Annotated in this window: 103 protein-coding genes, 1 tRNA gene and 4 pseudogenes (2 of these 108 running past the window's edge); 57 read left to right on the top strand and 51 right to left on the bottom strand. The window is 66.0% G+C overall.

Annotation, left to right across the window (positions count from 1 at the left end):
- The 5 genes from AB0310_RS06245 to AB0310_RS06225 form a co-directional block, all read right to left on the bottom strand.
- Window positions 1–519, bottom strand: the start of a protein-coding gene (locus AB0310_RS06245; protein ID WP_366236801.1) for a HEPN domain-containing protein. 753 nt of this gene lie to the left of the window's left edge; 519 of the gene's 1,272 nt are visible here — the first part of the coding sequence; the start codon lies at window positions 517–519; the stop codon falls past the left edge of the window.
- A gap of 12 nt (window positions 520–531) precedes the next feature.
- Window positions 532–3,957: a DUF499 family protein gene (locus tag AB0310_RS06240; RefSeq protein ID WP_366236800.1), complete on the bottom strand. Its 3,426-nt coding sequence runs from the start codon at window positions 3,955–3,957 to the stop codon at window positions 532–534.
- A 3-nt stretch (window positions 3,958–3,960) separates the two neighbouring features.
- Window positions 3,961–6,756: a DUF1156 domain-containing protein gene (locus AB0310_RS06235; protein WP_366236799.1), complete on the bottom strand. Its 2,796-nt coding sequence runs from the start codon at window positions 6,754–6,756 to the stop codon at window positions 3,961–3,963.
- A 46-nt stretch (window positions 6,757–6,802) separates the two neighbouring features.
- Window positions 6,803–10,384, bottom strand: coding sequence for a helicase-related protein (locus AB0310_RS06230; protein WP_366236798.1), 3,582 nt, complete (start codon window positions 10,382–10,384; stop codon window positions 6,803–6,805).
- A gap of 72 nt (window positions 10,385–10,456) precedes the next feature.
- Complete coding sequence (locus AB0310_RS06225; RefSeq protein WP_366236797.1) at window positions 10,457–10,639, bottom strand: helix-turn-helix domain-containing protein; 183 nt, start codon at window positions 10,637–10,639, stop codon at window positions 10,457–10,459.
- A 126-nt stretch (window positions 10,640–10,765) separates the two neighbouring features.
- On the opposite strand from AB0310_RS06225, the gene AB0310_RS06220 reads away from it, so the two are divergent.
- A complete protein-coding gene (locus AB0310_RS06220) occupies window positions 10,766–12,718 on the top strand; it encodes an Eco57I restriction-modification methylase domain-containing protein (protein ID WP_366236796.1) in 1,953 nt (650 codons plus the stop codon).
- Between the two features lie 181 nt (window positions 12,719–12,899).
- Here the strand turns inward: AB0310_RS06220 and AB0310_RS06215 are convergent, their stop codons facing one another.
- Window positions 12,900–13,331: a hypothetical protein gene (locus AB0310_RS06215; RefSeq protein WP_366236795.1), complete on the bottom strand. Its 432-nt coding sequence runs from the start codon at window positions 13,329–13,331 to the stop codon at window positions 12,900–12,902.
- Between the two features lie 955 nt (window positions 13,332–14,286).
- Window positions 14,287–15,558 (bottom strand): hypothetical protein, encoded by a 1,272-nt coding sequence (locus AB0310_RS06210; RefSeq protein WP_366236794.1) that lies wholly within the window; start codon window positions 15,556–15,558, stop codon window positions 14,287–14,289.
- Window positions 15,559–16,537: 979 nt separating this feature from the next.
- On the opposite strand from AB0310_RS06210, the gene AB0310_RS06205 reads away from it, so the two are divergent.
- Window positions 16,538–17,140, top strand: coding sequence for a hypothetical protein (locus tag AB0310_RS06205; protein WP_029989822.1), 603 nt, complete (start codon window positions 16,538–16,540; stop codon window positions 17,138–17,140).
- A 376-nt stretch (window positions 17,141–17,516) separates the two neighbouring features.
- On the opposite strand, the gene AB0310_RS06200 is transcribed toward AB0310_RS06205, so the two are convergent.
- The 3 genes from AB0310_RS06200 to AB0310_RS06190 all read right to left on the bottom strand — a co-directional run bounded on the left by AB0310_RS06200 (window position 17,517) and on the right by AB0310_RS06190 (window position 20,251).
- Window positions 17,517–18,098 carry a recombinase family protein gene (locus tag AB0310_RS06200; protein WP_036280117.1) on the bottom strand — a complete coding sequence of 194 codons (582 nt, stop codon included), beginning with the start codon at window positions 18,096–18,098 and terminating at the stop codon, window positions 17,517–17,519.
- A 190-nt stretch (window positions 18,099–18,288) separates the two neighbouring features.
- Window positions 18,289–18,906 (bottom strand): nitroreductase family protein, encoded by a 618-nt coding sequence (locus AB0310_RS06195; protein ID WP_366236793.1) that lies wholly within the window; start codon window positions 18,904–18,906, stop codon window positions 18,289–18,291.
- Window positions 18,907–18,916: 10 nt separating this feature from the next.
- Window positions 18,917–20,251, bottom strand: coding sequence for an MFS transporter (locus AB0310_RS06190; protein WP_366236792.1), 1,335 nt, complete (start codon window positions 20,249–20,251; stop codon window positions 18,917–18,919).
- Window positions 20,252–20,388: 137 nt separating this feature from the next.
- Between AB0310_RS06190 and AB0310_RS06185 the strand changes: the two genes are divergently transcribed.
- The 4 genes from AB0310_RS06185 to AB0310_RS06170 all read left to right on the top strand — a co-directional run bounded on the left by AB0310_RS06185 (window position 20,389) and on the right by AB0310_RS06170 (window position 24,571).
- Window positions 20,389–22,170, top strand: a complete 1,782-nt coding sequence (locus AB0310_RS06185; protein WP_025104940.1) for a multicopper oxidase family protein — start codon at window positions 20,389–20,391, stop codon at window positions 22,168–22,170.
- Between the two features lie 158 nt (window positions 22,171–22,328).
- A complete protein-coding gene (locus tag AB0310_RS06180; protein ID WP_025104939.1) occupies window positions 22,329–23,114 on the top strand; it encodes an acetoin reductase in 786 nt (261 codons plus the stop codon).
- A gap of 377 nt (window positions 23,115–23,491) precedes the next feature.
- Window positions 23,492–24,049, top strand: coding sequence for an MFS transporter (locus AB0310_RS06175; protein ID WP_366236791.1), 558 nt, complete (start codon window positions 23,492–23,494; stop codon window positions 24,047–24,049).
- 42 nt (window positions 24,050–24,091) lie between these two features.
- Window positions 24,092–24,571: a cupin domain-containing protein gene (locus tag AB0310_RS06170; protein ID WP_079113303.1), complete on the top strand. Its 480-nt coding sequence runs from the start codon at window positions 24,092–24,094 to the stop codon at window positions 24,569–24,571.
- A gap of 187 nt (window positions 24,572–24,758) precedes the next feature.
- Here the strand turns inward: AB0310_RS06170 and AB0310_RS06165 are convergent, their stop codons facing one another.
- Window positions 24,759–25,235, bottom strand: a complete 477-nt coding sequence (locus tag AB0310_RS06165; protein WP_232089073.1) for a P-loop nucleotide/nucleoside kinase family protein — start codon at window positions 25,233–25,235, stop codon at window positions 24,759–24,761.
- A 651-nt stretch (window positions 25,236–25,886) separates the two neighbouring features.
- Window positions 25,887–26,828 carry a GlxA family transcriptional regulator gene (locus tag AB0310_RS06160; RefSeq protein ID WP_102209946.1) on the bottom strand — a complete coding sequence of 314 codons (942 nt, stop codon included), beginning with the start codon at window positions 26,826–26,828 and terminating at the stop codon, window positions 25,887–25,889.
- A gap of 107 nt (window positions 26,829–26,935) precedes the next feature.
- On the opposite strand from AB0310_RS06160, the gene AB0310_RS06155 reads away from it, so the two are divergent.
- The 6 genes and pseudogenes from AB0310_RS06155 to AB0310_RS06130 all read left to right on the top strand — a co-directional run bounded on the left by AB0310_RS06155 (window position 26,936) and on the right by AB0310_RS06130 (window position 30,164).
- The gene (locus AB0310_RS06155) at window positions 26,936–27,247 is read left to right on the top strand and encodes a putative quinol monooxygenase (RefSeq protein ID WP_105950100.1); all 312 of its coding nucleotides are present in this window, start codon (window positions 26,936–26,938) and stop codon (window positions 27,245–27,247) included.
- Between the two features lie 154 nt (window positions 27,248–27,401).
- Window positions 27,402–27,788 (top strand): GlcG/HbpS family heme-binding protein, encoded by a 387-nt coding sequence (locus tag AB0310_RS06150; protein WP_366236790.1) that lies wholly within the window; start codon window positions 27,402–27,404, stop codon window positions 27,786–27,788.
- Between the two features lie 82 nt (window positions 27,789–27,870).
- Window positions 27,871–27,948 (top strand): annotated as a pseudogene (locus AB0310_RS06145) (antibiotic biosynthesis monooxygenase); the annotation flags it as partial.
- Window positions 27,949–28,370: 422 nt separating this feature from the next.
- Complete coding sequence (locus AB0310_RS06140) at window positions 28,371–28,655, top strand: transposase (RefSeq protein WP_366236789.1); 285 nt, start codon at window positions 28,371–28,373, stop codon at window positions 28,653–28,655.
- 47 nt (window positions 28,656–28,702) lie between these two features.
- Entirely contained in the window at window positions 28,703–29,527 is an 825-nt protein-coding gene (locus AB0310_RS06135; protein ID WP_180964644.1) for an IS3 family transposase, read from the top strand.
- Between the two features lie 70 nt (window positions 29,528–29,597).
- A complete protein-coding gene (locus AB0310_RS06130; protein WP_366236788.1) occupies window positions 29,598–30,164 on the top strand; it encodes a DUF488 domain-containing protein in 567 nt (188 codons plus the stop codon).
- 291 nt (window positions 30,165–30,455) lie between these two features.
- On the opposite strand, the gene AB0310_RS06125 is transcribed toward AB0310_RS06130, so the two are convergent.
- Window positions 30,456–30,632, bottom strand: coding sequence for a hypothetical protein (locus AB0310_RS06125; RefSeq protein ID WP_153244971.1), 177 nt, complete (start codon window positions 30,630–30,632; stop codon window positions 30,456–30,458).
- A 207-nt stretch (window positions 30,633–30,839) separates the two neighbouring features.
- On the opposite strand from AB0310_RS06125, the gene AB0310_RS06120 reads away from it, so the two are divergent.
- From AB0310_RS06120 to AB0310_RS06105, 4 genes are all read left to right on the top strand, one after another.
- A complete protein-coding gene (locus AB0310_RS06120; RefSeq protein WP_366236787.1) occupies window positions 30,840–32,006 on the top strand; it encodes a glutathione-independent formaldehyde dehydrogenase in 1,167 nt (388 codons plus the stop codon).
- A 1-nt stretch (window position 32,007) separates the two neighbouring features.
- Window positions 32,008–32,577, top strand: a complete 570-nt coding sequence (locus tag AB0310_RS06115) for a type 1 glutamine amidotransferase domain-containing protein (protein ID WP_126892905.1) — start codon at window positions 32,008–32,010, stop codon at window positions 32,575–32,577.
- Window positions 32,574–32,876 carry a putative quinol monooxygenase gene (locus AB0310_RS06110; protein ID WP_366236786.1) on the top strand — a complete coding sequence of 101 codons (303 nt, stop codon included), beginning with the start codon at window positions 32,574–32,576 and terminating at the stop codon, window positions 32,874–32,876. The genes AB0310_RS06115 and AB0310_RS06110 overlap by 4 nt, the downstream gene beginning before the upstream one ends.
- A gap of 141 nt (window positions 32,877–33,017) precedes the next feature.
- Window positions 33,018–34,148, top strand: a complete 1,131-nt coding sequence (locus AB0310_RS06105) for an NAD(P)/FAD-dependent oxidoreductase (RefSeq protein WP_366236785.1) — start codon at window positions 33,018–33,020, stop codon at window positions 34,146–34,148.
- Window positions 34,149–34,369: 221 nt separating this feature from the next.
- Here the strand turns inward: AB0310_RS06105 and AB0310_RS06100 are convergent, their stop codons facing one another.
- On the bottom strand, window positions 34,370–34,816 hold the full coding sequence (locus tag AB0310_RS06100) for an AraC family transcriptional regulator (RefSeq protein WP_366236784.1): 447 nt from the start codon (window positions 34,814–34,816) through the stop codon (window positions 34,370–34,372).
- Between the two features lie 150 nt (window positions 34,817–34,966).
- On the opposite strand from AB0310_RS06100, the gene AB0310_RS06095 reads away from it, so the two are divergent.
- Window positions 34,967–36,114 (top strand): IS3 family transposase gene (locus AB0310_RS06095; protein WP_366236783.1). Its coding sequence is split into 2 segments (ribosomal slippage): window positions 34,967–35,237 and window positions 35,237–36,114, totalling 1,149 coding nucleotides; the frame shifts between segments, so codons are not numbered across the junction.
- Window positions 36,115–36,130: 16 nt separating this feature from the next.
- Here the strand turns inward: AB0310_RS06095 and AB0310_RS06090 are convergent.
- Window positions 36,131–37,075 (bottom strand): annotated as a pseudogene (locus AB0310_RS06090) (IS30 family transposase); the annotation flags it as partial.
- On the opposite strand from AB0310_RS06090, the gene AB0310_RS06085 reads away from it, so the two are divergent.
- Both AB0310_RS06085 and AB0310_RS06080 read left to right on the top strand, forming a co-directional pair.
- Window positions 37,073–39,727: an excinuclease ABC subunit UvrA gene (locus AB0310_RS06085; RefSeq protein WP_366236782.1), complete on the top strand. Its 2,655-nt coding sequence runs from the start codon at window positions 37,073–37,075 to the stop codon at window positions 39,725–39,727. The pseudogene AB0310_RS06090 and the gene AB0310_RS06085 sit on opposite strands and share 3 nt — an antisense overlap.
- Before the next feature lie 699 nt (window positions 39,728–40,426).
- Complete coding sequence (locus tag AB0310_RS06080) at window positions 40,427–40,612, top strand: hypothetical protein (protein WP_366236781.1); 186 nt, start codon at window positions 40,427–40,429, stop codon at window positions 40,610–40,612.
- Window positions 40,613–40,936: 324 nt separating this feature from the next.
- Here the strand turns inward: AB0310_RS06080 and AB0310_RS06075 are convergent, their stop codons facing one another.
- From AB0310_RS06075 to AB0310_RS06035, 9 genes are all read right to left on the bottom strand, one after another.
- On the bottom strand, window positions 40,937–42,649 hold the full coding sequence (locus AB0310_RS06075; RefSeq protein WP_366236780.1) for an FAD-dependent oxidoreductase: 1,713 nt from the start codon (window positions 42,647–42,649) through the stop codon (window positions 40,937–40,939).
- Window positions 42,646–42,831: a UBP-type zinc finger domain-containing protein gene (locus tag AB0310_RS06070; RefSeq protein ID WP_245642855.1), complete on the bottom strand. Its 186-nt coding sequence runs from the start codon at window positions 42,829–42,831 to the stop codon at window positions 42,646–42,648. The genes AB0310_RS06075 and AB0310_RS06070 overlap by 4 nt, the downstream gene beginning before the upstream one ends.
- Before the next feature lie 71 nt (window positions 42,832–42,902).
- Complete coding sequence (gene trxA / locus AB0310_RS06065) at window positions 42,903–43,355, bottom strand: thioredoxin (RefSeq protein WP_113681182.1); 453 nt, start codon at window positions 43,353–43,355, stop codon at window positions 42,903–42,905.
- Window positions 43,352–45,979 (bottom strand): ATP-dependent chaperone ClpB, encoded by a 2,628-nt coding sequence (gene clpB / locus AB0310_RS06060; RefSeq protein ID WP_113681183.1) that lies wholly within the window; start codon window positions 45,977–45,979, stop codon window positions 43,352–43,354. The genes trxA and clpB overlap by 4 nt, the downstream gene beginning before the upstream one ends.
- Window positions 45,970–46,281, bottom strand: coding sequence for a chaperone modulator CbpM (locus AB0310_RS06055; RefSeq protein WP_087132767.1), 312 nt, complete (start codon window positions 46,279–46,281; stop codon window positions 45,970–45,972). The genes clpB and AB0310_RS06055 overlap by 10 nt, the downstream gene beginning before the upstream one ends.
- A complete protein-coding gene (locus AB0310_RS06050) occupies window positions 46,278–47,165 on the bottom strand; it encodes a DnaJ C-terminal domain-containing protein (RefSeq protein ID WP_366236779.1) in 888 nt (295 codons plus the stop codon). Before AB0310_RS06050 ends, AB0310_RS06055 begins: the two co-directional genes overlap by 4 nt.
- Window positions 47,166–47,168: 3 nt before the next feature.
- A complete protein-coding gene (locus tag AB0310_RS06045; protein ID WP_366236778.1) occupies window positions 47,169–47,708 on the bottom strand; it encodes a nucleotide exchange factor GrpE in 540 nt (179 codons plus the stop codon).
- Between the two features lie 18 nt (window positions 47,709–47,726).
- On the bottom strand, window positions 47,727–49,592 hold the full coding sequence (gene dnaK, locus AB0310_RS06040) for a molecular chaperone DnaK (RefSeq protein ID WP_366236777.1): 1,866 nt from the start codon (window positions 49,590–49,592) through the stop codon (window positions 47,727–47,729).
- Complete coding sequence (locus AB0310_RS06035; RefSeq protein WP_366236926.1) at window positions 49,577–50,014, bottom strand: Hsp20/alpha crystallin family protein; 438 nt, start codon at window positions 50,012–50,014, stop codon at window positions 49,577–49,579. The genes dnaK and AB0310_RS06035 overlap by 16 nt, the downstream gene beginning before the upstream one ends.
- Before the next feature lie 299 nt (window positions 50,015–50,313).
- Between AB0310_RS06035 and AB0310_RS06030 the strand changes: the two genes are divergently transcribed.
- The 3 genes and pseudogenes from AB0310_RS06030 to AB0310_RS06020 all read left to right on the top strand — a co-directional run.
- Complete coding sequence (locus tag AB0310_RS06030; RefSeq protein WP_164734079.1) at window positions 50,314–50,577, top strand: transposase; 264 nt, start codon at window positions 50,314–50,316, stop codon at window positions 50,575–50,577.
- On the top strand, window positions 50,559–50,699 hold the full coding sequence (locus AB0310_RS06025) for a helix-turn-helix domain-containing protein (RefSeq protein ID WP_113681201.1): 141 nt from the start codon (window positions 50,559–50,561) through the stop codon (window positions 50,697–50,699). The genes AB0310_RS06030 and AB0310_RS06025 overlap by 19 nt, the downstream gene beginning before the upstream one ends.
- Window positions 50,700–50,828: 129 nt before the next feature.
- Window positions 50,829–51,392: pseudogene (locus AB0310_RS06020) on the top strand (transposase); the annotation flags it as partial.
- On the opposite strand, the gene AB0310_RS06015 reads toward AB0310_RS06020, so the two are convergent.
- The gene (locus AB0310_RS06015; protein WP_366236776.1) at window positions 51,364–51,945 is read right to left on the bottom strand and encodes a DUF7010 family protein; all 582 of its coding nucleotides are present in this window, start codon (window positions 51,943–51,945) and stop codon (window positions 51,364–51,366) included. The pseudogene AB0310_RS06020 and the gene AB0310_RS06015 sit on opposite strands and share 29 nt — an antisense overlap.
- 126 nt (window positions 51,946–52,071) lie before the next feature.
- Between AB0310_RS06015 and AB0310_RS06010 the strand changes: the two genes are divergently transcribed.
- A complete protein-coding gene (locus AB0310_RS06010; protein WP_366236775.1) occupies window positions 52,072–53,394 on the top strand; it encodes a hypothetical protein in 1,323 nt (440 codons plus the stop codon).
- Here AB0310_RS06010 and AB0310_RS06005 read toward each other — a convergent pair.
- The 5 genes from AB0310_RS06005 to AB0310_RS05985 all read right to left on the bottom strand — a co-directional run bounded on the left by AB0310_RS06005 (window position 53,391) and on the right by AB0310_RS05985 (window position 57,819).
- Window positions 53,391–53,603 (bottom strand): hypothetical protein, encoded by a 213-nt coding sequence (locus tag AB0310_RS06005; RefSeq protein ID WP_366236774.1) that lies wholly within the window; start codon window positions 53,601–53,603, stop codon window positions 53,391–53,393. The two genes, AB0310_RS06010 and AB0310_RS06005, sit on opposite strands and share 4 nt — an antisense overlap.
- A gap of 518 nt (window positions 53,604–54,121) precedes the next feature.
- Window positions 54,122–54,340, bottom strand: a complete 219-nt coding sequence (locus AB0310_RS06000; RefSeq protein WP_146008274.1) for a hypothetical protein — start codon at window positions 54,338–54,340, stop codon at window positions 54,122–54,124.
- Window positions 54,341–54,493: 153 nt separating this feature from the next.
- Window positions 54,494–56,395 (bottom strand): site-specific integrase, encoded by a 1,902-nt coding sequence (locus AB0310_RS05995; protein ID WP_366236773.1) that lies wholly within the window; start codon window positions 56,393–56,395, stop codon window positions 54,494–54,496.
- Window positions 56,389–57,516: a tyrosine-type recombinase/integrase gene (locus tag AB0310_RS05990; RefSeq protein ID WP_363447550.1), complete on the bottom strand. Its 1,128-nt coding sequence runs from the start codon at window positions 57,514–57,516 to the stop codon at window positions 56,389–56,391. Before AB0310_RS05990 ends, AB0310_RS05995 begins: the two co-directional genes overlap by 7 nt.
- A gap of 39 nt (window positions 57,517–57,555) precedes the next feature.
- A complete protein-coding gene (locus AB0310_RS05985; protein ID WP_025103721.1) occupies window positions 57,556–57,819 on the bottom strand; it encodes an SOS response-associated peptidase family protein in 264 nt (87 codons plus the stop codon).
- A 150-nt stretch (window positions 57,820–57,969) separates the two neighbouring features.
- Here AB0310_RS05985 and AB0310_RS05980 point away from each other — a divergent pair, with 150 nt between their 5' ends.
- On the top strand, window positions 57,970–58,317 hold the full coding sequence (locus AB0310_RS05980; protein ID WP_366236772.1) for a hypothetical protein: 348 nt from the start codon (window positions 57,970–57,972) through the stop codon (window positions 58,315–58,317).
- Window positions 58,318–58,929: 612 nt separating this feature from the next.
- On the opposite strand, the gene AB0310_RS05975 is transcribed toward AB0310_RS05980, so the two are convergent.
- From AB0310_RS05975 to AB0310_RS05955, 5 genes are all read right to left on the bottom strand, one after another.
- Window positions 58,930–60,015 (bottom strand): hypothetical protein, encoded by a 1,086-nt coding sequence (locus tag AB0310_RS05975; RefSeq protein ID WP_366236771.1) that lies wholly within the window; start codon window positions 60,013–60,015, stop codon window positions 58,930–58,932.
- 440 nt (window positions 60,016–60,455) lie between these two features.
- Window positions 60,456–61,109 carry a hypothetical protein gene (locus AB0310_RS05970; RefSeq protein ID WP_366236770.1) on the bottom strand — a complete coding sequence of 218 codons (654 nt, stop codon included), beginning with the start codon at window positions 61,107–61,109 and terminating at the stop codon, window positions 60,456–60,458.
- 72 nt (window positions 61,110–61,181) lie between these two features.
- Window positions 61,182–62,336: a plasmid recombination protein gene (locus AB0310_RS05965; protein ID WP_366236769.1), complete on the bottom strand. Its 1,155-nt coding sequence runs from the start codon at window positions 62,334–62,336 to the stop codon at window positions 61,182–61,184.
- Window positions 62,337–62,756: 420 nt separating this feature from the next.
- Window positions 62,757–64,529 carry a DNA primase family protein gene (locus AB0310_RS05960; RefSeq protein ID WP_366236768.1) on the bottom strand — a complete coding sequence of 591 codons (1,773 nt, stop codon included), beginning with the start codon at window positions 64,527–64,529 and terminating at the stop codon, window positions 62,757–62,759.
- Between the two features lie 154 nt (window positions 64,530–64,683).
- On the bottom strand, window positions 64,684–64,908 hold the full coding sequence (locus AB0310_RS05955) for a helix-turn-helix domain-containing protein (RefSeq protein WP_366236767.1): 225 nt from the start codon (window positions 64,906–64,908) through the stop codon (window positions 64,684–64,686).
- 171 nt (window positions 64,909–65,079) lie between these two features.
- Here AB0310_RS05955 and AB0310_RS05950 point away from each other — a divergent pair, with 171 nt between their 5' ends.
- Window positions 65,080–65,655, top strand: coding sequence for a hypothetical protein (locus AB0310_RS05950; protein WP_366236766.1), 576 nt, complete (start codon window positions 65,080–65,082; stop codon window positions 65,653–65,655).
- Window positions 65,656–65,683: 28 nt separating this feature from the next.
- Here the strand turns inward: AB0310_RS05950 and AB0310_RS05945 are convergent, their stop codons facing one another.
- Window positions 65,684–67,234, bottom strand: a complete 1,551-nt coding sequence (locus AB0310_RS05945) for a recombinase family protein (protein ID WP_366236765.1) — start codon at window positions 67,232–67,234, stop codon at window positions 65,684–65,686.
- A 501-nt stretch (window positions 67,235–67,735) separates the two neighbouring features.
- Here AB0310_RS05945 and AB0310_RS05940 point away from each other — a divergent pair.
- From AB0310_RS05940 to AB0310_RS05930, 3 genes and pseudogenes are all read left to right on the top strand, one after another.
- A complete protein-coding gene (locus AB0310_RS05940) occupies window positions 67,736–70,483 on the top strand; it encodes a TrlF family AAA-like ATPase (RefSeq protein WP_366236764.1) in 2,748 nt (915 codons plus the stop codon).
- 104 nt (window positions 70,484–70,587) lie between these two features.
- A pseudogene (locus AB0310_RS05935) lies at window positions 70,588–71,265 on the top strand (ComEC/Rec2 family competence protein); the annotation flags it as partial.
- Window positions 71,242–72,231: a ComEC/Rec2 family competence protein gene (locus AB0310_RS05930; protein ID WP_366236925.1), complete on the top strand. Its 990-nt coding sequence runs from the start codon at window positions 71,242–71,244 to the stop codon at window positions 72,229–72,231. The pseudogene AB0310_RS05935 and the gene AB0310_RS05930, both read left to right, overlap by 24 nt.
- An 87-nt stretch (window positions 72,232–72,318) precedes the next feature.
- On the opposite strand, the gene AB0310_RS05925 is transcribed toward AB0310_RS05930, so the two are convergent.
- The gene (locus AB0310_RS05925) at window positions 72,319–72,858 is read right to left on the bottom strand and encodes a DUF5067 domain-containing protein (protein WP_259952196.1); all 540 of its coding nucleotides are present in this window, start codon (window positions 72,856–72,858) and stop codon (window positions 72,319–72,321) included.
- A 346-nt stretch (window positions 72,859–73,204) separates the two neighbouring features.
- On the opposite strand from AB0310_RS05925, the gene holA reads away from it, so the two are divergent.
- Window positions 73,205–74,242 carry a DNA polymerase III subunit delta gene (gene holA, locus AB0310_RS05920; protein WP_366236763.1) on the top strand — a complete coding sequence of 346 codons (1,038 nt, stop codon included), beginning with the start codon at window positions 73,205–73,207 and terminating at the stop codon, window positions 74,240–74,242.
- 62 nt (window positions 74,243–74,304) lie between these two features.
- Here the strand turns inward: holA and rpsT are convergent, their stop codons facing one another.
- Window positions 74,305–74,565, bottom strand: coding sequence for a 30S ribosomal protein S20 (gene rpsT, locus AB0310_RS05915; RefSeq protein WP_187661676.1), 261 nt, complete (start codon window positions 74,563–74,565; stop codon window positions 74,305–74,307).
- 220 nt (window positions 74,566–74,785) lie between these two features.
- On the opposite strand from rpsT, the gene AB0310_RS05910 reads away from it, so the two are divergent.
- A complete protein-coding gene (locus AB0310_RS05910) occupies window positions 74,786–76,159 on the top strand; it encodes a glycoside hydrolase family 1 protein (RefSeq protein WP_366236762.1) in 1,374 nt (457 codons plus the stop codon).
- Complete coding sequence (locus AB0310_RS05905) at window positions 76,156–77,394, top strand: MFS transporter (protein WP_363588858.1); 1,239 nt, start codon at window positions 76,156–76,158, stop codon at window positions 77,392–77,394. The genes AB0310_RS05910 and AB0310_RS05905 overlap by 4 nt, the downstream gene beginning before the upstream one ends.
- On the opposite strand, the gene AB0310_RS05900 is transcribed toward AB0310_RS05905, so the two are convergent.
- From AB0310_RS05900 to AB0310_RS05880, 5 genes are all read right to left on the bottom strand, one after another.
- A complete protein-coding gene (locus AB0310_RS05900; protein ID WP_366236761.1) occupies window positions 77,386–78,117 on the bottom strand; it encodes an alpha/beta fold hydrolase in 732 nt (243 codons plus the stop codon). The genes AB0310_RS05905 and AB0310_RS05900 overlap by 9 nt on opposite strands.
- Window positions 78,118–78,191: 74 nt before the next feature.
- The gene (locus tag AB0310_RS05895; RefSeq protein ID WP_366236760.1) at window positions 78,192–79,904 is read right to left on the bottom strand and encodes an ABC transporter family substrate-binding protein; all 1,713 of its coding nucleotides are present in this window, start codon (window positions 79,902–79,904) and stop codon (window positions 78,192–78,194) included.
- A gap of 131 nt (window positions 79,905–80,035) precedes the next feature.
- Window positions 80,036–81,964, bottom strand: coding sequence for an ABC transporter ATP-binding protein (locus AB0310_RS05890; protein WP_366236759.1), 1,929 nt, complete (start codon window positions 81,962–81,964; stop codon window positions 80,036–80,038).
- The gene (locus tag AB0310_RS05885) at window positions 81,961–82,899 is read right to left on the bottom strand and encodes an ABC transporter permease (RefSeq protein WP_062766635.1); all 939 of its coding nucleotides are present in this window, start codon (window positions 82,897–82,899) and stop codon (window positions 81,961–81,963) included. The genes AB0310_RS05890 and AB0310_RS05885 overlap by 4 nt, the downstream gene beginning before the upstream one ends.
- A gap of 1 nt (window position 82,900) precedes the next feature.
- The gene (locus AB0310_RS05880) at window positions 82,901–83,884 is read right to left on the bottom strand and encodes an ABC transporter permease (RefSeq protein ID WP_101845332.1); all 984 of its coding nucleotides are present in this window, start codon (window positions 83,882–83,884) and stop codon (window positions 82,901–82,903) included.
- A 242-nt stretch (window positions 83,885–84,126) separates the two neighbouring features.
- Here AB0310_RS05880 and lepA point away from each other — a divergent pair, with 242 nt between their 5' ends.
- Window positions 84,127–85,995, top strand: a complete 1,869-nt coding sequence (gene lepA, locus AB0310_RS05875) for a translation elongation factor 4 (RefSeq protein ID WP_259952209.1) — start codon at window positions 84,127–84,129, stop codon at window positions 85,993–85,995.
- A gap of 43 nt (window positions 85,996–86,038) precedes the next feature.
- Here lepA and AB0310_RS05870 read toward each other — a convergent pair whose 3' ends face one another.
- On the bottom strand, window positions 86,039–86,419 hold the full coding sequence (locus AB0310_RS05870) for a GIY-YIG nuclease family protein (protein ID WP_280564281.1): 381 nt from the start codon (window positions 86,417–86,419) through the stop codon (window positions 86,039–86,041).
- A gap of 257 nt (window positions 86,420–86,676) precedes the next feature.
- On the opposite strand from AB0310_RS05870, the gene AB0310_RS05865 reads away from it, so the two are divergent.
- From AB0310_RS05865 to AB0310_RS05795, 15 genes are all read left to right on the top strand, one after another.
- Window positions 86,677–87,330, top strand: coding sequence for a DUF1990 domain-containing protein (locus AB0310_RS05865; RefSeq protein ID WP_366236758.1), 654 nt, complete (start codon window positions 86,677–86,679; stop codon window positions 87,328–87,330).
- Entirely contained in the window at window positions 87,330–88,547 is a 1,218-nt protein-coding gene (hemW, locus tag AB0310_RS05860; RefSeq protein WP_366236757.1) for a radical SAM family heme chaperone HemW, read from the top strand. Before AB0310_RS05865 ends, hemW begins: the two co-directional genes overlap by 1 nt.
- A 109-nt stretch (window positions 88,548–88,656) precedes the next feature.
- A complete protein-coding gene (gene hrcA, locus AB0310_RS05855) occupies window positions 88,657–89,688 on the top strand; it encodes a heat-inducible transcriptional repressor HrcA (protein ID WP_259952211.1) in 1,032 nt (343 codons plus the stop codon).
- Window positions 89,689–89,724: 36 nt separating this feature from the next.
- Window positions 89,725–90,837: a molecular chaperone DnaJ gene (dnaJ, locus tag AB0310_RS05850; RefSeq protein WP_060922189.1), complete on the top strand. Its 1,113-nt coding sequence runs from the start codon at window positions 89,725–89,727 to the stop codon at window positions 90,835–90,837.
- Between the two features lie 2 nt (window positions 90,838–90,839).
- Window positions 90,840–91,568 carry a 16S rRNA (uracil(1498)-N(3))-methyltransferase gene (locus AB0310_RS05845; protein WP_366236756.1) on the top strand — a complete coding sequence of 243 codons (729 nt, stop codon included), beginning with the start codon at window positions 90,840–90,842 and terminating at the stop codon, window positions 91,566–91,568.
- A gap of 37 nt (window positions 91,569–91,605) precedes the next feature.
- Entirely contained in the window at window positions 91,606–91,953 is a 348-nt protein-coding gene (locus tag AB0310_RS05840) for an HIT domain-containing protein (RefSeq protein WP_101845350.1), read from the top strand.
- A 46-nt stretch (window positions 91,954–91,999) separates the two neighbouring features.
- On the top strand, window positions 92,000–93,025 hold the full coding sequence (locus tag AB0310_RS05835) for a PhoH family protein (RefSeq protein WP_232089241.1): 1,026 nt from the start codon (window positions 92,000–92,002) through the stop codon (window positions 93,023–93,025).
- Window positions 93,022–93,483, top strand: a complete 462-nt coding sequence (ybeY, locus tag AB0310_RS05830) for an rRNA maturation RNase YbeY (RefSeq protein WP_025103688.1) — start codon at window positions 93,022–93,024, stop codon at window positions 93,481–93,483. The genes AB0310_RS05835 and ybeY overlap by 4 nt, the downstream gene beginning before the upstream one ends.
- Window positions 93,480–94,772, top strand: coding sequence for a hemolysin family protein (locus tag AB0310_RS05825; protein ID WP_187661664.1), 1,293 nt, complete (start codon window positions 93,480–93,482; stop codon window positions 94,770–94,772). Before ybeY ends, AB0310_RS05825 begins: the two co-directional genes overlap by 4 nt.
- The gene (gene era / locus AB0310_RS05820; protein WP_187661663.1) at window positions 94,765–95,661 is read left to right on the top strand and encodes a GTPase Era; all 897 of its coding nucleotides are present in this window, start codon (window positions 94,765–94,767) and stop codon (window positions 95,659–95,661) included. Before AB0310_RS05825 ends, era begins: the two co-directional genes overlap by 8 nt.
- Before the next feature lie 54 nt (window positions 95,662–95,715).
- On the top strand, window positions 95,716–96,237 hold the full coding sequence (locus AB0310_RS05815; protein WP_366236755.1) for an RNA polymerase sigma factor: 522 nt from the start codon (window positions 95,716–95,718) through the stop codon (window positions 96,235–96,237).
- Window positions 96,237–97,217 (top strand): hypothetical protein, encoded by a 981-nt coding sequence (locus AB0310_RS05810; protein ID WP_187661661.1) that lies wholly within the window; start codon window positions 96,237–96,239, stop codon window positions 97,215–97,217. The genes AB0310_RS05815 and AB0310_RS05810 overlap by 1 nt, the downstream gene beginning before the upstream one ends.
- Window positions 97,214–97,690 (top strand): hypothetical protein, encoded by a 477-nt coding sequence (locus AB0310_RS05805; RefSeq protein WP_366236754.1) that lies wholly within the window; start codon window positions 97,214–97,216, stop codon window positions 97,688–97,690. Before AB0310_RS05810 ends, AB0310_RS05805 begins: the two co-directional genes overlap by 4 nt.
- A gap of 216 nt (window positions 97,691–97,906) precedes the next feature.
- The gene (locus tag AB0310_RS05800; RefSeq protein ID WP_366236753.1) at window positions 97,907–98,344 is read left to right on the top strand and encodes a hypothetical protein; all 438 of its coding nucleotides are present in this window, start codon (window positions 97,907–97,909) and stop codon (window positions 98,342–98,344) included.
- A gap of 26 nt (window positions 98,345–98,370) precedes the next feature.
- The gene (locus AB0310_RS05795; RefSeq protein ID WP_366236752.1) at window positions 98,371–99,312 is read left to right on the top strand and encodes a quinone oxidoreductase family protein; all 942 of its coding nucleotides are present in this window, start codon (window positions 98,371–98,373) and stop codon (window positions 99,310–99,312) included.
- On the opposite strand, the gene AB0310_RS05790 is transcribed toward AB0310_RS05795, so the two are convergent.
- Complete coding sequence (locus tag AB0310_RS05790) at window positions 99,309–99,956, bottom strand: hypothetical protein (RefSeq protein ID WP_366236751.1); 648 nt, start codon at window positions 99,954–99,956, stop codon at window positions 99,309–99,311. The genes AB0310_RS05795 and AB0310_RS05790 overlap by 4 nt on opposite strands.
- A 192-nt stretch (window positions 99,957–100,148) precedes the next feature.
- Here AB0310_RS05790 and leuA point away from each other — a divergent pair, with 192 nt between their 5' ends.
- Complete coding sequence (leuA, locus tag AB0310_RS05785; RefSeq protein WP_366236750.1) at window positions 100,149–101,903, top strand: 2-isopropylmalate synthase; 1,755 nt, start codon at window positions 100,149–100,151, stop codon at window positions 101,901–101,903.
- 73 nt (window positions 101,904–101,976) lie between these two features.
- On the opposite strand, the gene AB0310_RS05780 is transcribed toward leuA, so the two are convergent.
- Entirely contained in the window at window positions 101,977–102,357 is a 381-nt protein-coding gene (locus AB0310_RS05780) for a VOC family protein (RefSeq protein ID WP_366236749.1), read from the bottom strand.
- Window positions 102,358–102,423: 66 nt separating this feature from the next.
- Between AB0310_RS05780 and AB0310_RS05775 the strand changes: the two genes are divergently transcribed.
- Window positions 102,424–103,137 (top strand): TetR/AcrR family transcriptional regulator, encoded by a 714-nt coding sequence (locus tag AB0310_RS05775; protein ID WP_187661655.1) that lies wholly within the window; start codon window positions 102,424–102,426, stop codon window positions 103,135–103,137.
- A 66-nt stretch (window positions 103,138–103,203) separates the two neighbouring features.
- Here AB0310_RS05775 and AB0310_RS05770 read toward each other — a convergent pair whose 3' ends face one another.
- On the bottom strand, window positions 103,204–103,896 hold the full coding sequence (locus AB0310_RS05770) for a trimeric intracellular cation channel family protein (RefSeq protein WP_187661654.1): 693 nt from the start codon (window positions 103,894–103,896) through the stop codon (window positions 103,204–103,206).
- A 34-nt stretch (window positions 103,897–103,930) separates the two neighbouring features.
- Here AB0310_RS05770 and recO point away from each other — a divergent pair, with 34 nt between their 5' ends.
- Together recO and AB0310_RS05760 are read left to right on the top strand one after the other, a co-directional pair.
- Window positions 103,931–104,674: a DNA repair protein RecO gene (gene recO, locus AB0310_RS05765; RefSeq protein WP_315637665.1), complete on the top strand. Its 744-nt coding sequence runs from the start codon at window positions 103,931–103,933 to the stop codon at window positions 104,672–104,674.
- Window positions 104,671–105,471, top strand: coding sequence for an isoprenyl transferase (locus tag AB0310_RS05760; protein ID WP_336502320.1), 801 nt, complete (start codon window positions 104,671–104,673; stop codon window positions 105,469–105,471). Before recO ends, AB0310_RS05760 begins: the two co-directional genes overlap by 4 nt.
- On the opposite strand, the gene AB0310_RS05755 is transcribed toward AB0310_RS05760, so the two are convergent.
- Complete coding sequence (locus AB0310_RS05755; RefSeq protein WP_366236748.1) at window positions 105,414–106,022, bottom strand: P-loop NTPase family protein; 609 nt, start codon at window positions 106,020–106,022, stop codon at window positions 105,414–105,416. The genes AB0310_RS05760 and AB0310_RS05755 overlap by 58 nt on opposite strands.
- 52 nt (window positions 106,023–106,074) lie before the next feature.
- Here AB0310_RS05755 and AB0310_RS05750 point away from each other — a divergent pair, with 52 nt between their 5' ends.
- The gene (locus tag AB0310_RS05750; RefSeq protein WP_259952229.1) at window positions 106,075–106,749 is read left to right on the top strand and encodes a DsbA family oxidoreductase; all 675 of its coding nucleotides are present in this window, start codon (window positions 106,075–106,077) and stop codon (window positions 106,747–106,749) included.
- Between the two features lie 64 nt (window positions 106,750–106,813).
- Here AB0310_RS05750 and AB0310_RS05745 read toward each other — a convergent pair whose 3' ends face one another.
- Window positions 106,814–108,010: a metallophosphoesterase family protein gene (locus AB0310_RS05745; protein WP_187661650.1), complete on the bottom strand. Its 1,197-nt coding sequence runs from the start codon at window positions 108,008–108,010 to the stop codon at window positions 106,814–106,816.
- Between the two features lie 147 nt (window positions 108,011–108,157).
- Complete coding sequence (locus AB0310_RS05740; RefSeq protein WP_187661649.1) at window positions 108,158–108,652, bottom strand: glutathione peroxidase; 495 nt, start codon at window positions 108,650–108,652, stop codon at window positions 108,158–108,160.
- Window positions 108,653–108,711: 59 nt separating this feature from the next.
- On the opposite strand from AB0310_RS05740, the gene dusB reads away from it, so the two are divergent.
- The 5 genes from dusB to AB0310_RS05715 all read left to right on the top strand — a co-directional run bounded on the left by dusB (window position 108,712) and on the right by AB0310_RS05715 (window position 114,092).
- The gene (gene dusB / locus AB0310_RS05735) at window positions 108,712–109,866 is read left to right on the top strand and encodes a tRNA dihydrouridine synthase DusB (protein WP_366236747.1); all 1,155 of its coding nucleotides are present in this window, start codon (window positions 108,712–108,714) and stop codon (window positions 109,864–109,866) included.
- Window positions 109,856–111,241 (top strand): deoxyguanosinetriphosphate triphosphohydrolase, encoded by a 1,386-nt coding sequence (locus AB0310_RS05730; protein ID WP_187661647.1) that lies wholly within the window; start codon window positions 109,856–109,858, stop codon window positions 111,239–111,241. The genes dusB and AB0310_RS05730 overlap by 11 nt, the downstream gene beginning before the upstream one ends.
- Window positions 111,241–113,109, top strand: coding sequence for a DNA primase (dnaG, locus tag AB0310_RS05725; protein WP_187661646.1), 1,869 nt, complete (start codon window positions 111,241–111,243; stop codon window positions 113,107–113,109). The genes AB0310_RS05730 and dnaG overlap by 1 nt, the downstream gene beginning before the upstream one ends.
- Before the next feature lie 36 nt (window positions 113,110–113,145).
- Entirely contained in the window at window positions 113,146–113,919 is a 774-nt protein-coding gene (locus tag AB0310_RS05720; RefSeq protein WP_366236746.1) for an ATP-binding cassette domain-containing protein, read from the top strand.
- A 97-nt stretch (window positions 113,920–114,016) separates the two neighbouring features.
- A tRNA-Asn gene (locus tag AB0310_RS05715) sits at window positions 114,017–114,092 on the top strand.
- Between the two features lie 117 nt (window positions 114,093–114,209).
- Here the strand turns inward: AB0310_RS05715 and AB0310_RS05710 are convergent.
- Window positions 114,210–114,307, bottom strand: the final stretch of a protein-coding gene (locus AB0310_RS05710; protein WP_259952238.1) for an APC family permease. It continues 1,339 nt past the right edge of the window; the window shows 98 of its 1,437 coding nt (coding positions 1,340–1,437); the start codon falls outside the window, past its right edge; it ends in the stop codon at window positions 114,210–114,212.

The following is a 114,307-nucleotide window of genomic DNA, read 5'->3' as shown; positions in this document are numbered from 1 at the left end:
CGCCTGAAAGATCTCGAGGTGCTTCTCGAACTGCTCCAGCGGTGCCGGAGCCGACGACACCAGTGTGATCATGCCGTGGCGGCTATCGAGTACGGCATCCACGGCAGGGGCCTCGCCTACCGCTGTGAAGCGGAGCGGGACCGAGGGGTCTCGGGCCTCGCCATCCTCGAAGCGGAAAGCACACGCGTCGGCTAGGTGTTCATATTTTGCCGTAACCCTGACATACCGGGCGTCGATCTCAGATGTCTCCCCAACCCAGATCTCATCGACTCTCATGCCTAGATCGCGGTCAACTCCAACGACATGGCCTCGGATGAACGCCGCCGAGTCATCGAGACTCGCAGATAGGGTGCGCTGCCCGGGCTGACCTGACGCGCCCGAGAAGCTCCCCGGTGACTTCAATATCCACCGGCCACCTCGTTCGAGAACTTCAGCGGTGCCGTCACGCGCACCCTCGCTCGTCGAGCGGAACTCGAAGGTCGAGGAAGGCCACTCGTAGGTCGTCGAGAACAGTGCCATCGGATCTGGGGCTCAGCTTTCGAACGTGGAGTCTTTGAACTTCAGCGTCGAAGCATTCTCGGAGATGACGCGACGCTCGGACTCGTCGAAGCCTGCCGGCTTGCGGGCCTGAATATCGATCGTGATCTCCAGCTCGGCGCCGGTGCCTGCGAGTCGGTCGATGACCTCACGGGTCACGTTGCCGATGTCACGCGAGTAGCGGTCAGCACTCACCGTCACCGAACCGAAGTAGCGAACCAGCAGAGCTTCGAGCGCGGATTCGACGCCCGAGCTACCAGCAGGGTGGTCCCGGTCGGGGAACGTGAAATCAACCGGACCGATACCAGCGCCATCACTGCTCGGAGATGCTGATGACGACTGCGACCTGGCGGCACTATCGGTCGAGGCCTGAGCAGTGGCCGCGTCGCGCTGGCGCTGCTGCTCCCGATCGGCTGCAATCTGAGCCTCGGCTTTCGACGACTCCACCAGCAGGGTCGCATCAGTAACCTGGATAGTCAGCCCCGACTTGGGCGGCAGAACGAGATCCAGATACCGACCCGTTGACTCCTCCTTGCCACGGGCGATCGCAAATCGTTCGCTATCGACCAAGACAGTGTCGACCGCGCTGACAATCGCACGGTCGAGCACCTCACGGTTTACCAGACGCAACATGTAGGGGTACCGCGTGAAGTAGCCCCACACTTCGCCGACGGTGACCTCACCCTTGCCACGCCACAGCTCACCCAGCTGGTCCTGCAGCGTCTCGCCAAGGATCGCTGCGCCGAGTTCGGTGATCATAAGGTCGTCGCGGCTGAGTTTCGCACTGACCTTCTGAGCGAGCGAGCTGCCGGACTTGTCGGGCACCTTGTCGACACCGAGGCTGAACGCCTTCGTCGCGTCGAACTGCTCTGGGTACATGGCCCAGGTGTAGGTGTCGCGGATGCGGTCGGTCACCGTCTGGTTGAACCGTGCCACCTGATCATCGGTCTGCTTGCGTTGCTGCACGGAGAGGTTCAGCGACTCGCCAGTTGCCTGAACCTTCCTCCAGCCGAGGTAAGTCCGCGTGGCGCCTTCGAGCAGCTCCAGTTCGTTCTTGTCGGCCACGAGGAACACGAGCGTATTGCGGTGGATGCGCTGGCTTGCACCCTTCTGTTCAATCGCAGCCTGCACCCACTGGTGCGCCGCCGCGTCGTCACCGCTGTTCTTCAGTCGCGAGTGACGCGGGTGCACGATCACCATCCTGGTGTTCTCTAGATCGGGGATGTCAGCGCTCGACTCAGGTGCGACATGCACACGGTCGAACTCGCCCCGGGCCCGCTGCTCGCCGTCGAGGCGCTTCACGATCTCGTTCCATACCGTCTCGACGTCTTCGCGCAGCCGCTCCGCATAGTCGCTGGCGGTCTTCGTGACGGAGGGCTGAGTGTCGAACCAGTAGTGTCCCTGCTCCTCGTAGAAGTAGGTCGACTTCTGCCCAAGTAGATCGATCGCGCTGCCGAAGTTGCCGAGCGTGTCGCCGGGTGTGCCTGTGCCAAGCCACACGTACTGCTTGTCGAGACCCTTCCGGCTTGACTTGCTGCGAGGCGCCGCACCCATGAAGATCGTCCGCGCAATGCGCTGAGTGACGTGGCGTTCCTGCAGCGTCGGACGGCTCTTGTCGATCGCGGCCGCAGTGGACCCAGCCCCGTCGATGTCAGAGTCGATGATTGGCTTCCACTGATCTTCGAGGTACTGGGTCAAGTCGGTGTTGACCGTGCTCGCATCGAGCGGCACATTGCCGGGCATGATCAGCGGTGCCGCATCTTCGGAGACCCAGAGCTCGTGCACAATTGACGACACCAGCTTCAGCACGCCGCGCGTGCGCTGGAACCGCTCCAGCGTCGACCAATCCTCGTACAGCCGATCGAGCAGCTCCGGATGCAGGGGGTACGACGACTTGATCCTGTCCTCATACTCCAGCCCAGGAACCGTCGCATCGCGCGGGAAGAGATCCAGGTTGTTCCGGTACATCGTGACGAAGCTGCGCGCCGTCGTCGCGATCGCAGTCAAGCCCGCAGCGTCGGGCGCCTGGAACAGGCGGCGACGCACGATCTCGAAAGACTCGTCCTTGCTCGACGGACGCCACTGATCGGCAACGCGCCGGATCACGTTCTGCAACCGCTCCAGCGCGAGTTGACCGTTTGCACCACCGATCTCGATGTCAGCAGAGCCGGTGTCGGATGCCGGGATCGACACCACCAGCATGATTCCAGGTACCGACTTCACAATCTCGGTCAGCGACTGGGCGAACGTGAACTGCGTCTCGAAGGAGCCAGCCGGAAGTTCTCTGTCGGTGACCAGCTGACGAGCATAGGCCACCCACTCATCGATCAGGATCAGGGCAGGACCGTATGTCTGGAAGAGAGCTCGAAGCGCGTCACCCGGGTTAGTGCCGGCGGCATCGTCCGCCGCGATCTGATTGAAGGCGTCGCGCCCGCCGAGCTGCCATGCCAACTCACCCCATAGGGTGCGAACCTCCGTACCGTCGTCCTTGACGATGGGCGATCCCGCCTTCAGGTATGTGCCGACGAGTGCGATGCGCTTGACCGGCAGCGATTCCAGGTTCGCGCTCCCCGTCGACGCGATGAGCTTCTGTAGCTCATCGGGGAAACGGTGCGCGGGCGTTCCGCTGAACAGGTGGTACAGCGCGAGCATCGAGTGGGTCTTGCCGCCACCGAAGTTGGTCTGCAGGTTGACGACGGGGCTGGCGTCGGTCGAGCCGTTCATCCGTCGAAGCGCACGTGACAGCAGGTCACGCAGGCCCTCGGTCAAATAGGTGCGGGTGAAGAACTCGATCGGGTCGCTGTACTCGGTGCCGACGGCCTGGCCAGTGTGGACGAAATGGAGGTCGGCAGCGAACTCGGATGCGGTGAACTCGCCGCGCGCGACATCGTCATGCGGACGGATCACTTCACGCCAGGGTCGCAGCCCCTGACTCTGGTCTGATGCGGTGACCGACGCGACCCGCTTGACCTGCTTGCGTGTCTGGTCTTCGTACACGGTCCGCTGCAGGTCCTGCCGAAGCCCGTGCACATCCTTCGCGGAGTCGACAGCCCCAACTGCCTGGAGCAGGCGCTCCATCGTGTCGAGGGCGCGCGCCGTGTCGTCAGAGCTGACCGGTTTGCCGTGCATGACGTCGTTGCGGAAGTCCTTTAACTCCGACCCGTACCCCTGCTGAGCACGGGAAAGAACCTCTTTGAAGTCGTAGCCCTTCTCGGTGATCGCTCGCAGCTGCACCTGAACGTCGGTCTTGTCCATCTGCTGAGCCGGACGACTGCGCCTGGTCGCATCTTCAAGAGACCACTTCGTGTTCCAGTCGGCGGTGCCGAAGGTGGCGGTCATGACCTCGTCGACCGTGTCGTACAACCCCTCGGCGAGGAGCCCGAACGCCTTGAAGAGTCGTTCCTGGTTGTTCATCGCCATCGATCAGCCCTCCACATCATCGAAGTCAAACGTCAGCTGACGGTCCTGCTGCGGTGCAATAGTCTCGAGCTTGCGGGCCTGCTCGTTCAGATCGCCCCACGCGCTGACGAGACCATTGAAAAGCCCCGCATCCTTCGAGTCCTTTTTCTTCTCCGCCTCGTGGAAGAGCAAGAAACCGAGTTCCTTGATCGCGTCGAGGTTGATCCGCGACTGCACTGCTGGAATCAACTCAGCAACTTTGTCCGCGCCATCCTTCGCCATGACAGCTGCAAGCCGGACGGTCGCCTCCCAGACGCTCACATGATCATCCCTGGCGATGTCCCAAGTGCCCTCAAGCGCCGACGGTGCGAGCAGTCGAGCCTTGCCACCCTTGGCCTCGAAGATTCCGCCTCGCTCCAGCGCGCCGATTGACGTGTCAGACGAGCGGGCCAGCTGATCTGCGATGCCGGAGTTCTCCTGGGCCCAGCCATACTGGCGATACCACTTGATGGCAAAGCGCGTGTCGCCGTCGAAGTCCGACTCCTGATCACCGATGACCTCATCGAGAGTCGCGTTGACGAGCATCAGAGCGTCTTTGACGCTCATGTCGGACCCATCGGCCTCGCGAACGCGCGAATAGCGTGAGAAGACAGCGATACCGGGGCCGATCGCGGCCTGCGCTAGGTCCACAGGTGCGACGGCGCCTTGCATCAACTTGCGGAGAGCTTCGGGAAGTTCCGATTTCAGGGCTGCTACGAAGGCGCGTCGCGTAGTCGTCGATGCGTCTTCGGGCCGTGGACGGCAAGCGAGCACGATCGACGAGGCGAGGGCGTTCGTACCACTCGCGATCATGCGGTTGCCCAATTCGCTACGCATCGGCCATGTTGCCGTGATCTCCCACCCTGCTTCGATCAGCCCGTCGAGGAGCGTGTGCCACCCGGTGGAGGCGGTTCCGGAGTCACGGGTATCTTGCTGCTTATAGGCGTAGTAAACGGTCAGAGGGACGGAGAGGTTTGCGGTCTCCCGGATCCGCCCAAAGACCGAGTTGAAACCATCCACGAAGAACTTCTCCGCACCAGCCTTGCCGTCGTGTCGATACGGATTCGCGACGAGTTCCTCTGCCTTCGGAGTCAACATTGTTCCGACGGTCCTAGTCTGAACGTCTCGTAGCGATCGGCGAAGCCAAACATAGAAGAAGTCCGACAGCTCGGAGTATCCGATGTTGTCGTAATACGGGGGATCGGTGGAAATGACCAAGTCCGCGTAGCTGCGGGTTGCTGCGTCTGCCTGCGACGCGTCCCCGGCCGCATCAGCGCCCGGGTGCTTGTCCAGAACCTTCGCCACAAAATCGAAAGTGTCTAAGAGCGACCCACTGGAACGTGCGAAGGGGTTGGCTTCGGCGTAGTCCCATGCCATGGCGAGAGCTTGCCGGGAAAAGACACCCCGTACCTGCTCCTTCGTGATGCTGTTATCCCAGGTAGTAACGCACGTGTGCCTGTCGTTGATGCGGTCGATGGCCAGCGCGAGGTAAGTAGCTATGGCATCGGCATACGCGTCCGCGCCGAGGCCTCCGTGTTCGAGTCGCTCACTCTGCCCGCGTCCGGCGGTGATCGAATCTGCCAGCGCCTTTTCGCGAGCTTCGGTGACAAGGTCACTCAACGTGGTCAACATTGCTAGCTGGCGGTGTGTGAAGAGATCCGCCCATGTTGTAAGCCCGTAGTTGGGAGTCTTGAAGTCCCTTGGATTCTTCGGGAGGTCACCCTCAGGCACGTCGTCGGGGCGCTCAACGTTAGCTACGTTGACGTGCGAAGGAGTTGGCGACACATAGACACGACCTCGTTTGGCTTCGCCTGCGATGGCGATGAGGTGCACGCCAATCCTGCCCGCGCGCCCCTCCTCTCGAATGTAATTGAGAGACATTGGCGTTCCGTCACTGATTGCGATGGCGCCTTGGCGACCGACAGTGCCATCGTCGTCGCCCTTCGGGCCGTCAGCATTGTGACGGACTTCGTACTTGATCCCGCCATCCACCACCTCCGCATGGACCCAGGCTTCCTTGCCCTTCTTCTTGCTCAACCACCAGGACCGCACAAGAGGAACTGCGATGGGATTCGCTGGGTTGGGACTCTTTACGGTGCGGGCCCAGATCCATGCGATGACTGAATGTTCCGTTCCGCCCTCAGCCGTGACCTTCGGATACAAATGGCCGATACGCTTTTCGGCCTCCTCGCGCATCCACTTGCCGTAGAGACGCACGTCCTCGGCAAGGCCCTCGGCACGTCGCCATTGTGTGCGTGTGCCTGCCGCACCGGGGAAGACCGGTGCTTGACCGGAGAACTTTGGCGGGATTTCGATGAGCGCTTTGTTGATCAGCACCGCGAGCGGGTTCAGATCACTAGCGTGGGCTTCCAGTCCAAGGCGCTGAGCTTCGAGCGGGATCGCGCCACCACCTGCGAAGGGATCAAGCACGGCGGGGAGCTCGCCATCGTTCGACTTCCGGATTTCGTTACGGGCCTGTTCAAGGAGCTGTTCGTCGTTACTGTTCTCCCAGACGACCAGCTTCTCCAGCAACTCATGCAAACGCGCGCGTTCGGCATCCTGAGCTTCGACAGTCGGGAACTCTTCGGGACGCGATGCCGGGTCGTCGACGAGCTGCGCGAACAGAACAGCGCGTGCCGCGGCGAGAGGCCGTCGCGCCCAGTACAGGTGCAGCGTCGATGGGTGGCCGTGCCGGATCGATTTTTCCCGAGACGCTTCTGCGTTGATGGCCTCAAGTGGCAGGGATGTCTCGATGAGCTTCTTCTTGAACGGGGCAGTCATGTATCGCGTCTTTCGGGCGTTGTGCGGGTGTCGTTTGTGCGCTGAGTCATCGCGGTAGGCCTCCGCGGTCCCAATAGTCGCGCCATTCTTCGTTGAGGGAGCGCGTAGTGTTCGATGGCTCCATGTGGGTGAAGGCGTCGGTCACGTACCGCAGCTGGTCGTGTTCCGGCCCTTGCGACGAAACGCCGACGAGGGACAGCCTGTGCCGTTCGCCCTGCGTCTGGGCGAAGTTGATTTCGTTCGTGGTGATGGTGAACGTCTCTGATCCTTCGATACGGCCCTTGACCTCGATGTAGAACACGCGGCCTTCGGCATCCGTCGAGCGAATGTCGTAGCCCGGGTTGTTGCGCGCCATCTCTTCCGGCGAGCGACCCAGTGCGCGCTCGGCTGCCATGGTCAGCTCCACAGCGCGGCGCTCCACTTCTTCGACGTTGCGAGCGAACGTCTGAGGATCGGCACCCACGGGACTGATTAGGCTACTTGGCACGACGAGCGCCATACCGCGAATTACCGCCGGCGCCGCCGCCACCTCCGCTGCACCATCGAGTTCCTTCATCCGACGATTCAGGCGATCTTCGAGCTGGTGGGACCGCGCGAGCGCGGTATCGGCCCGAAGCCGACCGATTGTCCCGGCACGTTCGAGGGCGTCGAGCCGGTTGTGTTCGCGGTCCCAGTGGTTGATCTCGGCGAGCAGACGTTCCTTCACCTGCGCGCGGGTGCGGGCGGCTTCGATGTGCAGGCGTGCTTTGACTTCGTCGATGCGTGGCTGGAGTCCGCGGCGGAACGCCTGGGCGCGGATCAGCTTCTCATGGTTCTTCTTCGCCCAGTCACTCGCAACAATGGCTCCGATCTGGCTTACCTCGTTCGCGCGCGGGCGGTCGTAGTCGAGGTACGGCGGCGTCGGGAAGACGGTCACGGTGCCATCACTGGTGAACTGCGGGTAGTCGAAGTGGTGCGAGATCGTCGCGGGCTCCGCCGCGGCAGTCTGGATCTTCTGTTCCACCGTGTACATCAGTGCAGGCTCGCTTGCCTGCTTGTCGCGCCGGTCAACGAGGATGGTGCCGCGCTTCAGTGCCTCTCCAAGATCGTCGATCGTGACCTCGATGACCGCCTGTAGGAGTGGGTGCCCCGGTGCGATCAGTGCGGCCTCGATCTGGCCGTCGGCGTGCTTCTTGTCGAGTTCGAACGTGATGCGCTCGTACTGCTCTGCAACCGGTGCCCACCGGTTCGCGCGGCGCGCGGCATCCATCACGCGGGTGGGGACGCGAGTGATCTCGTACCTGCCCCGCTCGCGGCGGCGGATGCGCCCGCCGAGCCGCTCGAACGCCGGCAGGAAAAATGCAGCGATGTAGCCGGGCTGGAGCCGACGTTCGCGGGCCTTCTCCATGCGCGCTCTGACTTCTTCGAGGTTCAACGCACTGAACATCTCGGGATGGAGGGCGCGCTCTTCGAGCATGTCGTCGAGCCCGCTCGCGACGCCCGCGTCGATGATTTCGTCGAGCTTCGCTTTGGTCTCGGGCTGATCACCGTAGCGGATGGCCTCGATCAAGAGGTCGCGTAACGAGCGTTCCTGGAACGCGTCACCTTCGCCGAGCACGTTGAACAGGTTGCCATTGTAGGCGTTGGACATCTGGTCGATCTTCGCCAGCAGCCGGGTGAAGACGTCCCCCTCGCGGGTGTCTTTCGCGACCATGTTCCACAGGTGGCAGACTTCGCGCTGGCCGATACGGTGGACGCGGCCGAAGCGCTGTTCGATGCGGTTTGGGTTCCACGGCAGGTCGTAGTTCACCATCAGGTGTGCGCGCTGGAGGTTGAGACCTTCGCCGGCGGCATCCGTAGCGAGCATGACGACCGTATCGGGGTCGTGCGTGAACTGCTCGCGAGCCGTCTTGCGGTCTTCGCGTCGCGTTCCACCGTGGATCGTGATGACCGAGTTCGCACGCCCAAGAAGTGCGGAGATCTTCGTCTGGAGGTAGTCGAGCGTATCTCGGTGCTCGGTGAAGATGATGATCTTCCGCGCCTCGCCGGACGCGGTGTTCGTCAGCAGCTGCTCGTCGAGGATCGTGCGCAGCTCTACCCACTTCTTGTCGACATCTTGCTGGCGCACGCGCAGCGCCGAACGAATCAAGCCCTCGAGAGTCTGAATCTCGGCTTGAAGTTCGGGAATCGTCTGCGCTGCCGTCGCGAGGTCCACCACGGTGTCAACCTGCTCCTCGAACCGTGCACGCTCGTCTTCGGTGGTCTCTTCATCGAAATCCTCGAAGTCATCGACTGAAAGACTCGGGAGTGCTGCTTCCGTGAAGTCCAGCTGCGTCTGGCCGGTGGTCCATCGGTCAATGTGCGCAGAGATGCTGGCGCTGCTGCGGGCGGTGTCAGTGGTGCGCTGCATTTCGCGCAGCTTGTCGTCGAGTCGTTGTTGGCGCCGCTGCAGTGAGCGCAAGATCGCTTCGGGGCTGGAGGCGAGTCGGCGCTGCAGCACGGTGAGCGCGAAGCCCACGTTGTTGCCGCGTTTCTTGTCTCCGTCGGCGGCGATTCGTTCGGCGCGCCCCATTTCGGTGCGGACGTAGGTCGTGACGTCCTCGTAGAGATCACGTTCGGCGGGGCTCAGCTCGTACTCGACGGTGTACGCGCGACGCTCCGGAAACAGCGGCTTGCCCTCGAATGTGAGGAGGTCTTCCTTCACCATGCGGCGCATGAGGCCATTGGTGTCGGTGCGGTGCACACCCTGACGGAACTGGCCTTCGAAGCGGTCTCGGTCGAGCAGTGACATGAACAGCTGGAAGTCGTCTTCCTTGCCCGCGTGCGGAGTTGCGGTCATGAGGAGGAAATTGTGGGCGGTCTCAGACATGAGGCGCCCGAGCCGGAAGCGCTTCGTCTCGGTGACTTCCCCTGCCCAGTAGTGAGCCGACATTCGGTGCGCCTCATCGACGATGGCGACATCCCAGGTCACGTCGGAGAGCTGCTCCAGCAGGTCCTCGCTACGTGAAACCTGGTCCATACGGACGATCAGATAGTTGTGCAGGTCAAAGACATTCTTGCCTTCGGCGTCGTCGACCATCTGTCGATTGAAGACTTCAAAGCGCAGGTCGAACTTCTGAGAGAGTTCTTCGCGCCATTGCTCGACAAGACCGCCCGGGGCGATGATGATGGCGCGATCGCAATCGGAGCGGAGGATGAGCTCTTTGAGGTAGAGCCCGGCCATGATGGTCTTGCCTGCGCCGGGGTCGTCCGCGAGCAGAAACCGGAGTGGGATGCGGGGCAGCAGCTCCTCGTACACTGCGCGGATCTGATGTGGCAACGGGTCGACGTCGGAGCTGTTGACTGCGGCCATCGGGTCGTAGAGTGCCGCGTACTTGATGCGGAGCGCCTCGGCCGCGAGACGGAAGTCATCAGGGTCGGCATCGAAGGGTGGTGCGGAATCGACATCACTTGCGAGTTCGAGTCGAGCGATATCAGCGTCAGTCATTGTCCGCGCGCCACTGCGACCGGAGTCTTCCCGATAGAAGATCTCGAAGAGGGAGTCGTCGATGGCGTCGACCGCGATCAGTGTGACGGTTCCACCCGGAACGAGCCCGCGGACGCGCTGGCCGGCATTCAATGCAGCTGGCGTGATCGTCGCTTCATCCACTTCGCTCCTCCTCTTATTTTGGGCAGTCGATCAGGGTACGTCTGGCCTCCGACATTGCCGCCACGAGTGCGACTATTCGGCTGATGCGGCGTCTCCGCGGCGCACCCAGTCGTCGACTTCGCTCGTCTGGAACTTCCAGAGGCGACCGACCTTGTGGGCTGGCATCCCCTTGTCGGCGATCCAGGCGTAGATCGTGTCCTTGGTCACACCCAGGTAATCTGCGATGTCGTCGGCAGAGAGCCATGGTTCAGACACGCGGACTCCTCGAGGCAAGTTGAACCGGATCTTTCCGGATATGTTCGAGACTAGCGGGTCAATGCATGGCGACGATTTCTGGATGCGGCGGATGCGGCTGGGTTCGCGAACCGTGATGCGCTGACATTGTTGCAGGAGACGGTGTTCGGCATGGATATCCACCCGGTATCGGTGGTGCTAGCCCGGGTGACGTATCTGCTCGCCATCGGACCGGAACGTTTGCAAGACCGAGGCACGCTCAGTATTCCAGTGTTCCTTGGAGACTCGGTGCAGTGGGGTCGCGGGGCCGGTGCGCTCAGCAGCGACGTCTTCACGATGGAAGTAGACGCAGAAGACCTCGCTGGAAGTGAGGCGGAGGACGAACAGCTGGGCGGGTTCGCTGAGTCGCTGACCTTCCCGCTCGGCTCCGACCCCACCGAGCTCGATATGCTCATCGCCGATCTCGCCGATCTCGCATCGCAGTACACGGATTCGACGAAGCCGATCCCCGCCATCGTGCACGTATTGAAGGCACGCGGGGTGAAAGACTCGCAGGCCGACGTGGTCAAGGCTTCATCCACGACACTCTGTGAACTTAACGCCGCCGGTCGCAACCACATTTGGGGTTACGTCGTCCGCGATCAGATCCGGCCGCTGTGGCTCGCGCGGAACCCGGTGGACGTGCTTGTCGGAAACCCGCCATGGGTGGCCTACCGCTATATGACGCGCACGATGCAGTCGCAGTTCAAGGCGATGCTCGAGTCGCGAAAGCTGTGGACCGGTGGGGCGGTGGCAACCAACCAAGACCTCGCGGCACTGTTCATCGCCCGTTCGGTCGAGGTCTTCCTCAAGCCCGGCGGCAGCTTCGGGTTTGTGACGCCCTACGCGGTGCTGTCGCGCTTGCAGTATGAGCTGTTCCGCAAGGGCGACTGGCTAGACGCCGATCCGCTACACATCAACGTTGCGTTCGAGACGCCATGGGATTTGGCGGACGTGCGTCCAGGCCTCTTTCCGGTGCCATCGGCGGTCATCTTCGGCACTCGATCGGACGAAGCTGTCGCGCTGCCGGGGGAGGTCATCGCCTTCCGTGGTCGCATTGGCCACCTTGTGCGTGAAGACGACACGGTTATCCAGCTGTCCGCCGAAGACGCCTATCTGTCGCCATACGCATCGAGGCCGGTCCAAGGCGCGACGGTCGTGCCTCGCGTGCTGACCTTTGTCAATGAGGTACCCGCCGGCATGCTCGGACGTCCCGCAGGAACCACTACGGTGACATCGGCGCGCAGCACGCAGGAGAAGACGCCATGGAAACTGCTCGATTCGGTCGAGACACCTGTGGAGGAGTCCTTCGTTCGAGAGGTGCTGCTCGGATCGAGCATGGTGCCATATCGGGTCGTTTGGCCGCACAAGGCGGTGCTCCCTATCACTGATAGTGGCGTACTTCAGCCTGCCCAGATGTTTCGTTACCCGCTGCTCAGCGCCCGCTGGGCGATGGTCGATGGCCTGTTCAACGCGAACAAGTCGGCCAAGACGAAGATGAATCTCACGGACCGTCTCAACTTCCAGAGTGGTCTCGCGCGTCAGTTACCTGCACCACCTCATCGGGTTCTCTACACTGCTTCCGGCAATCGCATAGCCGCGGCATACACCGCGAACACCGACTACGTCATCGAACACAAGCTCTACTGGTTGAACGTTGACTCGGAGGCCGAGGGGCAGTATCTCGCGGCCATCCTAAACTCGGATGCGGTCGCAGTCGCGGTCGCGAAACGGCAGTCGCGGGGCCTGTTCGGCACGCGAGACATCGATACGCTCCCGTGGCGACTCCCGATTCCGGCCTTCGATGCGGACAACGAAGCGCACGTGGCTCTGTCTGACCTGGGCATCGCCGCGACCGAGACTGCGATGACCATCGACTTCGCGGATGTGTCGGACTTCAAGGACGCACGTCGCCTCGTGCGGGACGCCCTGGCAGCGGATGGCACGACCGCAGCCGTCGACGAAATCGTCATCGATATGCTCGGCGTCAACCCGTCGGGCTCGGCGATTCTGCTCGGGGACGCCGAAGTCGCAGATTTTTTCGACGACGAGGATGCGTAGCTCGCGCCGCATGACGAAGCCGCCGGAGGCGATCGGTGGTTCCTCAGGAACTCCTGCGAAGGCTTCGACATCTGCCGCAGATGAGCCATCGTCAATCAGGGGGACCCCGCCTGCCTTGCTTGCAGACGAACGGCGTCCAGGCCCTGGTCCTCCGTCATCTGCTGCGGCCTGCTGCCGGAGATCAGTTGAACTGCACGTGCCCTTGATGCAACCGCTGAACCATTTGTTCGCGTAGCGCCTCCGCGAACCATTTCGGAACGGGCGATTGGTCGTTCTCGGTGCGAATCCAGTACCTCCCCGACGGATTTCCGTAGTCGTTGAAGTCCAGCTGCGCAGACCACGTGGTCAGGCCGCTGTTGGAGCGCACGGTGATCTCGACCACCAGGCCACTCACCGTTGCGCGGATGACGCGGGGGCTCCGTGATGACACGTAGTCGACCATGGCTGAGAAGTCTTCCTGCGTCAGCCAAGCGATGAACCGTGGGGGTGAGTCTCTGCGGCGTTGCTCCTCTTTGGCCGCGGTAGCGAGCTCGCGGCTGCCTTTGACTGCGAGTGTCCCGACCACCGCCACCGCGCCACCGATGAGCAGCTTTTCAAGGAATCCCATCGTCACCCTCTCAGCGAAACTCGCACGGGCGTCTGCGGCGTCGATTGCTGATCGCACGGACTGCGCTCCGCCGTCGACAACGCCGCCGAAGCTGAAACACCTCTCGCGATTGCACGACTGATTGTCCCCATGTTCTCTCCCAGCCTCAACGCTCGACGCGGAACCTCGGTCGACTCGAGATCACTCTAGCGAGAGGAGCCTTTTCCGGCGAAGCATAGTTACTAGCTGGGCGAGAGAGCGTTTGAGAACTCAGCGAGGAGCGAAACAACGAGTGAATTCGCCCGGTTTGCGTTCGACATGACCTATGGTCCCGCGCGGAGGTTCGTCATAGAAGGAAAAAGCTTCTCGCATGGTTCCGCAGTCGCTGAGCTAGTGGTGCTCGCGTTACGCAATCGACTGTCTCCTGATCGACAGAGCGATGTTTCGGCGCCGGATGGCCTCCGCGCAATGAGGGAAAGTTCCAAGGTTGGAAGCCTTTCATCTATAAGTCCGACGAAAGCCCTTCTCGGTGCCGGAGGGTCTCCGCGCTCCGCCTTACTGGCGCTGAGGTGGGGCCCGGCCGGAAGGGCGCAACTAAAGCCGTTCGCAGGACCCGTGCCTTCTGACTTTTACTCTGCGCAGCGTTGGAGGCGTTCCACCAACCGGTTGCTAAGGTCCAATGGCTCTTTCGCTGAGTTGTCGACCTGTCCTGATCGCCGAGTGGCCTCGCCGCCACTTCAGGGGCCCCTCGCCCTAAGAGTTCCGCCGCGCACGCGCCCCCGGGAGAGTCTGGAGCGCTGCTCACCTCGAAAGGACTAACCCCGGGATAGTCCGGATAACTGAAGTTATCGGGGCCTATGGGGCAAGACCTTGAAGTGAGACGAGGGCCGAGCCATCGAGGGCACAGAAGCCCTCTCTTGGAGTGATGGCGCGGGGAGGCGCCGTCGCGGCGCAGGGCCTTTGCAGGGCGGAGGACGCCGCTCTATAGACCGATTATTCGTGCCTTCATCGCCGTCGCCTGTTCTGCCGTGATTGCGCCTGAACGTTCTAGGGCCACAATGCGCTCAATCTGACTGGTGAGGTCGGCATCGTCGCTCATCGATGGCGTCACCGTGGGCGACGAAGAGATCTGCGACGAGCGAGCGTCTCGCTCCATCCCGTCCGCGATCGCATTGATCCGCTGAGCGATCGATCGAGCAGATCCAACGCTCTGGACCGGGATGCTCGTTGAGAAAGTCCAATCGCGCGAGCCGACGTGGAACTCGGCTTGTCGAGTGTCCGTCTTCTCCTTCTTCCCGAACGCCAACGCGGGAAGGAGGGCGGTGCCCGGGAGCACCGACCCGAGGAGACCTGCTGTCATCGATGGGCGCGACGTGACCTGGACCTGCCCGTCGAGGAACACCTGCGCCTGCGTGAACGCGTCGATCGGGCGCGCCTCCGCACCCCGATGAACGCGGTCATCGAACACCGTCAGATTCGGGAAGAAGTTCGCGGAGACGACGATCCCGACCACTGTGGGGACGTGTGCTCCCAGCGATCGGCGCAGTTTGTCGAGCTCACTAGTCGCCAACTCGACGCCACCCTTGATCTTCTGGGCTTTGGACCACACCAATAGCGCAAGCGACATCGCGACTTCTGCGGAGTGATCGCCGCTCTCAATGACTGTTCCGATCGCTTCTACCTTGCGAGACAGTGCCCTTCGGAATACGTCCTCTACGGCTGCCGTCTTTTCGGCGCGCGTCACTTTGCCTGTCGAGAGGGTCCGGCCGGTGGCTGTCTCGAACTCCCGCGCGAGGCGTTCTACAACGAGGGGGGATTGGGCAGTCAACTTGGAGGGCACACCGATTAGCATCGCTTTGCGACCCTCGCGGATGCGGATTCCGGTGGTCATGACTTCGAGCGTCGAGATGTCATCCCACGGCACAACCCGCGGCTTATCGCCGACGAGCCCGCGGCCAAGCCATGTGGTCCCCTCGAGGTGTATACCCTCGGGTCGAATATCGATGATTACGCCGGATGCGGCGAACGGGAAGAGTTCGGCCTCTGGTTGAGGTTGCGGTTCTACGAGCGCCTCCATCGACTGCGTAGTTGCCGTTGCCGTTGCCGTTGTCGTCGTCGTCGGCTGGTGGATGGGACCTGTGTCGATCCTGTCTGGAGATGCGACCTGTCGGTGCTGATCAAGCCACTGCGTGCCGTCCCAGTACGTTTCCCACGCCGGCCCATTCGCATACCAGCCCGCTGCAGCTCCACCCACGATGCTCCCCTTCGAGACCGCCCCAGTGACGGCATCCCACAGCGAGAACTTACTACTTCAGCGGTCGCCTGCGCTCAAGATGGCCACCCGGATTGTTGTGTGAAATAGGGTCGTCGACCGATCTGGAACAGCAGAAAGATAGAGACCCAGTGGCGCGAGGTAGCGGATGGACGGCAGGTGGGCACTGTCCAACCGAGGCGGATACACGCGCATGACCAGGGCAGCCGCGGAGGAGCTTGAGTAGTCGTCGAGTCATGACGCGTCGGACAGCTCAATCGATGCGCTATGCCTGATGTGACAGTTTCGGGCGCGCTGTACCTTCGTAGCACGGACAGACGATGACGGGAGGCGTGATGTGATGCGATAGAACTAGACGATGCAGACTGCGTCCGACTGGAAGCGACACTTCGCTCGACGGTTTAAGAGCCGTGACGGCCATCTCATGCTTGGGAGCGGCGTCGGTTCGATGCCGGGCACCATCCACTCGCTAGTCGGTTTTCTCGCTGAGGTCTGTCCGCGAGGATCGCTCGAGCGAATTGAGATGCTCTTGGAAGGCACCTCCATGAGCGTGATGGATACCCGCGCGATCCCCGGAAGGTCGTCGGCAGGGTCACGTGAGATTCCTACGGATCCCGTAGCGGTGCACGCCACCGTTCAACGAGCGAACGAGTGGCTCAGTCGTGTTCGAGAAGGAAAGCCCGCGGGAGAGGGCACTCGCATTGTGCCATCCGAGGACACGGGATCGATGATGAGGGCCGGCAACCTCGTTGCGGGTGGACTCATTTGGATGGCACCCGCAGCGGCCATCGAGGGGCTGCAGCTCGCGCTCCGACCAGTGCCGTTTCAGACGCTGTTTCGATCGGAGAGAGTCAATCAGCTCAGTTTCGCAATGCAGCTCGCCACGAACGATGCGAGGGCATTGGAACCGCTATTCCGGTGCGTCTGACTCGACCGGCGGCATACCTGGGATGCTGATTGCATGGAACTCAGCCAGCTCGAAAGCCTCGATCACTCTGATCAATGGACTGTGGTGAGAGGTCGCATTGCCGAGGGGTCGATTGAACTTGATGCAGCCCTGAGGGGCCTGCACGCGCAGCTTCGCGGGCTCGATACGCGAGAGGCGCTCCTTGCTGCTCCCCAGAATTGGGCGAACCTTGCCGGGCAGTGCCGCACGATGTCAGCCTGTGCACCCGTCGCGGATCGAAGAATTCATGCCGCGATCGGGGCGGCGATCGATAGCGCATCAGCGGCGTACGACGAGCGCAACCGCTTCATGCACGATCTGCTCGTCGCGGACATCGACGATGAGCTGCTTCCCGACGCCGAACGCATCAAGCAGGAGGGTGACCGCTATTTGTTGCGCCTGGTCTCGAAGGCCGGTGTGGCCGGGGTATCGGTCGTGACTCTGGACGAGGCCATCGGGGTCGTGCTCACACTCTCGGCCGAAACGTGGCGTCTCCGCGCAGCCCGCGGCTATTTGGCGGGCCGCACCACTTGGCGGTCGTTGCTCCTCGGAGCTGTGGAGGGTGAGTGGGACGGTACGGCGAACTGGACGTACGACGGCCCCGAGTCTGACGACTGAAACTCACGCAGCCGTCCGGGAGGCTCGCACTCGAACCGGAGGCGTGGCTTAGGCGGCTAGGGCGTGTCTCCCAATCGCGGGGGGGGTGACCCGCGATTCTGGCCGGCAAACTGTTCAGCGAACCCACGATCGAGAAGTTGGACGTCCTGGCCTCTAAGCTCCCCGCCTGAGACTACGATCTCGTCGAGTGTGTCGCTGTGCGATGTTCAGATCGCACAGCGACACACTCGTCACGATGGGGTCACGTTGGTGGCTGCGTGCAGTGCGGCGGTGAGGTAGCCCGGGGAAGCACCGACACCTTTGTCCGCGACGTGCTCGGGCCCAGCGATGTGAGCAGCTTCGCTCGGTGTCGTCCTTCTCGCTTCGCTCGGTGTCGTCAGGCGGCGGGTGGGTTCGCTCCGCCGCGCTGGATCGCTCGGTACACGGTTGAGCGGGCGACACCGAAGAGCTCGGCGATTTCGCTCGTGGTGTGCGTGCCGGCACGGTGCAGCGCGACCAGGTGCTTCTCCTGTGAGACGGAGAGCTTGGGCTTCTTTCCGCGGAGCTTGCCCGCGGCCTTAGCGATCGCCATCCCCTCGCGCGTGCGGGCACGGATGAGGTCGGCTTCGAACTCCGCGACCATCCCGAGGACGTTGAACAGCAGTCGCCCAACGGGATCGGTTGGGTCGTAGACGGAACCTCCGAGGTTCAACGTCACGCCCTTGCGCGTCAGCTCGTCGGCGATATCACGAGCGTCGGGGAGTGATCTTGCGAGGCGATCGAGCTTGGTGACGACCAGGACGTCACCTTTGCGGACCGCGGCAAGCGCTTCGCGGAGCCCCGGGCGTTCACGGTTCGTTCCGGTCATGCCGTGGTCGACGTGCACGTTCTCGGGATCGACGCCGAGCGAGTGGAGGCCGTCCCGCTGCGCGGCGAGGTCCTGCCCAGAGGTTGAGACGCGGGCGTATCCGACAAGCATGCGGCGACTGTAGCGTTTAGGGCACCTTCACCGGGCATTTTTGCGGGACAGTCTTACGGGAATCGAAGGCTTAGGTAGTTGCTGGGTTCTGGTCGTTCACCCGGATGGTCCGCACCTGTACCGGTGGACGACCCCTCAGCGGGCCGCCGGTTCACTGTCATCGTGCAGTCGCGATCCTGTAGGTTCTGGCTCAGGGAGTTCTCATGCGTCGCGCACGGATACCCCGGTCACGGCTCTGCGGCATCTGCCCGAAGTGAGGCCCGGGGTCGAGGATCGGGCGCGACGAGCTCGTCAGGCGGTCCCGCAGGGCGTCGTCGATGCTGCCGACGTACAGCCAGCCCATCAGCAGTTCGTGATCGGCCAGCCCGTGCGCGGCCCGTACTTCGGGCGAGTTGGCCAGGTGTCCCGTGCGCCATTTGACGCCCCAGCCGGCCTGCCAGAGGGCCAGTTGGAGCAGGTGGCCGACGCCGGCGGCGGTGGCGTGCTGTTCCCATTCGGGCACGTCGAGGTGTTCTCGAGGGCTGGCGACCAGGGCGATGAGCAGCTCCGCGCGGAAGGGCTTGGGGTTGCGCTCCCCAGGTTCGCGGTCGACGCTGCCGGCGGCGTCCAGTGCCTCGCCGAGTCGGGTGCGGTCGTCGCCACGGAGTGTGATGAGCCGCCACGGGCGAAGGGACTTGTGGTCGGCTACCGGGGTCGCTGCGGCGAGCAGGTGCATGAGCTCCGCATCGGTCGGCGTCTCCGGTCCCACTTTGCCCAGTGAGCGCCGAGTCGCCATGGCTTCGAGCAGGGGATCAGAGAAGTGGACCATGTATCCATTGTCAGCGCCTGGAGACATCCGGTAGTCGTCGAGAGGCGACCACCCCCACCGCGCCCATCGCGGCCAGGAACAGCAGCGCCCACTGCAGGGCGAGGGTCGCCAGCAGCGCGCTGATCGCGCCGACGATGAGCAGGACGAACCCCATGGCGGTGTTCGACACCGCCACGTAGGTGGTGCGCTGGTCGCCCTCGGCCATGTCGATCACATAGGTCTTGCGACCGACGCGCACGCCCGTGTGTGTCAGCGTCAGCAGGAAGTAGGCGGCGACGAAGACCAGATTGCCTGCCAGCGATGCTCCTGCGAAGACGGGGAGCGCGACGAGCACCACGAGCGCCACGATGATCGCGGATGCCGCGGCAGCGCCGAACGTCATCACGTTCCTGCTGGAGCGGTCGGCCCATCGGCCGAAGATCCTGCCGCCGATCAGGGCGGCGACCCCGGAGGCCAGGATGAACCCGCCGAGCCCCGACAGTCCGCCCGCTCCGGAGGCGATGGACAGGGCCACCACGAACGGCGGGGCGAGTGAGGAGACGAGCAGGAGACTGCGCACCCCGACGAAGCGGCGGAAGTCGCGGTCGCCGCGCAAGAGTGCGATGGTCTCTGCGAACCAGTTCGGCCCGGGGCCAACATCTTTCTCGACGCGGCCGGCGCCGACAGGTTCTTCGGATGGTTCGCGAATGCCGAGGTACACTGCCGCCACCAGCACCCAGAGTGCGGCACCTGCCGCCAGCAGCCACGCGAGCTGTTCGGCCGCCAAGTCCTCGCCGCCGAGAATCCGGATGCCCAGGCCCAGGGTGATGGCCACCACTCCGGACGCCGTGGTCGCCAGCCCGTTGATCTGCCCGCGTTCGCCCTTGGGTATGGTCCTCCCTTGGACGTCCTTGGAGGCGATCGAGCACAGGCACCGCCCCAGCGCGAACGCCGCCAGCCCGACCAGGATCACGACCCCGGCGACCAGGCCCTGCCCGAGCGCGGCGGTTCCGGCGATCACTCCCGCCGAAGCGGCCTGCACCAGAGCGCCGGAGATGAACACCCACTTGCGGAACCGCACACGGACGATGAGTGGCGTGAGGAACGCCTGCGGGAGCATCGAGAGCGACTCGCGGATCGGCACCAGTAGGCCCGTCAGCGCCACGGGAACGCCGAGGGCGTTGAACATCCACGGCAGCACGGTCGAGGCGTTGACGATCTGATCGCCCGAGGACTGGAGCGCGTTGGCGGCCACCAGTCGAAGTCCATTGGGCGCGAGATTGCGTCGCACCTCAGGATCGAGCTCCTGCTCGGCCCGCTTGTCCCGGTGCAACACCGCCGAGTAGATCCGCTCCCCAGCGCTCATACCCGGGAATCTAGACTGCGCCCGCGACATCCGCGAGACCTCTGTTCGACGCTCGCGTCTGCGCGCGGAACTCCATCCGTTATACCCGTGTGTGCATAGTCCCACGACACGTCGGGCGGGCTGGTAGCGTGTAGCGCATGGCCGCCGCGCACCGCATGCCTCTGACGCCGTTCGTCGACGTTCTGCCGTTGCCCGAGCGCCTGCTCGCGCGCGATCACAACGGCCGTCTGACGGTGCGGATCCGTACCGGCTCGCACAGCTTCCATCGCGATCTGCCCCGGTCGCGTGTGTGGGGCTACGACGGCACGCTCCCAGGCCCGACGATCGAGGCTGAGCGCGGCCACCCGGTCCGCGTCGAGTGGCGCAACGAGCTTGACGGCGGGCTGCCCGTCATCGTAACGATGGCCGGCGACGAGGTCGACGCCGACGGTGTGCCTGTGCAGTGCAGTCCCGGTCTGAGCGGCGGCACGCCGGACCCGCACGCCGCGGCGCTGACGGGACACTCGGTCGTGCACCTGCACGGTGGCCTGACACCGGCCGTGTACGACGGCTGGACCGAGAACCTCTTCGCACCCGGCCAGCTCGCCGTATTTGACTACCCGATGGACCAACGCGCGACGCTGCTCTGGTACCACGACCACGTGATGGGCGTCACTCGGTTCGACGTATACGCCGGGCTGGCGGGACTGTGGATCATCCGCGACCAGCGCGAACGTGACCTCGGGCTGCCCGAGGGACCACCGTACGAGGTGCCGCTGCTGCTGCAGGACCGTAACTTCGGACTCGACGAGGGCGGTCGGCTGACCGGCCAGCTGGTGCACAAGACCGACCCTGGGGTGATGGAGGCCTTCGCGCCGTTCACGGTCGTCAACGGCAAAGTCTGGCCTATCCTCGACGTCCAGCCCGCCACGTACCGCTTCCGCGTGCTCAACGGCTCCAACGCCCGCACCTTCCGGCTCGTGCTGCTGCGAGACGGCGTGCCCGAATTCGATCGCATCACTCAGATCGGCACCGACTCGGGCCTACTCCGCGAGCCCGTCGCGCTGCCACCCGACGGGCTGGTCCTCGCCTCAGCCGAGCGCGCCGACCTGCTCGTCGACTTCTCGGACCTTCAACCGGGCACCGAGCTCACGCTCTACAACACCGCCGGCGCTCCGTTCGATGGCGCGCCCTTTCCCGCCGCTGATGCCGCCGATGCCGCGGATCTCGACGCGCTGCTGCCGTACCCCCAGGTCATGCGTTTCCGTGTCGTCCCGGGCCCGGTCGCGCACCGTCCGGTGCCCCGCGAACTGGCGACCGACTTCGCCCTGCCAAAACCCGAGGAGCTGGACGCGGCGCCGCGGCGTGCCATCGCGCTTGTCGAGCGCGAGTTCGAGGACGTACCCAACATGCTGACCATGCGTGAGCTCGCCGTTGTCGACGACGAGGACGAGACGACCGGTCCGCTGATCACCCTCACCGACGGCGACCACACGACGCGCTACCGCGCGGTTGCCGCCCACTTCGAGGACACCGCCACGTTCTTCCCGATGCTCGGCCAGTACGAGATCTGGCAGCTCATCAACCTCACCGATGACACGCACCCCATCCACATCCACCTCGATCCCTTCCAGGTCCTCGCGCGCCGGCCCATCGGCTGGGAGATCCCCGACGACGGCATCGGCGATCTCGACCTCAGCGCGCGGATCACTCTCGGTCGCGACCCCGACGACGAGCTCGACCACGTCATCGACGCCAACGAGCGCGGGCTCAAAGACACAGTCCGCGTCAACCCCCACGAAATCGTCGAGATCGCCGTCCGGTTCCACGCCTACAGCGGCCGCTACATGTACCACTGCCACATCCTCGAGCACGAGGATCGCGATATGATGCGGCCCTTTGTGACCATGCCTCCCGAACTCATGCCGTTCATGGCGTGACCCTGGCACGTCAGGAGCGCCAGGGAATACAAATCGATTCGCCATGTTGAAGTGGGAGACGGGCAGCCACTTCTGCTGGCCCTGCACTGTACGACGCGCCAGGCCCGCGAACATCGAATCTGCTGGGCGCCCGTTCGCGTTTGAGAAGGAGTACGAGAATGGCTATTCAGGATAAGGTCGCATTGGTCACCGGAGCCGGGCAGGGGATCGGGCGCGGCATCGCGCTTCGTCTCGCCGCCGACGGTTTTGACATCGCCGTCGCGGACATCGAGCCGCAGCGCGAGAAGGGTGATTCGGTCGTCGCCGAGATCGAGCAGCTGGGCCGAAAAGCGGTCTTCGTCGCTGCGGACGTGTCGAAGCGCGACCAGGTCGTTGCCGCTGTCGACGCAGCCGCCGAACAGCTCGGCGGGTTCGATGTGATCGTCAACAACGCCGGCATCGCCCAGATCAAGCCCGTACTCGAGATCACCGCCGAAGAGCTCGATCAGATCTTCCGGATCAACGTCGACAGCGTGGTCTGGGGCATCCAGGCGGCCGCAGCGAAGTTCGAACAGCTCGGTCACGGTGGAAAGATCATCTCCGCGGCATCCATCGCGTCGATCCAGGGGTTCCCCATCCTCAGCGCGTATTCGGCCTCGAAGTTCGCCGTTCGCGGCTTCACCCAGGCGGCCGCGCAGGAGCTCGCTCCGAAGGGCATCACGGTGAACGCATACGCGCCCGGCATCGTCGGCACCGGCATGTGGGAACTCATCGACGCCGAGCTCAGCAAGATCAACGGCAAGCCACTCGGCCAGAACCTCAAGGAAAACGTGGAGGGCATCGCGCTCGGCCGCATCGAGACCCCCGAGGACGTCGCGAAGGTCGTGTCGTTCTTCGCCGGCCCCGACTCGGACTACGTCACCGGCCAGGTGCTTCTCGTCGACGGCGGCATGCTTTACAACTGAGTCATCACTGACCGTCTCACCACCCGCCGCGCGTCGGCGTGTGACCCTCCCGGGCGCCCTCCGGTATCGGCAGCTCAGCCCGCAGACCGAGCAGTCGGAAAGGCCTCGTGAAGATCAGACGAAGTCACGACCGGACCGTACTCACCTGCCCCTCGACGCGACCTGCGTCGGGGGGCTTTTTCGCGCCCACAAATCGGCGCCCAGTGGTGCAGCCACCTCGATACGCCTGTACTGAATTACGTATCGAACGCGTCAGCCGCAACCTCCGCGAGCTCGAGGTCAGGGCGCGCACGCACGTCCGGCGGGTTCTGCCTGCCGGGACGCTCACCGCGCGTCGAGGGCTCCCGGCGAATGTGGCGTTCGCAGCCGCCTTGTCCATGGCGTTCTTCACCGCAGACCTGTTCATTCCGCTCGCCCTTACCAGCGTGCGAGGGATCAGCGCTACACTCGCTGGGATCGTCCTGACCGCAGGCATCATCGGGTGGACCGCCGGCGCCTATGCCCCCGCCCGGCTCCTGAAGTGGGGCATGACCAAGGGGGGCATCGCGCGCCTCGGAGCGATTCTCGTCATCGCGGGTTTGACGGTGATCGGTGCCGTGATCCTCACCACCGTCCCCGTCCCCGTCCCCGTCGCCGCCGTGGGCTGGATCATCGCCGGGCTCGGCGCCGGTCTCGGTTTCACGATCAACTCCATCGCCGTCCTCGATGATGCCGCTGGCACGGTCGGGCGCGCCTCATCGCAGATGGAGCTCGGCAACCAGGCCGGCATCGCCATCGGCACCGGGCTCGCCGGTGCCCTGGTCGCCACCATGGGCGCCACTGCAGCCGGACTAAGCGGCGTCCTCGTCGTCGCTGGGGCCGGCGTCGTACTCGCTCTCCTCGCCTCCACGAGGTTCGCCGAAACCCACCCACCCTTGACTCCCCCCGAAAGATGATGCTGACTTGGACTCGAAGTCCGAGCACGAAAGGAGAACACAATGACCATCAACGACATCGGGCCCCGCCCGAACGCGTTCGACATCGAAGAGGCCACCCGGCGGAACGAGAACTACCGCAGCGTGGCGTGGACCGGGAAGTATTTGCAGGTCACGCTGATGTCTATCCCGGTCGGGGAGTCCATCGGCCTGGAGGTCCACCAGAACACCGATCAGTTCCTGCGCCTCGATGCCGGACAGGGCAGGGCCGTCATGGGCCCGGCCAAGGACCGGCTCGACTTCGAGCAAAACGTCTCGGATGGGTGGTCTGTCCAGGTCCCCGCCGGCACCTGGCATGACGTGATCAACACTGGCGACGAACCGCTGCGCCTCTACGCGATTTATGCCCCGGTGCACCACGCACCTGGCATCACCCAGGGAACCAGCGACAAGGCAGAACAAGACGAAGCGACCGGTAAGGACGAGCCTCCCGCATGGACCGTCCAGCCCGAGGACAGCGCGCCGGACGAGCACGCCAACTGACGTCTACTTGTAACGACGAGCTCGAACGCATCGAGAGGCTCCTCAACGAACGGCCTCGGCAGGTCCTTGAATGGGCGGCGCCGACGGCGACTGTGATGTGTCTCTGCGAGACCGCCCACCGGGGATACCCCTTCGAGTCAGGAGGGCGACCAGCGTGGGCGTGGCGCCGGTCTGGGCGCAGCCACGATCACATCGGGCTTGTCACGTGGACGATCCTGAGTGGGCCTTCTTCAGGTGTGGGCGTCTCGAACCCGTCGATGTACGCGATCGCTCGCTCGCGCGACACAGCGATGTCGTCCGGGCCGGAGTTCTCGCGCTGGGCCAACCTGTCCAGGAGGATCGACCGCCTGGTGTCCAGGTAGTAGACGACCGGGACGACGCCGAGGGGGGCGCAGAGCCGCCTGAACTCATCGCGCGAGGCACGGGACCAGAACGAGGAGTCCACGACGACGCCCTTCCCCTGCTTCACACAGTCGACGAGCTTGTCCTGGAGCGTTCCGTTGACGACCTGGCGCGCGTCGTCGCCGATCGGGTGGGTCCGGTGCCCGAGGGCCCACGCCTCGCCGTCGAACGAGACCCTGACATAGCCCCGGGCCTCCAGGCCACGCGCGTAGGTCGACTTCCCCGATCCAGCCGGACCGCACATGAGGATGACCTGGTCCACGTAGCCAACCCTATGCGGGCTCAACGCAGGTGAGGGACAAAGGCGGTGACGCCCGGGTAGGAGTCGAGGGCTGCATGACCACCTACGGCCGGCATCACCCGGAAATCCGCTTGACCATACCGCCGTGCCGTAAGCCGATCGTCCACCGGTACAGGTGCGGACCATCCGGGTGAACGACCAGAACCCAGCAACTACCTAAGCCTTCGATTCCCGTAAGACTGTCCCGCAAAAATGCCCGGTGAAGGTGCCGTAAACGGGCTCTTCCCAGATGAGGGTGTAGTTGTCGTTGGCGTGGCGGTCCCGGGATAGACGTCGAGGTCTCCCGACGATGGAGGTTCCTACGCCATCCATCCGAAAGACCTCGACGTGTCCGACGCTACTCCGCCGGCCGGCTTCGGCCGCCCCGACCTGACCGCCTTCGCGTCCTATCCCAATCGACTCTGATCGGGTCTGCTGATGCTCTCGACGAGAACGCAGCGACATCACAGCCACCCAACCCCGACCGTCCGGGAAACCGGGACACGTCACATGGCCTGTGCTGCGGGCGTGTCGAGTGGGTCGTCCAGGGGGCGACGCAGGAGCGTCGACGCGACGTGCTGAGAGGTGATTCCAGTCGAGCACTGGCACACCGGCTACAGGCATGGCGATAGGTCAGGAACGGTGTCGCTCCCTACGCAGGAGGGAGCGCAGAGTCTCGGCGTTCGCGTAGCCGACTCGTAGCGCGATCTCGGCGGAGGTGAGGTCCGTGGTTGCTGAGAGGTGCCGAGCTCGTTCGATGCGAAGCCGTTGGACGAAGCCGAGCGGAGTGAGGTTGAGCGCCGCACGGACTCGTCGTTCGAGGGTGCGCCGGCTGGTGCCAAGTGACTGCGCGACGAAGGCGACGTTGAACGGTTCGTCCAGGCGGGCGCGCACGAAGCGTTCGAACTCGACGACGATCGGGTCCTCGTGCCGGAGATGTTCGTAAGCGACGAAGGCCGCCTGCGACGGGCGCTCGTCGATGATGAGGAGCTTGGCGACATGTTGGGCCAGGTCGGGGCTGATCGATCGCACGAGTGAGAGCGCGAGGTCGATGTGGGCGAACGCGGCGCCGGCGGTGACGAGGTTCCCGTCGGTCACGACCATGGTGTCGAGATCGAGGGCGACGGTCGGATAGCGCTTCAGGAACTCCGGCCCCAGGAACCAGCTGGTCGTCGCCCGCCGATGATGCATCCGTCCGGTCTCGGCGACGGCGAACACGCCGGTGCACGCCGCGGCGATCCGGGTGGTCGCCTCGTCGAGGCGCCCGAGCGAGGCGATGACCGAACGAGCATCTCGGCTCTGGAGGGCGTCGTTGGTAGCGGCGGCCGTAAGGGTTCCAAGCGCAGGGACAACGACCACGTCGAACTCTCCGGACTCCGACAGCGGGTGGTCCACCGACAGGGTCATCGACGCCGTCGTGGTCACTCGCCGTTTCGGTCCGAGGATGGCGAGTTCGATCGGGTCGATCCGCGGGTCGACATCGCCGCGGGCACCCTCGGCCACCCGCACGATGTCGATGATCGACGCGATAGCCGAACCGAAGCAGCCGTCGATCGCGATCAGTCCAATACGCATGACGTAAACAATAGCAATACTGCCGTATACGCCACTCCCCACCGGCCCTCGCTCGTCATACGCTGAACTCGTCCCACGAAGAACCCCGATTTCAAGGAGAGTCCCTCATGTCCACACCCGCATCACTTCCGTATGCCTTCGTCGCCAAGATCGTCGCGGCCGATGGACAGCACGACGCGGTCGCCGATCTGCTCGCCGGCGCTGTCGCACTCGCCAACGAAGAAGTAGGAACGATTGTCTGGTTCGCGGTCAGGACCCACGCCGACACCTTCTGGATCTTCGATGCATTCCCCGACGAGGCCGCTCGCGACGCCCACGCCGACGGCGCCATCGTCGCAGCCCTGATGGCCAACCAGCACCTCCTCGGCGCAGCACCCGAGATCCTGGCGGCCGACGTCCTGGCGTCCAAGCTCCCGTAGTCCGCCAACGCACGTCCGCAACGCGAACACAACACGAGCGCTGCCGGTCACAAACTCAACAGGCAAACCAACGGGCGGCTATGGAGCGGCTCGAGCCACAAAGCGCACGCCACATTCGAAGGAGCAATTGATGCCATCTATTCCTACATTGTCGTTGGACGACGCCAAACGTGTCATCGCGGCAGCAGAAGCTGAATCCAGCACGCAGGGTCAGCCCAGTAACATCGCCGTCGTCGATGCCGGCGGCAATCTCGTCGCTCACGTACGGATGGACGGAGCGTGGCTGGGCAGCATCGACATCTCGATCAACAAAGCTTTCACGGCCCGAGCGTTCGACACAGCCACCAAAGACCTCGGCGACCTCGCCCAACCCGGTGAGCAGTTCTACGGCATCGACGCCTCCAACAACGGTCGGGTGATGATCTTCGCCGGTGGCATCCCGCTCGAGCGCGACGGCCAGGTCGTCGGCGCCGTCGGCGTCAGCGGAGGAACCGGCGTCCAAGACCAGGCCGTCGCCGAAGCCGCCGCCAGCGCCTTCTGAGACCGACCCGCACCGAACCCGGCCCCCGGCCGGCACGAGGCTGGATGCGTGCGTCGTCGACGTAGCCGGTCACGGCTCGGACCTGACGGCCAACCAGCACCTCCTCGGCGCAGCACCCGAGATCATGGCGGCCGACGTCCTCGCGTCCAAGCTCCCGTAGTCCGCCAACGCACGAGACAACCGCGCCCCTCCGAGCCGTAGCCAGGTCGCGACGCAACGTCACGCTGCGTTGCCGAGCGGTGCGAGGCCTATCGACACACGGACAGGATGCCGGCCGCGAGGGGTCCGTCGCAGAGGAGAGCGACGTCGGTGTCGGGCAGAGCCGTGAGGCCAGCGCATCGCGCGACCACCAGACCCGAACAGCCCCTGCCCTGCGTTTCCGCAGGTCAGGGGCTGTTCGCCGGAGCCCCCTGTGGGAATCGAACCGACGACCTCATCACGTCGGCTTTGCGTCTATCGCTTGATGTGCCCACTGGGCGAACGAGCCGCTGACCTGCGCAAACGCCGAGCGTGGGGGGAGCCTGACCCGGTTTCCCGGACACCTGAGTTGAGGCGATGATCGTCTCGGAAGGAGTCCGTGAGATGCCTGCTGCCCACCCGCCGGAGTTCCGGCGTCGAGCCCTGGATCTGGTCGCCCAGGGAAACCCTGTCGGTCAGACCGCTCGTGATCTGGGGATCAGCGAGTCGTGCCTTCGGAACTGGATAAACCGCGACGCGATCGACTCCGGCCGCAAGGCCGGGATCACGACCGACGAGCATATGGAGCTGGTCGAGCTGCGTCGCCGCAACCGCGTGCTGGAGATGGAGAATGAGATCCTCAAGCGCGCCAGCGCCTATCTCGCTCGGGAGAACGTACTCCCAAAATAGGGTTCCGGTTGGTCCAGGAGCTTGCCGCGAATGGGGTTCCCGTCGCGGTGGCCTGCCGGTTCCTCAGGGTGTCGACCTCGGGATACTACGAGTGGGCGTCGCGTCCGCCATCGCCGCGGACGATCGCTGATAGGGCGCCCACGGCGACGATCCGGCGGGTTCACCGCGATTCGCGCGGCACCTATGGTGCTCCGCGGGTGCTGGCCGAGCTGCGGCTCGGGCTCGGTGTCCACGTGGGCAAGAAGCGCGTCGCCCGGGTGATGCGCCTGGATGGCCTGACCGGGGTGTCTCATCGACGCAAACGACGAGGCTGGAAGCCGGACACGGCGACGCACGAGGACCTCGTGAAGCGACAGTTCCGCGCGCACGAGCCGAACCGGCTCTGGTTCTGTGACATCACGCAGCATCGCGCGAAAGACGGGTGGGTTTACTGCGCCGCAGTGATCGACGCGTTCTCCCGCCGCGTCGTCGGCTGGTCGATCTCAGACAGAATCACCGCGGAGATCGTCGTTGACGCGCTCGAAATGGCTCGCTGGCGCCGCCGACCCGAGCCTGGCACCGTGGTCCACGCCGACCGAGGAGCGCAACACACGTCGTGGCTCTTCGGCCACCGACTCAGGCAAGCCGGACTGCTCGGCTCGATGGGGCGAGTCGCCTCATCGGTCGATAACGCGCTCGTCGAGTCCTTCTGGTCCACGATGCAACGCGAGCTCCTCGACCGCTCAACCTGGACATCCCGGACCGAGCTGTCGTCGGCGATATTCGAGTGGATCGAGGGCTTCTACAACCCCACCCGCCCGCACACCGCGCTCGGCAACCTCAGCCCCGTGGAGTTCGAACGACTTCACAACCCCGCCGCAACCGCGGCATGATGAACACAGAGAAACCGTCCGGGAAACCGGGTCAGGCTCCACCGACCGCTCGCAACCGTTCAGGAGCAGGATGCAACCCTCGACAGTGTTCACCATCGGTCACTCCACACACCCGATCGAGGAGTTCATAGCGCTGCTCGAAAACAACGGCGTGCAACAACTCATCGATGTGCGGACGGTTCCCGGCTCCCGACATAACCCGCAATTCGGCGCGCAGGCGCTTGAGGAAAGCCTGACGCACGCAGGCCTGCACTATGCGCGGATGGAAGAACTCGGCGGTCTCCGCCACACCCCAGTGAATGTGGAGAGCATCAACGGCGCCTGGCGCAACAAAAGCTTCCGAAGCTACGCCGACTACATGCAAACCGAGCCCTTCGCGCGTGGAATAGACCGTCTGATCGATCGAGCAAAAGAGAAGATTGTGGCGATCATGTGCGCGGAAGCGGTCCCGTGGCGCTGCCACCGGTCTCTCATCGCGGATGCGCTGCTCGTTCGCCACATTTCTGTGAAGGACATCATGAGCGCCACCTCCACCAAACCCCACACACTCACGTCGTTCGCGTCGGTGGACGGGCAGCGGGTCTGGTACCCGCCCACTAACCTGGAAGGGCAACCGTCTCGCCCACGCGGAACCTGATCGCGCAGGCATCCGCTGTCGACCGGCAGACCTCCGCGTCGACGAGCGCCGGCGTGGCGCCGAAGCGCACCCACGCTTTCGCAGGCTTCGGCCGCGGGTAGATCGTCACCGGTTCTACGTCTAGGCGCAGCTCGGCGCTCGAGAGCGACTGCAGGGGGCCGGCCTCCGCGGCGATCCGCTCGAGGATGCGCGTATCCATCCTGCGATCGGCCGCCGACGGGTATCACTTCGATGTACCCACTGCCGATCCTCCTTGCGGACCGCCAGGTTATCGATTTTAGAACAGATGTTCTATTTCGTGTGCTCGTCCGCCAGGTCGTCCGAGGCGTCAGCCTCGGCTTGAATCTGCTCAACCTCGGCCCGCAGTCGGATCAGTATCTCCTTGCTGTGATCCGCGAGTGCGGTATCCCAGGCATCGACGACGCTGGTCGGGTGTCGACTGTGGCTCTTTTGATCCGAAAACCCCATGCCCTGAGACTGGGGAGAGGGTTCCGCGCAGCGGGACCCGGGCACCATCCCGGCTCGATCGCTACACACATCAACGCAAGGCGAGCCCCTTGACACGTGGTTCCCGAGGGTGTCCGCTACCTCGCGAAGGGCTGCATTGTCAAGGCCCTGCCAGGAGGCTATCAAGGCCAGAACGCTACCGAGCAACACCATCAGATCGGAGTAGACATGAAAGCAGTGGTGTACGAGGGACCCCGTCAGGTCAGCACGAAGGAGGTCCCGGACGCGAAGATCGAGCGGCCCACCGATGTCCTGGTCAGGGTGACGACGACGAACATCTGCGGCTCGGACCTCCACATGTACGAGGGGAGGACCTCCTTCGAGGTGGGCCGGACGTTCGGGCACGAGAACATGGGGGAGGTCATCGAGGTCGGTAGTGGCGTGGAGAAGGTCAGGGTCGGAGACCGGGTTGTGCTCCCGTTCAACATCTCGTGCGGGTTCTGTAAGAACTGCGAACGCGGCCTGACCAACTACTGCCTCACCACTCAGCCCGACCCATCACTCGCCGGTGCGGCCTATGGGTTCGCCGACATGGGTCCCTATGGCGGTGGCCAAGCGGAGCTTCTCCGCGTGCCTTTCGGTGACCACAACGCGCTGCGCCTGGGCGAGGATGCGGAGGAGAGGGAGAACGACTACGTCATGCTCTCTGACATCTTCCCCACCGGCTACCACGCCACCGAGATGGCCGGCGTGATCCCCGGCGACAGCGTTGTGATCGCTGGGGCGGGTCCGGTCGGATTGATGGCCGCCCTGTCCGCGATGATCAAGGGCGCGGCAAAGGTGATGGTGGTCGATCGCCACCCTGACCGGCTCGCGCTGGCCGAGCAGATCGGTGCGATTGCCATCGACGACTCCAAGGTCGACCCCGTGCAGGCTGTGCTGGACGAGACTATGGGGCTCGGAGCTGACCGTGGTTGCGAATGCGTGGGCTACCAGGCCCACGATCCGCAGGGCAACGAGGACACCGCCGCCACCTTGAACATGCTCATCAACGCGGTCCGCTTCACCGGAGGGATCGGCACCGTCGGCGTGTTCGTCCCCCAGGACCCGGGGGCCGAGGGCGAATTGGCCAAGCAGGGCAAGGCGGCCATCGACTTCGGCACACATTGGTTCAAGGGGCAGACCATGGGAAGCGGTCAGGCCCCGGTCAAGCGGTACAACCGCCAGCTGCGGGACTTGATCGCAGCCGGCAAGGCGACCCCTTCGTGGATCGTCTCCCACGAGATCTCGCTGGACCAGGCTGCCGATGCCTACAAGAACTTCGACGCCAGGTCCAAGGGTTGGACCAAGGTCCTCATCAAGCCCGGCATGTCAAACGGAACGAAGGAAAACTGAGATGGCAGCAGAACTTCAGGGCAAGAGGGTCGCGATCCTCGCCGCCGACGGAGTCGAACGCGTTGAGCTCGAGCAACCCCGCGAAGCACTGGAACGGGCCGGCGCTCAGACCGAGGTCCTTTCGATCCACGACGGCGAGATCAAGGCCCGTAAGAACGACCTGGATGAAGCGGGCACGTTCACCGTCGACGGGTTGGTCGCCGACGCCTCGGTGGGCGACTACGACGCCCTGCTGCTTCCAGGCGGCACGGTGAACCCCGACCAGCTCCGGGTCGACAAGGACGCCGTCTCCTTCGTCCGCGACTTCGTCGAAACTGGCAAGCCCATTGCCGCGATCTGTCACGGGCCTTGGACGTTGATCGAGGCTGGCGTGGTCGGAGGTCGCACCTTGACGTCCTTCCCGAGCATCCGCACGGATCTGCGCAACGCCGGAGCGGAGGTCGTTGACCAGGATGTCGTGGTCGACGGGAACCTGATCACCAGCCGCTCACCCGACGACCTGCCTGCGTTCTGCGATACGATCGTGGCGAAATTTGCGAGCAGTTCGACCCAGGAAGAGGTGACGTCATGAGCGTCACGAAGGGACTGCTTGTCAGGCTGGAGGCCCTGCCCGGCAAGGAAGACGAGGTCCAGGAATTCCTCGGTATCGGGCGAGGGCTCGTCGAGGAGGAACCGGCCACCGTCGCGTGGTTCGCGATCCGTCTCGGCCCGTCCTCCTTCGGGATCTTCGACGTGTTCTCCGATGACGCCGGCCGCGACGCGCACCTGTCTGGCGCGGTTGCGACCGCTCTCGGCGAGCAGACCGGCACGTTGTTCTCCGAACCGACGATCGAGAAGTTGGACGTCCTGGGCTCCAAACTCCCCGCCTGACACCACAGACCGGGAGTACTGGCCCAGAAAGGAGGGGTCGCTGCGCGCGGTGACTTCGGGCTTACACAGCCCGCTGACGTCGTGGCAGCGGCCCCTTCTCTTGCGGCCTATCGCTAATCACCAACAGATCGAGGAACCGCGATGACAGGAACTGACGACGGCGTTTCCACGACGCGTTCACCCGAGATAGCAGTGATCGGGGGCGGGATCGTCGGTCTGTCGACGGCGTACGCGCTGCGGGAGCAGGGCGTGCCGGTGCGCTTGTACGAGGCTGGTCTGCCCGGGACGGGTCAGTCCGCAGGCGAGTCGCGGATCTTCCGGCATGCCCACGACGACCCGCGACTCGTCGCTTTCGCGCGCGAAAGCCGCGGCGTATGGGATGAGTGGGCCGAACACTTCGACGCCGAGCTGGTCTCATCAGACGGTGTCCTGGCGATCGGAGACAGCGCCCTGGCGCGGCTGCGGGTGCTCGACCAGGTCGGCGGCGTGGAAGCGCACGAGATCGACGCGGCCGAGGTCGCCCAGCGGATGCCGCTGCTCGCTGGGTACTCGGGGCCAGCGGTGCTCGACGAGTCGGGCGGCGCGATCCGCACCCGCGCCGCGATCACGGCACTCACGGGTGCCCTCGCAGATGCGGTCACCACCGGTGAGGTCATCTCCATCGATCCCCGCGCCGACGGGACGGTCGAGGTGCGTAGCGTCACCGACCGGGCTGTCTACTCCAAGGTGGTCGTGTGCGCCGGCCGCGAAACCGCCCGTCTGGCACGCAGCGTCGGCCTCTCGCTGCCGGTTCGCCTTGCCGCACACGTCCGGCTGACCTTCGACGTGAAAGCCGCCGCCCCGGCACGAGTCGCGTGCCTGCAGGACAGCAGCGGCGTCTTCGGCGAAGTCGGCGTCTACGCGACGCCGCTACCGGGCAACAGCAGCTATTCGGTCGGACTCAGCGACACCGTGGGCGTCCGCGACGACGGAACTTTCATCGACCCGGCGGCGATTCGATCGCTGGACGAACGCGCACGCGAATACGTGTCACGGGCGCTGCCTGGTCTCCACCCAGAGCCGCACGACTTCCTTCACTGCTGGGTGACCGACCTCCCGTGGAGTGAGGACGGCGTGGCCGTGTGGGAGGCAAGCTCTGTCCTTTTTGTGGCCGGTCACAATTTGTTCAAGCAGGCACCTGCGCTGGGTCGCGCTCTTGCCCGGGCTGCGACCGGCGGCGGTCTCCGCGCCGAGCTCACGCCCGAAGCGCGCCTCGGCGAGGCCCAGAGCTAGGGCGTGTCTCCCAATCGCGTGGGGGGTGACCCGCGATTGTGGCCGGCGAACTGTTCAGCGAACCCACGATCGAGAAGTTGGACGTCCCGGCCTCTAAGCTCCCCGCCTGAGACTAGGCGGATTCCAGCGGTCGTTGCAACACGACGTCCTCTGAGCATACGAAAGTGCCCCTTCCGGTCGTTCGCCGGAAGGGGCACTTCTATCGTTACTCGAGAGTCGAATCAGGGTGCGATGGGGCGGATTGGAACGAGGCAGTCGACCTCGCCCTCTCGCTTGTAGTACTCGATGTGCGGTCGGTTATCGTCGTGATCCGCAAGGGCGAAGAGAGCATCGAATGCTGGAGCGATTTGCCCGTAGATTTCAGGTGCGTTGCCACGAAGTCGTAGGCGAAGGTAGGGGCCGCCGGGGATCGTCGTTTCGTCGAGGCCGAGTGAGTTGGCGGTGTCTCGGTCTAGGCGCACGGATGACAAGCGGTAGATATCGTTGCCGCCGAAGACGAGCCCCATCATCTTGCGGCCCTGCAGCGAGTCAAAAGCTCCTTCAAATTCAGGCCACGCGGTTTGCACTGCATCGACATCGAGAGTGACATCACGGCTGAGCGCCGGGGTGTCGGGGAGATCAAAAACATCGATTCGCCCAAGGGCGTGCGTGTGCGGATAGATCGTCATGCCCTCGTGTCTAGCATTTTTCTTGTCCCCAGCGACAGCCCCGGGCCGAGCCCCTTATCTGGCGCTGTGGGCTGACCCCGTGATGTAGGTCCAGTCGTTGTGTGAGTCGTCTTGATGCTCGCTGCTGCGGGCAGGAAGACTGGTCTCATCATGACGAACACGAGGAAGCGGCACACGCCTGAGCAGGTCGTGCGCAAGCTCGGACAGGCCGACCGGATGCTGGCCGATGGCGCGGACGTCGCGGCGGTGTGCCGCGAGCTGGGCGTGTCGGAACAGACGTACTACCGGTGGCGCAACCAGTACGGCGGGCTCAAGGCCGACGACGCCAAGCGCCTCAAGGAGCTCGAGAAGCAGAACGCCACCCTCAAGCGTCTGCTCGCTGAAGCAGAGCTGGAGAAGGCGGCGCTGAAGGAGCTGGCAGAGGGAAACTTCTAGGCCCGGGCAGGAGGCGCGCCGCCGTCGCTCACCTCATCGCGAAGATGCGGGTGAGCGAGCGGATGGCGTGCCGGCTGACCGGGCTATCCAGGTCCGCCTACCGGCGCACCCTCAAGGCCGCTACCGTCGCCGACCCCGACGCCGCCTTGCGTGAATGGCTGCGCGGTTACGCGAAGAAGCACCCCCGCTGGGGCTACCGGCGCGCGTACCACGACGCCCGCGGCGAGGGCTGGCAGGTCAACCACAAGAAGATCCAGCGGCGATGGCGCGAGGAAGGCCTACGCGTGCCCCAGCGACGTCGCCGTAAGCGCATCGGCTCCTCGACCGCGGACGCCCCCAAGGCGTGCGCCCCGAACGTGGTGTGGGCCATCGACTTCCAGTTCGACGTCGACGAGGCCGGGCGTCCGATCAAGATCGCGTCGATCGTGGACGAGCACACCCGGGTCTGCCTCGGCGGGCTCGTGGAACGCTCCATCACCGCCGACCGTCTCACCGACCATCTCGACGACCTCGTCAAGCTGCACGGCCCGCCCGCGGTCCTCAGAAGCGACAACGGGCCCGAGTTCATCAGCCAGGCGATCGCCGACTGGGCCGGCACCCGCACCGGCTTGTCGTACATCCCGCCCGGCTCGCCGTGGCTCAACGGCTACGTCGAGTCGTTCAACTCCCGCCTGCGCGACGAGTGCTTGAACATCAACAGCTTCTACTCACTGCTGCACGCCCAGGTCGTCATCGGCGACTGGAAGGTCGAGTACAACACCGTGCGACGCCACTCGGCGCTGGGCTACCTCACCCCGGCCGACTATGCTCGCCACTGCACCCACGAAATGGAACCCGACGACTCACACAGAGACCGGACCTAACAACGGGGGCGGCCCAGCTGAGCAGAGACGCCATCCGTTGAGTGGGAGTGTCCCAGTCGAGAGTCTTGCGGGGTCGCGTGTTCAGCTCATGAGCAACCATCTCGAGCGTCTCGGCCGAGTACTTTGACAGGTCGGTGCTCTTCGGGAAGTACTGCCGCAGGAGACCGTTCGTGTTCTCATTCGAGCCGCGTTGCCAGGGTGAGGCGGGGCCGCAGAAGTACACGGGCATGTCGGTCGACATGGTGAACGACCGGTGCTTGCCCATCTCGCTGCCCTGGTCCCAGGTGAGAGAACGGCGCAGGTGCGCGGGGAGCCGCTGAATCGTGTGTGCCAATGCGGCGCCGACGGTGACGGCGCCGTGGTCGTCGGGCAGGTGGACGAGCATCGTGAACCGGGTCGTGCGCTCGACGAGTGTGGCGATCGCGGAACCGCTGTTCTTCCCGATGATGAGATCGCCCTCCCAGTGGCCTGGAACGGCTCGCTCTTCAACCTCAGCCGGTCGATCACTGATCATCGCCATGGGGTCCCGGTAGCGCGGCTGGCGAGTCTGAGCCCGCTTGTGGGTCTTCCGGCGCAGTTCACCCCGTCCCTGGACGTAGAGGGCGAGGTAGATCGTTTCGTGGGCCACGCGCACCTCCGGTCGGTCGGGGAAGTCCCGCTTGAGTGAGTGCACGATCTGCTCGGGGCTCCATCGGATCTCCAGTTTGCGCTGGATGTAGTCCCGAAGCTCGGGATTCTGTGCGATCTTCCCCGCCTTCGGCCGCGGCAGACGCGCCATCGCCCGGTCGTGCGCGGCATACGGACAATAGTCGCCCGACCGGGGGTGACTGTTCCGGCGAACCTCCCGGCTGATCGTCGACGCCGGCCGTCCCAGCTCGGCCGCGATCTTCCGCAGCGACCACCCCGCACGCAAGCTGTCGGCGATGAAGATGCGATCCTTCTCCACTATGATCCGGTCATGACTTCGTCTGATTCTTCACCCGCCGCCGACGCGCAGGTTCGGGTCTCGGGTGCTCGGGAGCACAACCTGCGGAATGTGGACCTCTCCGTTCCGCGGGACTCGTTAGTGGTGTTCACGGGTGTGTCGGGTTCCGGGAAGTCATCGTTGGCGTTTGGGACGCTGTACGCGGAGTCGCAGCGACGGTATTTGGAGTCGGTGGCGCCGTACGCTCGCCGTCTGATCGACCAGGCGGGCGTTCCCGATGTTGACTCCATCACCGGGATGCCGCCGGCCGTGGCGTTGCAGCAGCAGCGTGGAGGACGCAGTGCCCGGTCCACGGTGGGAAGCATCACCACGGTGTCCAGTCTCGTGCGGATGCTGTACTCCCGCGCCGGGGACTATCCGGATGGGCAGCCGATGCTCTACGCGGAGGATTTTTCTGCGAACACGGTGCAGGGGGCCTGTCCGGAGTGTCACGGCATTGGTCGTGTCTACGCGGTGCCCGAGGAGCGGATGGTGCCGGATCCGTCGCTCACGATCCGGGAGCGCGCGATCGCGTCCTGGCCGACGGCATGGCACGGACACCAGCTCCGCGACGTGTTGGTGGCCCTCGGCTATGACGTTGACGTGCCATGGAAAGATCTGCCACGAAAAGACCGGGACTGGATCCTTTACACGGATGAGACCCCGTTCGTTCCGGTCCACTCCCGGTTGACGCTTGCTGAGGCTCGCGCCGCGACCAAGGCCGGGGTCGAGCCGAGCTACTCGGGCACCTTCGTGGGAGCTCGCCGGTATGTGCTGGACACATTCGCGAACTCGAAGAGCGCGTCGATGAAGCGTCGCGTCGCGCAGTACCTCGACGCTGCCCTATGCCCGGTCTGTCACGGGAAGCGGCTGAAGCCTGAAGCGCTCTCGGTCACGTTCGAGGGCCTGGACATCGCGGAGTTCTCGCAGTTGCCGCTTCGAGAGCTTGCTGACATGCTCTCCGACGTTGTTGCGGAAGCGCAACAGGCCGAGACCGTTCCGAATGGTGCTGTGCTGCATGCCAATTCCCGTCGCGCAGCCACGGAGCAGCGCATCGCCGCCGGAGGGTCCGCGCACGCCGCCGCACCCGATGTGCGCCGCACCGCAAACCGTTCGCCGGAGAAGCGCGCCGCTGCGTCCCGACTCGCTTCCGGGCTGATCGAGCGACTCCGCCCACTGACCGATCTTGGCCTCGGGTATCTGTCGTTAAGTCGAACCACCCCGACCCTGTCGGGTGGCGAGTTGCAACGAATCAGGCTCGCCACACAGCTCAGCTCCGACCTGTTCGGCGTCGTCTATGTCCTCGATGAACCATCCGCAGGTCTTCACCCGCAAGACGTGACAGCGCTCTTGAAGATCCTCGACGGGCTCAAGAGAAGCGGAAACAGCCTGTTCGTCGTCGAACACTCCGTCGATATCATGCGGCACGCGGACTGGCTCGTGGACATCGGCCCCGGCGCGGGCGAGCACGGCGGCCGCGTTCTCTACAGCGGCCCTACCGATGGGCTTGCCGACGTCAAGGACTCAGTGACACGCGGCTACCTCTTCGGTGGCAGTGGACTGCCCCCGCACACCCCTCGCGACCCGCGCGGGTGGCTCCACTTGAAGGACGTGACTCGTAACAACCTGCACGGCGTCTCCATCGACATTCCCCTGGGTGTTTTCACCGCGGTCACCGGAGTCTCGGGTTCCGGCAAGTCGAGCTTGGTCAGCCAGGCCCTCCCGGCTCTCGTCGGTGACCGCCTCGGTCACAGCACTCCGGCGGAGGACGAACCGACCGGCGACGAGCTGCTCCTTGCCGATACCCCAGAGCGGCTCGACGGTGTCCTCGACGGCTCCCTCGAGGGGGTCCGGCGGGTTGTCAACATCGATCAACGACCCATCGGACGAACCCCCCGATCGAACGTTGCAACATATACGGGCTTGTTCGACCACGTCCGTCGACGCTTCGCTGAGACGCCCGAGGCTCGCTCGCGTGGGTACAAGCCCGGCCGTTTCTCCTTCAATGTCTCCGGCGGCCGCTGCCCCACCTGTGAGGGCGAAGGGTCCGTGATGGTGGAGCTACTCTTCCTCCCATCCGTGTACACCGAATGCCCCGACTGTCACGGGACCCGGTACAAAGCCTCGACCCTCGAGATCACTTGGCGGGAGCGCACCATCGCTGACGTGCTCGCGATGAGCGTTGAGGAAGCCCACCCGTTCTTTGACGGTGAAGACGACATCACCCGCTCACTAGCTGCACTGTCAGACGTGGGCCTCGGATACTTGCGACTCGGACAACCGGCAACCGAGCTCTCTGGAGGTGAGGCACAACGCGTGAAGCTCGCAAGCGAGCTACAGCGCGCACAACGAGGGGACACCTTGTATGTTCTCGACGAACCAACTTCGGGCCTGCACTGCGCTGACGCTGACCGGCTCGTGACGCATCTGCAAACCCTCGTCGACGCAGGAAACACCGTCGTCGCGGTGGAACTTGACATGCGGGTGGTGGCAGAAGCCGACTACGTCATCGACCTCGGACCCGGCGCCGGCGATGATGGCGGCGCAGTCGTCGCCGCTGGAACTCCTGCACAAGTTGCCGAGAACGGCGTCGGCGCGTCCGCGGAATACCTTGCCGCGGCGATCAAACTGATCGTTGCGGCTACCTGAGCAGAAGAGCCGACGCTTGACAACCGATGACCCGGTACGCAGTCACAAGAGCACTGAGCAGCCAAACTTTCCACAGGCGAATCAAGTGTGTACACACCTCAGGGATCGGCTACGGTCGTCTGCGCCGCGAACGCCCAAGTTCAGTGGAGGGCGGCTTTCCACGCCTCGAGCCAGGGGATGACGTCGCGCAGGTCCTTCGTGTCAACGGCAGCGGACGCGGCCGCCCGAGCCGGGGCCCGGCGTTCAGAGTGAGTGATGTCGGCACGGCGGCGAACAGCGGAAGGTCGGACCGACTCTCACCGATGGCACAGCAGTGATCGATCGAGACGCCGTGCTCCGCCGCGAACTGGAGGGCGCGATCTCGCTTGTCGTACTCGTTGAAGTGCTCCGCCACGGTGCCGTCGTAGTCGCTCCCGACGACACGCACTCGGGGGCGCCGTTAGCGGTGAGTCCGTGACGTTTCGCGATCGCATCCGCAACGGGCTGCCAAGCCAGTGACGCTAGGACCGGCTCGACATCGTGCTGGACGCACCAGGCAACGACAGCGTCAATCCCGGCGATCAGTGGAAGCTCCTCGAGCCACGCGGCAACAGTTGACATCGGAGTTCCGCGCCATCCCTCAGCGTCGATGACGCTGACTTCCTCGTTCGTCAGCTCACCCTCGGCGTACCGCTGCTCAGCGGCGTCGAGCACGCGTGCATGTCCAAAGCGCTTGGCGAGGAAGCTACTGCTCGAAATGGAGGGAACGTCACGGTTCAGAGTGGCATCCGTTGGTCGCCCGAGACAGAGGCGCTCGTGCGCGCGGCCAAGGCCCGCACCAACAAGACCCGTCGCGCGCTCGTGGAGGAAGCGATCGCGCAAGTCTGGGGCTCCGACGCCGTGTAATCGGCCCACTCTGGCGCCGGCGACTCGCCGAAGCCGAGCAGGTCGATGGCGATGCACCGCGGTGGGTGCGCTCGAGCAGCGGGATCACGTGGTGAAACGTCACCGACGAGGACGCGATACCGTGCAGCAGCAGCACCGTCGGGCCCTCGCCGCGTTCCTCGGCGATATGCAGCACCGGCATGCGGCGAAACCACCTCATTCGACGCAACGTCGAGCGGATCTCGCCCGCTACGCCCGCATGGGCCACCGGAGGATCCGCGGGTTCTCCCACGGCTGCCGGGTTCGGGGCGGCGTGCGGCGTCAGGTGTCCCTGGATGCCGGAGCTCATGCGCACACCCGACTGTGACGACCCTCGTTCAGGTACTCGTGGATCTGCCGGACCACACTGGCGCCCTCACCCACAGCCGAGGTCATTCGCTTCACAGACCCGTGCCGCACATCGCCGATAGCGAAGACCCCGGGGATGGTGGTCTCCAAAGAGAAGCGGGGGCTTCCTTCCGTCCGCGCGCCGGCCAGCTCCGCCTCCTCGCCGGTGAGGATGTACCCGTCAGGATCGCGTGCCACATCGACCTTCAATCCCGTCGTCGCCGGAGCGGCGCCGATGAAGACGAACACGTGCCCCACGCGGAGCTTCTCCAGCACGTCACCGTGACGGACTGTGACCGCTTCCAAACGGTTGCCGCCGTGTGCTTCCACGACCTCCGAGGACAGCAGCACGTTGATACGGGGGTGATGTTGGATCTGGTCCACCAGGTACCTGGACATTCCCGCTCCCAGGTCCGCGGCGCGCACCACAAGGTGCACACGGGAGGACGTGCGGGCAAGAAACAGCGCCGCCTGGCCGGCGGAGTTGCCGCCGCCGACAACAGCGACAGGTGTGTCTACGCACATCTGCGCTTCCTGCGCTGTTGCCGCGTAGAACACGTTCGAGGTCTGGAACCGGTCCAGCCCCGCGGCGGGAAGCGAGCGGTATCGCACTCCGGTGGCAAGGACCACCACATCTGAGGTGACCTCCCTGCCATCTTGGAAGATCACCCGGAAGCAGTCCTCATCTTCCACGACCTCCTGGACCGTGGTCGGGATGTCCAACGTGGCACCGAACTTGCGCACTTGCAGGAGGCTGCGGTCGGCGAGCTCAGTGCCGGAGATTCCGGCAGGAAACCCCAGATAGTTCTCGATCTTCGCTGACGTTCCCGCCTGCCCGCCGGTGGCGACCGTGTCGCACAGGTAGACCGACAACCCATCGGAGGCTGCGTACACCGCCGCGGCAAGACCAGCCGGCCCAGCGCCGACCACCACCACATCGCAGGTGGCCGGTGGGGCGGGCGGGCGCATCCCCAACTCTTCGGCAAGCCGTGCCGGGGTGGCACCCAGGACGGTGCGTGAGCCGCCGAGGATCACCAGCGGGAAGTCGGCGACGGTGGCGCCGAGCTGACGGACCAGCCGCTCCGCTTTCTCGTCGTCATCCAGGTCCACCAGCCGGTGGGGCAGCCGGTTTCGTGCGATGAAGTCCAGCAGATCCCGGGTCTGCGGGGAGAAGCAGGAGCCGACGATCCGCAGGCCCGCTCCCGCCCCGATGGCCAGGGAGCGGCGGATGAGGTAGGCCCGCAGGATGATCTCACCCAACAGCGGGTCCGAGGTGACGATGGCCTCCAGCTCATCGACGGGCACCTCCACCACCTCGGCGGCGCCGATGGCGGAGACGAACACGAAAGACGGTTGTCCTTCTAGCAGCCCGACATCCCCCACGAACCGGCCGCGGCCGTGCACCTCGACCGCCAACGACTCATCGGAGTGACGCGGATCCGCCGCAAGCTCGGTGTCCGCCGTCAGCAGGTGCCCTTCCAGGACGACATAGAGGGAGGACGGGTGCTCGCCGGGCTGGATGAGAACCTCCCCGTCGGTGAGGGTGCGGCGCTGCCCTCGTACGAGCAGCACCGCGATCTGCTCGTCGCTGAGCCGCGGGAAGGCGCCGATGGTGTCAGGCGTCTCGGCCTGAGCGACCTGGCGGCGGTTGGCGGCGGGCGTGTCACTCATAGGTACGCTTCGTCCACGTAGCACCAGCTCCAGTTCTCCCCCAGCTCCAGCGACCGCACGATGGGGTGCCCCGCCGTGAGCGCATGCGTGCGGGCGTGCCGCATCGGGGAGGAGTCGCAGCACCCGACCTTCCCGCAGGTGCGGCACATCCGCAGGTGCAGCCAGGGCGTGCCGGCCGCCACGCAGTCCCCACATGACCCGGGTGTCCGGGGACGGACCGGGCGGATGAGCGCGACGTGTGGGTCGACATATCTCATCGAGCAGCACCGGCCGAGTCAGCCTTCTTCTGCAGCGCCTCGTCCACCCAGCGCAGCAGCACGTCCGGCGGGGCGGCTCCGGATTGGCGGGAGAGCACGTTCCCCTGGTTGAGGATGAGCAGAGTCGGCACCGCCTGGACGGAGAACTTGCGGGCCGTCTCCGGCGCGGCGTCCACGTCCACTTTCACCAGCTTGAGCTTGCCGGCACGTTCCGTGGCGACCTTCTCGAGGGCAGGGCTGACCATCCGGCACGGTCCGCACCAGGTCGCCCACAAGTCCACGAGCACCACTTGCGGGGCCTTCTCGACCACCTCGGCGAAGTCCGCATCGCCCGCATCGACGATCCACGGCACGGCGCTCTTGCAGACGCCGCAGCGCGGGTACCCCGACGCGGCGGCGGGGACACGGTTCTTCTTCCCGCAGTTGGGGCAGGTCACAATCGCGCTCACGCCGTGTCCTCCTCTTCGACGGGCGCTGCGATGTTGAAGACGAGGTCGCCGTCGTGCACGTCGAGCGTGACCGTCGACCCGTCCATCACCTCCCCGCTCAGCAGCGCACGACCCAGTCGGGTCTCGATCTCATGGCTGATGTAGCGTCGCAGCGGACGCGCACCGTACACGGGGTCGTAGCCGCGGTCGGCGATGAGTTGGCGTGCCGCGGGCGTCAGCTCGATGCGGATCTGACGCTCGGCCAGCCGGGAGCGCAGGTCGGTGAACTGCAGCTCCACAATGTCCCGGATCTGTTCACGACCCAGCGGCGAGAACACCACGATGTCGTCCACCCGGTTGAGGAACTCGGGACGGAAGTGGGCGCGCAACTCACCGAGCACACTGTTTCGCACGTCGTCGGGGATCGCGCCCCCATCGGAGCCCAACAGGTGATGGGCACCGATGTTGGAGGTCATGATGACGATGGTGTTGCGGAAGTCGACGGTGCGTCCCTGGCTGTCGGTGATGCGGCCGTCGTCAAGGACCTGCAGCAGCGTGTTGAACACGTCCGGGTGCGCTTTCTCGATCTCGTCGAAAAGGACCACGCTGTACGGGTGGCGGCGCACCGCCTCGGTCAGCTGCCCTCCCTCGTCATACCCGACATACCCGGGAGGTGCACCGACCAGCCTGCTGACGGTGTGACGTTCCTGGTACTCGCTCATGTCCAGCCGGACCATCGCCGACTCGCTGTCGAACAGTGCTTGCGCGAGCGCTTTGGCCAGTTCGGTCTTTCCCACACCGGTGGGGCCGAGGAAGATGAAGGAGCCGATGGGTCGGCGCGGGTCGCGGATGCCGGAGCGGGCACGGATAATCGCGTCGCTGACGAGCGTGATGGCCTCATCCTGACCGACCACCCGCTCCTTGAGGGTGGCGTCCAGGGTGAGGATCTTGTTGCGTTCACCTTCCTGCAGCCGGGCCACGGGGATCCCCGTCCACGCTGCGACGATCTCGGCGATCTCGTCCTCGGTGACCACCTCCCGCAGCAGCCGCTGCCCGCCTTGTTTGGAGGTGAGACGCTCCTCCTCGGCGCGCAGGCGTCGTTCCGCGTCAGCGATAGCCCCGTACCGCAGTTCAGCGGCACGGTTGAGGTCGTAGGAGCGCTCAGCTTCCTCCGCCTCCCGCCGCAGCCGCTCCAGCTCACCGCGCAGCTCCTGGACCTTGCGGATCGCTTGACGCTCCGCCTCCCACTGGGCGCGCTTGGAGTCCGCCTCCGCCTTCAGGTCGGTCAGTTCCCGGCGCAGCTCCTCCAGCCGTTTCTTGCTGGCAGGGTCCGTTTCTTTCGACAGCGCCGCTTCCTCGATCTCCAGGCGGGTCACCCGCCGGGTCAGCTCGTCGAGCTCAGCGGGCATTGAGTCGATCTCGGTTCGCAGTCGCGCGCAGGCTTCGTCGATGAGGTCGATGGCCTTGTCGGGCAGGAACCGGTCGGAGATGTACCGGTGGGACAGCACGGCGGCAGCGACCAATGCGCTGTCCTGGATGCGGACACCGTGGAAGATCTCCAGTCGTTCGCGCAGGCCGCGGAGGATGGAGATCGCGTCCTCCACGTCAGGCTCCTCGACCATCACCGTCTGGAACCGGCGTTCCAGGGCAGCGTCCTTCTCGATGTGCTTGCGGTACTCATCGAGGGTGGTGGCACCGATGAGGTGCAGCTCCCCGCGGGCGAGCATCGGCTTAAGCATGTTGCCGGCGTCCATTGCCCCTTCGGTGGCTCCCGCCCCCACCAGAGTGTGGAGCTCGTCGATGAACAGCAGGATGCGTCCCTCCCCTGCCTTCACCTCTGCCAGGACTGCCTTCATTCGCTCCTCGAACTCGCCCCGGTACTTCGCGCCGGCGACCAGGGCAGACAGGTCCAGCGAGAACACGGTCTTGTCGCGAAGGCCCTCGGGCACGTCCTCACGCAAGATCCGCTGGGCAAGGCCCTCCACGATGGCGGTCTTTCCGACACCGGGCTCGCCGATGAGGACGGGGTTGTTCTTGGTCTTGCGGGAGAGGATCTGGATGACCCGGCGGATCTCCGCATCACGCCCGATGACCGGGTCAAGCTTGCCCAACCGGGCGTCAGCGACCAGGTCACGGCCGTACTTCTCCAACGCCTCGTACGTCTGCTCGGGGGTGGCGGAGTTGACGTGCTGGTTGCCGCGGATCTTGGTGAGCGCGCTGAGGAAGCTCTCCCGGGTGACACCGTGCCCGCGCAGCACGCGGGACGCGGCACGGTTGGAGGAGTCGTCGGCGAGGGCCAGAACGAGATGCTCCACGGAGATGTAGGAGTCTTTCAGCCGCTTTGCCTCCCGCTCCGCCCGTTCCAGGGTGGAGGTGAGGCTGCGGCTCAGATACACCTGACCGGTCTGCGGGGAGGACCCGGAGACGCTGGGCTTGCGGGCGATCTCCGCTTCGACGTCGGCGCGTACCGCTTCCACGTCAGCACCCGCTGTCTGCAGCAGTCGGGGAACCAGCCCCTCCTCCTGCTGGAGCAGTGCGAGCAGGAGATGCTCCTCGTCCGTTTCGATCTGACCGGCCAGGACCGCGATGCTCTGGGCCGAGGTGAGCGCTTCCTGCGACTTCTGAGTGAGTGAGTTCATGTCCATGGGGTGTCTCCTTCGAGTCGGATGGTCCGGTGCTGCTCGAGCTGCTCGATGCGGGCGAGCAGGTCGAGCACGAGTGCGATGCCGGCGTAGTTCACGGCAAGATCGGAGTGCAGACGCACGATGGTGTGCACGCGGGCGGGGACGGTACCGGCGAACCACAGCCGGCCGCTGGTGTCGACGTGGGCGGTGACCAGCCCCAGCTCGACGAACTTCCGCAGCGTATCCGGGTGGATACCTGCGGCCACGGCGGTCGCCGCCAGGTCGGCCCGGGCGACACGGACGGGCAGGTGATGTGAGGTCATGATCCTCTCCTGGCATCAAACGACGATTCGTCGCGGAGCTGTTCGAACAGCTCCTTCTCCTTCTTGCTGAGAGTGCGCGGAACGACGACCTTCACCCGCGCATACAGGTCTCCCGGCTGTCCTCTGCGGGGCATCCCCTGCCCGCGCAGGCGGAGCCGCCTGCCAGTGGACGAGCCGGGCGGAACGTGCACGGTGACCGTGCCGCCGGGCGTGGGCACGCTGACATCCGCGCCCAGCGCCGCCTCCCACGGTGAGATGGGAAGGTCCGTTTCGATGTCCGCGCCGCTGAGCCGGTACCGCTTACTGTCCTTCACGCGCAGCGTGACCAGCAGGTCCCCGTCCTGTCCGTCGGCGCCCGCTCCGCCTGCGCCCGAGATCCGCAGCCGCTGCCCGTCGACAGCGCCCGCTGGGATGTCGATGGTGTACTCCTGCGCGCCGCCGTACGGGGACGCGACCTGCACGGTGCGACGCCCGCCCCGGTAGGCCTCCTCGACGGTGATCTCCAGCTCCGCGGTGTGGTCGGCGCCGCGACCGAAACCACCGAAGCCGCCCCCGAAGAGGTCCTCCCAGTTCGAGCTCTGCGTGCCGCCCCCGCTCCACGTGTATCGGGTGCCCCCGCTGCGGCGCGGCTGCTCGGAGGAGCGAGCCGCGTCCGCGGCGGCGTACTGCCGGAAGTTCTCACCGAACCGGTCGTACTGTGAGCGGGTTTCCGGGTCCGACAGCACATCGTGGGCTTCACTGATCCGTTTGAAGGTCTCCTCCGCCCCCGGGGTCTTGTTGACGTCCGGGTGGAACTTGCGGGCCTTCTCCCGGTAGGCGCGGCGGATCTCCTTCTGATCCGCCGACCGGGAGACCCCGAGCGCGCTGTAGAGATCCTCCGCCATCTCCTACTCCTCATCCGGCCTGCGGGTGACCACGACCGCAGCCGGTCGCAGCATCCGCTCAGGCGTTCCGAACCCGGGGCGAGTGACGGCGAGGATGCTGCGCGGCGGGACGCTGGCATCCTCGACCACCGAGACCGCCTCGTGCAGCTGCGGGTCGAACTCCGCACCGTCGATGACAATCTCGGGGTACCCGAGTGCGCGCAACGCATCAGCGGCCTGCGCCCGGATGGCCTGCATGCCACCCCGAACGCCCTCGTCAAGGTCCACCCCGAAGCTGAGCGCCCGGTCCAGCCCGTCGACGACGGGCAAGAAGGCTTTGGCGGTGTGCCGCCGCTCCTGCTCGCGGACCGTCTGGATCTCGCGCGCCATCCGTTTGCGGAGGTTGTCGTAGTCCGCCGCCGCCCGGCGCCACCGGTCCTCGGCCGTCTCCAACTGGGCGGCGACCGCTGCTTGCGCGGCGCGGATCTCCTCCGGGGACACGTCGGTGAGGTCGTCGTTCAGCAGGTCCACGGCCCGCGTGTCCTCGTTCTGCTCCTCGACCATCGCGATCCTCCCTCCGTGCTACTTGTCGAATTCGGCGTCGACGACGTCGTCTTCGTCGTCCTGAGCGGGCTGCTCAGCGTGGCTGGCGTTCGCGCGGGCCGCAGCAAGGGACTGCGCTACCTGCAGCAGCTCGCCGGTGCGCTCTTTCGCTTCCTGCTCGCCGACGTTGTTCTGCACTGCCTCGCGGGCCTGCGTGATGAGCAGCTCCGCGCGGGCACGCTCGTGCTCCGGTGCAGCGTCGCCGAGCTCACGCAGTACCCGCTCGACCTGGTAGGCGGCGGAGTCCAGCTCGTTGCGGGCGTCCACGGCCTGGCGCAGCGCCTGGTCGTCAGCACGGTGCTGCTCGGCTTCCTTAATCATCCGGTCGATCTCGCCCTGGTCCAGATTCGAGGTGTCGCTGATGGTGATGCCCTGCTCGGTGCCGGTGTCCTTGTCCTTCGCCGTCACGTGCAGGATGCCGTTCGCGTCGATGTCGAAGGTGACCTCCACCTGCGCTTCACCGCGAGGAGCGGGGCGGATGCCGGTGAGCTGGAACCGGCCCAGCACCCGGTTGTCTGCGGCGTTCTCCCGCTCGCCCTGCAGGACGACGATCTCCACCGACGGCTGGTTGTCTTCGGCCGTGGAGAACACCTCGCTGCGTCGGGCGGGGATGGTGGTGTTGCGTTCGATGATCTTCGTCATCACGCCACCGCGGGTCTCCACACCCAGCGACAGCGGGGTGACATCCAGCAGCAGCACGTCGTCGACGTCGCCCTTGAGGACGCCCGCCTGGATGGCGGCGCCCACAGCGACCACCTCATCGGGGTTCACCGTCATGTTCGGCTCCTTGCCGCCGGTGAGCCGCTTGACGAGCGCTTGGACAGCGGGGATGCGGGTGGAACCGCCCACGAGGATGACCTCGTCGATATCGTTCTCGCTGACCTTCGCGTCGGCCATCGCCTGACGCACCGGACCGAGGCACCGCTCAACGAGGTCAGCGGTGAGGTCTTCGAACTTGGACCGCTTCACGGTCATGGTGAGGTGCCTGGGTCCGCTGGCGTCGGCGGTGATGAAGGGCAGGCTGACCTGGGTCTGGGACACCGAGCTGAGCTCGACCTTCGCCTTCTCGGCCGCCTCGAACAGTCGCTGCAGCGCCTGCGGGTCGTTGCGCAGGTCGATGCCGTTCTCGTTCCTGAACTCGTCGGCAAAGTAGTCCACCAGCCGGCGGTCGAAGTCGTCGCCGCCCAGGTGAGTGTCACCCGCGGTGGATCGCACTTCGACGACCCCGTCGCCCACGTCGAGGAGGCTGACATCGAACGTGCCGCCACCGAGGTCGAAAACCAGGATGGTCTCGTGGTTCTTCTTGTCCATTCCGTACGCTAGTGCGGCGGCGGTGGGCTCGTTGATGATGCGCAGCACCTCGAGCCCGGCGATGCGTCCGGCGTCCTTGGTCGCGGTGCGTTGGGCGTCGTTGAAGTAGGCGGGAACGGTGATGACGGCCTCGGTCACCTTCTCGCCGAGGAACTTGCTGGCGTCGTCGACGAGCTTGCGCAGCACCTGGGCGCTGATCTCCTCCGGCGCGTACTGCTTGCCGCGGATGTTGAACCGTGCTTCGCCGTTGGGGCCTTCCACGACGTCGAAGCCGACGGCGTTGGCTTCCTCCTTGATCTCGTCGAAGGACCGGCCGATGAACCGCTTGGCGGACGAGATGGTGCCCTTCGGGTTGAGGATGCTCTGCCGGCGGGCAAGCTGCCCCACCAGCCGTTCACCGTCCTCGGTGAAAGCGACCACCGACGGGGTAGTGCGGGCTCCCTCCACGTTCGGGATGACCTTCTCCTCGCCGGCCTCCCAGACGGCGATAACGGAGTTCGTGGTTCCCAGATCGATTCCTACTGCCTTGGCCATGATGGTTGTTCCTTTCTTGTCGCGTGAGACACGTTGCAGGGGTCGTCAAAGAGCGCGCCAGGATCGGCGCAGGCGCAGGCGCAGGGCTGAGTGCCCAGAGTCAGGAAGCAGGCTGCTTCAGGGGGATCTTTCCTGACGGCGGGCTGCTCGATGGGCATCACCACCCGCAGGACGCCCAGGTCGCAGCTGGCGGTGACGCTGTCGCTGTCGATGCCGGGCGCCAGTCCCAGCAGCCGCATGAATTGCCCGTGGGGGCCGTTCGGCGGTGAACCACTTCGCGCCGGCGGTCCCGGACTGGGCCGCTGACCGCGCGGACGGTGAGCGGCTGGCCGCCCACCCAGCTCGATGGACTCCGAGTCGATGCCTGGCAGGTTCGCCTCAGGAACGTACTCGTCGCCCTCTCGGGACAGATCGACCCACATCGAGCGCGGATCCATCTGCTGAGCGATGCGCAGGTCCGCACATGAGGTCACCATCTCACCACCCCCTCCCATTTACGCTGAGTCGCTATAACTCCACTGCCGATGTTTGTTCGACGGTCGGAGGTGTAGAACCCACCAGGACGATGTGGTCCAAGCAGAGGCGCGAACGAAACTCGTTCTGGCGCCAGCATGGACCCCACGTAGACATTTCGCAAGACATTTGCCTGACGAACGGAGCCTGACCCGCTTTTCCGGACACCGACTTTGAGGCGATGATCGTCTCGGAAGGAGTCCGTGACATGCCTGCTGCCCACCCGCCGGAGTTCCGGCGTCGAGCCCTCGATCTTGTTGCTCAGGGCAATCCCGATGCGCAGACCGCGCGTGACCTCGGGATCAGCGAATCCTGCCTTCGGAACTGGATGAACCGTGACGCTGTCGACTCCGGCCGCAAGGCCGGGGTCACCACCGACGAGCACAAGGAGCTCGTCGAGTTGCGGCGCCGGAACCGGGTGAATGGGCGAGCCGGCCGCCGTCACGGCGCGCGATCGCGGATGCGGAACTGACGACCACGATCCGCCGGATCCACTCTGACTCGCGGGAAACCTACGGTGCTCCGCGGGTGCTCGCCGAGCTCCGGCTCGGACTCGGCGTTCACGTCAGCCGCAAGCGCGTCTCGCGCGGCTGATGCGACTGGGCAGGCTGGCCGGAGTCTCGCACCGCCGGAAGCGGCGCGGCTGGAAGCCCGACACCGCCACACACGAGGACCTCGTGAAGCGGCAGTTCCGCGCTGACGCGCCCAACCGGCTCTGGTTCTGCGACATCACACAGCACCGCTCGAGAGACGGATAGGTCTACTGCGCCGCCGTCATCGACGCGTTCAGCCGCCGCATCGTCGGCTGGTCGATCAGCGACCGGATCACCGCCGAGATCGTCGTCGACGCGCGGCAACGGACTCCCTCTGGTCACGCTGATCACGCCCGGGCAGGCCGGGGACTCGCCGATGTTCCTGCCGCTGATGGCGCACCTGCGCGTCGGCCGCGACACCGGCAGGCCGCGCACCCGACCCGAGGCGGTCCGCGCCGACAAGGCGTACTCGTCCCGCGCGATCCGCGGCCATCTGCGCTCCCGTGGAATCAAGGCCGCGATCCCCGAGCCCGACGACCAGAAGGGTCATCGCAAGCGTGGCGGGTCACGAGGCGGCCGCCCGGTCGGACTCGACGCCGCCGACTACAGGAACCGGAACGTGATCGAGCGCCGATTCTGCCACACCAAGCAATGGCGAGGGCTCGCCACCCGCTACGACAAGCACGCGTTCATCTACCGCGCAGCCGTCCTCATCCACGCCGCGATCAGCTGGATTCGAACACTTGCCTCGTAACGCTCACAGATGCTGCCTCCTCGGCCCGGTGGCTGATGAAGAGAGGAATCGCTGAGACGAGGAGCACCGCAGCACCGATCCAACCACTGGCGTCCCGCAGCGTCGGGACGACGAAGATCGCTGCCGCGCCGACTGCGACAAGGACACCGGCCAGGACGCCATACAGGCGCATCCCGTAAAGCGAGATGAACGTGAGGTAGTGAGCGCCCACGATGATGAGCGAGGCCGGGAAGAACAATGAGGGCGCGAGGGTGCCGAGGGCGATCGCCACGAGCAGCCCGAGCGGCACGGTGAACGCGCTCTGCATAGCGAGCGCGTTGGAGGGGTGCTTCTTGGGCAAGAATGCCGGCCCTCCCATGGCCTTCAGCACGAGGGCGGATAGCGGAAAGATCAGCATTCCCCCGATGAACAGCACGACCATCGCCGCAGCAGCAGCAGACCCCCACTGGTAAACGGCCGCCGCCGTCACCCAGACCAGCGCAGAGACAAGCGGCCCTGAAAATCCGCCGCGATATGCACGGCGGACATCCTGCTGCGCTTCCTTCACATCCATGGGCTCATCCTCCCAGAACGGGCAATGCGCGTTTGCCCCTTTGTCAGACACGCCCTAGTCGCCAGGCCCCGCGTAGGCCGGGCACAGTGCCCGGATGAATTCATTGTCCCCGCTAGTGTGGGGCGCGTGAGCAGCGCTTCCCTTTCAGTAGGAGAGGTATTTCCGGTTAGGGGATACCCCCAGTACACGTATCAGCAGCAGGAAGCGGCTGAGCGAGCCGTGAAGCGATACGAGACTGGCGGGTCTGGCGTTCTGCTGATGTATGGCCCCAGCAAGTCGGGCAAGTCAGTTCTCGTGCGAAAAGTGTTGTCGACGGCCCTCTATGTCGAGGCGCCAAACAGTGACACTGCAGAAGGCTTATGGGCCTCGGCGAACACCAAACTGGGCACCCATACGACTCGTTCTAAGGGTGATGAGTCGTCGTCAGACGCGCATGAATTAGGTATCGGCGGCGGTTTGACTGGGATCGCTCAGCTCATCGGTTCTTCGAAGTGGACCAAGTCAAGGAAAAACAGTCGCGGCGCGACCGCTACTGATCCGAACAACATCGTTGTGACCAAGATGCTCCTAAAGAAGAAGCGGCTCCTGATCATCGATGATTTGCACATGCTGCACAGGGACGAGCAGCGAAAGATCCTTCAGAACCTCAAGCCCTTTGTGGATGCCGGCGGCCGAGTGGTTCTGATCGCATCAGGGCACCGCGCAGAGTTCATCCCTACTCTCGTGCCGAACATGGCGGGATCGTTCACGACTGTAAGGTTCGGTCTCTGGAGCGGTCCCGATCAGCTCAAACGTCTCGCACAGATCGCCAAAGATGGCTGGGTGAAGTTGAGGATGCAAGCGCCTGCGGGGCTTGCTGAAACCCTCGCTGAGAACAGCTTCGGCAGCCCACAGACTATGCAGCGGCTCAGCGCTGCTGTGGTCGAAGCGAATGGGTACGACGCCGCTGCATCTGAGCTCACCGAGATATCGGCTCCCGAAGATTGGGATGACTTCTACATGAATAGCCTCGACCCGGTTCTCTCCGAGGTTCGCTGGGTGAAGAAGCTGACGAGGGGGCCGGAGGGGAAGCCGCGCGACCACTATCCAACCCATAACTACGGCCCGGCGGATGGTTACCGGTTGATCATGCTCGCGTTGCGCGAGTTGCTTCCACAGGTTGATATTGACGTGAACGTGCTCCAGCGGCGGATCGTTGAAATCACGAAAGACGAGCCGCTACCCGGCGTGACGCTACCCTGCCCGCGCAAAGTCGAGACGGTCAAGAAGCTCGGTCTTATGTCGAAGTCGGCCGCCACTGACGTCCTAGATGAACTGGATGAGACGCAGCTCGAGGCGTTGGTCGAACAATCCGGAGCAGACCCGGTGCTCGAGTACCAGGAGCAGAACAACCAGGTCCGGATTGTCGATCCACTGTTCGCTTTCGCGCTTCGATGGTGGCCGATTTAAGAAGCGCTACCTGACCCAGGCGGGTCCGGCTTTCGACGCGTGAGGACCTTGAGGACGCGGTAGGCGTTCTTGCTGCGCTCACCGTGGGCGAAGGTTGCTACCGACGCGACGAGAGCGACGAGGCAGAAGTACGCGACGGCGAGGCTCACGGCGAGCAGCGAGGTAGGGGCGAAGCCGTCAATGAGCGGCAGAAGGTCGATAGGCACCATGTCTCCGAAACTGGCGCCGGCCCCTCGCGAACTCAGCGCCGGTCTGGAACGACAGGTCTAAGCGGGCGTGTGGCGGGCGGATCGCTCCGCATCCCTGGGATCAGATGCCTCCTGTGCCCCTGGCCCGCGAGGTGCCTGGGAGAAGACAGCCAATCCGAGGCCGCCGTACGTCCCGAGTTGCGGCGCCCTTCGCCGCAAACGGGAGAGTAAAACCGGCCCACTCTGAAAGCAGGCCGTACATCCAACTGATGGGTCGTTCTCCCGGACTCCCTGACCACAATGGCCTACTACCGGTTCGAATCCACCATCTTTCGTGGAGGATCCCAGTTTACATTGCGTATGCGACATCGGGTAAGGCCCGCCAGAAACGATCGATTTCGGTGGCCCGATGGAAGTTGCCTGCCGCAAGTGCGACACGCCGAGGATCGACGCGCCGTAACCCCCTGCCGAAACCCAAACGCACCGAAACGGGTGGTGTACCGTTTGCGACCGGAGTACTGTCCGTGAACCGCGAGGGGTCAAGGCGTGGGGTTTTCACCGTTCGGACGACGTCGTTCGAGGGTCAGCCGAACGATCTGGGTCATCTGCCCCAGCTTCTCCTCGGCCGCTCGGATGCTGATCTCGATGCCGTCCACTTCTCCAAGCCAGCCCATCCTCTTCGCCTCGGCAAGCCGTTCGTGGAGGTTGGCCAGGATGGATTCGAAACGCTGGCGTTGTGCCGGGTCCGGTCGTAGCATCGGGCAGCGGATACACGCGTGCTCGTGAATGCAGGGCGTTCCGTAGCCGCGTGAGCAGGACCCGAGTTCGACCTTGCGTTTGGAGAAGTGTGCGTGGAACTCCTCGAGCTCGGTCGCCGACGGATCGCGGTAGTCCTCTACTGGTCTCGACGCTCATCGACGATCAACGAACTGGCGGAAGTGTCGAGCGGCGTCTTCATCGAAAACTGCCGCGTATCCCTGGGTCGTGGAGAGATTCAGGTGTCCCATCACCTTGGCGAGGATGTGCACGGGTAGTCCCGATCTCAGAGCGTCCGTCGCGAACAGACGCCTGAAGTCGTGCGCAGTCAGACGAGTCTCAGGGGTGTCGAGGCCGGCCACTTGCACGGCATAAGCGACGAAGTTCTTGAAAGCGGCAGGGGAGAACACGCGGCGAACGTCGCCGTCTTTCCACTGGAAGAGGAACGGCAGTGGCGGGGAGAAATCTCGCTCGAGTGAGTCGTAGCGGATCACCAGGGGCACCTGATGTTCATCGCCGCGCGCTCTTTGGCGGAGATGAGCGAGAACATGTGCGAGCTCGGGAGAGACGAGTAGTACGCGTCCCCGATCCGATTTTGATGGGACGACCTGCAGCAAGAGCATCTTCTCACCCGTCGACGCTTCATAGGTGAATAATGCTGTGGCTGTGAGCTCCGCGACTTCTTCCTGACGCATGCCCGTTTCGTGCATGACGTGGACGATGGCCCAGGACCAGAACGCTCGTTCTGCGATCCGTGCCTGGAAAGTGCGCTCACCTGTCGCGAGGTCTCGAATCGGGACCGCGGTCATCGACACACCGGGGCCTGCACCCGTCTCGCGAAGGTACGCTCGCCCAGCCCACTCGAATCGCTCTCCGAGAGGAGTCGTGGTCGCCGCGCGCAGAAGTGACTCCTGATGCTCGAGGTCTGTGTCGATGGCGGCGAGGAGCTTCGGGACTCTAGGCGCGATCTTGCGGACTCGTTGATGGTGGGCGGCGATCACCCGTCTTCTGTGTTTCTGGTGGCCGGCGGTGTCGATCTGGGAGACGATGCTCGCAGTCGACCACGACGCCCAGTAGGCGTCGTGCGTGGCCCACACGGCGATGTCGAGGTACATGGCGCGCACCGCGAAGAGGGTGCGATAGCGGTTCTTCAGGCGTCCGACCGATTCCGTCTTCCACCAGTCAGCCACCTCCGGCGCGACACGTAGGTCGGCTTGCTCGGGATTGCGCGAGCGAATCTCCATCCAGAAGTTCCGGAGCAGTTCAGTCGACATCGCCTGCAGAGTTGGGTAGTCCACGCCCGGTGCTCGCGACCTGAGGTAGCGCGTGAACATCTCTGCGACGGCGGGCGGTTCGATCTTGTTCCTCGCGACCATCGCGGCTGCATCCGGCCTCGGCGACTTCGCGAGCTGGCGAAGAGGCGGGAGGTCGGGCGGAACGATGCCAAGCCGTTTAAGGATCTCGAGCGCGTCTGCGAGCCCGCGGCGGATGGGCTTGCGGGCGACGGCAGCGGAGGCCACGACGTCGTCGGCCGTGATCTCTCTGAGGTGTTTGCCGGTCGCCACCTGGAGGATCAGCATGGCTCGCAGTGTGTCTCGTGCGGCATCGGTGGGGAAGCCTTCGAGCGACCACGGCGAGAAGCCGTCGAGACGGATGCGACCCACTCGGTTGAGGAACTCTGCACTCGGCCGAAGAGCGTCGAGGCGAATGAAGATCGACACGGCTATGCCGGGGCTCGTGGCAAGTTCGCGAGCGACTTCGTTGAGGCCAGGGAAGGCGTCGTGCCAGGTCAGGCTCGGCATGTTCTCGACCCCGCTTGCGTCCCAGCGCCGTTGCCAGGTCTCGCCGGGGAAGGTCATCAGCGTATCGATGAAGATCTGAACGATCGGGCGATAGTCGTTTCGGATGCCATCGTCGTACGGCGTGTGAGGGATCGCGGCGTTGAGGAACACGCCGGGGCGCGCTCGTCCTCGAGACGGCCGGCGATGTCGACGGAGTTGCGGCGCTGTAGGCGCTGCTTCGATCGGGTCTTCCGTCTCGATGAGGTCTTTCACCATGATGCGTCCCCCAGAAGTTCGTCAAGATCGGAGCTGTCGTACGTCAACGCCGGAGCCTCCGGCGCGGGCCTAGGCTCTGACCGCGCCCGAAGGTGCTGAGCGACGCGCTCGATGATGTCGTCGTCATGCTGTTGGAGGTACTCCTGGGTCGTGGACAGATGCAGGTGGCCGAGAATGCGTTGGATGTCGCTAAGTGTCAGAGCGGGGTCGTTGGACATCCGCACGGCTGCAGTGTGCCGAAGGCCGTGAAGGCGCACCTTCGCATCTATCTCGAGGCCGACCCTGTTGAACATCGCTCTGGCAGCGTCATACCCGAACGGCCGATACGGGCGTCGATTCGTCCACCACACCGGGTTGCCCTTCGCGAGTAAATCGGGCGGCAGCGACTCTTGGTACAGCCGCAGCCACAGGAACGCGTTGGACGAGGCTGGCAGAGCCTGCTTCGCGCGAGTGCCCTTCCGCTCTACCGTGATGCGCTGGGATCCTGGGTCAACGTCTTCGAGATTCATCCCGAGCAGCTCTGAGGGGCGAGCCGCGCTGGAGAGGTAGAACTCGACGAGGGCTCGATCCCGCGTATTGCGGATGGTCTGAAGGATCTCGGCGACGCGCGACTCAACGATCAATCGAGGTGCTGTCTTCGGGACCTTCTGACGAAAGTCGGCCCGACGGTCGCGTCGGAACGCCAGTTCAGGGTTGTGGTGAGCGTTCAGCCCTCTGCCGCTATCGGCACGGCGCGCCGGTACGGGATTGATGATCGGACCGCGCTGTTGCGCAAGCTGATAGTCATAGAAGGCCGAGATCACGGCGAGGTTGTGATTCAGCGTCCGAGGCGAAAGCGGCCGAGGGCTCAGCGCTGAGGGTTGGCGACAGGCGAGCACGAAGTCGCGCACTGTCTCGCGTGCTGCGCGCTCCCAGTCCGCGCGCTCGAGCGCGAGGTGACGAAACCACCTCAGCAGGCCGTACGCGTACGACCGGCAGCTCGATTCAGCGTTCCCACGTGCCCAGAAGTCGAGCATGAAGTCCGAGACTGCGGCGATAACCGCGCCATCACCATCGATGACAGCCCAGAAGGGAGGGTCATCGAGGGCCAGTACGGCGCCGACACGGGTTCTCTCGCTCATCTAGTCGAGCATCGCATTGAGAACCGATAGGAGAGAGGCTTAGTTCGGTATACACACCTTCTCCATCCGCGCGTTGACGATCGGTCCGCCCTTGGGACGGTTCGCCGGCTTCTGCCAGTCCCAGCGCACGAGCTCCAGGATCCGCCCCTCGCCGCGATCGCGCACGATCGGCGCATCCTGCGTGCGAGCGACCGAGTAGGCACCGGCCCACGACTTCCACCAGTCCTCGGGCTTGCCGCCATCGGCGACGTACTCCCGGATCAGCTCGTCGGTCTTGGCGTCGTTCGCGAATCGGCCGCACATGTGAGCGACCCTACGCCCGAGGTGGCGAGGACCGCTAAGTGTCGCCGAGTGCAGCGTTAATCGCCAAGCACTGCACTCGCCCCGTTCGGAGGCGGTTCCGAGCGCTCTTCGTAAACCTCCACGTCGTCGAGCACAAGTAGGATCGCGCTCGTGACCTCACCGGACCCAGTCGATCTCGCCCGCCGTCTCATCGCAGTTCTCGGCCCGACGCTCGTCTCGACGCTCGCCGGATCGCGCGATACCAGAGCAGCGCTGGATTGGAGCGAAGACGACGGCGCGCGTCCAGACGCGGACGCGGTCCGTCGCCTCGAGTGCGCGGACGCGGTATGGCGTGCCGTCAGCGACGCTGAAGGTGACCAGGTAGCGCGACTGTGGTTCATTGGCGGCAACCCGTTCCTCGGCGGCGATGACACCGTGATAACGGCGATCCGCGAGGGACGGTTCAACGAGGTTGTCGGCGCCGCTCAGGCGCTGGTGGATGGATCCTTCTCGGGATGATCAGTTCGCGCGTTCGTCCTCAACCAGGGCCCGAAGTGCAGCATGCATCTCGGTTCGAGCATCCTCGGGCGATAGCTCGCGGATAAGGATCCGCCGAGCACGGTCGAGATCCGCTGCGGTGGGCTGCTGTCCTTCGAGCTGCTGCCCTTTCTCCACAAGAGCGAGAGCACGGTCGACCTCTGATGAACTTAGAGGCTGCTGATCCATCCTCCTCCTTTGGTTGTCTTGTCGGAGTGACGTCTAAGCCGAATCCCGGTTGCACGAGCTGTTTAGCACAGTCTGGTCTCGAGGTTGCGGTCGAACAACACCGTCGCGATAGTCGTAGCCATGCGGTAGCGGCGATGTAGCGCCAAAGTTGGAGTGCGAACTATCCTTTGAACAGGGATTTTCGACGGCGGTAGCTGTGTAGCTCGCTGAGGGGAGTTGTCGTCATCGGGGGAGCGGTGGCCAGCTGCTGATCGTTGCTGCGGTTTACAGGAGAGACGTATCTCAGAGCTACAAAGCTACACTCCATGAAAAATCCTGTTTGCACGGCAAATAATGTGTAGCAGAGCGGTAGCTCGCCAGCGACCTTGCGCTACCGCCCGCTACGCGTCAGCTACCTCGCCTCCTTCACTTTCGTGCGTACCCGCTGAGGTGCTGGCCACGCTTGGGCATTGGCCAACGACCTGCGAGCAGGCGAAGACGTTCGTTCTCCAAGGAAGGATCGTCGTCCCAGTATTTCCTGCCCCAACGCCAGCCGCCGACCATTCTGATGGCGTGCTTTAGCTGCTGAGCAAAGCCGTGCGCGGGCTTCACGCGCTGGGTGCCGTAATATGCCTCTTCTTCATTGACCCACCGATCGTACAGAGCCTCAAGTAGTGAGTACGGAACATACGATGCGGTGAAGCGAGGCATGAACAGCAGCACGAAGCACAATATGTCGGCGTGCGCACCCTTCGTGAAGAAGGGGCCACTGTGACCAGAGTGCCGGGGCCTCTGACGATCGATGTGGGTGAGCAGCCGACTCGTGCTGTTCTCAACTGCTGCCATCGTTGCGATGTGCAGCTCCTCCAGCTGCGCTCGCACGCTGATTGGACGCTCTGCGGGAGACTCGACGTCCATCCACTCGGCGACTGTCATTAGCGTCTCGCTGCCACTCTTGTAGCTACTAACCACGTGCACGCTGATCGGGATGTCATTCTCGCGAAGGCGCCGTACTGCCTTCAACGTAGCTACATCGACGCTCCCGGCAATCAGCTCCATCGACTGGGTCTGATTCAAGGTTGGAGGCATCGGCATGCCGAAGTACTCTTCGAATGCCTCGCCGAGCGAGGGCCGCCTTGACGCCAACGGTCCCATACGGTTCCGCATGTACTCGTCAAAGATGCTCTCCAAGGCTGCGCGGTCGAGTGTGTCGACCCATGCCCCATACGCGACGAGCTGTCCGACTGCATCAGCCTTCGCACGGCCTCTTTTGCACTCTGATGTGATCGTTGAGCCCGTAGCTCTGAGCTTGAGCAGATCCAACACGTGACCGTCCGGCGTTCTTACCTGTCGGCCGATGATCATGGTTCTCTCGCCGGTCAGCTCTGGTGTGGCCTCGATCATCTCTTCGAGATCCATCTCGTATCTCAACTCAACTGGATCGAGCGGTTCGAGACTGCTTTTCCCGAGTCTCCAAAGCGAATCGGGGCCAGCAATACGGCGGACACTCATGCCGTGACTCCTGTCACTGCGTCATCGTGCCGGTAGCGGGCTTGAACGTGGAGCTTGGTGGTTGTGTTCATCCTGGGACCTTAAGGGCGACCGCAGACATCTCTGGCGTCTAGACGGCAGTTCCGGTCACGGCCGATCGCGCGGTTCGTTCATGCTTGGATCTGGAGGCCTCCCAGTGGCCCTCAACTGGCCACTATATGGTCACTACCGAGGGACTGAGGAACAGAATGGCCTCAAACCGGCCCTCATATGGCCCGGAAGAGGCCAACTCACGGCCAAAAAACGGCCATCGAAGTGAGTGGGCGCGAGGAGTCCACTATGTGGCCAACCGGAGGCCACTCGAAGGCCACTGGTGGCCAAGCGAATCGACTTGCCGGCTCTCGCGAAACAGAGGCGACGACCGTTGATATGACGCCGCTGGACTGCAACCATCCCTCGCGCTAGGTCCATCGCTCAGCCTCCAGAATCTCCGCTAGGGCGTCGATCCCTCCACCATCTCGGAACCATTGAACTGGAGTCTGCTTGCCCTCAGCGACCATCTCGGATTGCGGCGTTGACATCAGCCCGGCCACCGAGAGCCAGCGGTTTGCAGCAACGAGCGCGATGATCTCGGCTAGGTGCGGGAGAAGTTTCCCAGGAGATGACAAGCTGAATTGCCAGGCCGGGAAGCGACGCTTGCCGGCGATATCGACTGCGTAGATTCGCCCGGTGCTCACGAGCTGCTCTAGTTCGTCGTCGCTGAGGTCGAGGAAGCCTCGCACGTCATCCTCAGACATACTCCGATGGAGCTCCGCGACCAGGGCGTTCGCGGCACCAGCGGGCAATGCGCCGCGTCGAACCCGCGTTGCGATGTCGTCGAACTCCTCGGGAGTGAACTCCCCGGACGAGATGAGGAAGTCGATCTCTTCCGGGGCTAGCGACGGCTCATCCGTCATCGGACGTTCGGCAAGGAGCGACTCGGTTAACGCCCGGGCGACGTAATCGCCGTCTGCATTGAGACGGGCGATTGCATCCCCAAGTGCGCGCATCGCGTCCTCAGAGGGTCGAGGTTGCAGGCGAACGGTAGCCTTCGATTGAGGTTCATCAGCGGTCATACGACCAGCGTAGAAGTAGCCGCGGACGGAGGAGGAGCAGTCGCACTCGGCTGCTCCTCCTCCGTGCGAGCTCTAGAGTTCGAGCGCGTCTCGAGGCTTTTCGACGTGAGTCGAAGCTGGCCCGAGCTTCGCTCTGATTTCGCTACGCATCTTGATCCGATCTGCTTCGAACCGCGTGCGAATCGGCTTCCCTGCAACGGTTGTCCTGTCAAGCCAGCGCTCGAAGAACGGCGGGAGGCTGTCGAGACGCTGATTGTTCAATGCCAAACGATCGCGCTCGGCCGCAGCTTCTTCGCGAGCGCGTTCTGCCTTCAGGTGCGCCTCGCGTGCGCGCAATGATGAGGTTCTCGCCGCCGCAGCTTCATCGTCCGCTCTTGCTCGCGCGGCAGCAGCTTCCCGATGGCGCTCGGCGACCTGCGTCTCGCGTTCGGCGAGCTCCTTCTCTCGCTCATCCAGCACGGTGGAGCGCTTCGCGAGGCGCTTGTTTCTCTGCAGGCTCACGTCGAGCTCGAACTCGAGGGCACTCGCTGCATCACGTAGCCGGTCCGCCTTGGCCTGGAACTCGCTGCTGCTGAGGTGCTCTCGTGATCGTTCGGTAACTCGATACTCGACGTCGTAGCCTGCAGCGGCCACGGCGTCCCGTACTTCCCGGTGTTGCCGTTTGAGGTCTGCCGGCCCCTTGAAGAATTCCTTCTGGGCAAGCCTTCCGTCAGGCGTGATGGGGGTGATCATGAGCTGCAGCCCGGGATTCACCTCATCTAGGTGCATCGACATGCCAATGATGTTCTCCTCTCCGAACTCGCCACGCGCCCAGCGGATCGCAGCATGCGTGTACTCGGCTGCTCGACGATTCAACCCCTCCTCGCGCCAGTCGGGGTTGTACTGCTCGAACCACTTCGGATCAAGCTGGAGCACCACACCTCGGATGAGCACGGCATCCCTCCGCAGCGCGCGCTGGACCGTGCTGAGACGCTGCTGAAGATAGTCATCGAATTCGTCGCTCGGCGGTCGGCCATCAACCGACTGGGGACGCCTGTAGCCACCGTTTCCGTCGTTTACAAAGGTGCTGTTCAGCTTGGTGCGGTCGGCCACGATGTTGGGGTTCGCCTGGGGGAAGTCGAAGCCGGCTGCTTGATCGACGTCTCTCGCGATGTGTCGGAAGAAGGCCTTGGCGTGCCCTCCGCGCCCCACTTTGTGGGAGACGTCATAGGTCATTGTGTAGCTCATGCTTCACTCCTGTCTGGATGGCCGAGACGAAGCCCCGCAGGGACCCTGGTGCTTCGGAGGAGCAGAACGCGCGCCAAAGTGTATGGGGCTACACCTTTTCTTGAGATGAGATTGCGCCGCACGCGCACCGACAAGCACACGAGGGGGCGGGGTGCGAGTGAGCTCCGCCCCGGGGCTGAGCCGTCTGAGGCTCCATGATTTGTTCTGCCCGAGCAGGTGCGGTCCACGAAGGTCGGCTCCGTACTGCGCGGCTCACGTCGCGAGCGATGTCTTCGAGTAGAACATGCCGCCCAGTCACCGGGTGCGGTCTCGAGCGGTGCTGGCGCGAGTTCAGATTGCATGTCTTCCTTTCCTGGTTCGGGTAGCGGTGTGGCATCGGCCGCGCCGCTACCCGAACCTTCAGATGCTGAGGTGGTCTCTTCAGTCGTCGTCTTCGTCTGGGGTCGTGCCCGCACTCTGGGTACGCAGGAGGCCCTTGTAGTTCGTCTTGAGCGTTGGCAAGCAACGACGGTTGGGGTCGCTGCCCGAGTAGTTCGTGTTCATCCAGTCGGTAAGCCCGAGATCATCGATCAGGGGCTCGGGCGACGACATCCGTGTGCCGGGTCGGACCGAGGTGTTAGTGGGGGACCAAGCAGTTGACGACTTCAGATGCTCGCGGAGCGTCTCCGTGAACTGATTGAGTCCTTCGACAGTGCCACTCGGTTCGACGCGGCTATACCAGCCCTTGTAGGCGTCGTAGAGGAAGCTCCATGGCAGGAGGTCCCATACGAACTGATCCTCGTGTTCCTCCCACCAGCCGACGACCTTGTTGTTGGTTGTGAACCAGCGGTCGAGTGCCTGCTTCGACACAATCGGCTCGTCGAAGGCGGTGTGAGTCATCTGGAGAGCGCGCTTCAGGACGTAACCAAGCACCTCGGGATCTCGCAGGTACTTCAACTTGATGTCGACGTTCTCCGAGCCGCTGAAGTCCTTGGTCATCGGCACGAGAAGCATGCGGCGCTTCACGGATTTCGATTTGTCCTTGATACGCGGGCTTGTTTCATTGAGGCAATGCACCTCGATGCCGTTCCAGCGCATGTGAATCACGTCTTTACCTTTGAACTCGACCTGGAAGACGTCGCCAGTTACGCAGGCCTTCCAGTCGTCGGTCCTCGACGCGAAGGCGCCCACCGGATTCTCATCGACGAGGTTGACACTCCGAGTGATCAGGTCGCCCAGTCCGAACCTGTCGCCGAATCGAGCCAACGAGATGGAAGCGCAAGCGGCTTCGCCCACAAGATTGCGGAGGAGGCTCACCAGCGTGCCCTTGCCGCCGTTACCGTCAGTGCCCACGAGGAATACGGACTTGTTCCAGGGATGGTGTGGGCGCAGAGTCGAGCTCACCACCTGCCATAGCAGCTCGGGTATGCCCTCGTCGTCGGACAGGCTGTTGAACCACTCCTCGACTTCCCACTCCGTTCCGTCGCTCTGCTTGATACGGGGACTTTGCGCGGTGGGGTCGTAGTCACGCTGGATCTTGGACAGAAAGACCCACTCAGGTGAGAACTCTCGAAGTTCCTGCGTCGCGTGATCGAACACGCCGTTAGCTACCGGAATCAGACGAGGCTCCTGCGTGCGCATCACGATAGGCGCGTGCGTGCGCAACTTCCGGAGGGTCGATTCGACTCCGGCGTCGGTGAAGGACGGACGGAGTTCGCTGACCAGCTTCTTCAGTCTCGGCACGTTCGTGTTGTATAGGCCGCGGAGCGGTCCATCGTGCTCATAGATCGCCAGCACTCCGCTGTTCTCACCACCGTGTCCGCCAGTGAGGTCGACCGTCACAAGGCGATGCCGGGAGAGAAGGATCTGGATCACCGAGAACTCGTCGAGCCGATGCATGGGCGCGAGCGTCGGAGCAGATGAGTGCTTCCGCCCCATGTTCTCGAGCGCGATCTCTGCGTTAATCCGGGTCAGCGCACTGTCGCGCAGTTCCTGCGGAGAGACATACCTTCGGTGCTGAATCGATTCCAGGTAGGTCGTGACTGCCCGTTCGGTGAGAGTCTCAACCGATGCGCGCGCCTGTTTAGGTCCGCCACGACGGGAGTTGACTCTCGAATCCTGCTCCGGTTCCTCGATAGAATCGAAAGCGACGCCGCCAAGTGTCTCTTCCGCCTCAGTGTTTTCCGCGCTGGGGCGGATCTCGTTGTTGGTCACTTGTTGCGACCTCCAGAGAACAGGCCTCTCAGTCGCAGTGATTGTTGTTGCGACAGAGGGGGAGCGGCTGCTGCTCGATCCCGGGCCCAAACGCGGATGCTGTCCGCATCGTGCGTGATCGTCTTTTCTTGGACGCGCTCCATGACGCCCGCGCTCAACGTGCGCTCCGCGACGGGGTAACGAGCTTCGAGCGGTACGACTCCAGGTCCTCGGGCAGGATTCGCCAGAGACCGCCGAACTTGTATGCGGTGAGCTTGCCTGAGCGGATGTCCGCCCGGAGGACGAAGCCGGATCGGCCAGAGATGTCCTGGGCCTGAGCTACGGTGAAGGCGCTCAGTAGAGTTTCATGCGTTGGTGTCGTTGAATCGGTGGATCCCACGGAACACTCCTTGTCAGTATGTGTCCCGAAGAGGCCGCCGCGACGGGACTGAGTGTTCCGGCCACGATGGAAGATTAATGATGGCTCCGCCGGTTCGTTCTTCTGTTGTATTCGTTACATTACATACATTACCTAGTACCGTCAAGGTAGGGAACGACTAGAGTGGTCGTCGTGCCGATTACACCCGAGACAGACATCGAAGAACGAGGGTGGAGCATCGACCTCGGCTCTGATAGCTATGTCGTCCATCCGGGGGTGTCCGCCCCCGCCATCGTTCGTGCCTGGGGGCCGTTGGTGAACCTGCCCGGCGTCCAGGCGAGCGACAGTGAGGTTCGGGACGGGTCGGTTCTCGAGGTAGAAGCTCATCTTGACGACGCGGGTGGGAGTTACCGCCTGTACAGGGTGACGGTTATGGCGGCACAGGGAGCTGAGGTCAGCGGAACCCTGTTACGCGCGGTGGCCCCGCTGAGCGTCATGCGCTGGGTGCTTCCGCGAACGTTTCAACTTGATGGCGATGCGCTTTCGGACGCCGTCGTTGCCTTTGTTGCCCCAGAGTTTCGGCAGTACCGGCCACCGCTCGGGGGCGGGAAAGGGAGCAGTGTTGATGTGGCCGATGTGGGAACGGTTTACCGACTTGCGAGCGTTGTCAGGTATCCGCCGGCGAAGGCGGTAGCTGAAACCTTTGGTCTGCATGCGCGGACCGCGACGAACTGGATCGTCCGGGCTCGCGAAGCCAACTTGCTATGAGGGTTGAGGTCGCAGGCGCGCCTAGTCATCAGCGCCAGTCGAACGTCACTCGCTCCGGATTTAAACCGCGCCTGCCTACAGCCTCCGCCGGCACTCGATGCACCCGAGGCACGATCAGTTCGCGGATGACGTGACGTTGACGAACGATGTCGCCCTTATCTGTCCATTCTGCCCACGTATCTCGGACCTGCCGGGATCGGACGAGTTCCACGATGAGAGGGTCAGCGCCTGCAAGTGATTCGAGCCGCTTCTGCGCCGCCTCAATCTTCGGTTCGACAAGGTCCCGCTGTTCAGTGAGCATACGCAGATCCCGACGCCGCTCGGCCTCCACCGCGACTTGTTCGAGCCATTGCTCGTGACCCCGGATCTCGTCGACGATCGACTTCCGCTCGGCGTCCACTTCCTCGTCTTGCCCACCAAGGGTGGCGAGGAAGTCAGGGCGTTCGAGGCGAGCAAGGACTAGCTCGGTAACCAGCAGGTCGAGATGCTCTTCGCGCATCGAGACGTGGAATCCTGGTCGTCCCGGCGTGCCGATGCAGTTGTAGGCGTAGTAGCGAGGCCGGGGGATGACCTTGCCGTCTTCGTCGACCTTCGATGTGCCAGCATTCTGCTTTCCCGCCCGCATCCGGGCGCCGCAGATTCCACAGAGAGCGATCCCGGACAGCAGATGGGTAGCGGTCCAGTTGTTCGACTTGAATCCGCGTGATGTCATCGCAGACTGGAGGCGCTGCCAGTCGTCCGGTTCGATCAGCGCCGGCCAAATGCCGTCGTACGTTGCAGCCTCTCCTTCGCGGGGATTGTGAACTCGCTGCCCCATGTATACAGGCATACTCAACATTTGCTTCACAGCCGGAGCGGTCCACCCCAGAGACTGTCGGTGCTCCGAGCGCGCGCGACGTCGCGGCGGGATCTGACGCTCGTTGAACGTCGCAGCGATGTCATAGTAGGAGCGTCCGGCAAGAACCATCGCCGCCGCTTCCTTGACGACCCAGGCTTGGTCCGGATGCTCGATGATCTTGTCCAGCACTTTGGTTCCGTTGGCGGTCACAGAGTAGACCCGCTGGTAGCCATAGACGTTCTTGCCATGGGGGCGACCGCGCTTCGCCGCCGCGCGCATGTCACGTCGAAGCCGCTCGCTGGTCTTGTCTGACTCGTACTCAGCGTCTGAGGCGTCCTCGCGGAGGCTGCGGCGGTCTCGAGCGTTAGCCGGGTCGTAGACGCGATTGTGTGTCAGGACCCAGATGCCCACGCCGCGTTCGCGGCACAGGTCGATGAGGTCGATCCACTCGCCGGTCCGGCGAGAACCACGGCTCGACTCCCAGATCGCCAGGAGGTCGGCGTCGAAGGTGCTGTCCTCGAGATCCGAGATCAGCTGAGCGAATCCCTCACGTTGCCGTCGCGCGTAACGGCTGGCACTTCGGTTGTCATCGCGGTAAGGGGAGGGGTGGACGTGCCATCCGCGTCTCTCCGCCTCGGCGACGATTTCATCGTGCTGCTGATCAGGACTCTTCCCGGTGCCTGAACGATCGAGCGAGACGCGAAGATACTCACGCACACGTTTGGCTGAGTCGAGAGGCATCGCGTCGAGCTTACCGCTGGGCGCTCGCACGACATGCGCTCGCAGCTCACGGTCGGCGATCAGATCGATCGAGTTCTCCGGCGCTGATCGGCTTCGTTTGTCGTCGCTACGTTTGCATCATGATTCACCGTCCCTCTCCACTGGTCGTGGGTCGCGAACACCCCGCAGGGAAGAGCAGGGCGATCTTGCGGACGTGCCCCGTTACGAAGGTGTTCTCGTCGCCGTTAGCTGCCCGGATATCGAGCAATAGTTCGCGACCGTAGATTTGTTGGGCCAGGCGGGGGAGAGCGCGGTCTGAGCTTCTCCATCAAACCGGGCGTGCATGCCAGAGTCCTCGGTTGACTCGTGCCCTCGTGAAGAGCCGACCTTTGTCCAATCCATGTCCATGCGGTCTGACCCGGTTGTAGCGCGAGCGCCGCACGCTCGAACTGGTTTTGTGCATCATCGTCCACTCGTGCCCGTCGGGCGGTTCCGGGGCCGATCCTCATGCCACGATGAAGCATGGAAAACTCAGAGGGTGAACCCCCCGCATATCTTGAGGGCGCAGCGCCTCAAACAGGCTATGTTGGCGCGAGATGGTGGAGTTTGGATATCCATGCTCACTCGCCGGCATCGTTCGATTACGGTGGGTTGGAGGGCGAGACAACGACCAATCCGCGGCCTTCGTTTGAGACTTGGGTCCGTGCATACATCGATGCTGGCGTCGACGGGATCGTAGTAACTGACCACAACTCGCATGAAGGGATTGACGCGGCGCGAGCCGCGCTCAGAAAACTCCAGGACGCTGATCCCGGTTTGCCGCCACTTGTGATTTTTCCAGGAGTCGAGCTGACTCTCGCTGGAGGGTTTCATGCGCTTGCCGTGTTCGAGCACACGTGTGATGCCTCCATCGTCATCCGGGTGCTCGCGCGGTGCAAGTTCGACGGAACGCCAGGACGAAGCGATGATGTCGCCGACATGACTGTGAACGCGGCCGCTGAAGTGGTTCGCGACTTGGGCGGCATGCTAATCCCGGCCCACATCGACCAGCGCGCTGGCGTCCTCGATATGGATCCCCGCGAACTAGAGACTCTTGCCGCCAGCGGTCATGTCATCGCGGCTGAAGTTGCTGATGACGGCAAGGTGGGCGAGGCAAGCAAACGTGGGTGGGTGCCTCTTCTCGGGTCCGACGCGCATCACCTAACCACGGATGGTGCTCCGGATCCGGCTGCAGCAAAAGCGCCGGGGACTCACCTGACGATGGTTAAAGCTGAGACACTCACTATGGAGGGCCTTCGATTGGCGCTGGCCGAGCCGTCAGAGTCGATCCGTCGTTTTCGACGAGGTGACCACGACCTGAATGATGTGAAGCACGACCATATCAAAGCGATCATGGTGAGGCACAGGGGCGAGCATCGTGAGTTTACGTTCGGCCCATGGATGAACTGCCTGATCGGCGGTCGTGGCGTCGGGAAGTCAACGCTCGTTGAGCTCCTTCGCCTGGCGCATGGTCGGGTAGAAGAGCTGCCAGCCAATCTCGCGGCTGATCTGGCTCGATTTGCGCCAACGACAGATGCGAGCGAGCGATGGTGGAATGACGAGACTGAGATTGAGGTGATCTACGCACGAGGCGGACAGCTGCTGAGGATCAGGTGGGAGGGTGCTTCACCTTCACATTCAAGCCTCGCGCTTTGGGATGGATCGGCGTGGGAGCAGCAATCGGGACGAGTAGTCGATCGTGCGCCTGTGCGAGTCTTCAGCCAGAAACAGATCTATGAAATGGCGACCAAGCCGCAAAGCTTCCTCCAGCTTGTCGACGACATGCCGGAGATTCAAAAAGCCGAGTGGGAGGAGCAATATGAGGAACTCCGGCTCAAGTTCAAGACCGAGCGGAACACGCTCCGACAGCTCCTTGCAGAGTCGGAGAAGGCTGACCGCCTGAAAGGACAGCTCCAGGAGGTGCAAGCGCGACTACGCCACCTCGAAGATCTTCGTGCTAGCCCCGAGTACGCGACGCTGTCTCAGCTCGAGACGAAGACGCGGACTGTCGACTCGGCGGACTTGATGAGCAGCGAGATCGAAGCGATCATCGCTCAGCAGGCCGCCTCGCTTCGCACCCTGCCCATGGACGCCGATGAAAGCACCGAGTATCTGGACTACGTGGCTTCTTACGAGAGCGCGGCCATACTCCTCGATCAAGCCGCGGCAGTTGTCCGCTCCGCTCGTCAGGCTTGGATAGCTACAGGCACAGCGAAGTACTGGACCGAAGAGGCTGCGCGGCTGGGTGCGTGGATGAACGAACAGGGTGGTGTATCCGCTGCGTCCGCCGATCAGACCAGTCACGACCGAAAACTCGAAGCAGAGCTGACGGCCGAACTCAAACAGCTTGAGAACGCGGAGGCTAGGCGCAGCGCGCAAGAAGGGGTGATAGACGAGGTAATGCGGAGTATCCGTGCGAAGCGGGCTGAGCTTTTCACCCGCAGGCGGGACTATACGAAGAGTCTCAACGCTACGCAGGGAACTCGCACGAAGCTGGAGGTCTTCGAACAGGGAAGCGTTGCAGGCCTCGGTGATGAGTTGCGCACGTTGTTGCGGACACCTGATTCGTTCGAAGGAGCGTTCGCTCAGGATGGGATCCCGTTGTTAGTGAGCGATAAGGTGCCGCAAGACTCGCGATTCCCGCAGGACGTTTCGGGCTTCAAGGGCAAGTTGATTCAGCTCGTTGAGGCCGGCATTGAATCGGAGATTGCCAGCGCAGTGAGGATCGATGGTCGGTTTTACTCCAGGCTAGCTACTTCTGACAGCTTCGATCTGGTCACCGACATCATGCTTTGGTTCCCCGACGACCTCATTCGTGTGATGTACCAGGCGAACGGGCAGGCAGACTTCGTGGCCGTCGATCGAGGATCGCCTGGTCAAAAAACTGCAGCCCTTCTGGCTGTGATCCTTCAGATGGGGGACGAGCCCCTCTTGCTCGACCAGCCTGAGGACGACCTTGAGAACAAGCTGATCAGGTACCTCGCTGTGGAAACCCTCAAGAAGATCAAACAGAACCGGCAACTGATCGTGTCCACACATAACGCTAATGTGGTTGTGACCTCCGGAGCCGAGAACATCCTGGTGCTCGAACACGACGCGGCGTTGCCCGCTATCGAAGCTTCTGGAACATTGCAGCACCCCGACGTCAAGGACAGCGTTCGCGAGATCCTCGAAGGCGGAGAGGACGCAATCCGCACGCGCTTCATGCGATTGGTCGGCGTGCCTAGCTAGGTAGCTGATAGCGCTGCTCCTGTGTCGCCCATCATCCTTCGGCGGCACAGGGGTAGCGTCATCCGGTTAGCTACCCACCTCTTTCACAAACCGTATCCGGGGCGAACTGCGCGATCGTCGTCGCTGCGGTCTTCGGGATCGTCGCGTTGTGCGGAGGGGCGCGGGCGTTGCGGGTCGTTTTCGCCGTCGTGGCGCTGGCCGCCTTCGTGGTGCTCGTGACGCCGGAGCCGAGCGTCATCCGGGCCGCCACGATGGCCGCGGCGGGCATGCTGTCGATCCTCGTCGGGCGGCCGAGCGCAGGTGCCGGAATCCTGGCCGTGTGCGTGACCGCCCTCCTCATCGTTGATCCCTGGCTCGCATCGACGCCGGGATTCGCGCTGTCCGCCGTGGCCTCCGGGGCACTCATCCTCCTCGCCCCGGCGCTGGCGGACGGGATCGCGCGCTGGCTGCCCCGCCCGCTCGCCCTCGCGATCGCGGTGCCTCTGGCGGCGCAGCTCGCGTGCGCGCCCGTGATCGCGCTGTTCGCGGAGCAGCAGTCGCTCGTCTCGGTCGTCGCGAACCTCCTCGCCGAGCCGGCCGCGCCGCTCGCGACGGTGATCGGGCTCCTCGCCTGTCTCGCTGCCCCTGTCCCCGTCGTCGCGGATCTGCTCGCCGCGTCTGCCTGGTTGCCGTCGGCGTGGATCGCGACGGTCGCGCGGGTCACCGCCGGACTCCCGGGTGCTCAGGTGCTCCTCCCTGCCGGCCTCGGCAGCGCTGCGGTGGTCACGCTGGTGAGCGTCGCGATCGCCGTCGTGTGCTGCCGCGGAGGGCCGCGCGTCCGGGAAGTCGCGCGAACCGACGTCGTGACGGCGTCGGTTCGCGCGGGACGGGCCTGGACGCCCGGCGCTGTGCTCCCCGCCGCTCGACGCGTGGCGGCCGGCGTTCTCATCGTCGTCGCGTCCGTCGGCGCCTCCCGTGCGTTGATCGACGGTCCGCTCGCCTCGCTCGTGACGCCGCACGGGTGGGCGATCGCTGCGTGCGACGTGGGCCAGGGCGATGCGGTCCTGGTGCGTTCGCAGGACGCCGTGGCCCTCATCGACACGGGACCGGACCCGACGGCGCTCGACGCCTGTCTGCGCTCGCTGAGCATCGACCACATCGACCTCCTCGTGCTCACACATTTCGACGCGGACCACATCGGAGGCGCGACGGCACTCGAAGGCAAAGTGGGCACGGTGCTGCATGGACCACCTGCCGATGCCGCCGATGCGCGTGCGCTCGACGGCCTGGCCCGAGCGGGCGGAGCCCTCCGGCCGGTCGACGCCGGGGACCGGGGCGCGCTGGGCGGAGCGGCATGGCGGGTGCTCTGGCCGTTGCCGCACAGTGCCGCCTTCCCGCCAGGGAACGACGCGAGCGTCGTCACCGAATTCGTCGGGGGAGGAGTGCCCCGAGCGCTCTTCCTGGGTGACCTCTCCGCTGCCCCGCAGCGCGCGTTGCTCCGGAGCACGCCGCTGACGGGATACGACGTGGTGAAGGTCGCCCACCACGGCAGCGCCGACCAGGAACCCGCCCTCTACGACGCTGTGCAGCCGAGGGTCGCGCTCATCACGGTCGGCGCCGACAACGACTACGGGCACCCGCGTCGGGAGACCCTGGATCTCCTGTCGGCTCTCGGGACGCAGGTCTACCGCACCGACCGCGACGGCCGCACCCTGCTCGGCATCGAGGACGATGTCCTCCGCGTCTGGACCGACGTCGCGCCGCCCTGAGCGCCATTCACGAGGCAACGCACCTGGCTCTTGACTTCGAACGGCCCCAGCATGCGCCGGGAGCCGTTCGGTGCCGCGCTCAGTGGGTCACTGCAGCGTAAACGTTGCGCGTCCAATCTCGGTCACGCCGAGGTCGTTAGAGGCGACAAGCTCCACCGGGGTGGTCTCGTCGTCCAGCTCGTAGGCAACAGCGTTGGCGACCGTGCCGCCCTTCTTGATGTCCTGTAGCTGGGAGTCGAGGAACTGCTCGTCCGGGAGCATGCCGATGCCGAGCTCGTTGACGGCGTTCGGGTCGTTGTCTTGGATCGCGGTGAAGGTGCCGATCCACGCGATGGACGGATCGATCGTGTCATCGGAGTTGTTCGTGACTTCGTACCAGAACGCGATGACAGGCTTCTCGCCATACTCGTTGCCTGGTTGGCCGACGGCGATCTTCTTCGTGTCGGTGATCGTGATCGTGTACGCGGGTAGAGTGAGGACGTTGTTGGCAAACGATGCGTCGGTGGTCGTCTCCGACTCGTCCGAGGTGCCATCGCTCGACACTGCAGTGGTCGTCTGCGGCTTCGGCTCAGCCGCAGGTGCTGAGCAGCTGCTGAGCAGGAGTGCCGTGGTCACCAGAGCGAGCACGACGGAATTGTTTTTTGACAGGCGCATCAGCGCGTCCCCCAAGCGTAAGTGAGATTGCTGACGTGACGTCAGCAATCTCACGCTAGTGGTAGACGGACGGGCTGGAGATCGCCAGATGAGCGGGCTGGCGCGATTGTTATCAGCACGTCATCATTTGAGGTGAATCGTCTCCGGCCCAACCTCGGTGAAACACGATTCGGGGTATCGACGCTCGACGATCGCTCGCCCATCGGCTCCGCAACTGCGTTGCGGACGGCTTGATAATAGGAAGGCGCAAGTTCTCGCGTCTGGACCGACGTCGCGCCGCCCTGAGTCGGGTGTCCGACACCGCCGGTAGGCTGGTCCCATGGCAGCTTCCCGTCCTCCCTCCCGTGGCGGCGCGAAGGCCACGAAGATCCCGCAGGTGTCCTGGCGGGAGCCGCATCCCGCGCCGCTGGTGCTCGTCTCGGGCCCGGAGGAGGTCTGCGCCGAGCGCGCGATCGCCGGGGTGCGCGACTACCTCCGTGCCGAGGACCCGGCACTCGAGGTCAGCGACGTCCGCGCCGACGACTACGCTCCCGGCACACTGCTCTCCCTCACCTCACCGTCCCTGTTCGGTGAGCCGCGACTGGTCCGCGTATCCGGCGTGGAGAAGTGCTCCGACGCCTTCCTTCAGGAGGCCATCGGGTACCTGGAGAACCCGCAGGAGGGTGCGACGGTCGTGCTCCGGCACACGGGCGCCAGTGTCCGTGGGAAGAAGCTCCTCGACGCCCTGCGTGCGGGGACCGGTGGCGGGATCGAGATCGCCTGCCCCGCCATCAAGCGCGACGGCGACCGGGTCGACTTCGCGGCGGGGGAGTTCAAGGCGGCCCAGAAGCGCATCGCTCCGGCCGCGCTCCGGGCGCTCGTCTCGGCCTTCGCCGACGACCTCACCGAGCTCGCGGCCGCCTGCCAGCAGCTGATCGGCGACGTCGAGGGCGACATCACGGAAGAGGTCGTCACCAAGTACTACGGCGGCCGGGTCGAGGTGTCGGCGTTCGTCGTCGCCGACACCGCCATCGCCGGTCGCTACGGCGAGGCTCTCGTGGCGCTTCGGCATGCCCTGTCCTCCGGTGCGGACCCGGTGCCGATGGTCGCCGCGTTCGCGATGAAGCTGCGCACGATGGCGCGCGTCGCCGGCAATCGTGAACCCAGCAGGCAGCTCGCCCAGCGCTTCGGGATGAAGGACTGGCAGGTCGACCGCGCGCGTCGCGACCTGGCGGGCTGGAACGAGCGCTCCCTCGGGATGGCGATCCAGGCCACCGCGCGTGCGGACGCCGAGGTCAAGGGTGCGGCGCGTGACCCCATCTTCGCGCTCGAGCGGATGGTGACGGTCATCGCCACCCGCGAGCCGTTCGGGGGATAAGCCCCTGCGCGAAAGCAGAAAGCCCGCCTCACGAGGAGACGGGCTTTCCGGAAGTCAGAAGCTCAGAGAGCGGAGACCTGCTTGGCGATCGCCGACTTGCGGTTCGACGCCTGGTTCTTGTGCAGGACACCCTTGCTGACGGCCTTGTCGAGCTTGACCGAGGCCTTCTTCAGGTTCTTCTCGGCGGCGGCCTTGTCGCCGGCGGCGACGGCCGCGCGGGTCTGGCGGACGAGAGTCTTCAGCTCGCTCTTCACGGCCTTGTTGCGCTCGTGAGCCTTCTCGTTGGTCTTGTTGCGCTTGATCTGCGACTTGATGTTTGCCACGTGTGGACGCTTTCTGTACAGGAGTTATTCGGAGTGCCGGCAGCAGAAGAGGGCTGCTGCACGGCGGTCGTGAGGGAAGAACCCACACGCAAGCCAAGAGTCGAGTCTACCAGTACCGGGTGGGATCGTGCGAAACGACATCGCCCAGGCGAGACGCCGTCGCGCGGAAGGCGGGACCGGGTGCAGAATCATCCACAACGACGACGACGTCAGGAGCCCGATGACCCCCCTCAGCACCGACCCGACCGCGCGTGCGCGGCTACGCTGGTCCGCCGCCACCTCATCCGTCCAGATCGAGGGTTCCCGTCGTGCCGACGGTGCGGGACGGTCGATCTGGGACGACGAGATCGCCAAGCCCGGACGCATCCGGGACGGCTCGACCGCGGAACCGGCGTGCGACAGCTATCGCCGTGTGGAGGATGACGTCGCCCTGGCAGCCGGACTCGGGCTCGATCGCTACCGGTTCTCGATCCCGTGGGCGCGCGTGCAGCCGGACGGTCACGGACCCGGGAACGTCCCAGCGCTGGACCACTACGCCCGCGTCGTCGATGGTCTGCTGGCGGCCGGTGTCACCCCGTTCCCGACCCTCTATCACTGGGAGCTGCCGAGCGCGGTCGAGGCCGACGGTGGCTGGCTGGCCCGCGACACCGCCGAGCGCTTCGGCGAGTACGCCGCCCTCGTCGCCGCCCGTCTCGGTGATCGGGTGTCCTCGTGGTACACGCTGAACGAGCCCGCCATGACGACGCTGCAGGGCTACGCGGTCGGGGCACTCGCGCCGGGGAGACAGCTCCTCTTCGGTGCGCTTCCGACCGTGCACCACCAGCTGCTCGCCCATTCCCGAGCCGCCGAGGCGCTGCATGCCCGAGGCGCGGCGAGCGTCGGTCTCGTCAACAACCACACCTGGGTCCTGCCGCTGCGGGACACCGAGGAGGATCGCACCGCTGCCGCGGTGTACGACCTCCTGCACAACCGGTTGTTCAGCGAGCCTCTGCTGTCCGGGACGACACCGGACCTGGAGGCACTCGGACTCCCGCCGCTGCCCATCCTCGGCGACGACCTCGCCCGCATCGCGGGATCGATCGACTTCTACGGGGTGAACTTCTACAACCCGACGACCGTCACCGCCGGTACTCCGGATGCCGACATCCCGTTCGAGATCGTGCCCACGCCCGGAGTCCCCGTCACCGGGTTCGGACCGGAGTGGCCGATCATGCCGTCCGCCCTGCGCGACCTCCTCATCGATCTGCACCGACGACACCCGGACATGCCACCGATCATCATCGGGGAGAACGGAGCGTCCTTCCCCGAACCCGACGTCGCCGGTGCCGTCGAGGATGCCGACCGGATCGCCTACCTCTCCACGCACATCGACGCGGTGGGCGAGGCCCTCGATGCCGGCGTCCCGGTCGAGGAGTACACGGTCTGGTCCCTGCTCGACAACTGGGAATGGACGGACGGCTACACTCAGCGGTTCGGTCTCGTGCACGTGGACTTCTCGTCGGGGGAGCGCACGCCGAAGGCCTCCTACGGGTGGTACCGCGACCTCGTCGCCGGCGCTCGTGAGGCCAGGGACGCCGCGGCGGCACGGGCATGACCGGTACTCCGGGCCTCATCGCCCGCCGCGCCGGTCTTCGCTGGATGTCGCTGTTCACGCTCGCCTGGCTCGCCATCTGGACCGTCCAGCTCACCCCGGTCCAGCTCCTTCTCCCGCTGCAGCTCGACACTCCGGAGGACGACTGGATCCGCGGCGTCGTCTCCTCCGGGATCGTGCTCGGAGTGGGTGGTCTCGCCGGCGTCGTCGCCGGGCCGCTCGCCGGGGCGCTCTCGGATCGAGCCCGCGCCGGCGCGCACCGGCGGCGGCCATGGGCTCTGGGAGGGGTCGCGCTCACGGCCGTCTGTCTCGTCCTCACCGGGTTCGCCGAGGGCCCATGGGCAGTCGGCGCCGGCTGGGTCGGCGTCTCGATCGGCGTCGCCGTCTCCTCCGCCGCGTTCACCGCGCTCATCGCCGACCAGCTCCCGACGACGCAGCGCGGTGCCGCGTCCGCCGCGGTCGGGTCGAGCCAGGCGGTCGGGATCGTGCTGGGGGTCGGGCTCGTCGTGCTGCTGGGCCTCGACATCGTCGCCGGGTATCTGCTCCTCGCCGGCATCATCGCGGTGGTCGGCGTCGCGGCGGCGCTGCTGCTGCCGGACCCGCCGAGCACGGAGGCGCTGCGTCCTCAGCGCATCGGGCGGCCCCGCCTGGCGTCGCTCCGCGACCGCGACTTCGCCTGGATGCTCTCCGGACGACTCGTCACCAACATCGGCAACGCCCTCGGCACGGCGCTGTTCCTCTTCTTCCTCCTCCACGGCCTCGGACAGGAGAGCACGACCGCACAGGACAACCTCCTCCTGCTGATCGTCGTCTACACGGTCTTCGTGGTGCTCGCCTCCGTGATCACCGGAATCGTCTCCGACCGCACCGGAGAGCGGCGCCGGCTCGCCGTGGGGGCCACGGTCGTGCAGGCGGCGTCGGGTGTGGTGATCGTGGCCGCACCGACCTTCGAGATGACGATGGTGGCCGCCGCGCTCATGGGCGTCGGCTACGGCGCCTTCTCGACGGTGGGCCTCGCGTTCGCCGCCGATCTGCTCCCGGATGAGCAGGATCACGCGCGCGATCTCGGAATCGTGAACGTGACCGCCGCCCTCGGACAGCTCATCGGGCCCGTGCTCGGCGCAGGACTCGTCGCCCTGGCCGGCGGATTCTGGCTCGTCTTCCTGGCGGCGGCCATCCTGTCGCTCGTCGGGGGAGCGCTCACCGCTGCCGCGCGGCCGCGGGTGTCCTCAGCGTGACGCCGCGCGCTCCTGGATCGTCGCGATCGCGAGGGCGAGGACGGCGTTGAACACCCGCGGACGCATGGCGGTGAGCAGGTGCGTGGTCCGCGGCACGACGATGAGCTCCGCCTGCGGGGCCAGGCGCCGGAACAGGGGCTCGTTCAGCCGGAGCTGATCGTACTGGCCGTTCACGAACCAGAGCGGCACCTGGATGCGGGGGACGGCGGCGGCGACATCCAGGGCGGCGAGGCTGCGGAGCGTCTGGTCCTGGATGTCGAGCGCGTATCCTCCGGCGGAGAAGTCGCCGCGGTTGTCCTCGGGGATCGTCGCGGCGAGCATCCGCTGCGTCAGCCACATGCCGCGGTCCGGCAGGGAGTCGACGGCCCGGGCGAACAGCCGATAGGCACGCAGCCCGGGGCCGCGGGGGAGCGACGTGCACGCGGCGGCGACGAGTCCGTCGACAGGGGGAGGCTCGACCCCGCCGGTGTACGCGAGGGAGAGCAGCCCGCCCATCGAGTGGCCGACCAGCAGGATGGGGCCCTTCTCCGCGGCGGCGCGGACGGCCGCGTCGATCGTGTGCAGCGCCTCGTGAAGGGTGAAGTCCTCGTCCATCCGGCTGCCGTGGCCGGGGAGGTCGACGGCGGTGACGGGGTGCCCGTGCGCCTCCAGGTACTCGACCTGCGACCGCCACATGGTGGCGGACGTGCGGATGCCGTGCACGAGGACGGTCTGGACGGTCACGCCTTCAGCATAAGGAAGCGGGGCCGGTGGATGGACCACCGACCCCGCTTCGACACGAGATGTGTCAGAGAGTGTTACTTCTCCCAGCCGACGTTCTCAACCGGCGTGACACCGAACAGGTCGAGACCGACGTAGGGCTCCGGCGTGAGGTTCGCCAGGCCGTTCTTGACCACGTAGATCGAGGGGCCGCTGTACAGCGGGATGAGGCCCCACGTCTGCTCGATGATCTTCGGCTCGAGGTCCATCGCCGCGGTGGTCCAGGACTCCGCGTCCTTCTGGCTCTCGACCTCGTCGGCGATCTGCTTGTCGATCTCCTCCGTGCCGGTCGCCGACAGGTTCAGACCGCTGTCCGAGCAGTAGAGCTGGCAGAACCAGGCCGGGCCGAACGGGTCGGAGTCGGTGAAGCGGAGCGAGACGACGTCCCAGTTCTTCGTGGTGAAGTCGCTGGAGAAGTCGGCGGAGGCGCGGACATCGATCTTGAGGTCGATGCCGATCTCCTTCTGCTGCGCCTGCAGCGACTTCGCGAGGGCCTCGATGGTCGGGTCCTCACCGAAGATCGGGAACGTGACGGAGAGCTTCTCGCCGTCCTTCTCGCGGATGCCGTCCTCGCCCTCGGTCCAGCCGGCGTCGTCGAGGAGCTTCTTGGCGCCCTCGACGTCGTGCTTCAGACCGGCTTCGGCGAACGAGTCCTTGTAGCCGTCCTGGAACGAGTACAGGTTGAGCGAACCGGCGACCGGCTCCTCGTAGCCGAGGCCGTTCCACGCGATCTGCTTCTGCTGGTCGACGTTCACGCCGAGGAAGAACGCCTTGCGCACGTCGATGTCCTCGAACTGCGGCTTGTCGGCGTCGACGAGCAGGACCGTCTTGGCGGTCTGCTGCGCACGGCGGACGACGGTGTCGTCCACTTCCTGGACCTGCTTCAGGCGGTCGTTGGTGTTGGCGCCCACCATGTCGATCTCGCCGTTCTTGAAGGCGTTGATCGAGGCGTCGGGCTCCATGGCCGTGAAGGTGACCGTGTCGAGCAGCGGCGCGTTGCCCCACCACTCGGGGTTCGGCTTGAACGAGACGAAGCCGCCGTTCGCGTCGAACGTGTCGACGGTGTACGGGCCGGCGCCCCACTCGGGGTGCATGTTGCCGATGAAGGCCTCGTTGAACACGGCCGGGTCGGCGATGTCCGGGTGCAGGACGCCACCCGTGAGGAACGCCATGGACGGCCAGGCGTAGATGCCGTCGAACGTCACGACGGCGGTCTTCGCGGTGTCACCCTGCTCGACGGTCTTGATCTGCTTGTAGCCGTCGGTCGCGTTCGGGTTGAAGCCCTCGTCGTAGGACCGGTTGGCCTTCCACGTGGCGTCGATGGACGTCCAGTCCATGTCGGTGCCGTCGTTGAAGTGCGACTCGTCCTTGAACGTGAAGGTGATGGTCGTGTTGCCATCCTCCTCGCCGATCTCGTACGCATCGAGGTAGGCGTCGTTCTTCGTGACCTCGCCCTCCGGCGAGACCAGGAGGATCTGCGGCATGTACCACGACCACAGGCGAGCGGTGTCAGCACTGGCATCGCTGTTGAAGCCGTTCAGCTGCTCCGGGATCTCGTTGATGGGGAAGTTGACCTCGCCACCTTCCTGGAGGTTGCTGCGGTCCTGCGGGTTGTAGTCGGCGGTCTTGGTCTCGACCTTCTCGCCGTTGTCCCCGCCACCGGTGTTCCCGGAACCGCTCGCGCAGCCCGCGAGGGCGAGTGCGAGGGCGCCGCCGATCGCGACCGCCCCCAGCAACTTCTTGTTCTTCATGGTGCTCCTTTCGCCTTTCGGCGTTTCATAAAGGGAAGACTAGTTCGAGCTTTATCCCGGTACACCGCACTGCGGTGAATGCCGCCTAACCGTTATCGGACGGTGACCAGGAACGGGCGCATGGTTTCGGGTCAGACCGTCGCGGGCGTCGTCGACATCGTCTCGGCGTCGAAGACCACCCGCTCGCGGGTGCGCTCGATGTCGGGATCCGGCACGGGGATCGCCGACAGCAGCGCCTTCGTGTACGGGTGCTGCGGGTCGTCGAAGACCTGGTCGACGTCGCCGTGCTCCACGAACTCGCCGAGGTACATCACGGCCACGCGGTCGGCGATGTGACGCACTACCGAGAGGTCGTGCGCGACGAAGAGGTACGAGAGCCCGAGCTTGGTCTTGAGTTCGTCGAGCAGGTTGATGACGCCGGCTTGGATCGAGACGTCGAGCGCGGACACCGGCTCGTCGAGCACGACGATCTTGGGGTTCGTCGACAGGGCCCGGGCGATGCCGATGCGCTGCCGCTGACCGCCCGAGAACGCCTGCGGGAAGCGGTCGCTGTGCGCGGGGTTGAGCCCGACGAGGTCCATGAGCTCGTCCACCCGCCGGTGCGCCTCCTCCTTGGGAGTGCCGATCGCGAAGAGCGGCTCCGAGATGATGTCGGCCACCGTCATGCGCGGGTCGAGGGCTCCCATCGGGTCCTGGAAGACGATCTGGATGTCGCGGCGCAGGGCGCGCTCGACCTTGCGGCTGTGGATGTCGTTGACACTGGTGCCGGCGATGACGATGTCGCCCTCGGTCTGCTTGACCATGTCCATGATCTGCAGCAGCGTCGTCGTCTTGCCCGAGCCCGACTCGCCGACGATGGCCATCGTCTCGCCCTCGCGCACGTCGAAGCTGATGCCCTTGATCGCCTGGACCTCGCCGACCTTGCGCTTCAGGAACGCGCCCTTGACCAACGGGAACGTCTTGCGGAGGTTCTTCACCTCGAGCGTGATCGGCCGCTCCTCGCGCGGCGTCCGTGTGAGGTCGCTCTCCGGGACGGGGCGGACGGGGTAGACGGGCAGGCCACCGAGGAGGCCGCCGTCCTCGATCTCGTGCGCGCGGATGCAGGCCGCCTGATGCAGGTCGCCCGAGCCCGTCGGCACGGGGAGCAGCTCGGGCTCCTTGGCGCGGCAGGCGTCCATGACGATCGGGCAGCGGTCGGCGAACGGGCAGGCGTCCGGGAGGTTGATGAGCAGCGGCGGGTTCCCCTTGATGGGGGTCAGCGGCTCCTTCTCGGCCTTGTCCACGCGCGGGATGGCGCCGAGCAGACCGATCGAGTACGGCATGCGGGTCTTGTGGAACAGCTCGCGCACGGGCGCGTGCTCCACGGGCTTGCCGGCGTACATCACGAGCACGTCGTCGGCGGTGCGGGCGACCACGCCCATGTCGTGCGTGATCATGATCACCGCGGCGCCGGTCTCGTCCTGCGCCTTCTCGATGAGGTCGAGGATCTGCGCCTGGATGGTGACGTCGAGGGCCGTGGTGGGCTCGTCGCAGATGATGAGCTTCGGATCGTTGGCCATCGCGATGGCGATGACGACACGCTGCCGCATGCCTCCGGAGAACTCGTGCGGGAAGGACTTCATCCGCCGCTCGGGCTCGGTGATGCCGACGAGCTTGAGCAGCTCGACGGAGCGGTCCCAGGCGTCCTTCTTGGACAGGCCGCGGTGGACCGTGAGGGCCTCGATGAGCTGATCGCCGACCGTGTAGACCGGCGTGAGCGAGGTCAGCGGGTCCTGGAAGACCATCGACATGCCGTTGCCGCGGATGACCGACAGCTGCTTGTCGCTCATGCCGACGAGTTCCTTCCCGTCATACATGATCGAGCCGGTGACCTTGGCGTTCTCGTCGAGGAGACCCATGATCGCGAGCGAGGTCACGGACTTGCCGGAGCCGGATTCGCCGACGATGCCGAGGGTCTTGCCGGCTTCGAGGTCGAAGGAGACGCCGCGGACGGCGTCGACGCGGCCGGCCTCGGAGGCGAAGCTGACCTTGAGGTCGCGGACGGAGAGGACGTTGGTCATGCGCGGCCTCCAGCAGCCGAGGTGGGATCGAGGGCGTCGCGCAGGCCGTCGGCGATGAGCGCCATCGACACGGTGAGCAGAGTCAGCGCCGCCGCCGGGAAGTAGAACAGCCAGGGCGCCGTGGTCAACGAGCTCGAGCCGGCGCCGATGAGGGCACCGAGCGACACGTCGGGGATCTTGACGCCGAAGCCCAGGAAGGACAGGCCCGTCTCCGTCACCACGGCGTTGACGACGCCGAGGGTGAAGTTGATGACGAGGAGAGAGCCGATGTTGGGCAGGAGGTGGCGGAGCACGATGCGCATGCCGCCGACGCCCATGTACCGGGAGGCACTGACGTACTCGCGCTCGCGGAGCGACAGGGCCATCGTCCAGATGACGCGGGCGGGGAAGTACCACCCGATCACGAAGATCATGATGAGGGCGATGACGCGCCAGTCGCCGCCGGCCTTGTTCGAGATCATCGCGAGGATGAGGAAGCTCGGGATCACCATCATGAAGTGGATGACCAGGAGCGAGATGCGCTCCGTCCAGCCGCCGAAGTAGGCCGCGGCCGTGCCGACGAGCGCGGACACGATCGTGACGCCGACGGAGACGGTGATGGCGATCATGAGCGACCGCTGCAGGCCGACGGCGACCTGGGCGAAGAGGTCGTTTCCGGCGTTGTTCGTGCCGAACCAGTGTTCCGCGGACGGGGGAGTGCTGAGGTTCAGGAAGTCGAGTTCGATGTGGTCGTACCGGGCGATGAAGGGCCCGAGGATGGCGAACAGCACGAGGACGACGAAGATCACGAGGCCGATGAGGGCTCCGCGGTTCCGGGAGAAGCGTCGCCAGTACAGCGTCCACTTCGACAGCCGCTTGGTGGCGACGCGGGTGGTCTCCGGGCCGGCGGTCTCCGGCTCCGGGTGGATGGTCGGGTCGAGCATGTCGGTGCTCATGTCAGCTCACTCTCACGCGCGGGTCGAGGACGACGACGGCGATGTCGGCGAGGATGGCGCCGATCGCCGTGAGGACCGCACCGAAGGCGGCGATCGCGACGGTTCCGTGGATGTCGTTCTTGGTGATGGTCTCGATGAAGTACCGGCCCATGCCGTTCCACGCGAAGATCGTCTCGGTCAGCACCGCTCCGGTGAAGATCGCGGGGATCGTGAAGGCGACCTGCGTGGCGACGGGGATGAGCGACGTCCGAAGTGCGTGCTTCCGGATGGCCTGCTGCTTGGTCAGGCCCTTCGCGCGGGCCGTCCGGACGTAGTCGGCGTTGATGTTGTCCAGGAGGAGCGATCGCTGCAGGAAATGGATGCTGGCGTAGCCGGTGAGCACCAGCGCGATCGTCGGCAGCGTCAGGTGTTGCAACACGTCTATGAGCGTGGGGAAGAAACCCTCGACGCCTTGGCTCGCGTTGCCGGTCACGTAGAAGATGCGGGTGCCGGTGGCGTTGTTCAGGCCGATCGCGAGGAGGACGATCGCGAAGGCCGCGACGACGATCGGGATGTTGAGCGTGATGATGCTCGTGGCCTGGCCGATGCGGTCGGCGAGCTTGTACTGCCGAGACGCGGTGTAGACGCCGAGCGCGATGCCGAGGACCGTCGTGAGGATCGTCGCCCCGAGGACGAGCTCTGCGCTGACCCACATGCGGTAGGCGACCTGCTCGTTGACGGAACCCCCGGTCGGGCTCACGCCCCAGTCCCAGCGGAGGAGGATGCCGGTGAACCAGGTCCACCACCGCTCGATGAGCGGGACGGTGTCGCTCAGGTTGCGGGGAGCGAGGGTGTTCACGATCTGCTCTTCGGTGAGCGGAGGGCGACGACCCACATAGTTGCTGCGCGGATCGAGGAAGCCCCACGCGAGGAAGTAGGTGAGGTTCGTCGCGACCACGATCATGAGCAGCCAGCCGAGGGCACGGCGCGCGAGGTACTTGATCAAGGGGGATTTGTCTTTCTCTTCTCCAGACGCGCTCGGGGTCTGCCGACGCAACGCTGAGCCGGGCGGATGATCGGGTGTCATCCGCCGTTCCGCGCGACGCGACAGCCCTCACGGAGTCTGTGACGGAGTCGTATCGCTTACGGGATCCGGTGTCACGGATTGATCCCGGGCAACTTCGGGAGACTATCACCGATACGCCCGAATGGGGATTATGAGAGCCCTCACCGTACAATCGACGGGACATGTCCCCACGCGCTCTCACCCCTCTTCAGCCTGCCGCGACGCCGGCTGCGCAGATCCGCAATTTCTGCATCATCGCCCACATCGACCACGGCAAGTCGACCCTGGCCGACCGCATGCTCCAGATCACCGGCGTGGTCGCGGAGCGGGACATGCGTGCCCAGTACCTCGACCGCATGGACATCGAGCGTGAGCGCGGCATCACGATCAAGAGCCAGGCGGTGCGGATGCCCTGGGCGCTCGCCCAGGCGCAGGGGGCCGACGAGGTCTTCGCGCTCAACATGATCGACACACCGGGTCACGTGGACTTCACGTATGAGGTGTCCCGGTCGCTGGCCGCGTGCGAGGGCGCCATCCTCCTCGTCGACGCCGCGCAGGGCATCGAGGCCCAGACGCTGGCCAACCTCTACCTCGCGCTGGAGAACGACCTCCACATCATCCCCGTCCTCAACAAGATCGACCTCCCGGCCGCCGATCCCGAGAAGTACGCGAAGGAGCTCGCCTCGCTCATCGGCGGCAAGCCCGAGGACGTGCTGCGGGTCTCGGGGAAGACCGGCATGGGGGTCGAGGATCTGCTCGACCGGATCGTTGAGGAGATCCCGGCTCCGGTCGGGGACGCGGACGCACCGGCGCGCGCCATGATCTTCGATTCCGTGTACGACGCCTACCGCGGTGTCGTCACCTACGTGCGGATGGTCGACGGCAGCCTCTCGCCCCGCGAGCGCATCCAGATGATGTCCACGGGCGCGAACCACGAGGCTCTCGAGGTCGGCGTGTCGAGCCCGGAGCCCACTCCCACCAAGGGTCTCGGCGTCGGCGAGGTGGGCTACCTCATCACCGGCGTGAAGGACGTGCGTCAGTCGAAGGTCGGCGACACAATCACGAACGCCCGCAAGCCCGCGGCGGAAGCTCTTCCCGGCTACACGGACCCCAAGCCGATGGTCTTCTCGGGTATCTACCCGATCGACGGCAGCGACTACGCGGAACTGCGCGAGGCGCTCGACAAGCTGAAGCTCTCCGATGCCTCGCTGCAGTACGAGCCGGAGACCTCTGTGGCTCTCGGGTTCGGATTCCGCTGCGGCTTCCTCGGCCTGCTGCACCTGGAGATCGTGACCGAGCGCCTCGCGCGGGAGTTCGGCCTCGACCTCATCACCACCGCGCCGAGCGTGATCTACGAGGTGCTCACGAGCGACACCGGCGAGACCGTCACCGTCACGAACCCGAGCGAGTACCCCGATGGGCGCATCGGCTCGGTGTCGGAGCCCATGGTCAAGGCAGCCATCCTGTTGCCCAAGGACTACGTCGGCACCGTCATGGAGCTGTGCCAGTCGCGTCGTGGCACGTTGCTCGGCATGGAGTACTTCTCCGAGGAGCGCGTCGAGCTGCGCTACAACATGCCGCTCGGCGAGATCGTGTTCGACTTCTTCGACCAGCTCAAGTCCAAGACGCAGGGCTACGCCTCCCTGGATTACGAGCCCTCGGGGCAGCAGGAGGCCGACCTCGTCAAGGTCGACATCCTGCTCCAGGGCGAGAAGGTCGACGCGTTCAGCTCGATCGTGCACCGTGACAAGGCGTACGCCTACGGCACGATGATGGCGGAGCGGCTGCGCAAGCTCATCCCTCGCCAGCAGTTCGAGGTGCCGATCCAGGCCGCGATCGGTGCCCGCATCATCGCTCGCGAGACGATCCGCGCGATCCGCAAGGACGTGCTCGCGAAGTGCTACGGCGGTGACATCACCCGTAAGCGCAAGCTCCTCGAGAAGCAGAAGGAGGGCAAGAAGCGCATGAAGATGGTGGGCCGCGTCGAGGTCCCCCAGGAGGCGTTCATCGCCGCTCTCTCCGGCGACGTCGAGACCAAGGACAAGAAGTAGCCCACGCCCGATGGGTCGCTGAGCCTGTCGAAGCGCGCCATCCTCAGGGGCTGCCCGCGCTGGGTCGCTGAGCCTCGGTGGGTCGCTGAGTCTCGGTGGGTCGCTGAGCCTCGGTGGGTCGCTGAGCTTGTCGAAGCGCACTGTACGAGGTCGACAACGACGGAAGGTCCTCCCACCGGCCCTCGATCAGCGCCATCTTCTTCCGACGGCTCCACCCCTGGATCTGCTTCTCCCGGAAGAAGGCGGCGTCGACGGTGTCGAAGTGCTCCGCGTACACCAGCGCCGCGGGTCTCCGGTTGCGAGTGAAGTTGGCGGAGAAGGCGTCGTCGTGGTTGTGCTCCCAGACGCGGGCTTCGAGGTCGCCGTTCGTGCTGCCCGTGTAGAAACTGCCGTCTGCGCATTCGAGGATGTAGGTCCATGGCATCGGGCCATCATGGCGGAGGTGCGTGCGGCTTGGCCGGGGCGTGCGGAGATCCCTTCGACAAGCTCAGGGACCCAGCGGTGTGGAGGAGCCTTGGACTGAGTGTTGTGCGCCCTTCGACACGCTCAGGGACCCAGCCCTTCGACACGCTCAGGGATCCAGCCCTTCGACAGGCTCAGGGACCCAGCATCATCCGGGGGATGTGACGGCGTGCGGCGCGGGGGGTGTTCGCTCAGGGAACCCGAAGTAGGCTGGAACTCATGCGGCGCGGGACTTTCCGAGACGACACGGTGGACTATGCGGCCGTGGGTGCGACCCACGCCCCGGATCTGATGCAGTACCCGCCGGAGCGCAGCATCCCGGCGGAGGAATCCTGGCGCATCGGCAGCGGTGAGGAGCGTTTCCAGACGGCCGGCGAAGCCCTGCTCTCGTGGACGGCGCAGCGCGCCGCCGGGCTCTCCGTGGAAGACGTCCGTCCTGCTCCGGGTCCGGCGTACGCGGGCGTGAGCTTCGACGCCGAAGGGAACCCGATCGCGCCGAGCAAGCGCGACGTGGAGCCGCGGTACGACGCGGAGGGGATGCCCTTCGTGGGCGCGGGAATGACGCTCCACCTGCGCGGCCGTGTCGGTGGCATGCGCGCCGATTCGGAGCTGCGCGTGATCTCCGTCACCGAGGAGACCCGCCGGATCGGCTTCGTGCTGGGCACGGTGGGCGGATCCGTGGTCCGCGGCGAGGAGTCGTTCGATGTGGACTGGCGTGAGGACAACGACGAGGTGTGGTTCACCGTCCGCGCCTTCGACGCCCCGAACACGCTGCTCTATCGCCTCGTCCCCGCCCTCATGAAGCGCCGCCGTCGCGACCTCTTCGCGCGCTACCTCCGCGCGATCTCCCCGCTCTACGCGACCCCGGTGTGATGGCGGGACCGCTTCCGCTCGGGGATCCCGCGCCGCCGGACGGGCGACTCCCTGCCGACCTCCCGATCTCCGCGGAGACGCCGTTCTCCGCCTACCTCCACATCCCGTTCTGCCGGGTGCGCTGCGGCTACTGCGACTTCAACACGTACACGTCCAGCGAGCTCCGCGGGGCGAAGCAGGAGGACTACGCGTCCACCCTCATCGGCGAGATCGCCCTCGCCCGCACCGTGCTGGAGGACGCCGGAGCGCTGCGGCCGATGGACACGGTGTTCTTCGGTGGCGGCACACCCACGCTGCTGCCGGCAGGCGATCTGGCGCGGATGCTGGGAGCGGCCACCGCGGCGTTCGGGCTCGCTCCGGGTGCCGAGGTGACGGTCGAGGCCAATCCCGACACGGTGACGCCGGAGGTCGCGCGCATCCTCGCAGAGGCGGGGGTCACGAGACTCTCCGTCGGCATGCAGTCGGCCGTCCCGCACGTGCTCGCCGCGCTCGATCGGACGCATCGGCCCGAGAACGTGCGCACCGCGGTCGCCGCCGCGAAGGACGCGGGCCTCGCCGTCAGCGTCGACCTCATCTACGGCGCGCCGGGGGAATCGCTCGCGGATTGGGAAGCATCCCTGGACACCGCGCTCGCCCTGGAGTCCGACCACATCTCCGCGTACGCGCTCATCATCGAAGACGGCACGAAGCTCGCGCGGCAGATCCGTCGTGGCGAGGTGCCGACACCGGACGACGACCTGCAGGCGGACATGTACGAGATGGCGGACGAGCGCCTCGCCGCCGCCGGGTTCGAGTGGTACGAGGTCAGCAACTGGGCCCGCAGCGAAGGGCAGCGGTCGCGGCACAACCTCGCATACTGGCGGGGGAGCGACTGGTGGGGCTTCGGCCCCGGGGCGCACAGCCACGTGGCCGGGCTCCGGTGGTGGAACGTCAAGCACCCGGCGGCCTACGCACAGCGGCTGGCCGCCTCATCCTCGCCGGCGGCAGGTCGCGAACGTCCCGACCAGGAGGCGCAGACGCTCGAGCGCATCCTCCTCCTCAGCCGCATCCGCGAAGGGATCGCGGTGACGGACGTCCCGGAGCGGAACAGGGACCGCGTCGCCGGGCTCATCGCCGACGGCCTGATCGATGCGCCGGCGGCGATCCGCGGTCGCGTGCAGCTCACGCTGCGCGGTCGCCTCCTCGCCGACGCGGTGGTGCGTGAGCTGACGGACTGAGCGACGCCGCCCGGGCCGTCCCGCCTTCGGAGAACTCCCGATCGCAGGAGGTAGGATTGGCACTCAGGGCGGCAGAGTGCCAGCACCCGGTCGGCGGGAAGGGGAACCCATGGTCACAGAGCGAGGGCTGCAGGTTCTCCGCGCGATCGTGCAGGACTACGTCGAGACGCACGAGCCCGTGGGCAGCCGTTCCATCGTCGACCGCCATTCCTTCGGCGTCTCGGCCGCGACGATCCGCAACGACATGGCGCAGCTGGAGGACGAAGAGCTGATCACGGCTCCGCACACGTCGTCCGGGCGCGTCCCCACGGACAAGGGCTACCGGGTGTTCGTGAATCACCTCGCCCAGCTCCGACCGCTCTCCACCGCGCAGCGCTCGGCCATCGAGTCGTTCCTCGCCGATCCGGCCGACCTCGACGATCTGATGGTCCGTACTGTCCGCGTGCTCACGCAACTCACCGGACAGGTCGCGCTGGCCCAGTACCCGTCGTTCGCGCGGGCCCACGTGACGCACGTCGAACTCGTGACGCTCGCTCCCAACCGGCTCCTCACGGTCCTGGTCACGGACGCCGGCGGGGTATCACAGCGGATCACCGCGCTGCCGGACACGATCGACGAAGCGGACCTCGCGGTGCTGCGCGCTCGACTGTCCGCCCTCATCACCGGGCAGGCGATCGCGGCGGCTTCCGACCGCCTGCAGGCACTCCTCGCCACGGAGGAGGCCCCCCAGGACCGCGTTCTCCGCGCCGTCGCCGGAGTCGTGATCGACGAGCTCGGCGGCTTCCGGCAGGAGCGGCTCGTGATGGCGGGCGCGGCGACCCTGGCGCGACGGGAACAGGACTTCCGCGGCAGCATCCATCCCCTCCTCGAGGCCATCGAGGAGCAGGTCACGCTGCTGCGGCTGATGAGCGAGATGGTGCCGGACGAGCACGGCCTCGCGGCGAGCATCGGCACCGAGAACGCCTCCTTCGGGCTCGGCGAGGCGTCGATCGTGGCCAGCAACTACGCGGCACCCTCGGGGACCGCGCGGGTCGGTGTCATGGGACCGACCCGGATGGACTATCCGAGCAACCTCGCAGCGGCACGGGCGGTCGCCCGCTACCTGTCGCGGATGCTCGACGACGACGAGGCCGGCCGCTGAGGCGGCCCCACGGAAAACACGCGCAGAAAGGCGATTGTGGCGGACCACTACGAGGTTCTCGGGGTGTCCCGGGACGCTTCCACCGACGAGATCAAGAAGGCGTATCGGCGCCTGGCACGGCAGCTCCACCCGGACGTGAACCCGGGCGAGGAGGCCGCAGAGAAGTTCAAGCTGGTCACGCACGCCTACGACGTGCTCAGCGACGAGGAGTCGCGCCGCCGCTACGACATGGGCGGCGGTGACGGCGCGAACAACTTCGGCGGCTTCGGCGGCTTCGGCGACATCTTCGAGACGTTCTTCGGCGCGTCCCAGGGCGGCGGGCGCGGCGCTCGTCCCCGGTCACGACGGGAGCGCGGGCAGGATGCCCTCGTCCGGGTCACACTCGACCTGGGAGACGTGGTCTTCGGTGCGCACCGCGACATCGAGGTGGACACGGCTGTGCTCTGCGAGACCTGTCAGGGCTCGTGCTGCCAGGAGGGCACGTCACCCGTCACCTGCGACATCTGCGGTGGCACCGGCCACGTGCAGCGTCAGGTGCGCAGCCTGCTCGGCAACGTCGTCACCTCTCAGCCCTGCGGCACCTGCGAGGGCTACGGCACGACCATCCCGTACCCCTGCGGCACCTGCGGCGGTCAGGGACGCGTCCGGTCGCGCCGCACGGTGTCCCTCGACATCCCGGCGGGCGTCGAGACCGGCCTGCGGCTGCAGCTCCCGGGTTCCGGCGAGGTCGGACGCGCCGGTGGCCCGAACGGCGACCTGTACGTCGAGGTGACGGTCAACCCGCACCCCGCGTTCAGCCGGGACGGCGACGACCTGCTCGCCACGCTCGAGGTGTCCATGACCGACGCCATCCTGGGCACCGAGACCTCGATCGAGGGGCTCGACGGGGAGGTCGACCTGGAGATCCGCGCGGGCGTGCAGTCCGGCGACGTGCTGACCATCAAGGGACGGGGCATCACGCCGCTGCGCGGCACCCAGCGTGGCGATCTCCGCGTCGGTGTGCAGGTGGTCACCCCCACCAAGCTCGACTCCGCGCAGCGCAAGCTCATCGAGGACTTCGCGAAGAAGAACAAGGCGCCGGGCCCGCAGCTCGCGCAGTTCCAGCAGGGCCTGTTCTCCAAGCTGCGCGACCGGTTCCGTACTCACTGATCGTGGCGCTGCACTTCCTCGTCGAGTCCGCGGGCGACGCCGCGGTGGGCGGTCTCGTGTCACTGACGGGCGCCGAGGCCAAGCATGCGGCCGTCGTCCGGCGGCTGCGCGTCGGCGAGACGGTCACCGTCGGCGACGGTCGAGGCGTCTGGCTGACCGGCGTCGCCGAGGAGGTGTCACCGTCGCGCGTCGATGTCCGGATCGCCGAGCGCGTCGAGCACGAGCCGGCGACTCCGCGTCTCGTGCTCGTGCAGGCGCTCGCGAAGGGCGACCGCGACGAGCTCGCGGTGCAGGCGGCATGTGAACTGGGCGTCGACGAGATCGTGCCGTGGCAGGCGAGCCGGAGTGTGTCGCGCTGGGAGGGGCCGAAGGCGGTGAAGGGACGCGAGCGCTGGGCGACGATCGTCCGCGAGGCGGCCAAGCAGGCGCACCGGACCTGGGTGCCCGAGGTGGCCGCCCCCGAGTCGACCGCACAGCTTGCGGCGCGCGCGGCGACGCAGCGGGTGCTGCTGCTCGACCCGACCGCTCCCGCCCGGCTCTCCACGCTCGTTCCCGACGACCGTGACCTCGTGCTCGTGGTGGGTCCGGAGGGCGGGATCGCTCCGGAGGAGCTCGAGAAGCTCGCGGCGGCCGGCGCTGAGCGCGTCCTGCTCGGCGACACCGTGTTGCGCACCTCCACTGCGGGACCTGCCGCCATCGCCGTGCTCTCGGTGGCCCTCGGCCGCTGGTGACCGGCCGCGGCCCGCGTCCCCCCAGTAAGCTGAGAGCATGAGCGAACCCTCGATCTTCACGCGCATCCTCACCGGGGACATCCCGGGGGAGATCCTGCTCGACACCGGTCGCGTCTTCGCGATCCGCGACATCGATCCACAGGCGCCGCTCCATGTACTCGTCATCCCGAAGACCGAGGAGTACCGCGACGTGACCGCACTCGCAGCCGGGGATCCCGAGCTGCTGGCGGAGATGGTCGCCGCCGCCAAGCGCATCGCCGAGGAGCACGCCAACGGCGAGTACCGCCTCATCTTCAACAACGGCGCGAGTGTCGCGCAGTCCGTCTTCCACGTGCACGCCCATGTGCTCGGCAACCTCGAGGAGAACAAGCTCGTTGGCTTCTGACGATCAGGAAACCGTCACCGAAAGGCTCTACGCCGACGGTGTCGCGATGGTGCAGCTGCTCGGTCCCCAGGACCGGCTGCTGCGGATGCTGGAGCGGGAGCACCGCGACGTGCAGGTGCTCGTCCGCGGCAACGAGATCACGCTCACGGGTGAGCGCGAGGCCGTCGCCAAGGCCAAGAACCTCGTCGACGAGCTGCTCGCGATGACCAAGGCCGGCCACGACCTCGCCCCGAGCGACGTGTCCAGCTCTGCGCGCATGCTCCGCCAGGAGGGTGGCCCGCGTCCCAGCGAGGTGCTGGGCGAGGCGATCCTGTCCACGCGCGGCAAGGTCATCCGGCCGAAGACGCTCGGCCAGAAGGAGTACGTCGACGCGATCGAGGAGAACACGATCGTGTTCGGCATCGGTCCGGCGGGAACGGGCAAGACCTACCTGGCGATGGCGAAGGCCGTCCAGGCGCTGCAGCGCAAGGAGGTCACGCGCATCATCCTCACGCGTCCGGCGGTCGAGGCGGGGGAGCGCCTCGGGTTCCTCCCCGGCACGCTCACCGACAAGATCGATCCGTACCTGCGGCCGCTCTACGACGCGCTCAACGAGATGATGGACCCGGAGATCGTGCCGCGCCTGATGGCGACCGGGACCATCGAGGTCGCGCCGCTGGCGTACATGCGGGGGCGCACGCTCAACGACTCCTTCGTCGTGCTGGACGAGGCGCAGAACACCACGCCCGAGCAGATGAAGATGTTCCTCACCCGTCTCGGGTTCGGGACGAAGATGGTCGTCACCGGCGACATCACCCAGGTCGACCTCCCGCAGGGAGCCTCCGGTCTCCGCCTGGTCACCCGCGTGCTCGACGGCATCGACGACATCCACTTCTCCCGCCTCACCAGCGACGACGTGGTGCGGCACTCGCTGGTCGGTCGCATCGTCGACGCGTACAGCGAGTACGACGAGCGGCGCGTGGCGCAGCGCACCGAGCGCGAACAGGCGCACGAGTTCGCCAACCGTGCCGAGCGACGCGGTGCCCAGCGACCAGGACCACGCGATCGCATGCCGAAACGAGGGCTCTCATGATCGAGATCAACAACGAGTCGGCGATCGATGTCGACGAGACCGTGCTGCAGCGGCTGACCGACTTCAACCTCGCGCAGCTCCACGTCAGCGCGGACGCCGAGGTCGCCATCGTCCTCGTCGACGAAGGGGCCATGGAGGCGCTGCACGTGCAGTGGATGGACGAGCCGGGCCCGACCGACGTCCTCAGCTTCCCGATGGACGAGCTCCGTCCCGGTACCGAGGACCGGCCGACGCCACCCGGGCTGCTCGGCGACATCGTCCTCTGCCCGCAGGTCGCGGAGACGCAGGCGCAGGCCGCCGGCCACACGCTGATGGACGAGCTCATCCTGCTCACCACGCACGGACTGCTGCACCTTCTCGGCTTCGATCACGCGGAGCCGGATGAGGAGCGGGAGATGTTCGGTCTGCAGAAGCAGCTCATCCAGGGCTTCGCCGCGTCCGAGCGTCGCCGGCGATGACGGAGCTGCTGCTGCTCGTCGCCGCCGTGCTGCTGGTGGCGTTCGGCGGCCTCATGGCCGCGATCGACGCGGCATACGGCGTGACCTCCCGTGCCGGCCTGGCCGACATGGCGACCGAGGGCCGCCGCGCGAAGGCGCTGGAGCGGATCGCCGCCGACCTCGACGCGCACGTCAACGCGGTCGCCTTCATCCGCGTCCTCGCGGAGGTGACGGCTGCCGTGCTCGTCACCGTGGCGTTCACGATCGTCTTCGAGAACATCTGGTGGGCGATGCTCGCCGCCGCCATCCTGATGACCGGCATCACCTTCGTCCTCGTCGGGGCGAGTCCGCGGACCTTCGGGCATCAGCACGCCGAGAGCATGATCCGGGGGAGTGCGAACGTCGTCCGGGGATTGCGCATCATTCTCGGGCCGATCGCCCAGGGCCTCGTCGTCTTGGGCAACCGCGTCACCCCGGGGACCGGACGCAGCTCGTTCTCAAGCGAGGACCAGCTGCTGAGCATGGTCGACGAGGCCGCCTCGAACGACCTCATCGAGGAGGACGACCGCGACCTCATCCACTCGGTGTTCGACTTCACCGACCAGTTCGTCCGCGCGGTGATGGTGCCGCGGACCGAGATGGTCACCGTGGGCGCGGAGGCGACGACCGACGAGGCCATGTCGCTCTTCCTGCACCGCGGCGTGTCCCGGATGCCGGTCGTCGACGATGAGGCCGACGATGTCGTCGGGGTGCTCTACCTCAAGGACCTCGTGCAGTTCGCCTACCGCGACGACAGCGCCTGGCGCGCCGCCTCGATCCGTCCGATCGCTCGGCCCGCCACGTTCGTTCCCGAGTCGATGCGTGCGGAGACGCTGCTGCAGCAGATGAAGCGCGACGCGGTGCACGTGTGTCTCGTGATCGACGAGCACGGCGGCATCTCCGGCCTGGTGACGCTGGAGGACCTCATCGAGGAGCTCGTGGGGGAGATCTCGGACGAGTACGATCAGGTATCCGCCGAGTTCGTCGACCTGGGCGACGGCCGCTATCGCGTGAGCTCCCGGCTCTCGCTGGAGGACGTGGGCGATCTGTTCGGCCTGGAGCTCGAGGACGAGGACGTCGACTCCATCGGCGGTCTGCTCGGCAAGACGCTCGGCCAGGTGCCGCAGCCCGGTGCGACGGCCACCGTCCACGGCCTCGTACTCACCGGCGGGGCTTCCCGCGGGCGGGGCCGAGGGATCGCGACGGTGTTCGTGGAGCGGGCAGCAGAGCCCGAAGATGTGCAGGATGAAGGAGAACGGCGCGATGACTGAAGACACCCGGAGCGGGTTCGTGACCTTCGTCGGACGGCCGAACGTGGGCAAGTCGACGCTCACCAACGCCCTCGTCGGCGAGAAGATCGCCATCACGAGCGAGAAGCCGCAGACCACGCGTCGAGCGATCCGCGGCATCCTCAACCGCCCGGACGGACAGCTCGTCATCGTCGACACCCCCGGCATCCACAAGCCGCGCACGCTCCTGGGCGAGCGGCTGAACGACCTCGTCGAGCAGGTGCTGGGCGACGTCGATGTGATCGGCTTCTGCGTGCCCGCGACCGAGAAGGTCGGTCCCGGCGATCGCCGCATCGCCGCTTCGCTGGACGGCTACCCGCGCGCGCAGAAGATCGCCATCGTCACGAAGACCGACGCGGCCGGGCGCGATGAGATCACCGAGCGGCTGATGGAGGTGGACTCCCTCCGCGAGGACTGGGCCGCCGTGATCCCGCTGTCGGCGCTGACGCGCGATCAGCTCGAGGTGCTGGCGGACGAGATCCTGCAGCTCATGCCCGAGGGGCCCGCGCTCTACCCCGAGGGGGTCACCACGGACGAGTCGACGGAGGATCGCATCGCCGAGATCATCCGCGAGGCCGCCCTCGACGGCGTGCGCGATGAGCTCCCGCATTCGATCGCCGTCGTGGTCGACGACATCGCCCCGCGCGAGGACAGCGACCTCACCGACGTGCACGCCTCCATCGTGGTCGAGCGGGACAGCCAGAAGGCCATCATCATCGGCCACAAGGGCAAGCGCCTCCGCGACGTGGGTGCCCGCTCCCGCGCGGGGATCGAGGAGCTGCTCGGGACCCGCGTGTTCCTCGGGCTCCACGTCAAGGTCGCGAAGGAGTGGCAGCGCGATCCCAAGCAGCTCGGCCGGCTCGGGTTCTGACATGCAGGCCCGCAGGACGTCGGAGGCGGCGGGCAGACCGCCGACCCCACCGACATGATCGGCCGCGGCGAAGACCCGAGCTCGCTGCGGGACCAGATCTTCACACGAGTGTTCGACGAGCACTGGGCGACGGTGCGCCACCATATCGAGGGCGTCGTCCCCGACGACGACGAGGTGAGCGAGATCGTGTCGGAGGTCTTCCTCGCGGCGTGGTCGCGACTCCGACCGACGCGGCCCCCGGGGAGGGTCTGGCTGCTCCGGGAGACCGACCGTCGGTTGCGCGCGCGGTCCCGGCGCTCATCCACCGCCCACGGGGCGATCGACGCCGTGCACTCAGGGCTCTCCGGCGACCCCGAGACCCTCGGCGGATTCGGACGCCGCGAAGTGCTCAGGGCTTTGGGTGTCCTCACTCCGCTGCAACGGCGTATCATCATGCTCACGTACTGGGATGGACTCGCGGTGGGGGAGATCGCGGAGCTGCTGCGCACTTCTGAGTCCCGGGTACGGAAGACGTTGGCTCGTGCCGAGGATCGGCTGCGAGAGACGCTGGGACTGGAGGGGACGGGGAATGCGTGATGAGTGACAATGCTCTGCTCGAGCGCGTGCTCGTCGAGGCCGATCCCGCGCGCACCCCGCGGGACGCCCCTCCGGACGCGCGCGCCATCGCCGCGCGTGATCGCATCATCCGATCTGCTCGTGCGCCGCGACGACGGCGTGCGAGGACGATCGGCTGGGCAGCGGGCCTCACGGCCGTCGCGGCGTCCGCCGCGGTGGCTTTCGGCGTCCTCCTCCCGCAAGGAGCCGCCGTCGCGGGAGCGCCGTCTCCGCTCGTGTTCGAGGCGGCCGGCTCGCTGAGCGATACGGTGGCCGCGGCGGAGGCGGACCTCGAGATCTTCAGTCCACCGGCGGAACCCGAGCGCTCGACGCGCACGGCGTTCTGGTCGTACAACGTCGAGGTCGACACCGAACGGGCCGAGGTCGTTCCGCAGTTCGCGACCTTCACCTGGGAGGAAGACCTCTCGGGAGAGGCCGTCGCCATCAACGGTGAGCCGTATGCGCCGACGGATGCGGTGGCGAACGGACAGGCCGAGGTGAAGAGCACGGGCGAGGTGGCATCCCGCGTCGTCCTCGCTCCGGGCGAGTTCGTCACTCCTGTCGTCGACGTCCCGGGCGATTCCGCCGCGGACGTGCGGGCGCTGCTGGTCGCCTTCGACATGCCCGAGCAGCCGACCGCGTTCGAGGCGGTCACGGCGATCACCTCCGTCTTCGGGCAGTGGACGCTGACGAACGCGCAGCACGCCGAGTTGCTGACTCTGATCGAGGAGTCCGGGGGCGCGGAGGCTCTGGGGACGACGACCGATCGTCTCGGCCGCCCGGTCGCCGGGATCCGTGTCATCTCCGCGGACGGCGTCGTCCGTGACGACGTGCTCGTATCGCTCGACACCGGCCGCATCGTGGGTCTCGAACGGACGGTGCTCAAGGACGACGGGGTGTTCCCCGCGGGGGCGATCGTCGACTACCGGATGTGGGACATCGACGAGGAGATGCTGCGATGACACGGCTGCGCATCGCCGTCGTGGTCGGACTGGCGCTGGTGCTGACCGGAGCAGGCGGTCCCGTCGCCGCGGCCACCGCTGAGGAGCCGACGCTCGACCCGTTGATGGTGCGCATCCTCGACGAGGTGCCCGGTGGTGTGGTGATCGACGCCGGCAGCGCCGTCTGGCCGAAGCTCGACATGGAGTACACCTCGAACACCGGGACCGTCCGCACGGTGGCGCGTGCGGTCGGGAACTGTGCGACCGGCCGCATCTGCGCATACCGGGAGCTCAATCGCGTCGGCGCCATGCTGAGCTGGGGGAGCTGCACGACCATCGCGATCCCGTCGTCCTTCGCGACGAAGTCGGCGGCGAACGCCCGCACCTCCGGTTACATGCAGGTCCGGAACGGGAGCACGGTCCTGGCGACGGTCTCCGCCAACGCGTGGAGCAACGTCTCCGGCACCGCGACCAACATCCGCTGTTTCCTCTGAGCGTGCGTAGCGGCGATGCGGGCGAGAAGGTCGGATCGAGGGATAGGTCGATGAGTCGTGGCCGCGTTGCTGTCGCGTGCTGCATGTAGCCGATGCCGACGGAGGACCGTTCGAGTGAAGCGGGGCTTTCTCCGCGCTGCGGCCACCGGACTGACAGTGCTGGGTGTGGCGGCGTCGGCGGGGTGCGTGCCCACACGCCCCGTCTTCCTGGAGCCGGTGGCACTGACGGTCGTCGACGACCAGTTCGCGTGGGTGCATTGCCTCGACGAGCCCTGGGAGATCGACTACATCTCCACAGCGCTCCGTGAAGAATGGGGAGTTGAACAGGAGATCGTGCTCTTCTCGGCGACTGCCGATGAGGGAGGAGCGGTGGACGTCCTGCCCGCTGAACCGATTCTCCCCGACACCTTTCCCGACTTCTCCGTGACCAGCAGCCACGCGTACCCCGTGTCGAGTCTGGAAGGGCCCGTCACCGTGTACGTCATACTCTCCGGGGTCGACCACCGCGCGGAGATGTCGTTCAAGGACGTTGCTGTCGAGGCCCTCGTTGAAGGTTCTTACGTCGACCACTCCGGGGAGGTGACCACTGAACCCTGCGGCGGAGCAGGTTCTGTGCCGAACGCAACGCGCCGTCATGCTCCCGCGGGCGCATGATGGAAGCGAGGATGAAGGGTGGAATCATGGCGACGCACTGGGTGGCGAAGGCGGCGGGATCTCCCGAGTCGTGGGAGTTCGGGGAGTACGAGCCCGCGGCGCCGGGCGAGGGTGAGGTCACGATCCGCGTCCGGGCCGCGGGGGTGAATCCGGCCGACGCGAAACATGTCGCTGCCGCTCGACCAGGGCTCGAGTTCCCGGTGCCGATCGGCTACGAGGTCTCGGGTGAGCTCGCGGCGATCGGCCCCGCGACCCGCATCGGTTCCGGTGAGGCCGAGGTCGGCGATGAGGTCGTGGCGTTCCGCGTGCGGGGCGGTTACGCGACCGAGGTCACGGTGCCCGCGGCGAAGGTGTTCGCGAAGCCGTCCACGCTCACCCACCCGGAAGCGGCCAACCTTCTGCTCGTCGGCACGACGGCCGCGGAGATGCTCGCCGTCACCGGGGCGTCGCCGGGGGAGACGGTTTTGCTGCACGGGGCGTCGGGCGCGGTCGGTGTCAGCGTGCTGCAGCAGGCGCGGCTCCGGAACGTCCGGGTCATCGGCACCGCCAGCCCCGAACGCTTCGACGAGGTGCGGCGTTTCGGCGGGGTCCCGGTGGCCTACGGACGGGGCCTCGCTGATCGGGTACGAGCGCTGGCCGACGGACCGATCGCCGCGGCTCTGGATGCGGTGGGCACCGACGAGGCGATCGACGTGTCCCTCGCCCTGGTGTCCGATCGCCGCCGCATCGTCACGATCGCGAACCTCGCGCGGGCATCGGCCGACGGGTTCCTCGCGATCGCGGGGTCGATGCCGGACAGTGCACGATTCCGCGACGAGGTGCGCAGCGAACTCGTCGCCCTGGCGCAGAACGGCGACCTGGTGGTTCCGCTCGCGCGCACGTTCCCGCTCACCGAGGCGCCGGCCGCGCACCGGCTCCTCGCCACAGGGCACCCGGGCGGCAAGCTCGCGCTGGTCACCGACGCCTAGTCGATCTCGCGGAGCGCGGACGTGACGATGACCACGTCCTCGCCGTACTCGGCGTCGACCGCGTCCTGCAGCGTCCCGTCATCCCAGACGACCTGGAGCCACACGTAGCCGCGGTCCGTCGACACGGCGAGCGCGTCCGCGCCGAGGCGTCCGGCGATGTCGTTCTGCACGCGGTCGAGCTCATCCGCCGTGCTCGCGCCGTCCGCGCCGTCGGTCGGATCCTCCGGAGCCATCGGATCGTGGAGCGCGAGGAGGGCGGGCGGTGCGGTCACCGTGAACCGCTCGCCGTCCCAGGTGCCGGTGACCGCGTACGCCCCCCAGCGCGTCTCCCCGGACGCCTCGCTGCCGTCCACACCGTCCCAGCTCCACTCGTCGAGCGCGACTCCGTCGCACTGCGGCGGATACGACTCGCGGATCGCACCGAGACACAGCCGGACCTCCCCGGATTCGTCGAGGACCGTTCCCGTGGCGACCACGGTCCCCTCCGGCGGCGCGGGCTCCGCCTCTTCCAGGCGGGAGTCCGACGGGACCGTCGTGCTGGTCGGCGGCGACGATGCTCCTGGGCTCGCGGTGCAGCCGGCCAGCAGCAACAGCGCCGACACGACGCCGACGGCGAGGAGGGGACGGTCGCGGAAGGTGCTCATACCGACCAGTGTCGCGCGCACTCGCATCGTCTCGGGGCGTCGAAACGCCCGCGGCTTCCCTGCTAGCATGACCACATGCCTTTCGGCGGTCTGCTTCTTCTTAGCTGCCGCGACGAGTCCTAAAGCTAGGGCCTTCCTCGTCGCGGCGCTTGTGTTGGCCCGTTCATCTTGACGAAGAGAAGAAGCCCCATCATGCAGAACACTCAGCGCCCGTCCGCGATGCCGATCCACAAGTACCGGCCGTTCCACGAGCAGATCACCGTCCACCTGCCTGATCGCACGTGGCCCGACGCCCGCATCACCGAGGCCCCCCGCTGGTGCGCGGTCGACCTCCGCGACGGCAACCAGGCCCTTATCGACCCGATGTCACCCGAGCGCAAGCGCGTCATGTTCGAGCTGCTCGTGAGCATGGGCTACAAGGAGATCGAGGTCGGCTTCCCGTCGGCGAGCCAGACCGACTTCGACTTCGTGCGCCAGCTCATCGAGGAGAACGTCATCCCGGACGACGTCACGATCCAGGTCCTGACGCAGGCGCGCGAGCACCTGATCGCTCGCACCTACGAGGCGATCGCGGGAGCCAAGCAGGCCATCGTGCACCTCTACAACTCCACGAGCGTGTTGCAGCGCGAGGTGGTCTTCCGCACCGACAAGCAGGGCATCATCGACATCGCGCTCGAGGGCGCACGGCTGTGCCGCCAGTTCGAGAAGACCATCCCCGACACGCAGGTGTACTACGAGTACTCCCCGGAGAGCTACACCGGCACCGAGCTGGAGTTCGCCGTCGACGTCTGCAACCAAGTCATCGAGATCTTCGAGCCCACGCCGGACCGCAAGGTGATCATCAACCTCCCCGCGACGGTGGAGATGGCGACGCCGAACATCTACGCCGACTCGATCGAGTGGATGAGCCGTCACCTCGCCCACCGCGAGAACGTCATCCTGTCGCTGCACCCGCACAACGACCGCGGCACCGCGATCGCTGCGGCAGAGCTGGGCTACATGGCCGGCGCCGACCGTATCGAGGGCTGCCTGTTCGGCAACGGCGAGCGCACCGGCAACGTCGACCTCGTCGCGCTGGGCATCAACATGTTCACGCAGGGCATCGACCCGCAGATCGACTTCAGCAATATCGATCAGGTCAAGCGGACGGTCGAGTACTGCAACCAGCTGCCGGTGCCGGAGCGCAGCCCGTGGGCCGGCGACCTCGTCTTCACGGCGTTCAGCGGCTCGCACCAGGACGCCATCAAGAAGGGCTTCGAGGCCATGGCCGCCAAGGCCGAGGCGCAGGGCGTGACGGTCGACGAGATCGAGTGGGCCGTGCCGTACCTGCCCGTCGATCCGAAGGACCTCGGCCGCTCGTACGAGGCCGTCATCCGCGTGAACTCCCAGTCGGGCAAGGGCGGGGTCGCGTACCTGCTCAAGTCCGACTACGCGATCGACCTGCCGCGCAAGCTCCAGATCGAGTTCTCCGGGGTCGTGCAGGCCAAGACGGATGCCGAGGGCGGAGAGGTCACCAGCGAGCAGATCTGGTCGATCTTCACGGACGAATACCTGCCCGCCGCCGACACCGAGGCCAAGTGGGGGCGGTTCGAGCTGCTCGCCACGCAGACCAGGAGCGACATGTCCGGTGACGTGGTGCTCGATGTCGTGCTGCGGGACGACGATCAGGAGGTCTCGGTGTCTGGCAACGGCAACGGTCCGGTCGCGGCGTTCGTCGAGGTGCTCCGGGGCCAGGGCTTCGACATCACGGTCTACGACTACGTCGAGCACGCTCTCAGCGCCGGCGGCGACGCGCAGGCCGCGGCCTGCGTCGAGCTGCAGGTCGGCGACCAGCGCCTGTGGGGAGTCGGCATCGACGGCGACATCTCGACCGCGTCGCTCAAGGCGATCGTGTCCGGCGTGAACCGCTCGATCCGCAGCCGTCAGCAGGAGCTGACCGCCGTCTGATCTTCCTTCGAATCGCGCGATTGGTCGTATCCGGCCGCCGGATGGGACCAATCGCGCGATTCGAAGGAGGGGGTCAGTCCACCCACTGCACCAGCTGCCAGATGAGGCCGTTGGGATCGGCGAACTGGCAGTATCGTTCGCCCCATGGCTCGGTCTCGGGAGCGGTGACCACCCGCGCACCCGCGGCGGCGATGCGGGCGAACTCCCGGTCGATCTCGTCGACGACGAAGACGATCAGGGTGCCTTGACCGGCGGATCCGGCGATCTCCTCCGGACGGAACGTCGGGAGCCCGGTCTCGAGGAAGATGACGTTCGGGACGGGTCCCGGGTGCTGCAACGAGACGAAGCCCTCCGCGGACATCGCCTCCTCGAAGCCGAAATGCGTCATGGCGAAGGCGGCGGAGGCCGCCACGTCGGGGACGTTGAGCGAGAGGGCGGTCTGAGTGATGTTCACGATGCTCCATTCCGAAAGTCTGTACAGCGTACAGGGTTAAGTCTGGAGCGGTCTAGGCTATTCCCGATGACCAGGAATCTCGTCGATCTGCTCTGGCGGCACAGCCCCGCGGCTCCCGTGGCTCGGCAGCGCGGTCCGAAGGCGCGCCACTCGACGGATGACGTCGTGGATCGTGCCGTGGCGCTGGCTGACGCCGAGGGCCTCGGCGCGGTGACGATCCGGTCTCTCGCGCAGTGGCTCGAGCTGACTCCGATGTCGATCTACACGCATGTCAACAGCCGCGCCGACCTGCTCGTCCTGATGACGGATGCGATGCACGCCAGGATGCCCACCGAGCCTGCGCAGGCGTCCGGGTGGCGCGCGGAGGTCCGGGCGGTCGCCGAGGACAACCTGCGCCTCCTCCGGGCTCACCCCTGGCTCATCGACATCCACGACCCGCGGGTCGCGCTCGGCCCTGGAACCATCGCCAAGTACGACCGGGAACTTCACGCCTTCGACGGCCTCGGCCTCACCGCCGTGGATCGTGATGCGGCGCTGAGCTTCGTGCTCGACTTCACTCTCTCCGCGGCAGCACGCATGCGGGAGGAGGAGAGCGCGGATTCGTTCGCGGCCTCGTGGGCAGAGGCCGCACCGCGTCTGGCGGCCTATCTCGGTGACGGGATGCCGCTCGCCCGGTCAGTGGGTCAGGCTGCCGGGGAGTCGATGGGCGCCCCCTACGACGCTCGAGCCGCCTGGGACTTCGGTCTCGCGCGCGTGATCGACGGGCTCGCAGGCACCTGACCCTCCTTCGAATCGCGCGATTGGTCGTATCCGGCTGCGGGATGGAGTCAATCGCGCGACTCGAAGTCAGTCCTGGGGCTTCACGATCGCGATGGCGCCGGTCTCCGCGGCGACCTTGCGGCGGTACAGACGGCGCTGCTCCGGAAGCGAGACGTCGAACGTCACGGCGAGGATGCGGATCACAGCCGTCACGACGATGCCGATGACCGCCGCGAGCGGGATCGGCATGCCGACCGCGTTCGCGGCGACGATGAACGTGCAGCCGGCCGCGGCGGCCACCGCGTACAGGGAGCCGACGTGCATGATGGCGGTCGGCAGCCCCATGAGCATGTCGCGGAGGACGCTCCCGCCGACCGCGGCGCACACGCCGATGAAGACCGCGGGTACTTCGGGGATGCCGAAGGCGAGGGCCTTGCTCGTTCCGAAGGCGCCGAACATGCCGATCACCACGGCGTCGAGCACGACGATCGCGGTGTTGAGTCGCGTGAAGAGTCCGGCCAGGAGCATGCCGAGCAGCGCGGCACCCGCGGCCGTGACCAGGTACCACTGGTTCTGCAGCGTCGCGGGAGTCTGCCCGAGCAGGATGTCGCGGATGAGACCGCCACCCATGCCGATCATGATCCCGATGATCGCGACGCCCAGCCAGTCGAGCCGACGCTGTCCTTGGAACCCGGCGGCGAACATCGCGCCCTGCACTCCGCCGAGGCCGACGCCGAGGAGGTCCGCCCACAGCGGAATGGTGAAGAGCGGTTCGGTCACGCGTCCATTGTCGCGCACGGAGGATAATCGAAGGGTGCCCACCTACCGAGACGAAGCGGTGATCCTGCGCACCCACAAACTGGGGGAGGCGGATCGCATCGTCACGATGCTGTCCCGGCGGCACGGGAAGGTGCGCGCGGTCGCGAAGGGTGTGCGTCGCACCTCGTCGAAGTTCGGCTCCCGCCTCGAGCCGTTCATGGTCGCGGACGTGCAGCTCTACGAAGGCCGCTCGCTCGACATCGTGCAGCAGGCCGAGTCGCTCGGGGCTTATGGCACGGACATCGCCGCCCATTACGACCGGTTCACCGCCGCGAACGCCATGGTCGAGACGGCGGATCGGCTCAGCGACGCCGAGGCCACCCCGGAGCAGTACCTCCTGCTCGTCGGCGGGCTGCGGGCACTGTCCCGCGGCGAGCACGCCCCGCGCAGCATCCTCGACTCGTACCTGCTGCGGGTCATGTCCCTCTCCGGGTGGGCGCCGTCCCTCGAGGACTGCGCGCGCTGTGGAGCCCCGGGGCCGCACTCCGTCTTCGTCGCGCAGCTCGGCGGCCTGGTCTGCCGTGCCGACGCGCCCGCCGGGAGCCCCCGGATCGCCGAGAAGACCCTGACGCTGCTGCTCGCGCTGATCCGCGGGGATTGGGACCTCATCGACGCCGCCCCGCACGCCGACACGGCGGCTGCATCCGGCCTCGTCGCGGCGTATGCCCAGTGGCACCTGGAGCGCGGCATCCGCTCGCTCGCGCACGTCTCGTCCACCCCCGGAGAAGGAGCACGGTGAGCCCGAAGCCCTACACGCACAAGGACGCGGTGCCCTACCGGCCGATCGACTGGACGGGCGTGCACCCGCCCGCGTTCCCCGCCGTCCCGGAGCACGTCGCCATCGTCATGGACGGCAACGGCCGCTGGGCGAACCGCCGGGGGCTCAACCGCATCGAGGGGCACAAGGCAGGGGAGGAGGTGCTGCTGGACGTCGTCGCCGGCGCGATCCAGGCCGGCGTGAAGCACCTCTCCGTCTATGCGTTCTCCACCGAGAACTGGGCTCGTTCGCCGGAGGAGGTCCGCTTCCTCATGGGCTACAACCGCGATGTGCTGCACCGCCGTCGCGATCAGCTCAACGAGTGGGGCGTGCGGGTCCGGTGGGCCGGGCGCAAGCCGCGCCTGTGGGGCAGCGTCATCAAGGAGCTGCAGTATGCCGAGCAGCTCACCCGCGACAACGACGTGCTCACCCTCACCATGTGCGTCAACTACGGCGGACGGATCGAGCTTGTCGACGCGATGCGGGCGATCGCGGCCGATGTCGCGGCCGGGCGGGTGAAGCCGAACGCGATCAGCGAGAAGATGATCCGCCGGCACCTGTACGTGCCGGACATGCCGGACGTGGACCTGTTCCTGCGCAGCTCGGGAGAGCAGCGCACCTCGAACTTCCTGCTGTGGCAGTCGGCCTACGCCGAGATGGTGTTCCTCGACACGCTGTGGCCGGACTTCTCCCGCGAGGAGCTCTGGCGTGCGATCGGGGTCTACCTCTCCCGCGACCGTCGCTTCGGCGGCGCGGTGGACACCCCGACGTCGGCCTGAGCCCGCAGCCAGCGCTCCGTCTCGCGCGGATGCGTCAGCCGCACGATCGTGAGATGCGGGAAGCGCTCCTGCACCTGGGGGAAGCGCTCGGTCCATTTGTGGAGCGTCGCGGTCTGCCACGCCAGGATGCTCTCCTCCGGCGTGCTCCCCAGCATCCGCCAGATCGGCTTTTCGACGTTCCCGTTCCACATCCGGGTGCGGAGGATGCTGCGGCTGAGGGTGCGTCGGATCAGACGCGACCGCACCACGCGGTACGGGTAGTCGAGCCAGACCGCGAGCTGCGCCCTCGGAGTCAGGATCTCGTCGGTGCCCTTGCTCGTGTACTGCCACTCGGTCACCCAGCGCTCGTCCGCCGCGAAGGCGCGCACGTCGTCGAGGAACTCCGCCCGCGGGGTCCACTCCGGACCGTGGAACAGGCCGTCGATCTCCACGTGCCGCAGCTCCCAGAGCGCGGCGAGTCGCCGGGAGAGTGTCGTCTTCCCCGAGCCGGTGACACCGGCGACGAGCACGCGCTCGGGCCGGAAGGGAAGCGGATCATCGGCGGAGAGCATCCGAGGATTCTACTGACGGAATACGTCGGACGCGCGGGCGGTTGACCATCGTGTGACTGAACCCATCTCCATCGACATCTGGTCCGACATCGCCTGCCCCTGGTGCTACATCGGCAAGCGCAACCTCGAGAAGGGTCTCGAAGCCGTCGCGGCCGATGACGATGCTCCGCAGGTCACCGTCACCTTCCACTCGTTCGAGCTCTCGCCCGACACCCCCGTCGACTTCGACGGCGACGAGATCGACTTCCTCTCCGGTCACAAGGGCATGCCGCGCACGCAGGTCGAGCAGATGCTGGCCAACGTCACGAACGTCGCCGCGAACGCGGGCCTGCAGTACCGGTTCGACCTGCTGCAGCACACGAACACCGTGAAGGCGCACGAGCTGCTGCACTTCGCGAAGGCCGAGGGGCGCCAGCACGAGATGGAGGAGCGGCTCATGTCCGCGTACTTCACCGAGGGCAAGCATGTGGGGCGCATCGACGACCTCGTGGCCCTCGCGGCCGAGGTCGGCCTCGATGCCGATCGCGCCCGCGCCGCGCTCGAGAGCGAGCAGTACCTCGCCGATGTCCGCCAGGACCAGGCGCAGGCTCGCGCGTACGGGATCCAGGGCGTGCCGTTCTTCGTGGTCGACGGTCAGTACGGCATCAGCGGCGCGCAGCCGCCTGCGGCGTTCGAGAACGTCATCCGCGACCTCTGGGCGCAGCGAAGCGCTGCCGTCGAGGCCTGACCCGCTCCGGCAGGCGACGGCGGGGACCCCGGGTCGGGGGTCCCCGCCGTTTCGCTGCCTGGCCTCAGATGCGCTGCTGGCGGGGGCCGAGGGGCAGCGGCTTCATCGGCTGATCGTTCGCGGTCAGGTCGATGCCCAGGTCCCTGGCGTAGACGACCCTTGTGGTGATCGCGACGTCCTCGCCGGTCTCCTTCAGCTCGAAGACCCGGCCCCCACGCATGCGGTTGCGCTCGGCGCCGGAGAGGCCGTACGCGCCGAAGCCGGTTCCCGGGGCGTATCCGAGCATCACGCCGTAGTAGTCGCCGACGTAGTCGTTGATGTGATCGTGTCCGACGAACACGCCCTTCACGTCGCCGCGCTCGAGGATCGCGTTGAACATCCCCGAGTTGAACGGACCAGGGCATTCGTCCTCGTTGCGCTCCCCGACGATGCCGTGACGGGCCTTGCCGCGCGCGGCGTCGGCCGCCGTGCGGGTGTCGACGCCACCCCACCACATGAAGCGGTGCTCCCACAGCGCGATGTGCAGGAACATGAGCCCGGGGACCTTGCGGCCGCGGCGCTGCTCCAGACGCTGTGACTGCTCGCGGTACCACGCCACCTGGTCCATGCGCAGCCAATCCCACGCGGGGTAGCCGGCGAAGTCCTGGCCGTCGATGGCATCCGGCGCGTACCGGCCCGAGTCCATCAGCCAGAGCGCGAACGCCTCCCGGTTCTTCTTCGCAGCGGAGCCGATCGTGACGATCGTGTTGCTCGTGCCCGTCACGCCGCGGGTGTTCTCGGCGTTCACGTTGTACTCGTACGAGCGGTAGATCTTCAGCATCCCCGCTTCATCGACACCGGACTGCGGCAGCGAGTCCTCGTCGTGGTTGCCATAGGTCACCGCCCATGGGATGCGGCGGGACTCCATCGGCATGACGACGTTGTTGATCGCCTGCTTCACGGCCAGCCGCGTCTCGCACCCGCCGGTGATCACGTCGCCGTTGATGACCACGAAGTCCGGCTTCTCCTGGTCGAGCACCTTCTCCATCAGCTCGACGGTGCGGCGGTCGGTGAGCTCGTCGTCCTGCGTGTCGTTGAACTGCACGACCTTGAAGGTGCCGTCGGCGCGAAACCGCAGGTTCCGCCGCTGTCCGGTGCCGGGCGAGGCGGGAACCGTCGCCGCTGCGGCGGGCGCGGTGCCGAGGGGGAGGGTGGTGCCGAGTGCACCGAGTGCTCCCGCGGTGAGGACGGTTCGCCGGCTGATCGGCAGTCGGTCGGGCATGCGTGGTCTCCTTCGTCTTCGGGCGGATATCGCCGCCGCGAGACTAGGGACGTCAGATGTCGACGGGGAGGCCGGAAGGTGAACGCGGCCCGTCTCCGCGGCGCCGCGGCAGCGGTGCCCACGTGACGTGGAGGTGAACGACCGGACTCAGCGGGGGAGAGCGGCCTCGATCGCCTCGACGATCTCCGGCGCATCGGGCTTCTGCTTGGGACGGAAGCGCAGCACGTCGCCGTCCGGCAGCACGAGGAACTTCTCGAAGTTCCACTCGACGCGGCCGGCCTTGCCACCCGCGTCCGGCGTCTCCTTGAGTGCCTTGTAGAGCTCCGCGGCGTTCTTGCCGTTGACCTTGACCTTGTCGTTCACCGGGAAGGAGACGCCGTAGGTCGTGGAGCAGAACTCGAGGATCTCGTCGACCGAACCGGGCTCCTGGCCGAAGAACTGGTTGCAGGGGAACCCCACCACCGTGAAGCCGCGGTCGCCGAATCGGCGCTGCAGCTCCTCCAGCTGCTCGTACTGCGGGGTGAGGCCGCACTTGGAGGCCACGTTCACCACGAGCACCACATCGGCACCCAGATCGTCCAGAGTCTTCTCCTGCCCCTGGGCGTCGGTGAAGGGGATGGAACGGAGCGCGGAATCGGTCATATGCACAGCTTAGGTCGCCGCATCCCCACCGGCTCCGGGTCTGGGAGAATGGACACGCCATGACTGTCGCCACCGCCCCCGCCCGCCCGCTCCGCATCGGCCCGATCGACCTCGACGTGCCGGTCGTCCTCGCGCCGATGGCCGGGATCACGAACACGGCGTTCCGGCGCCTGTGCCGGGAGTACGGGGCCGGCCTGTACGTCAGCGAGATGATCACGTCGCGCGCCCTCGTCGAGCGCAACGAGACCACCATGCGGCTGATCCGGCACCACGAGTCGGAGACGCCGCGCTCGATCCAGCTCTACGGCGTCGATCCGAAGACCATCGCCGAGGCCGTCCGCATCATCGTCGCGGAAGACCACGCCGACCACATCGACCTCAACTTCGGCTGCCCGGTCCCCAAGGTGACCAGGAAGGGCGGCGGGGCGGCCCTGCCGTGGAAGTCGAAGCTCTTCGCGGACATCGTCGATCAGGCGGTGAAGGCCGCCGGCGACATCCCGCTCACGGTGAAGATGCGCAAGGGCATCGACCGCGACCACCTCACCTTCCTCGACGCCGGCCGCGCCGCAGAGGATGCGGGAGCCGCAGCCGTCGCCCTGCACGCGCGCACCGCGAGCGAGTTCTACTCCGGACACGCCGACTGGAGTGCGATCGGCGAGCTCAAGCAGGCGGTGACCAGCATCCCCGTGCTCGGCAACGGCGACATCTGGTCGGCCGAGGACGCCGTGCGGATGATGGTGGAGACCGACTGCGACGGCGTGGTCGTCGGCCGCGGATGCCTCGGACGGCCGTGGCTGTTCGGGCAGCTCGCCCTCGCCTTCGGCGGAGAGGGCAAGACGGTCGATGCGACCCTCGGCTTCGTCGCCGACGCCTTCCGCCGGCACGCGGAGCTGCTCGTCGAGTTCTTCGAGGACGAGGACCGCGGCTGCCGCGACATCCGCAAGCACGTCTCCTGGTACTTCAAGGGCTACCCGGTCGGCGGCGACATCCGGACGGGGCTGGCGACTGCGTCGAGCCTGCAGGAGATCGACGACCTCCTCGGACGGCTCGACCGTGCGGCACCGTACCCTGGTGCGGACGCCGAAGGGCAGCGCGGACGCGCGGGGCACCCGAAGAGGACCGCTCTTCCGGAGAAGTGGCTGGAGTCGCGCGAGCTCGCCTCGTCGGCCTCGGAGATGATGCGTGGAGCGGAGATCGAGAACAGTGGCGGATGACCCCCGGGTCGGCGCACGCGCCGACGGCTATGACGCGCGCGACGCGGAGCGCTTCTTCGCGGAGACCCATCGCTCGGAGCGGGACGATTTCGCCCGCGACCGTGCCAGGGTGCTGCACTCGGCCGCGCTCCGACGGCTCGCCGCGAAGACCCAGGTGCTCAGCCCCGCCAGCACGGCCGACTTCGCTCGCAACCGCCTGACGCACTCGCTCGAGGTCGCCCAGGTCGGCCGGGAGCTCGCCGCCGCCCTCGGGGTCTCGGCGGACGTGGTCGACACCGCGTGCCTGAGCCACGACCTCGGTCACCCGCCGTTCGGTCACAACGGCGAGCGGGCGCTGAACGAATGGGCTGAGGCCATCGGCGGCTTCGAGGGCAACGCCCAATCGCTGCGCATCCTCACGCGTCTGGAGGCGAAGGTGCTCGACGGGGGCGGCTCCTCCGTCGGTCTGAACCTCACGCGGGCGACGCTCGACGCGACCTGCAAGTACCCGTGGACGGTCGACAGTCCCGTCCCCGACCCGGGGGGCCGGCTCAAGTTCGGCGTGTACCCGGAGGACGAGGCCGTGTTCCGCTGGATGCGCGACGGAGCGCCGGGGCGGCTGCGCTGCATCGAGGCCGAGATCATGGACCTCTCCGACGACATCGCCTACTCGGTGCACGACTTCGAGGACGCGATCGTCAACGGCTACGTCGACGTCGCGCAGCTCGCCGATCCCGCTGCCCACGAGGCCCTGCTCAGCCGGATCCAGCAGTGGGTCGGTTACGACTTCACGCGTGATGAGCTCGCCGATGCGCTCTACCGGCTCGCCTCGCAGCCGATGTGGCTGGCGTCCTTCGACCGCTCCCGACAGGATCTCGCGCGGCTCAAGAACCTCACCAGCGACCTCATCGGCCGGTTCGCACGGGCGGCGGTCTCCGCCACGCGCGAGGCGTTCGGAGGCACGCGGCTGGTCCGCTACAACGCGCATGTCATCGTGCCGCGCGTGGTCGAGGTCGAGATCGCGGTGCTCAAGGGGATCATGGGTCAGGCGATCGTCACGATCGACGCCAGGAAGGGTGTCTACAAGGAGCAGCGGCGGGTCCTCAAGCGGCTGGCCGACGCCCTGTGGTCCACCGACACCCTGTGGTCTGCCGGCGCCGACGTGCTGGAGCCGGCGTTCGCTGCCGACTTCGTCGCGGCGGAGAGCGATGCGGAGCGGGCGCGGGTGGTCGTCGATCAGATCGCGAGCCTGACCGATCAGAGCGCGATCGACTGGCACAACCGGCTGGTCGGGGAGATCGACCCGGCGGAGGTCGGCATCTGGACGCCGCGTCATGCGCGCCCCGGCGCGCGCACGCCTGTCGAGAGGCGGCCCGTCGCAGAAGGCGCGCGCTGATGCCCCGCATCCGTCAGGCCGACGTCGACGAGGTCAAGGCCCGCACCAACATCGCCGACATCGTGGGGGAGCGGGTCGCGCTCAAGTCCGCGGGGGTCGGCTCCCTCAAGGGCCTGTGCCCGTTCCACGACGAGAAGAGTCCCAGCTTCCACGTCCGCCAGCAGGTCGGCTACTACCACTGCTTCGGATGCGGGGAGTCGGGCGACGTCTACTCCTTCCTCCGAGCGATGGATCACGTCAGCTTCACGGAGGCGGTCGAGCGGCTCGCGGGCCGCATCGGCTACACACTGCACTATGAGGACGGGGGCGCGGCGCCGGAGACGAGCGGCCGCAGCCGGCTCTACGCGGCGAATACGGCCGCCGCGGAGTTCTTCCGCTCCCAGCTGCTGTCGCCCGATGCCGAGGCCGCCCGCCGATTCCTCGGGGAGCGCGGTTTCGACGCGGGCGCGGCGGCGCACTTCGGCGTCGGCTTCGCCCCGCGTGGCTGGGACGGCATGCTCAAGGCGCTGACCTCCCAGGGATTCACGCGGGAGGAGCTGAGCACCGCGGGCCTCGTCTCGACGGGACAGCGCGGCGTGTACGACCGGTTCCGGGGGCGCCTGGTGTGGCCGATCCGGGATGTGTCGGGGCAGACGATCGGCTTCGGCGCCCGCAAGCTCTTCGACGACGATCAGGGCCCCAAGTACCTCAACACCCCCGAGACACCGATCTACAAGAAGGCCCAGGTCCTCTACGGGCTCGACCTCGCCAAGCGCGACATCGCGCGCGGCGACCCCCGCCGGGTCGTCGTCGTCGAGGGGTACACCGACGTGATGGCCTGTCACCTCGCGGGCCTGACGACCGCGGTCGCGACCTGTGGGACGGCGTTCGGCGCCGAGCACATCAAGGTGCTCCGGCGGGTGATGGGCGATGACAACGCGTCCGGTGAGGTCGTGTTCACGTTCGACGGCGACGAGGCGGGACAGAAGGCCGCACTGCGGGCGTTCACGGAAGACGACAAGTTCAACGCCCAGACCTTCGTCGCGGTCGCGCCCGACGGCCTCGATCCGTGCGACCTCCGGCTGCAGCGCGGCGACGCGGCGGTGCGCGGCCTCATGGACGCGAAGCAGCCCATGTTCGAGTTCGCGATCGACCGCAAGCTCGCCGGCTTCGATCTCGCCACCGTCGAGGGCAGGGTCGGTGCTCTCCGTGCCGCGGCCCCCATCGTCGCGGAGATCCGCGACCGGCTGCTGCGCCCCGGGTACGAGCGGGTGCTGGCGCGCCGGCTCGGCATGGACCCGACCGAGGTGCACGGGGAGGTGGAGCGTGCCGCCCGTGGGGCGCAGTCCGCCGCGCCCCAGACGCGCCGAGAGAGCACGCCGCGGGTCGACCCGTCCACGGGCGCTCCCGTGGTCGCTGCGGTCACACTGGCCAGCCTGCCCCGCTCACCCGACGTCGCCGTGGAGCGCGACGCGCTCATGGGGGCTCTGCAGTACGGACACCAGGTCGATGCGGCGCTGCTGACCCGGGCTCTCGCCGAGCCGTTCCGCACACCCGGCCTCGACGCGGTGCGCGAGGCGGTCGCGGCCGCGCCCGACCGCAGCCGCCCCGGATGGGTGACGGACGCGGTGAACAGTGTGCGCGAGCCCTACCGCTCCCTCGCCGGCGAGCTGTTGATGACGCCGTTCCCGGCACGGGATGAGGCCGGAGCGGTGGCCTCCGCGACCGATCTCGCGCGACGCCTGGTGCTGCGGCAGCTCGAGCACGAGAAGCAGGAGCTGCTGGGCGCGGTCCAGCGCGTCCCTGCGGACTCCGACGGCGGGCGCGCGCTGCGGGTGCGGCTGCGGGACATCGACGTGGAGCGCCAACGCTTTTTCGCCGAGTCGTAACCGGAACGGTCCCGGACGAGACGGCAGGATGGACATATGCCCCGCACGCCCGAATCCTCGAACGCGATCGAGTGCTCCGATCTGGTCATCGACCGGATCGGTCACGGCGCGCCCAATCGCGCGGTCGACGGCGTGACGTTCTCGCTCGCTCCCGGGGGGCTGATCTGCGTCGCGGGACCGACCGGCTCGGGCAAGTCGACCCTCGTCGCCGCGCTCGCGGGCTCGACCGATCCCTCGGTGCGCGTCGTCGGCGGCCGGGCACAGGTCTGCGGCATCGACATCCGCCGCCCAGGCCGCAAGCACCGCATCCTCACCTACCGCACGGGCTTCGTGCCCCAGGGCTCCGGGGCGGACCTGCCGCCGCAGCTGACGGTCAACGAGGTCATCGCCGAGCCGATCCTCATCCGGGAGAAGCGCGTCAACACCCGCGCGCTCTCGATCCGCGTGGCGACGCTCCTCGATGAGCTCCACCTGCCGCTCGGGACTGCGGCGAAGTTTCCGTACGAGCTCAGCGCGGGGATGCGGCAGCGCGTCGCGATCGCCCGCTCGTTCGTGCTGGAGCCGCGCGTGCTCATCGCCGACGAGATCCTCGCGAACCTCGATCTGGAGGTGCGGCCGGTGGTCTTCGACGCCATCACCCGGCGTCGCAAGGAGGAGGGGATGGCCGCGCTCCTGGTCACCAACGACGCGGACTTCATCCGGGAACTCAACGCCGAGACGCTCATGCTGCGTGGGGGCCATGTCGTCGCGCGCGGCGTCGGGAAGGACCTGCTGTGGGTGCCCAATGCGGAGTCGGATTCACGCCGCTGAGCGCGACACGCCCGACGGCCGCGGAAGGTGCCCCGGTGTCACGAACCGCGTCCGGAGTTTGCTAAGCTTGACGAGTTGCCCGCACAGCGGCGCACATTCCTCGGTAGCTCAATTGGCAGAGCAGCCGGCTGTTAACCGGCAGGTTCTTGGTTCGAGTCCAAGCCGGGGAGCCAACGAGAGAAGCCCCCTCCACGGAGGGGGCTTCTCTCGTATCCGGACCGCACGACCGCGCCGGACGCAGAGAAAGAGCCCCTCCACGCGGAGGGGCTCTTCTCTGCGGGGAGCGTCGTTCAGCCGACGCCCTCCATGGCACTCGTCTCGGTGTTGCCGATCCGGGCGATCACGTCAGGGCGGCGACGGGCGAGGTAGGCGTACCGGGTCAGCGCGA

This window comes from Microbacterium meiriae, from assembly GCF_040702565.1.
Lineage (GTDB): Bacteria > Actinomycetota > Actinomycetes > Actinomycetales > Microbacteriaceae > Microbacterium > Microbacterium meiriae.
The sequence above is the reverse complement of the archived record's forward strand: the minus strand, read 5'-3'. Positions and strand labels throughout refer to the sequence as shown.

What these genes read in the sequence shown, in the direction of transcription:
- AB0310_RS05995 (WP_366236773.1), bottom strand. Translation starts at nt 56,395, where the DNA reads ATGGTGAAAGACCTCATCGAGACGGAAGACCCGATCGAAGCAGCGCCT.
- AB0310_RS05790 (WP_366236751.1), bottom strand. Translation starts at nt 99,956, where the DNA reads ATGAGCACCTTCCGCGACCGTCCCCTCCTCGCCGTCGGCGTCGTGTCG.
- dnaG (WP_187661646.1), top strand. Translation starts at nt 111,241, where the DNA reads ATGCCCCGCATCCGTCAGGCCGACGTCGACGAGGTCAAGGCCCGCACC.
- AB0310_RS06075 (WP_366236780.1), bottom strand. Translation starts at nt 42,649, where the DNA reads ATGAGTGACACGCCCGCCGCCAACCGCCGCCAGGTCGCTCAGGCCGAG.
- AB0310_RS06110 (WP_366236786.1), top strand. Translation starts at nt 32,574, where the DNA reads ATGAGCGTCACGAAGGGACTGCTTGTCAGGCTGGAGGCCCTGCCCGGC.
- AB0310_RS05975 (WP_366236771.1), bottom strand. Translation starts at nt 60,015, where the DNA reads ATGAGTGTCCGCCGTATTGCTGGCCCCGATTCGCTTTGGAGACTCGGG.
- holA (WP_366236763.1), top strand. Translation starts at nt 73,205, where the DNA reads ATGGCAGCTTCCCGTCCTCCCTCCCGTGGCGGCGCGAAGGCCACGAAG.
- AB0310_RS06100 (WP_366236784.1), bottom strand. Translation starts at nt 34,816, where the DNA reads ATGACGATCTATCCGCACACGCACGCCCTTGGGCGAATCGATGTTTTT.
- AB0310_RS05910 (WP_366236762.1), top strand. Translation starts at nt 74,786, where the DNA reads ATGACCCCCCTCAGCACCGACCCGACCGCGCGTGCGCGGCTACGCTGG.
- AB0310_RS06185 (WP_025104940.1), top strand. Translation starts at nt 20,389, where the DNA reads ATGGCCGCCGCGCACCGCATGCCTCTGACGCCGTTCGTCGACGTTCTG.
- AB0310_RS05805 (WP_366236754.1), top strand. Translation starts at nt 97,214, where the DNA reads ATGACACGGCTGCGCATCGCCGTCGTGGTCGGACTGGCGCTGGTGCTG.
- AB0310_RS06205 (WP_029989822.1), top strand. Translation starts at nt 16,538, where the DNA reads ATGGAACTCAGCCAGCTCGAAAGCCTCGATCACTCTGATCAATGGACT.
- AB0310_RS05865 (WP_366236758.1), top strand. Translation starts at nt 86,677, where the DNA reads ATGCGGCGCGGGACTTTCCGAGACGACACGGTGGACTATGCGGCCGTG.
- hrcA (WP_259952211.1), top strand. Translation starts at nt 88,657, where the DNA reads ATGGTCACAGAGCGAGGGCTGCAGGTTCTCCGCGCGATCGTGCAGGAC.
- AB0310_RS06080 (WP_366236781.1), top strand. Translation starts at nt 40,427, where the DNA reads ATGTCCAAAGCGCTTGGCGAGGAAGCTACTGCTCGAAATGGAGGGAAC.
- AB0310_RS05940 (WP_366236764.1), top strand. Translation starts at nt 67,736, where the DNA reads ATGGAAAACTCAGAGGGTGAACCCCCCGCATATCTTGAGGGCGCAGCG.
- AB0310_RS06235 (WP_366236799.1), bottom strand. Translation starts at nt 6,756, where the DNA reads ATGACTGCCCCGTTCAAGAAGAAGCTCATCGAGACATCCCTGCCACTT.
- AB0310_RS06195 (WP_366236793.1), bottom strand. Translation starts at nt 18,906, where the DNA reads ATGGTCCACTTCTCTGATCCCCTGCTCGAAGCCATGGCGACTCGGCGC.
- AB0310_RS05890 (WP_366236759.1), bottom strand. Translation starts at nt 81,964, where the DNA reads ATGACCAACGTCCTCTCCGTCCGCGACCTCAAGGTCAGCTTCGCCTCC.
- AB0310_RS06120 (WP_366236787.1), top strand. Translation starts at nt 30,840, where the DNA reads ATGAAAGCAGTGGTGTACGAGGGACCCCGTCAGGTCAGCACGAAGGAG.
- AB0310_RS05745 (WP_187661650.1), bottom strand. Translation starts at nt 108,010, where the DNA reads ATGCCCGACCGACTGCCGATCAGCCGGCGAACCGTCCTCACCGCGGGA.
- AB0310_RS06125 (WP_153244971.1), bottom strand. Translation starts at nt 30,632, where the DNA reads ATGGGGTTTTCGGATCAAAAGAGCCACAGTCGACACCCGACCAGCGTC.
- AB0310_RS05755 (WP_366236748.1), bottom strand. Translation starts at nt 106,022, where the DNA reads ATGCTCTCCGCCGATGATCCGCTTCCCTTCCGGCCCGAGCGCGTGCTC.
- era (WP_187661663.1), top strand. Translation starts at nt 94,765, where the DNA reads ATGACTGAAGACACCCGGAGCGGGTTCGTGACCTTCGTCGGACGGCCG.
- AB0310_RS06175 (WP_366236791.1), top strand. Translation starts at nt 23,492, where the DNA reads ATGGCGTTCTTCACCGCAGACCTGTTCATTCCGCTCGCCCTTACCAGC.
- AB0310_RS05990 (WP_363447550.1), bottom strand. Translation starts at nt 57,516, where the DNA reads ATGAGCGAGAGAACCCGTGTCGGCGCCGTACTGGCCCTCGATGACCCT.
- AB0310_RS06115 (WP_126892905.1), top strand. Translation starts at nt 32,008, where the DNA reads ATGGCAGCAGAACTTCAGGGCAAGAGGGTCGCGATCCTCGCCGCCGAC.
- AB0310_RS06085 (WP_366236782.1), top strand. Translation starts at nt 37,073, where the DNA reads ATGACTTCGTCTGATTCTTCACCCGCCGCCGACGCGCAGGTTCGGGTC.
- AB0310_RS05970 (WP_366236770.1), bottom strand. Translation starts at nt 61,109, where the DNA reads ATGACCGCTGATGAACCTCAATCGAAGGCTACCGTTCGCCTGCAACCT.
- lepA (WP_259952209.1), top strand. Translation starts at nt 84,127, where the DNA reads ATGTCCCCACGCGCTCTCACCCCTCTTCAGCCTGCCGCGACGCCGGCT.
- AB0310_RS06030 (WP_164734079.1), top strand. Translation starts at nt 50,314, where the DNA reads ATGCCTGCTGCCCACCCGCCGGAGTTCCGGCGTCGAGCCCTCGATCTT.
- dusB (WP_366236747.1), top strand. Translation starts at nt 108,712, where the DNA reads ATGACTGTCGCCACCGCCCCCGCCCGCCCGCTCCGCATCGGCCCGATC.
- AB0310_RS05795 (WP_366236752.1), top strand. Translation starts at nt 98,371, where the DNA reads ATGGCGACGCACTGGGTGGCGAAGGCGGCGGGATCTCCCGAGTCGTGG.
- AB0310_RS05840 (WP_101845350.1), top strand. Translation starts at nt 91,606, where the DNA reads ATGAGCGAACCCTCGATCTTCACGCGCATCCTCACCGGGGACATCCCG.
- AB0310_RS06105 (WP_366236785.1), top strand. Translation starts at nt 33,018, where the DNA reads ATGACAGGAACTGACGACGGCGTTTCCACGACGCGTTCACCCGAGATA.
- AB0310_RS06155 (WP_105950100.1), top strand. Translation starts at nt 26,936, where the DNA reads ATGTCCACACCCGCATCACTTCCGTATGCCTTCGTCGCCAAGATCGTC.
- AB0310_RS06045 (WP_366236778.1), bottom strand. Translation starts at nt 47,708, where the DNA reads ATGGTCGAGGAGCAGAACGAGGACACGCGGGCCGTGGACCTGCTGAAC.
- hemW (WP_366236757.1), top strand. Translation starts at nt 87,330, where the DNA reads ATGGCGGGACCGCTTCCGCTCGGGGATCCCGCGCCGCCGGACGGGCGA.
- ybeY (WP_025103688.1), top strand. Translation starts at nt 93,022, where the DNA reads ATGATCGAGATCAACAACGAGTCGGCGATCGATGTCGACGAGACCGTG.
- AB0310_RS06000 (WP_146008274.1), bottom strand. Translation starts at nt 54,340, where the DNA reads ATGCTACGACCGGACCCGGCACAACGCCAGCGTTTCGAATCCATCCTG.
- AB0310_RS05835 (WP_232089241.1), top strand. Translation starts at nt 92,000, where the DNA reads ATGGTGCAGCTGCTCGGTCCCCAGGACCGGCTGCTGCGGATGCTGGAG.
- AB0310_RS06140 (WP_366236789.1), top strand. Translation starts at nt 28,371, where the DNA reads ATGCCTGCTGCCCACCCGCCGGAGTTCCGGCGTCGAGCCCTGGATCTG.
- AB0310_RS05885 (WP_062766635.1), bottom strand. Translation starts at nt 82,899, where the DNA reads ATGAGCACCGACATGCTCGACCCGACCATCCACCCGGAGCCGGAGACC.
- AB0310_RS06050 (WP_366236779.1), bottom strand. Translation starts at nt 47,165, where the DNA reads ATGGCGGAGGATCTCTACAGCGCGCTCGGGGTCTCCCGGTCGGCGGAT.
- AB0310_RS05815 (WP_366236755.1), top strand. Translation starts at nt 95,716, where the DNA reads ATGATCGGCCGCGGCGAAGACCCGAGCTCGCTGCGGGACCAGATCTTC.
- AB0310_RS06240 (WP_366236800.1), bottom strand. Translation starts at nt 3,957, where the DNA reads ATGGCGATGAACAACCAGGAACGACTCTTCAAGGCGTTCGGGCTCCTC.
- AB0310_RS05895 (WP_366236760.1), bottom strand. Translation starts at nt 79,904, where the DNA reads ATGAAGAACAAGAAGTTGCTGGGGGCGGTCGCGATCGGCGGCGCCCTC.
- AB0310_RS05870 (WP_280564281.1), bottom strand. Translation starts at nt 86,419, where the DNA reads ATGCCATGGACCTACATCCTCGAATGCGCAGACGGCAGTTTCTACACG.
- clpB (WP_113681183.1), bottom strand. Translation starts at nt 45,979, where the DNA reads ATGGACATGAACTCACTCACTCAGAAGTCGCAGGAAGCGCTCACCTCG.
- AB0310_RS05810 (WP_187661661.1), top strand. Translation starts at nt 96,237, where the DNA reads ATGAGTGACAATGCTCTGCTCGAGCGCGTGCTCGTCGAGGCCGATCCC.
- AB0310_RS05740 (WP_187661649.1), bottom strand. Translation starts at nt 108,652, where the DNA reads ATGACCGATTCCGCGCTCCGTTCCATCCCCTTCACCGACGCCCAGGGG.
- AB0310_RS06190 (WP_366236792.1), bottom strand. Translation starts at nt 20,251, where the DNA reads ATGAGCGCTGGGGAGCGGATCTACTCGGCGGTGTTGCACCGGGACAAG.
- AB0310_RS05985 (WP_025103721.1), bottom strand. Translation starts at nt 57,819, where the DNA reads ATGTGCGGCCGATTCGCGAACGACGCCAAGACCGACGAGCTGATCCGG.
- AB0310_RS06200 (WP_036280117.1), bottom strand. Translation starts at nt 18,098, where the DNA reads ATGCTTGTCGGATACGCCCGCGTCTCAACCTCTGGGCAGGACCTCGCC.
- AB0310_RS05775 (WP_187661655.1), top strand. Translation starts at nt 102,424, where the DNA reads ATGACCAGGAATCTCGTCGATCTGCTCTGGCGGCACAGCCCCGCGGCT.
- AB0310_RS06180 (WP_025104939.1), top strand. Translation starts at nt 22,329, where the DNA reads ATGGCTATTCAGGATAAGGTCGCATTGGTCACCGGAGCCGGGCAGGGG.
- AB0310_RS06170 (WP_079113303.1), top strand. Translation starts at nt 24,092, where the DNA reads ATGACCATCAACGACATCGGGCCCCGCCCGAACGCGTTCGACATCGAA.
- AB0310_RS05825 (WP_187661664.1), top strand. Translation starts at nt 93,480, where the DNA reads ATGACGGAGCTGCTGCTGCTCGTCGCCGCCGTGCTGCTGGTGGCGTTC.
- AB0310_RS06005 (WP_366236774.1), bottom strand. Translation starts at nt 53,603, where the DNA reads ATGGTGCCTATCGACCTTCTGCCGCTCATTGACGGCTTCGCCCCTACC.
- AB0310_RS05905 (WP_363588858.1), top strand. Translation starts at nt 76,156, where the DNA reads ATGACCGGTACTCCGGGCCTCATCGCCCGCCGCGCCGGTCTTCGCTGG.
- dnaK (WP_366236777.1), bottom strand. Translation starts at nt 49,592, where the DNA reads ATGGCCAAGGCAGTAGGAATCGATCTGGGAACCACGAACTCCGTTATC.
- AB0310_RS05945 (WP_366236765.1), bottom strand. Translation starts at nt 67,234, where the DNA reads ATGCCTCTCGACTCAGCCAAACGTGTGCGTGAGTATCTTCGCGTCTCG.
- AB0310_RS06015 (WP_366236776.1), bottom strand. Translation starts at nt 51,945, where the DNA reads ATGGATGTGAAGGAAGCGCAGCAGGATGTCCGCCGTGCATATCGCGGC.
- AB0310_RS06035 (WP_366236926.1), bottom strand. Translation starts at nt 50,014, where the DNA reads ATGTGGGTCGATCTGTCCCGAGAGGGCGACGAGTACGTTCCTGAGGCG.
- AB0310_RS05720 (WP_366236746.1), top strand. Translation starts at nt 113,146, where the DNA reads ATGCCCCGCACGCCCGAATCCTCGAACGCGATCGAGTGCTCCGATCTG.
- AB0310_RS06130 (WP_366236788.1), top strand. Translation starts at nt 29,598, where the DNA reads ATGCAACCCTCGACAGTGTTCACCATCGGTCACTCCACACACCCGATC.
- AB0310_RS05965 (WP_366236769.1), bottom strand. Translation starts at nt 62,336, where the DNA reads ATGAGCTACACAATGACCTATGACGTCTCCCACAAAGTGGGGCGCGGA.
- leuA (WP_366236750.1), top strand. Translation starts at nt 100,149, where the DNA reads ATGCAGAACACTCAGCGCCCGTCCGCGATGCCGATCCACAAGTACCGG.
- AB0310_RS06160 (WP_102209946.1), bottom strand. Translation starts at nt 26,828, where the DNA reads ATGCGTATTGGACTGATCGCGATCGACGGCTGCTTCGGTTCGGCTATC.
- AB0310_RS06055 (WP_087132767.1), bottom strand. Translation starts at nt 46,281, where the DNA reads ATGACCTCACATCACCTGCCCGTCCGTGTCGCCCGGGCCGACCTGGCG.